Below are 112,555 nucleotides of genomic sequence, written 5' to 3'. Positions count from 1 at the left end.
ACATACAGGCAGCGCTGAAAGAAATATCATGGGATAAAAGAGAGACAACGATACCGGAGGACTTGTGCTATCTATATGGAATCTATTTTGAGGATTATCTGCACGATGTGGAAATCTGTCAGCATTTTGCAAGACAAAATCGTGAGAAAATGGCCGAAGTCGTTCTGGAGAGAACCGGAATCCATGGCACAGACGGTTTTCACACCATTCATAATTATATTGATACAGAAGAGATGATTTTAAGAAAGGGAGCCATAGCTGCCCATAAAGGTGAAAAGGTACTGATTCCTATTAATATGAGAGACGGAAGCGTGCTGGCAGTTGGCAAGGGAAATCCGGACTGGAATTTCTCGGCACCACATGGAGCGGGACGATTGATGTCACGTAGAAAAGCAAAAGAAAGTTTGTCTATGGATGAATATAAGAAGATGATGGAAGGGGTTTATACAACTTCTGTTAATGAATCCACATTGGATGAAGCCCCTATGGCATATAAGTCATTGGCAGATATCATAGATGTGATTAAAGAATCCGTAGATGTCATTGATATAATGAAACCAATATATAATTTTAAGGCATCTGACTAGAACAATTCTGTTCCGGTCAGTTCCGGAACAGGAGGAAAATGAAATGTTTACAATCCCGGCCATTGATATGGCCAAGACGGGGCAGAATATTGCAGATTTAAGAGCGAAGGCAGGATTGTCTGTGAAGGATCTTCAGGATATTTTCGGTTTTGCTACGCCCCAGGCAATTTACAAGTGGCAGCACGGAACGGCCTTGCCTACTATGGACAATATGGTTGTTCTGGCAGCAGTGTTTAACGTGAAGATCGATGATGTTTTGGCGACAACCGGCAGCCAGATGGGAGTCAGTGTCTGAATAAATAATGCCAGACTTACTATATTATAGAAACAACCCGGCAAGCTTATGAAGCTGCCGGGTTGTTTATGGCCTATTCTGCTCCGCAAATCGGGCAAGGCTCAGGAATCTGAAGAACATCCCGGAGCCATTTTATCCAATGACAGATTGTGGCATGCTTTTCATTATCACGTTTATAAATAATGTAATTTTCTAACGGCGGGAGTTGATTCCCTATTAAAGGGATATTAATCAAAGTCCCCTCCAGGAGTTCCTTTTCCACAAGTTTCTTTGGTAAAAAGGTGTATCGGTCACCTTTTTTTAGAAAAGGGACAATTTTCCCTCCCACGTCAATGTCCAGAGAAAAGAGGTGCTGCCTGGGGAATATCCAGTTTTCTGTTGCATGATCCAGAAAGCTGGAATACAGGATGGGCAGATTTTTAACCTCCCATATAGAAATGCCATTCATGTATCGGCTGTTATGGGCTCCTGTCACCAAAAGCATCTCATCGACATTGAACAATTGGCAGTAATAACCCGGATGATTATATGGGTGATGCGTAAAACCGATATCAAGCTCCCCGGTTCCTATGCTATGTATGATTTTCATTGAATGTCCCAAAACAATTCTGATTGCAATATCAGGATGCCTTTCTAAGTGATCTTCAAGATTATCTGCGATAAATGAATCATAAAAGTAATACACTGTTCCGACAACCAGCCTTTCTGAGAAAGTGCCTGCAAGGCTGGCTTGTTCTATTGCGTTGGCCTCCAGGCCGACAATTTTCTCGGCGTATTCCACCAACGCCTTTCCAGGCAGTGTTAACACGGCTGTCCCGTGATTACGTTTGAAAAGCTCTTTTCCAATTTCTTTTTCCAGTTCCCTGATTCGGATACTTACGGTAGACTGAGAGACAAAAAGATTTTGCGCTGTTTTGGTAAAGTTACCATTGCTTGCAAGGGCCAAAAAAGTCTTTAAGTATTCTATGTTCATGACTCTGCTCCAATCAACTATTAAAAATATCAATAGAATCAATCAATATAATTCGTTTTACAAATCATAACACAGTCTGTATAATAATTCAAGGTTAGCATCATCTAACTACAAGAAACTGTCTCATCATAAAAGAGGCAGTTTCATTTTAAGGAGGTTTTAAAATGAAAAGGATTTCTGTGTTTTTACTTTCGGTTGTAATACTTATGATAGCCGTGGGTTGCTCGAATACAGGGGGAGCCTCTCAAGAACCCTCATCTTCCCAGAATGCACAAGTTTCTTCTTCCGGGACCCCTGGTGTAAAAGAAATGGTGGTATCTGTTCGGGGTGAGCCCTCAAAGGGGTTTGATCCCGCTTTTGACTGGCCTGGTCTTGGAGAGGCTCTGTTTCAAAGCAAACTGGTTATTTTTGACAAGGATATGAATCTTGTAAACGATTTGGCAACAGAGCGTATTTGGAGTGAGGACGGAAATAAGCTGACAATAAAAATCCGCGACGATGCGCTTTGCTCGGACGGCGTAAAGCTGACGGCCAGCGATGTGGTTTTCACCTTTGAAAAGGTTCGGGAGACTACCTCTTATATCGACCTTTCCAACGTGAAGGAAGTGACGGCAGTTGACGATTATACGGTGGATTTTGTTTTAAACCATCCTGATTCAACCTTTGAATACACGCTGACAAGAATTGCTATTATACCAGAGCATGCCTACAGCGATAGCTACGGTCAAAACCCTATTGGAACCGGTCCTTATAAATTCGTAGAGTGGAAAAAGGGAGAAAAACTTATTATTGAAGCAAACCCCCTCTATTATGGCAAGAAGCCCAATATGGACAAAGTGACGTTTCTATATCTGGATATGGACGCCAGTTTTGCGGGAGCTAAGCGCGGTGAAATCGATGTTGCCAGAGTAAGCATGGCCTATAATCATCAGGAAATTCCAGGCTACACAAGGCGTAACATTGAAACCATGGACATTGTTTCCCTCAGCTTACCCACTGTTAAACGGGGTACATATGAAATGGAGGGTATTCCCATTGGAAATGATGTCACCTCCGATGCTGCCCTGCGCAGGGCATTGTCTTACGCTATGGACCGGGAGGGGATTTGTACCAATGCCCTCAACGGTGCTGCCCGTCCGGTCTATTCCCACAATCCCGGCATGCCTTGGGATAACGAGGCAAATAACATTAAAAATGCCGATATAGAAACTGCAAAGAAGATCCTCAAAGACGGCGGTTGGCAGGATGCCGACGGCGACGGTATTGTAGAAAAGGACGGAGTAAAAGCGCAGTTCACCCTGCTCTATACCCCTGGAGAGGTAGAGCGGCAGGCCGTTGTCCTGGGTGTGCAGGAAAGCGCAAAGAAAATCGGCGTCCAAATTGATTTAGTCTCCAAGCCCTGGGATGAGATCGCTCTTGAAAAGGGTATATACAGGGATGCCTATCTGTTTGGAAAGGGCGCAGACAGCCCGTTTGAAATCTATACCAACTTCAGCTCGGACCGTATTGCCAACTACAACACCAATTCCCCCAGTTATGGGAATGAGATTACGGATGATTATCTGAACAGGGCCATTAGAAGTACAGATCAGGCGGAGGCCCTTGAACTTTGGAAAAAAGCGCAGTGGGATGGCGAGCACGGAGTCAACTCTCTTGGTGATAGTCCGTTCATTCCGATGGTGGCTTTTCATCACACCTTCTTTATCCGTGATGGTGTGGAGATTGGTGAGTTTCGTCCTGCTCCCCATAGAGGTGCGTATTGGATCACCGTTGAAAATATCAAGGATTGGGAGAAGAAATAGATGTATGGAACCGGTAATATTATTAAATTTATCGTTAAAAATGCAATCCGGCTGCTGCTGGTCCTATTTGCAATCAGCCTTATTTGTTTTATACTCATGAAATTCTCGCCCATTGATCCCATAGTAGCCTATATGGGCGGGGAGCATTCCTCGCTGCCTCCGGAGCAAATCGAAGGCCTGCGGGAATATTGGGGAGTGAACGAAGGGTTTGTCACCCGCTACATAAAATGGATACAAGGGCTTTTGGAAGGCAATCTTGGTCATAGCATTGTCTATAATCTGCCGGTAAAAACAGTTATTATGGAAAAGGCCTCCGCCTCCTTGCTTTTAATGTTCACGGCATGGGTTTTATCGGGTGTGCTTGGATTTATTATGGGCGTTGCGGGCGCAATGAATGAAGGAAAGCTGACAGACCGGATCATTAAAATGTACTGCCTGACGCTGGCCTCTGCCCCTGTCTTTTGGGTGGGAATTCTTTTACTCATTGTTTTTTCAGTGAATCTCGGCTGGTTTCCCATTGGCCTCAGTGCGCCGATCAGCATAACATCAGCAGATGTCAGCCTGGGGCAAAAAATTTATCATTTGGTGCTGCCTGCGCTGACACTGAGCGTTACCGGCGTTGCCAGCATCGCTTTGCACACAAGACAAAAGCTGTTGGATATTATGGACAGTGACTATGCTCTGTTCGCTAAGGCCAGAGGAGAAAAGAAATGGATGCTGCTTAAAAGACATGGGCTGCGCAATATTTTACTGCCGGCAATCACACTGCAGTTTGGATCGCTGGCTGAAATTTTCGGCGGCTCCACCCTGGCTGAAACTCTTTTTTCTTACCCGGGTCTTGGAAACGCTGTAGTAGAGGCTGGAATTAAAAGCGATCTGTCCCTGTTGGTGGGAATTAGCTTATTTGCTGCGGCTTTTGTATTTGCGGGAAATCTGATTGCCAACGTTCTCTATGCTGTGGTAGATCCGAGAATTAGGGAGGGATATGCAAGTGAAAAATAATCATCCTGCAGGACCGGGTAAAACTGGATGGAACATACGGAAAAAAACCATCGCTTACATCTGTTTGTGTACTATGCTGCTATCCGTCATATTTATTTGTGGATATTTTCTTACAGAGGAACATATGCCGGTCAGCTTTGCCGAAAAAGGCTTAAAACCTTCGGCAGCCCATATTTTCGGAACTGATTGGTTTGGGCGGGATATGTTTTTACGGACCATTAAAGGACTCTCCCTCAGTATTTTCATCGGAGTCATCGCCTCTGTCAGCAGTGGAATTATTGCCATTGCAATCGGCGTGGCGGCTGCCGTTTGCGGGAAAAGGGTGGATGCCTTTATCGGCTGGCTGACGGATGTTTTTATGGGTATGCCCCATTTGATCTTTTTGCTGCTGGTTTCTTTTGTGACCGGAAAAGGCGCAAGAGGGATTATGATCGGCATTATCATTACACACTGGACCTATATTTCCCGTGTAATACGTGCCGAGGTACTCCAGCTCCGTTCGAGCCAGTATGTCAAAGCCGCAAAGGGCTTCGGCAAAAGCAACTGGCACATAGCAAAGGAGCATATGCTTCCGCATATCTTTCCCCAATTTTTCGTAGGACTCATTTTAATGTTTCCCCATGCCATTTTGCATGAGGCTTCCCTTACGTTCCTGGGATTCGGCCTTTCTCCTCATCAGCCGGGGATCGGGGTTATTCTGTCGGAGTCTTTAAATTATCTCAGCACGGGGCAGTGGTGGATTGCGCTGATGCCCGGATTATCTCTATTGCTCATTGTCCGCTTATTTGACATTCTGGGGGAAAGTGTGCAGGCGTTGTTTAATCCCCATAGAGCCCATGAATAGGAGGTGTGTAATGGAAAATCGTAAACCGCTGCTGGAGGTGCAGGACTTTGCTGTAGGCTTCCGTCAATATGTAAAAGGGCTGCGTCAGCGTGATGTTCAGGTCATTCACAATTTTACGCTGGATCTTTACCCAGGAGAAATTATGGCCATAGTAGGTGCAAGCGGTTCCGGGAAAAGCCTGCTTGCCCATTCGATTATGGGAATCCTGCCATCTAACGCCTATACCACAGGCAGTGTCCGGTTTAAAGGTGAGGAGCTTACCGAGGAACGCAAAGAGTTGTTAAGGGGAAAGGAGATTGCCCTTATCCCTCAATCGGTCGGTTATCTTGACCCTTTGATGAGAACAGGAAAGCAGATAGACAGTCCATTGGGCGGCATTAAAAATTCTGTAAAGGGATTTTTGAAAAAATTTGAGTTGTCCGAAAAAACAGAGCAGCTATACCCTTTTCAGCTTTCGGGCGGCATGGCGCGCAGAGTTCTGATCGGTACGGCGCTCACTTCCGGGGCGGATTTAATTATTGCCGATGAGCCCACCCCGGGGCTGCATCAGTCTGTAGTGGAAGAAACTCTCCAGACTCTTCGAGGTCTGGCTGACAACGGATGCGGTATCCTTTTGATTACTCACGATATTGACCTGGCATTCATTGTGGCTGATAAAATCGCCGTATTTAACAAGGGTGTTTCCGTAGAGGTCGCAGACGCCAAGGCCTTTGAGGCTTCCCCTGAAAACGTGAATCATCCGTACAGCAAGGCGCTTTGGCATGCCCTGCCGCAAAATGGATTTCAATCTGTTCGAGGCATGGATTATGGAGATCTAATTGATTTGCCATCTTCCAGTACATCCGGAGGTGACTTATGAAACTAGAAGCGAAAAATATATATTTTCAATATGTGAGCAGCAAGAGCTGGGTATTGGAAGATGTTTCTCTTGAGGTGAATTCCGGAGAGGTAGTAGGCTTGGTTGGAACAAGCGGGCGGGGGAAAAGCACTTTAGGAAAGATTTTAGCGGGGCAGACCTATCCTCAAAGAGGGGATGTCTTACTTGATGGAAAGAAACTTCCGGCTAAAACCTTTTCCCCGGTGCAGCTCATTTATCAGCATCCGGAGCTGTCGGTCAATCCCAAATGGAAAATGTCAAAAACTCTGCTTGAGGCCGGCGAATATGATGACGATTTGCGCCGTGATATGGGAATTCGGGAGGAATTCCTGAATCGGTGGCCCAACGAGCTGTCCGGCGGTGAGCTGCAGCGCATTTGTGTGATGCGCGCCTTGAAACCGCAGACAAAGTTTATCATTGCTGACGAAATCAGCACGATGCTGGATGTGCTGACACAGTCTCAGATATGGCACATTATTCTGGATTATGCAAAACAGCACAATATTGGAATTTTAGCGATTACGCACAATCAGTATTTGGCAGAAGCAATCTGCTCCCGTATTGTTCATTTAGATTAAAACGATGATTTCCCATGATCCAAATGCAGCCGGCATCATATTTTTATGCCGGCTGTATTTGCTATAGAAAGGTTATGCAGGCTCGAGTATGGTATTTTATATAAATCATGAAAACACAAAGCTGACTTTTGCATTTCCATATTCACCCGATAATATTTTTTCAATGGAGAGCGCTTTTTCATGCAGCTCACTTATACTACATAAATCATCCTTACCATTAAGCAGTACAATAACCCGAAGGCTCATGCCGATTTTATGAATTAAGCATTTTTTCATTTGAGTACTTTGGGGTAGGTTCTTTCGGATTACATCTTCAATCGCTGCCTTTATTTCGTCTTTTGTAACCACTCCGTCTGCTATTTCGATAAAGGCCTCCCGCAGAAGAATAAATGGCTCCTTAATGGAAAACAGCACCAATAAAATGGTAATGAAAAAATCCCCTGTATAGAGCAGGAAAGACAGTGGGCTGCTATTGTCAATGAACGAGATCGCAAAAGCAGCAAGGCCGATCCCGCCGGACATCAATCCATCCACCATAGTACTTTTCGTTTCCGCTTTTAATAGAATACTGGTATTTCCGATACGGTTGTTCTGGGTGCGGTAAAAAAAGAACAATGCACCGCAGAGGACTACCATAATAAGTTCATAAGGGATAATAGGGCCAATAAGCATTTTTTCGCCTGTGCCGCTGATAAAGTAAGCAATCGCCTTTTGTGAGACGCTGATGGAGGCAGCCCCTATTAAAAAAATCATGAGCAGGGATTTGAATACCACATAAATCGGTTCCAATACAAATAGCCCGTGGGGGAAGATCTCGCTTGTGTATTTGCTGCGTTTGGAAATGACTGCCGCAGCAATACCAGACAGCACTGTGACTAAAGTAAACATCGCATCCAGAAATAATGCCTCTATCCCGGTGGCAAAATACACACTTAAACCAGCGGCCCCCATAAGCAGGTTGGCTGCAATTCCAATTACAAGAGAGAAGTGTTCTCTTTTTTTAGGAGTCATTATCATCCCTCCTCTCACCATCTGCCATTTCTCCATATTGATTGTAATAATTGCTGAATGTATCCAGCATTTCACAAAAATGGTCTATTTCTTCGGTGGAATATTGCTTTTGAACTTGCTCCAAAGCATAATTTGCGGCTCGGTCAAGATTCTGAAATTCTTCCAGTATTTCGGGCCGCACAGTCAGATAAAAGACCCTGCGGTCCTTGTCACTCTGTTCCTTTTCCACCAGCCCCTGCTTTATCAGTTCGTTGACCTTTAACGTAACGGATGATTTGGCTACATGTAAAGCATTGGCTAAAAAGCTGACAGTGCAGTTTTTCGTATAGCTGATTAAATCAAGATATAGAAGACTGTTATAGGTTATGTTATCATATAGCCTGCTCTCGTTCATCATGCGGAGCTCATTCAGTATAATGTTATAATATAGCCGGTCAATGGCTTTGGCTGGATTCATAAAATTCTCCTATTAGTTAGATTATTATAGTTATAATTGCCTAACTAATTATAGGATAAAATAAGCTGATTGTCAATTGAGATATCCGGTAGGAGGTTGAAAAATTATCTTAACATTGAGAAAAAGCTTTACATTGGCATTTTCATTACATTGGCATTTTTTCGGTTTTGTTTGAATATTCGACGGTAAAATGGTATATTTAATTTCAATGAGTGGTGATATAATTCAGGAGGCGAATGATAATTATGAATTCATATGTTGTAGAAGAAGTGGAATTTGGCTCACAACGTTATAAACAAACTGTTTTGCTGCGTGACAGAGTTATGAGAAAGCCTTTGGGGCTTTCAATCAAAAATGATGATTTATCCTTTGAAAAACAGGCTACTGTGCTTGCTGTTTTTGAATCGGATACCATGATAGGAACAGGGATTCTTGTTTTTAAAGAGCAGGAAACTGCGAAGGTCTGCTTTTTATGTGTTGACCCTGATGTTCAAAAAGGTGGTGTGGGACGTGCCATTCTTGAGGATATTGAAAAGCGTGCATTACACCATGGCATTAAAAAGATATGTCTGGAATCACGTGTTTCCGCTAAAGATTTTTATAAAAAACTAGGTTATCATGAATATGGAGATGTTTATTTCATGAAAGAAGCTCCGGTTGAACACATTTGGATGGAAAAGGTACTATAATTTGATTTTTATAGAGAAGCGGCGTATGCTGCTTCTTTTATTTTTACTTAACCCTGGAAAAATATGAGTTAACATATTATAATCAATATAGCTGTTTTATAAAAAACAAGACCCCCCCTTTGGGAGAAGATATAACATGGAAAACACTGAACTGATTATGAAACCGGTAAAAGGAAATAATGAAGCCGCAGCAGACGGGGAAATAACTGAGTCCAAACTATTGCGCTGGTGTTTAAGAATCTTTATCATTCTTGCAATAATAAGTACTTTTCCCATGAATTTCACCCCTCCCCCAAAGGCTAAGGCAGGAATCATATATTTAACAAAATTACAGCTTGAACAAGCTACGGTTCCCCTGGACGGTCAGTGGGAGTTTTACTGGAACCGGCTTCTGGAACCGGGGGAATCAGTCTCCGATATAGGAGCCGGATATATTGATGTCCCAAGTTCATGGAATAAGTATACATTCAATAAAAGGACTTCCTTTGGAGACGGCTATGGCACCTACCGGCTGAGATTTGTAATTAATGAGGATACCAGATTAGCTTTAAAGATTCCAAGGCTGCGCACGGCATACAAACTTTGGGTCAATGGAGAATTGATTTCCTCGGCTGGGACAGTAGGGAAAACCAGAAATACAATGGTGCCTCAATATCTGACTAATATTTCTTTCTTTGATGCACTGCAGGGAGAGAATGAGATTTTAATTCAGGTCTCTAACTTTCATCACCGCAGCGGAGGAATTCTGGAAAGTTTAAGGATGGGGAGCGAAAATCAAATTCTCAGATTGAAAAATAAAAACATGGCCATTGAGCTTATTATATTTGGAAGCTTAACCTGTATTGGAATATACCATCTTGTTTTATTTTCATTCAGAAGAAAAAAGGAACGTTCAACCATGTATTTCGGGTTGTTTTGTATTTTTATTGCAATAAGGACGACTCTGGGAGGAGAATGCTTTTTTTGCTACTTTTTTCCAGAGTTCAGTTGGGAGATCTATCATAAAATACTGACATCCACTTATTATTTAGGGGTTCCTCTTATGCTGATGTTTTTCATGGAGATTTTCCCTGAATATTTTCATGACCGGATCATCAAAATCTCTCAAATAATGGCGCTGGTCTTTACCTCAATCCTTATTTTCACTCCTGCCAGAATTTTTACAGTTGTTAATATTTATTATCAGATATGGAGTATTGCCGTAATCATATACATATTCATCGCCTTGATCAGAATATCTGTCAATAAGGAAAAGGACTGCTGGATCATCAGTTTAGGTGCAGTGGCTCTGTTAATGAGCAGCATGAATGATATTGTTTTTTTCACCCCATGGGTGAGCGACAATGAACTTGCATTTTTAAAGCATTGGCTCAGAACCAACAACCTTACTTCGTTAGGGCAGTTTATTTTTGCCTGTATCAATTCATTATTAATAGCAAAGAGGTTTTCTGATGCCTTAGAACAAGAAGAGATTATAACTGCAAGGCTGACTGAAATGAATGCCCATTTAGATGATCTGGTTTTTCAGCGGACGAAAGATTTAGCAGAGTCCAACCGGAAAATCGAACATCAAAACCTTGAATTAGAAAAAAAGAATCAGGCTTTGCAGAAACTTTCTTTTAAAGATTCCTTAACAGGGATGTGGAACAGGCGAAAATATGACCAGATGATAGAAAAAGAATGGAACCGGTGTTTGAGATACCAAAGGCCCATGGCCTTATTGGTTCTGGATATTGATTATTTTAAACGGTTTAATGATTTTTATGGACATATGGCAGGCGATGAGTGTCTGGCTCAGATTGGGCAGGTTCTTAAGAGCTCTTTATCCCGTTCAACCGATATGGCAGCCCGTTACGGCGGAGAAGAGTTTGCAGTGCTGCTGCCTGAGACAGGTAAAGAAGAGGCAATCGAAATAGCCTCCATGCTGCGGCAGAAAATAGAGGATCTTAATATTCCCCATGAAAAATCCCTGGTAAACGGTTATGTAACTGTAAGCATAGGGGTCACTTCTGCGGTTCCTGATCTTAATTCTTCATATCAGGATCTGTTCAGTGCAGCAGACAAGGCTTTATACCAGGCAAAAGATGCCGGAAGAAATCAGGTTAAATTTTTATCGGAATAATCTGTTTCATTGCCAGGGCTTTCACAGCCCAGGTAATTAAATATGAGATCATAATGGAAGCAGGGACGAACTATGAAGCTTTATGGTAAATATTTCAGAAGATATAAAACGCCGTTTTTTACAGCCGTTTTGTGTGTAATACTGGAAGCAGTCTGCGATTTACTGGGGCCGACACTGATGTCCCGCATCGTAAATAACGGAATTGAAGACGGTTCTCTGACAAAGGTTTATTACTGGGGAATGCTGATGCTCTTTGTAACCTTGACAGGAGCCTGCTTTGCCATTTCGCGGAATATTCTGTCAAGCCGTGTTTCTCAAAAAATGGGAGCGGATTTGCGGGCAGATTTATTTGAGAAAATCATGTATTTTTCGGAAGTGAGTGCGGATAAGATTGAAAGCGGTTCACTCATAACCAGAATGACAAATGATACTTCTCAAATTATACAATTCGTAAATGGAGTGATGCGCATTTTCCTTAAGGCCCCCATTCTCTGCATCGGCAGCATTGTGCTGGCAAGCCTTCTCAACTTCCGGCTCAGTCTCATTATTTACGGAGTGGTGGCTGTCGTTACCGTTTTGATTTATATCAGCATGAAAATCAGCTATCCCAGATTCTATCAGCTCCAAAAGGCTATGGACCGGGTCAATTCAAAGGTACAGGAATATTTGATGGGTGTCCGGCTTGTCAAGGCATTTGGCACCTTTGAAAAAGAAACCGGTCAATTTGAAGAGGTTAACTGGAATTTAATGCAGAAGGGGATATCCTCTCAAATGGTCATTACAGTCATTTCACCTCTTTTGACCCTGGTTATGGGATTTGGAACAGTGATTGTGATTTATATTGGAAGCAGGCTGTTTAACCTGGATTTGGCTAATACGGGAGATATTACGGCATTTACAATCTATATGGCGCAAATACTCACTTCTCTGATTATGATAACCAATGTGTTCACCATATTCGTCCGTACCAAAGCGTCTACAGTCCGTATCAGCGAAGTATTTGACTGTGAAGAGGATTGTGAAAGAAGCGGTAAAGGCAGAAAACTGAGCGGAAAAATCACCTTTGAGCATGTTACCTTTGCCTATCCGGGCGGCAGCGGAGTTCCGGCAGTCAAGGATCTTTCTTTTTCCGTAAACAGCGGGGAAAGTCTTGCGATTATCGGTCCCACCGGAAGCGGTAAATCAACCCTTACCTGGCTGCTTCTTCGCTTTTACGATGCGGACAGCGGAAGAATACTTCTTGACGATTACGATATAAAAATGCTGGGAGCCGATGAGGTTCGGAGCAATATTGCGGTAGTTCCCCAAAAACCAATGCTGTTTTCAGGATCAGTAGCAGAAAATCTCAGATGGGGCGATAAACACGCAGCCATCGATGAGCTGCAGCAGGCAGCCCAAAAGGCACAGGCAGACTTTATTATGGAGATGTCCGACGGCTATGACAGCCTTCTTGGAAGCGGCGGAGTTAATTTATCCGGCGGGCAGAAGCAGCGCCTTTCCATTGCAAGGGGAATCTTAAAAAAAGCTCCTGTACTGATTTTAGATGATGCAACCAGTGCCTTAGATGCGGTAACAGAGGCAAAGGTGCGGGAAAACCTCAAGAATAAGGAGTTTAACCAGACCGTAATTATGATCACCCAGCGCTGCGGAACTGCCATGTCAGCAGATAAAATTCTGGTTATGGAGAATGGAAGGAAGGTGGGGTTTGGTACCCATCGGGATTTAATGGAGTCCTGCGAAATTTACCAGGACATCTATCACACGCAGATTGAAAGCAGCAGGGAGGCGTAATATATGGCAGCAAGATTCAGTCAGCAGCAGCCAAAGGGACCGGCCATAGGCCGGCGTTTTGGGGCCGCCGGAGAGCGTTTTATTCCGGGGGCAAAACCTAAAAATGCAAAAGGAACTCTGATCCGAATTGTTAAAATCTATATGCGGTGGGCGAAGACCATAATTGGGGCAATTGTTCTGACCGTGATTTCTTCCGCCATATCAGTCGCAATTCCATATTATGTGGGCGTAACCTTTAATACCTTTGATATAGCCCATAGGAGTGTGGACTCCGGCAGGCTGGTTTCCCTTCTCATTCTCATTCTAGGCTTATATGTGGTTAACTGGCTGCTCAGCTTAGTAAACGGTGTCATCATGCTTCGCATTTCACAGAAGCTGGTTTTTACCCTTCGCACGGAATTTTTTGAGAAAATGCAGAGACTTCCCCTTGGATTTTATGACACCCAGTCTCATGGGGATACCATGAGCAGAATTACAAATGATGTGGATAATATCAGCTCCACCATAGCACAGACGACCACACAATTGATATCCAGCATCTTAACCCTTATTGGCTCTCTGGCAGTTATGATCACCTTAAATCTGCCTCTCACCTTTGTGGTTTTGCTGTGCGTGCCTCTGGTTTCCCTGTTGACCAAAACCATTGCCGCCAAAAGCCGTGCTCATTTTCTGGAACAGCAGAGAAGTCTTGGAGGGCTTAACGGTGTCATTGAAGAGAATATTCTTGGTTTAAAAATGGTGAAAGCTTTTGACAGGCAAGAGGATACCATTTTACAGTTTAAAGAAATCAACGGGCGTTTAAGTGAAAGCAGTACCAATGCCCAGATTTGGTCCGGTTATATGATGCCGTTAATGAATGTGATTAATAATTTCGTATTTGCCGTGGTCGCCATCTTAGGCGGTATTTTATCCGTAAGCCATGGCTTGAAAGTGGGGACAGTCGTAAGCTTTTTAAGCTATTCAAAGCAATTTGCCCATCCTCTGAATTCAGTTGCAGGAATGTTTAATACCATACAATCCGCATTGGCCGGAGCTGAGCGGGTTTTTGAAATACTGGATTATGAGGAAGAAGCGAAAGACCGTCCGGATGCCATAGAAATCCAGAATCCGGTGGGAGAGGTTTCTTTTCATCAAGTGTGCTTTTCTTACAATAAGACAAAACCCATTCTTAAAAACGTCAGCTTTCACGTAAATCCGGGCGAGGTCATTGCATTAGTAGGAGAAACAGGTGCCGGAAAGACTACCATAGTCAATCTGTTAACCCGGTTTTATGATGCGGACAGCGGCGAGATTACCATTGATCACGTGCCGGTCACTCAGATCAAGAGGGACAGTCTGAGGCGCTGTTTTTCCGTAGTGCTTCAGGATACCAGCCTGTTCAGCGGAACCATTATGGACAATATACGGTATTCCAGAACTGACGCCACAGAGGAAGAAGTGATCAAGGCGGCGAAAATTGCCCATGCCCATGACTTCATTCATAAGCTTCCCAAAGGCTATGCCACCAATGTTTCCGCTGCTACCGATAATTTAAGCCAGGGGCAGAGACAGTTAATATCCATTGCCAGAGCGGTCCTTTGTGACAGCCCGATTTTGATTCTCGATGAAGCCACAAGCAGTGTTGATACGAAAACAGAGAAAGAGATACAAAAGGCCCTGGTCAGCCTTATGAAAAACCGCACCAGCTTTCTGATCGCTCACCGGCTTTCCACAATCCGGGATGCGGATCACATCATGGTGATTGGAGACGGACAGATTCTGGAAAGCGGTAATCATCAAAGCCTGATGAAGAAGCAGGGACGTTACTATGAAATGGTGATGAACCAGATGGGAAAGGTGCTGCAATGACGCTGCAAAATTTGAAATACATGGTTACGGTTGCGGAAACAGGGTCCATTACGGAAGCTGCCAGACAGCTTTTTATCTCCCAGCCCAGCTTATCCAATGCCATTAAGGAAGTGGAGAAGGAAGTGAAATTTGCGATTTTTTCCAGAAGCCGGGCCGGGATTGCTCTGACCAATGAGGGCATGGAGTTTATGGGATATGCCAGGCAGGTAATTCAGCAGATGGATTTGCTGGAAGATAAATTCATTACCAACCTTCCGAAAAAGCAGAGGTTTTGTGTTTCCACCCAGCACTATACGTTTACAGCCAATGCCTTTGTTGAAATGGTCAAGCAGTTTGGACAGGAGCGGTTTGAATTTATATTAAATGAAACACGGACTCATCAGGTTCTTGAAGATGTAAAGAACCGGTTCAGTGATCTGGGGATTATCTATATCAGCAACAGCAATGAAGTCGTCATCAGAAAAGCGCTGGAAGATTATAAGCTTACCTTTACGGAATTATTTACGGTCAGACCCCATGTTTTTTTGCGGGCAGAACATCCTTTGGCTCATAGGGTTTCTGTAAAACTGGAGGATTTAAAGGAATATCCCCGGCTGAATTTTCTTCAGGGAAATTATGAATCGGCTTATTTTTCCGAAGAGCTGTACAGTACAGTTCCGGCAGAAAAAAGCATAAAAGTCAATGACCGTGCTACAATCGGAAACCTGATGATTGGTCTGGATGGCTATACAATTTCCAGCGGCATTTTCCCCAGGTATTTGCAGGGGGATATGATCATTGCGATTCCTCTGGATGAAGATGAGCGCATGTGCATTGGTTATATTTTAAATGAAAACCAGGAATTATCCGAGCTGGGACAAATCTATATTTCTGCATTAGGAAAATATAATAAAAATTAAACATAGTTTAAAACTATGGAATAGCATATAAAATAAGAATTGGCTATTGTACATCCGTCGTGGTATCCTAGAGCGTGTTTGAAACATGTTCTGAATAAAAATGAAAAGGATGTATATTATGCCAGGTTATGTTTTACTTAATTTCTTTATATATGTTGCAATCAATGCTTTTACACCGGGGCCGGGAAATATTCTGGCACTCAATACGGTGACTAATTACGGATGGAAAAAAGGAAAATCTTTGTTTTTCGGAATCTTTGCCGGATATTATGCGGTGCAGACCATTTGCGCCGTATTTGTTCACGGAGTAAGTTCTTTGCTGCCAAATGTTCTTGGAGTTATGAAATACATCGGCGCAGCTTACATTCTGTGGCTGGCAGTTCACATTGCGATGAGTAAGGCAAGCAACGGTGAGGCAGAAAAGTCGGCTTCTTTTTTAAAGGGTTTTATGCTGCAGTTTGTGAACGTGAAAATTTACATGCTGGGCATTACCGCCATGACCGGATACATAACCCAGTACAGCACCTCTTTTCTAATGATTCTGGGATTTGAACTGATTATAGCAACAATAGGAGTTATTGCAACACTTACATGGATTGGTATGGGAATGGCCATTCAAAGAGTATATTTGAAGCATTTCCGTATCATCAATATTATCCTGGCAATCATATTGCTGGAATGCGTTTATGGCATGTTAAAATAAAGCGGATAAGGAAATTACTGCCTATGATAAAGTATTCACAAAAAGAAATGGAATATATTTCCCGGAAAAATGATGTGATGAGGGATTTGGTCAGCCATTTTGGCCATATGGAAAAAGGGGTGTCAGGAGATGTGTTTTCTTCCCTTGTTATGAACATCATCGGGCAAATGCTGTCAAACCGGGTGGCAGAGGTTTTGTCTCAACGGTTTCTCCATATAGTGGGAGATATTACTCCCAGCCATATTCTGGCCGCTGATATTGATGCCATAAAACAATGCGGAATTTCCAAAAGAAAAGCGGAATATATCATGTCTCTGGCACAGGAGGTTTCCGAAGGCAAATATGACTTTTCTCTTTTAGAGAATATGTCAGACGAAGAAGTGATTAAATATTTAATGCAGATCAAAGGTGTGGGACGGTGGACTGCGGAAATGATCGCAGAGTTTACCATGGGGCGCCTGGATATATTCAGTTATGATGATGTGGCTCTGCAAAACGGAATCAAGAAAGCCCATGGATTTAAAACATTGAGCAGACAGCGGTTTGAGGGCCTAAGAAAGAAGTATGCGCCTTATTGTTCTGTTGCATCATTGTACTATTACGCATTGAATGATGAAAGATAATGGGATTGAAACCATAAAATCCTGCCTTTATTCTGAAATGGGCGGCATTCTTTTTAAAGGTGACAGAGGGGAAGCCCCAGGATATATGGGGAAGAATAGGCCGGCGTGAAACTGGTAATACTACTGGTAAATCAAACCAGGAGGAATCGAACATGGTCACGCTGAAAGATAGTATTACAAAAGAGAATCTGTTAAGAGCCTTTGCAGGAGAATGTCAGGCCTGGCGGCGTTATGAGTTTGCCGCAACCCAGGCAAAGAACCAGAATCTTGAAGTGCTGTACTGGCTTTTCCACTATACGGGAACCCAGGAAAAGGAACATGCTGAGATATTTTACAATCACTTAAGAGAATTCAATGGACAGGAAATCACCATTGATGCAGGCTATCCCATTGATCATTCCAGTGATATGCAGGAACTTTTGAAGCTTGCCGCACAGCATGAAGCCGCGGAACACGATACGATTTATAAATCCTTCGGCGATAAGGCAAAGGAGGAGGGATTTTCCAATATTGCAAACTCCTTTTACATGATTGCTGAAATTGAAGAGGTGCACAGCCAGCGCTTTACCCGGTATGCCAATCTGGTTCAGAACAACCGGTTGTTTGACAATGAAACTCCTACGGAATATATCTGCTTAAACTGCGGACATGTTCATAACGGAGCCAAAGCGCCCCAGGTCTGTCCGGTCTGCAGCCACAATCAGGGATTTTTTGTACGGAGGGATGATTCTCCCTTTGGAAGATAAAAGAAAGAGTTATTTCAGCCATGTTCGGATGGCTGAAATAACTCTTATATTTTACTTCCAGATTTTCTCTGCATGGGGGTCTTCTGCCAGACATATTTCCCTCAGTTCTTCTAATTCTGCGGTGTGATCCTGAGCAGGATCCTCATATTTTAAAACTTTTAAAACAGAGCATTCAAAACCTTCCAGATCATATTGGTTCCATAATTCCTGAAGCTTTTTATTTGGGTGGGAATTTGAGGATAATTTGACGCAGATGCTGTTGAAGCCGGCTTTTGTATCCGTGGAAATCCCCAGAAAAGCCTGGCCTGTTGCTTTGCAGCGCAGGGAAATGACTCCCATTTCAGGGCGGCGGTTTTTATATTCTTCTAAAAGCAGTTTTCTTCGTTTCATGTCCATTTATCTTTACCTCCTGAATCATTGTACCCTAATCCATTTCTCAAAGCAATCTACGCTCCGTAGACAAAACATAAAAGTTTAATCTTTTTTAATAGATGGCTCATAGTGTTTAGAGAAGATATGTGATACAATAAGTGCTCTGAGATTATCAATGGAACAGAGTTTGTACATATAATATAAGTAATAATGATTCTCTGCGACAGCAGATCAATATAGAAATGAGATGATATATATGGAAATAAATAAAACAACATCAGGTAATATAAAATTAAGCAGAAGCGAAGTTTTTAAAATAAAGGATGGAAACCGCATTTATAACGGACCGGATCAGAGCTGGTATCGAAAGGGTTTTCAAAGGCTGGCAGGGTGCGGCCCTACCTCCTGTTCCAATATTATATGGTATTTATCCCAGACAAGAGAAGAATATAAGGAGCTGTGCTCCTATGACGGCACCACTTATAAAGGTTTTTTAAAGCTTATGGAGGAGGTGTGGAAATATGTGACTCCGGGTCTTATGGGACTGAATAAAATTGAAAAATTTGAGCAGGGAGTCATTGAATTTGGAGAAAGTAAAGGCTTTCAATTATCCTGCGATCTGCTGAAAATACCGGAGAAAATCCAGATGGATGAGGAAAAAATAAGGGAAACCTTTGACTTCATTGAATGTGCTCTGAAAAAAGATCTGCCCGTTGCTTTTTTAAACCTTCACAACGGGAACCTTCATAATCTGGAAAGCTGGCACTGGGTGACAATTTATGAGTCAGACAGAAAACATGGTCTGGTGTCTATTTTAGATCAGAGCAGGCTGGAAGAAATTGATTTAAGGTATTGGCTGGGAAACACCAATAAGGGCGGAGGTTTTGTGACCGTATATTAATTCCTCTTCCATATATTATCAAAGCCCAAATCAAACATAAATACAGGAGAAATGAAAGATGAAGCAGAATAAATACGATGATAAAATATTTTTTGAAAAATACAGCCAGATGGACCGTTCTGTAAAGGGGCTTGAGGGCGCCGGAGAATGGAAAACCTTAGAATCCATGCTGCCTGATTTTAAAGGGAAAAGGGTGCTGGATTTAGGCTGCGGATTTGGCTGGCATTGCCAGTATGCGGTGGAGCATGGGGCGAAGGCGGTTACCGGAGTTGATATTTCTGAAAAGATGCTGGCTGGGGCAAGAGAAAAAACAGATGATTCCATATGCTATATCCAAATGCCCATAGAAGAAATATCCTTTGATCAAGACTCTTTTGATGTGGTCATCAGCTCCCTTGCCTTTCATTATCTGGAGTCCTTTGACCAGATTGCCGGGAAGGTGTCCTCCTGCCTTGCAAGCGGGGGAGATTTTGTCTTTTCCGTGGAGCATCCGGTTTTTACCGCTTACGGCAGCCAGAACTGGTATTACGATGAAAACGGAAACATCCTTCATTTTCCCGTTGACCGCTACTTTTTTGAGGGAAAGAGAGAAGCGGAGTTTCTGGGCGAAAAGGTCATAAAGTACCACAAAACCCTTACTACTTATATCAATGGGCTTATACAGGGCGGCTTTGAGCTGACCGGAGTTGTGGAGCCTCAGCCGTCAGCTCATTTGCTTGAAACAGTAAAGGGGATGGAGGATGAGCTTCGCAGGCCCATGATGCTGATTGTTTCCGCAAAGAAAAAATAAATCATATGTGAAAAGACATTGGAATGAAAATTCCGGTGTCTTTTTTGCATTGTCCGGTACAAAGAGTTATGAAAAGCCATCCATCCGGAAATCCTATGGTTATGATTACAAAATGAAGGAAGCAGACGGAGGTATGACTTAAAGGATGAATAAGAAAATTTTACAGAGTAAAAAAGAGTTTGGTAAAAAAGTAAAAACAGGATATTTTGAAGGATGGTATTTTAAACACCAGAAGGGTGATACCGTATTAGCTCTGATTCCAGGGCAGAGTGTGGATGAAAATGGGGGAAAGCATCCCTTTTTGCAGATTATCTGGAATGAGGATTCCTATTTCATAGAGTTTGAAGAGGAGGATTATCTGGCAGATAAACGGCAGGGAAGGGTTATGGTGGGAAACAATGTTTTTTCCCGGAGAGGGGTCAGGCTGAATATAAGATCAAATGAGGTTGCCATTGAGGGCACTATTGGTTATGGTCCTTTAAGCCCCATTCGTTATCCCATTATGGGGCCCTTTCAGCTGGTTCCTTTTATGGAATGCAGCCATGAAGTGATCAGCATGGTCCATTTCCTGCAGGGAAGGGTGAGGATCAATGGAAAGGTGCTGGATTTTAACGGCGGAAAGGGGTATATAGAAGGGGATAAGGGCAGTTCCTTTCCAACCGATTATCTATGGCTCCAATGCAACCAATTCCGTGAGGCTGCTGCTGTTATGGTTTCCATTGCAAACATTCCCTTTCTCGGACGCAGCTTTCAGGGGTGTATCTGTGTGGTTCATTATCAGGGAAAGGAGTACCGGTTTGCCACATATTCAGGGGTGAAGGTGGTGAGAAAAAGAGAAACCGCAGTTGTGTTAAAGCAGGGGAATTATTGCCTGGAAATATTTATATCAAATCAGAGAAAATCCGGAGATGCAAGATTTTCCCATAAGCTTCCTGCACCGGACCAGGGAAATATGAGCCGGTTTATAGAGGAAGCCCACATGGTTAAAGGAAGGTTTATATTGTACCAAAAGGAAACTTTGATCTTTGATCTGACCAGCAGGCATGTGAGTTTTGAGTATGTGGAAGGATAGGGTAATCCATAAATTCCCTTGGTTGATAGAGACTGTCTATAAGTACCTCCCATCTATCATGTTTATCTATTGGACGTAATGCATAATCCCTAATAAAATAGATATATCAACATTAAATATGCGGGAGGTTACACAAAGATGAATGTAAAACAGGAGGTTAGTGTAAAGAAGATTGGTGAAGAGGCGGAGGCATTGTTCCGGGGCGGTTTCTTTTGCTCGGAGGCAGTTATGAGCTCCATTCGTTCCAACTTCGAACTGGACATACCTGAAGAGGTTATTGCTATGGCATCGGGATTTCCGGTGGGGATCGGACGTTCCAAATGCCTGTGCGGAGCAGTATCCGGAGGCGTTATGGCCCTTGGACTGTTTTTTGGACGGACCAAACAGGGAGATCCTAAGGTGGAGAAAAACCTGGAAGTGGCAAAGGAGCTTCACGACTGGTTCAAGGAAAACAACGGGAAAAATGCACTGTGCTGCAGAATATTGACCAAGGAATTTGACATGGGTGCAGGAGAGCACAAGGAGCAGTGCATAAAATTAACCGGAATGATAGCAGGAAAAGTAGCTGAAATCGTGGTTCGGGAATTCGGCCTCACCAATGTGGATGAATTACAGCTTGCGGGGGAATGAGATGATTAAGAAAACACCTGTTCCAATGGCAGGGCTTATGCTGGGGCTGGCAGCCCTGGGCAATCTCCTGCAAAGCTATTCGGAGGCTGTCCGCCTGCTGTGCGGAGCCATTTCAGCCATACTGGGAATTTTGATTCTGTGCAAATGTCTTTTTCATTTTGATATGGTAAAAGAAGATATGAAAAATCCGGCGGTGGCAAGCGTGTCAGGAACCTTTTCCATGGCATTGATCTTGCTGTCGGCCTATGCAAAGCCTTTTATGGGCAGCAGTGCAGTTTATATCTGGTATCTGGGAATCGGATTACATACTTTGCTTATCGTGTATTTCACCGTCCGTTTCCTTTGTAAATTGAATATGAAAACCGTATTTGCCAGCTACTATATCGTGTATGTTGGAATTGTCGCAGCCAGCGTCACAGCACCTGCATTTGGACAAACAAGACTTGGGCTGGGGATTTTCTGGTTTGGTCTGGTCTGCTGCCTGATTCTGCTGGTGCTTGTAACAGTCCGGTATGTGAAGCATAAGGAGATTCCGGAACCGGCAAGGCCGCTGTTTTGTATCTACACGGCACCGGTCAGCCTTTGTCTGGCAGGTTATCTCCAGTCTGCAGAGGTAAAATCACCGGGAATGGTTCTGTTTCTTTTGATATTGGCTTCAGTGCTGTATTTATCAGTGCTGATCCAGCTTCCTAAATTTCTGGCTTTGCCATTTTATCCAAGCTACTCCGCCTTCACATTTCCTGTTGTCATCAGTGCCATTGCATTGAAGATGTCAGCCGGATTTCTGGGAAAGGCAGGCTATAGCGTAAGCTTTTTACCGGCGCTGGTGACTGTGGAGACGGTCATTGCAGTATGTCTGGTTGTTTATGTATTCATTCGGTATATGAAGTTTTTGTTCAGCAAATAAGTATAACGCCAAGCAGACAGCGGGGAAGGGAAACCTTCCCCGTTTTTTGCTGTGGCTGAAAAAGCGGGAAAAATATCTGCATTATCTTTGGTTTTATAAAAAATAGTGATAAACAGTATATAACAGTTGACAAATATGCGGCACTGTTATATACTGTTTATCGAGGAGGGGAATTATGAAGCTGATTATTAATAATTCATCCATGCAGCCTATTTACGAGCAGATTGTGGAGCAGATTAAAGGTCTCATTATACAGGAACAAGTGAAAGAGGGGGATATGCTTCCCTCGGTGCGGTCTTTGGCAAAGGACTTAAGGGTCAGTGCCTTGACCGTAAAGAAGTCTTACGATGCACTGGAGCAGGAGGGCTTTGTCATAACTGTTCACGGCAAAGGCAGTTTTGTGGCCGGAACCAGTCCCAATCTGGTTTTAGAGGAACGGAAAAAAGAAGTGGAAGCTGATCTGGAAACAGCTATTCGGAAGGGTAGAAGCTGTGGGATGAGCAATGAGGAACTGATGGAGTTGTTTCATATTGTTTTGGAGGATTGATCAGGATGTTAAAGTTAGAAAATGTGGAAAAGTATTATGGTGATTTCAATCTCAACTGTTCTATGGAATTGCGCCCAGGCTGTATCACCGGGCTGATCGGGCCAAACGGCGCGGGAAAAACCACAGTATTTAAGTCGGTTTTGGGTTTGATCACTGTAGACGGAGGCCGTATTACGGTCTTTGGAAAGGAACCTGATTCCCTGACTTCTCAGGACAGGGAAGACATTGGAGTTGTATTGGCTGATTCAGGATTCAGCGGATATTTGTCCATTGAGGATATTATTCCGGTCATGGAGAGTCTTTATAAAAAATTTGATAAACAGGAATTCAGAAAGAAATGTAAGGAATTTGACCTGCCTTTTCAGAAAAAAATCAAAGATTTTTCCACCGGAATGAAAGCAAAGCTGAAAGTGATTGCAGCCATGTCCCACGGCGCCAGGCTGTTGATTTTAGATGAACCGACCTCAGGGCTGGATGTCATAGCGAGAGATGAGATATTGGACTATATCAGAAGCTATATGGAAAATGGGGAAAGATCCGTACTGATCAGCTCCCACATATCAGGCGATCTGGAAACCTTATGTGACGACCTGTATCTGATTGACGGAGGCAATCTGGTCCTTCATGAAGAAACAGATGCCCTTCTTGGCAATTACTGTCTGTTAAAAGTAACGGAAAAGCAGTATGAAGAACTGGATAAACGGTACATCATTAAACGCAGGAAAGAAACTTTTGGCTATAGCTGTCTTTCGGACCGAAAACAGTTCTATCTGGAAAACAGTCCCGGGCTGGTCATAGAAAAGGGAAGTATTGATGAGGTGATTACAATGATGATTCGAGGTGAGAAAATATGAAAGGATTATTGATCAAGGATTTGATGCTGCTGAAAAATCAAAAGAGATTTTTGGTTGTGCTGCTGATTGCGTGCGGAGTCATGTTGTTTACCAACAATGATCCTTCTTTCGTTATCAATTATTCGGTTCTTATTTTTTCCATGCTTGCATTGAGCACCGTCAGCTATGATGAACTTGAAAATGGCTTCTCCTTCCTGTTCACCCTGCCCATAAGCAGAGCCGGATATGTGGCTGAAAAATATATATTCTGCTTACTGGTCGGCGGGGCAGCCTGGCTGCTGGCATCCTTGATTGCAGTTGTGGGTGTGGTTTCCGGGCAGGGGTGGGAGCTGTCCCAGGCTCTTTCCATGGCTTTTGTTTCCCTGGCAGTGACCCAGGTGCTTTTTTCAGTGACCCTGCCTCTTCAGTTGAAGTTTGGGGCGGAAAAAGGCAGAGTCGTATTGATGGCAGTCATTGGCTTTTTAGTGGCAGGGGCTTTTGTCCTTGTGAAAAGACTGGGGAATTTGGATTACAATATAGGCAAGGCGGCAAAGCTGGAGGTTATGGGACCTGTGAAATTTGTTGGATTGGCGCTTCTTGTTTGTTTGGCTGCTTTTGCTGTTTCTTATTATGTATCCGTCAGGATTATAGAGAAGAAAGAATTTTAACATAGCCGGTTCAGATGGAATAAAAAGAAAGGGAAACTCGTTTTGTGAGTTTCCTTTTTTGATTGCATTCATAATGGAAAGTCTTAAAATTACCGTTTTCCCCTCTGTAATGTATATTCGTTGAGTCCGGCCTTCATTGTATAATGTTCGTATTGAAAATACCTGCAGGAGGGGAAGAGATTTATGAATATATTGGTTATCAACTGCGGAAGTTCTTCTTTAAAATATCAGCTGATTCAATCGGATACGGAAACCGTACTGGCTAAAGGGATCTGTGAGCGGATTGGTTTGGAAGAAAGCCGGGTTTCTTATGAACCTGCTAATGGGAAGAAAGAAACGAAGATAGTTTCCATGTCTACTCATTCAGAGGCAGTCCGCATTGCCCTGGACGTGCTTACAAATGAGCAGAGCGGAGTCATAAAGACATTGGAGGAAATTGGGGCTGTAGGTCACCGGGTGGCTCACGGAGGAGAGTTTTTTACATCCTCTACCTTGCTCAATGAAAAAGCCATCAAGGCAGTTGCAGACTGCTGTGAGATTGCGCCGCTGCACAATCCTCTCAGCCTAAGCGGTATCTATGCCTGCAAAGAGCTGATGCCAAAAGTGCCTATGACTGCGGTTTTTGATACGGCGTTCCATCAGACCATGCCGAAGAAGGCCTACTTATATGGGGTTCCCTACGAATACTATGAGAAATATAAGATGAGAAGGTATGGTTTTCATGGAACCAGCCACAGCTATGTAGCGAAAAGAGCAGCAGCACTTCTTGGAAAGCCGGCGGCTTCTTTAAAAACAATTGTGTGCCATCTGGGAAATGGTTCCAGCATTGCGGCGGTAGAATATGGAAAATCCATTGATACTACCATGGGATTCACTCCCTTGGAAGGTCTGATTATGGGAACCAGAAGCGGCAGCATCGACCCGGCCGCACTGCAATACCTGATGCATAAAGAGAATCTGAATATTGACGATATGCTTGGTATTCTCAATAAAAAGTCAGGGGTTTACGGAATTTCCGGCAGATCCAGTGATTTCCGTGACTTAGGGGAGGCAAAGAAAGCGGGCAGTGAGCGGGCAGCAGATGCCTTAGAGATATTTGCCTATCAATGTGCAAAATTCATAGGGGCATATGCAGCCGCCATGAAGGGGGTGGACGCAATTGTCTTTACTGCAGGTATTGGAGAAAATGATAAGGACACCAGGGAAAGAATATGTGAATACTTATGCTGGCTGGGAATCCGGATTGATGAATCTGCAAATTCCAGACGGGGAGAAGAGATGAAGATTTCCACATCTGATTCCAATGTCACAGTTATGGTAATTCCCACCAATGAAGAGTTAGAGATTGCCAGAGAAACCTTACGGCTGATTATGTCTTGATATTACCTGTTTTCAGAATGAATAGTATAATTAAAATTCCATAAACAATGTTAAAATTTAATTAATCAGAAAACAGGAAAGGAGAAAGGTATGGATATTTTTGCATTAATCGCATCATTTGGGGGAGGCATTATTGGAGCTTATATGGGAGCACTTCCTGCATTTATTCTTACGGGAGTCATTGCAATTACAGGTGCCGGAGTGGCTATGGGGGGAGGGGCTGATATGACGGTTGGATTTATTGCCTTCGGTTCCTACCTTGGGCCCCATGTTGCATTTGCCGGAGGAGTTGCTGCAGCCGCTTACGCAGGAAAGCAGAAAAAACTGGGCAGCGGAACTGATATTTTGTCTTCTCTCAACGGTCTTTGTGACCCTATGACATTGATTGTAGGCGGTATTTTTGGCGTGTTTGGTTTCCTGGTACATTATCTTATGGGTTCCATCCTTCACTTAAACACAGATCTTCCGGGTATTACTGTTGTTATTTCTGCAATTGTTGTTCGTTTTCTCTTTGGAACCAGCGGTCTTATAGGGAAAGCTCCGGCAAGCGAAAAGAGAGAATATTTTACATCAGGAAATGGCATGATGTGTAATGTACTGCTGGGACTGGGACTTGGTACAGCCGTTGGCTTTATATATCAGGTATTGGTAAACAGCGGAGCCGGCGACGCAGTTCTGGGAAGTTATCCGATCCTTTGCTTCGGTATAGCGGCCGCGTCACTGATATTTACACAGACAGGATTTGCAACACCGGCAACCCATCATATCGCATTGATTGCCGCCCTTGCTGTGGCTGCTTCCGGAAATCCTGCTTTGGGTCCAATCTTCGGTATCATCGCCTCATTAGTAGGTGATTTTATGGCAAAAACCTTTAACAGCCATTGCGATACCCATATTGATCCACCGGCGTTTACCATTTTTATCCTTACATTTATTATAAACGCTGTATTCGGAAACGGCTTTTTCAGTGTCTAGGCCTTATCTTACATATCTGAAACGGCTGATCTCCCATACGTGTTTAAGTTTCGGAGATCAGCCGTTTCAGATGGCTATAGTCTATAGTCTGTTTAAAATTTCTTTTATTTTATCAAGACGGAAGCCGGATATCTCGTGAGTTCCGATGATGGTGACCGGCAGTGCTGTGTAGCCCCTTTCTTCCATAAAGGACTGGCCGGCCTGGTCAGTTTCCAGATTGATTTCCTGAAAAGAAAGTCCCTGGCTCTGTAAATAATCTTTGATCTGACTGCAATACGTACAGCCGGGGAGGGAGTAAAGCTTGATATTTTCTGATGAAGCTGCGGCTGGCTGAGGTTTCTCAACCACCTGCTCCGGAGTGAGGTTGCTGCTTCCAACGGTCCAATTGGCGCCGCACAGGCCGTTTGTCTGCAGGGCTTTTAATACCCTTAAGATTTCTTCTGTATTCCGGCCTATATGATTGTCGTGGATTACGCTGTAACGCACCGTCAGTTCGGGATCAATGATAAAAAGACCGCGGAGGGCGATTCCTTCATCCTCCAGCAGCACGCCGTAGTCAGAAGACACGGACATGGTCTTGTCAGCGGCCATAGGATAGTTTAAGTGTCCCAGACCATTCCGAATCCAGGCCTGATGGCAGTATTTGCTGTCAGTGCTGACAGAAAGCAGTTTTGCCCCTGCTTCCTGGAAAAGGCGGAAGTCTTTGCTGAAACCGGTAAGCTCCGTAGGACAGACGAAGGTAAAGTCCATAGGGTAGAAGAAAAGGATGAGCCATGAGCCTTTATAGTCATCCAAATCCAGTGTGATGAATTCTTCTCCGTCACCGGTGACAGCTTCCATGGTGAAGGGGGGTGCCTTTTTATTGATAAGTCGTTCCATTTAGTACCTCCTTTATTGGAAATGTGTTATAATACCGTATCAAATTGTTGAAATATATATCTATCATACGGAGGAAATGCCATGAATAAAAAAGATGAATTTGCAGGTAATTTTTATCAGACAGACGAGGTAGAAAAGATGCCGGACGATTGTCCCAGTTGTCTGTATAAAAATAAAAAGGTGGAGAAGAAACCTGATGAATGCCCTAACTGTTACTATAATCCCCCCAAAAAGGAGGATTTAACAGAGGGCACGTAAGTGTTCCCTTTTCCGAAGTCTAAAGCCGCCTGCTGGCGGCTTTTTTCGTTACGCTGCAAATATCATGATTCCCAACGAGCTATGATATGTTTTGCGACACAGATATCTTGTTCCAGAGTACCTCCTGAAACACCCAGGCCGCCGATACAGCGGCCTTTTCTCATAATAGGAATTCCTCCGCCAAATACGCAGAAGTTTCCCCCTCCGGTTTCTGCAAGGCCATAGAGGGGCTGCCCCGGAAGCACGGAACCTGCCAACTCCTCCGTAGGAATTTGCAGAGCCGCCGCAGTATATGCTTTCGATAGGGAAATGGCAATGCTCCCAATAAAAGCGTTGTCCATGCGCTGCTGGGCAATTAAATTGCCGCCGCTGTCTACAACCGCTATGACCATTGAAACCCCTGATTCCAAAGCTTTTTCTTTCCCCAGTTCTATGAGGAGCAGAGCATCACCCAGGGTAATTGTCTCAAGCCTCAGTGTATCCACAATAGCACCTACAAGCTTCTCCATCTGGTTTTCTTCCATCATCATCGTTCCTCCTGATATCTGTTACAGCAAGCTGTCATAAAGCTCCTTTGCCGGGTGGGCGATCACAATCTTTTCAATCATGGAGCCTGTGGCCTCGGCAGTTTTTGCACCGGCATTTACGGCTGCTTCCACGGCTCCCACATCACCTGTAAGGGTGACAAAAGATTTGCCGCCGATTCCCGTTCCCAGGCGGATTTCTATTAAGGTTACATTAGCTGCTTTCACTGCACTGTCCGCAGCTATAATAGCTCCGGCAATGGAGAAAAACTCCAGTACGCCCAGGGCTTTACGCTCAGGTACGGAAACAGACATATGAATGGCTTCTATGACTTGAGGATGGACTCTGGGAATCAAAAGTTTGTCTATCATATTGCTTTTTGCCGCTGCCTCACCGCTGGTTAAAGAAGTTTCCACTGCAGAAACCTCTCCGGAGATTAATATCTGATACTTTCCGGGACAGCTGGGCCTTGCGGCTATCAGTTTGACATCTGCGGCCTTCAGCATCATATCTGCAGCCAGAATCCCCCTGGCAATGCTGTTCAATTCTAAAAATCCAATGGTAATCATAATACCCTCCTTGTCTGGCTTCATTCTGCACAAATGATAATTTCGGAATTGGAAACCGACCTTACCCGGCCGCAAATACTCGCGTGAATATTAGCTCCCAATGCTTTTTCCGGAATCCTTCCGATCAGCTGCCCGGCCTCCACACTGTCACCGACAGCGACTGCAGGAAGGGCTGAGGCGCCAATGTGCTGCTGAAGCGGGATATGCACAACGCCAGGCATGAGCTCATGGCATTTCTCTATGTGGTAATCGTAATATGCATCCACACCAAGCCTGGCGGCAATTCTCCTGGACGGAACACGGCGGTAAGAACGTTCCTCCAGCTGCTGAAACGCGTCCAATGGTTTTTCGTACCGGAATCCTTTTTGGCGCAGCAGGCCTTTTAAGTAGATGTTCACCTGCCTTGGTTTTAATCCCATAGGACAGGCATATGTTTCGCATAAACCGCATTCACTGCAAATCATGGCATCTTTCACGTGGACATCATCCAAAACATCTTCAGGAGACTGGGCATAGGCCAGCTTGCGCATGATCATATGGGGTCTCAGCGGATGGCCGGTTAAATATCTGGGACACATCTGGGTACAGTAGGTACACTGGATACAGCTCATCTTTGCCCGTTTCAATGACACGTTCACAGGAATCTGGTGATTCACTACCAATGGGGCGTCATCCGGTACAAGTATAAAACCGGAGGTTGTTTTCGTTACAACAAGCTTCTCTGCTTCCTGCATACTATAACATTTTCCCATAAGCGGCCCGCCGGCAATTACATGGCAGCCGGAGGCTGCGGGCCCGCCGGCTGCCTTAAGGCATTCAGCGAAAGAAGTTCCAAGGGGCGCATGTACAATACAGGGAGAAGCTACTGCTCCTGTAACCGTCAAATATTTGCTTGTAAACGACTCTCCCCGGGAAGCTTGATAGATCGAATACGTAGTGGCAAGATTAGACACCACAGCGCCTACATCCAGTGGAATTCCCGAAGGAGGCACGGTACACCCCGTTACATCACAGACCATAATCTGCTCGTCTCCGGCAGGATAGAAATTCCTCATCTGAAACAGCCGTACAGGACTGGACTTTTTTGAGATTACAGACTCCAATGCCTGGATTTCCTGGCGGTAAGTTTCTTTCAGCGCAATATGTATATGGCTGGCCTTTACCATCTCAGCCATCATCTCAGCCGCAGTGATGATCTCATCGGATTTGTGAATCATCAGCCAGCGGTCTGTACGCAGAAGGGGCTCGCATTCGGCAGCATTGATGATCAGATGTTCTACCGTACAGTTTAATTTGACATGGGCCGGAAAACCAGCTCCTCCGCATCCGACAATACCTGCATCTTTTATTTGTTCTAACAGTGACATAGCTGTACTCCTTTCGTGAGAATAAAACATACTCCTTTATCATTATAAAAAACGGGAAGAGAATACTCAATTACGCCTCAATCTAAAAAAGGGTAAAATCCAATACACTTGCCTGCGGACAAAGTGTGTCTGGATTGTGGGGTAATCTGGTCTGCTTATTATAAAGAGGGATGTTTGTGATTTGATATAATAAAACAAGTACAAATGATGTTCTGCCATATGAAAAAAGGAGGGAGCAAGTGAAGAAAGTATTGATGCTGGCTGGTGATTACACAGAAGATTACGAAGTCATGGTGCCGTATCAGACATTGATGGTGGCGGGGCTTCATGTGGATGTGGCCTGTCCGGGAAAATCGGCTGGAGATACGATAAAAACCGCCATCCATGATTTTGAAGGGGATCAGACCTACTCAGAAAAGCCGGGGCACCTTTTTATGCTGAACGCTGATTTCAGTTATCTGAAATTAGACCAGTATGACGGACTTTTTCTCACCGGAGGAAGAGCGCCGGAATATTTAAGGCTGGATACCAGAGTGCTTGACATTGTCCGCTATTTTATGGAATTGAAGAAACCGGTGGCAGCTATCTGCCATGGGGTTCAAATTCTTACGGCCGCAGACGCAGTGAGGGGGATAAGGCTTACCGCCTATTCTGCAGTAAAGCCTGAAGTTCTGGCTGTGGGAGGAGAGTATGTGGAGGTGCTTCCCCACGAAGCAGTGATCAGCGGAAATTTGGTAACTTCCCCAGCCTGGCCTGGAAACGTGGAACTGCTGAAAGGTTTTTTGAAATTGCTGAATGTACGAATCGACTGCCCTTGATAAGTGAAAAGTCTGGATTGTACATTTTTTCAGTTTTGATTCTATTTAGCTCTGTTAAGCCCAATAAGGTATGATGGAGCCCATAAGACATTTGCTGCCCGGTTATTTTGCAGTAAGTAAATAAAAGATTTATATAATGTAAAGGAGGATTATCATGATTGCAAGAGGTTTTACAGAACCAACTGAGAGGGTGAAACGCTTAAAGAAAGCGATTGTAGATGCTATCCCTTATGTAGAGTCTGAACGTGCAGTGCTCGTTACGGAATCCTACAAAGAGACAGAAGGTCTGTCTCCCATTATGAGACGTGCAAAAGCAGCAGAAAAAATCTTTAACAGCCTGCCTGTTACGATTCATCCGGATGAATTAATCGTAGGTGCAATTACAAAAAATCTGCGCTCCACGGAAATTTGTCCTGAGTTCTCTTATGACTGGGTAGAAAAAGAATTTAAGACCATGGGAAGCCGTATTGCAGATCCCTTCCAGATTCCTGAGGAGACTGCAAGGGAGCTTGCAGATGCGTTTAAATATTGGGAAGGCAAGACTACAAGCGCTTTGGCTGATTCCTATATGTCAAAAGAGACAAAGGACTGTATCGCTAACGGCGTATTTACGGTAGGCAACTATTTCTACGGCGGTGTGGGACACGTATGCGTTGATTACGGCAAGGTTTTAAAGATTGGTTTTACCGGAATCATTAAAAGTGTAATCGAAGCCATGGAAAAACTGGATACCAGTGATCCGGAGTATATTAAGAAGAAAAACTTCTATGAAGCATTGGTCATTACATATACAGCAGCAATTAATTTTGCACATCGCTATGCAGCAAAGGCCAGAGAAATGGCTTCCGCCTGCCTCGATCCTAAGAGAAAAGCAGAGCTGCTTCAGATCGCAGCAAACTGTGAACGGGTTCCGGAAAGAGGAGCTTCCAATTTCTATGAAGCCTGCCAGGCGTTCTGGTTTGTCCAGATACTGCTTCAGATTGAGGCAAACGGACACTCCATTTCTCCCGGACGTTTTGACCAGTACATGAATCCATACCTGGTTATGGATAAAGGCATTTCCAAAGAATCCGCTCAGGAACTGGTTGATTGTATCTGGGTTAAATTAAATGATGTAAATAAGACACGTGATGAGATTTCCGCTCAGGCATTTGCAGGCTATGCCGTATTCCAGAACCTGATTGTAGGCGGACAGACAGAAGACGGTCTGGATGCAACCAATGATGTATCTTATATGTGTATGGAAGCCGTTGCCCATGTAAAGCTGCCGGCACCTTCCTTCTCCATTCGTGTTCACCAGAATACTCCGGACGAATTCCTGTATCGTGCGTGTGAAGTGACCAGACTTGGCCTTGGTGTTCCGGCCATGTACAATGATGAGGTTATTATTCCTGCCCTGTGTAACAGAGGTGTATCGCTGGCAGATGCAAGAAGCTACTGTATCATTGGCTGTGTAGAGCCTCAGTGCCCCCACAAGACGGAAGGCTGGCATGACGCCGCATTCTTCAACATTGCCAAAGTTCTTGAGATTACCTTAAACAATGGCAAGGTAGGCGACAAGCAGTTAGGACCGGTAACAGGAGATATGACTTCCTTCACCAGTCTGGAGGATATTTTGGAAGCTTATCAGAAACAGATGGAATACTTCGTATACCACCTGGCAGAAGCAGACAACTGTGTGGACTTTGCCCATGCAGAGAGAGCACCCCTTCCGTTCCTGTCCGCACTAGTAGACGATTGTATCGGAAGAGGCATCAGCGTTCAGGAAGGCGGAGCTATCTATAACTTCACCGGACCCCAGGCATTCGGCGTTGCTGACTCAGGAGATTCCCTGTGTGCAATCAAGAAGCATGTATTTGATAACAAAGAAATCACCATGGCACAGTTGAAAGATGCTCTGGCTAATAACTTCGGTTATGGCTGCGCTTCCAACAGCACGGCAGCTATATGTGATGATGAAGCGAAGATTTATGAAGCGGTTAAGAGAATTTTAAGCAACAACGGTTCTATTAATCTGGCAGACCTTCAGGCTCAGTTAAGCAGCCCGCAGACAGCTTCTGCAAGCGGAAATGGTGACTATGCCCAGATTAAGAGAATTCTTGAGAATACTCCCTGGTTTGGCAATGATGACGATGAAGTTGATATGATTGCAAGAAAATGCGGCCAGATCTATTCCTATGAAGTGGAGAAATATAAAAACCCAAGAGGCGGCCAGTTCCAGGCAGGCTGCTACCCTGTATCCGCAAACGTATTGTTCGGAAAAGATGTCGGAGCTCTCCCGGATGGAAGACTTGCTAAGACACCTCTTGCAGACGGTGTTTCCCCAAGACAGGGCAAGGATACTAACGGACCGACAGCAGCTGCTATGTCCGTAGCAAAATTAGACCATGAGAATTATTCCAACGGTACTCTCTATAACCAGAAGTTCCTTCCTTCCGCATTGGACGGAGATGAAGGCCTTCACCGTTTCGCCTCTGTGGTTCGTTCCTACTTTGACCATAAGGGCATGCATGTACAGTTTAACGTAATTGACAAAGAGACCCTGTTGAAAGCTCAGGCAAATCCGGAGGATTATAAAGACCTGGTAGTCCGTGTTGCCGGCTACAGTGCCCAGTTCACCGTATTGGCAAAAGAGGTTCAGGATGACATTATCAGCCGTACAGAGCAGGAATTCTAAACCATATCCATAAACAACAGGGAAGGGAGTCAGCATGCATTCGATCAATTATAATCTGACAGGAACAGTGTTTGACATTCAAAGATTCTCCCTCCATGACGGGCCGGGAATCCGTACTATCGTGTTTTTAAAAGGCTGTCCGTTATCCTGTAAGTGGTGCAGCAACCCGGAATCCCAGCATATAAAACCTGTGATTATGTATAAGCAGGCTGATTGCCTCCATTGCGGCCTTTGTATTACGGCTTGCAAGATTGGGGCAATCAGCCCCCGTAATAAGGGCTTTATTAACAGGGATATCTGTACCGGCTGCGGTGAATGCGTGAATGCATGTCCGTCTGGCGCACTGGTAATTAAGGGCAGGACCATGACAATCCAGCAAGTTGTGAAAGAATTGAAAAAGGATGCAACTACCTACCGCAGGTCGGGAGGCGGAATCACCCTGTCAGGCGGGGAACCCCTGGTACAGCATGCATTTGCTGCAGAGCTTTTAAAGGCCTGCAAGGCTCAGGGCTGGAACACTGCAATAGAAACTACGGGAATCGGCACAGAGGAATCAATTGAAACGGTTATTCCCTATGTTGATACTGTTCTTCTTGATATTAAGCATATGGATGGGGAACAGCATAAGAAATTTACCGGTGCGGATAATGAATCAGCTAAGAAAAATGCACCCCGTATCTGCCAGATATCCAACACAGTCATTCGCATTCCGGTTGTGCCGGGCTTCAATTTTTCCGCAGAAGCAATTAAGGACATTGCTGAGTATGCAAAGACACTGATGGGAATCAGAATCATCCACCTGCTGCCTTATCATTCCTTTGGTGAGAATAAATACGGCTTGTTAGGCCAGGATTATGAGCTGAAGGATATAAAGCCTTTAAGGTCCGAGGATTTGGCGGAAAGTAAAAAAATTGTAGAAAGCTTAGGCTTTCAATGCATCATAGGCGGATAAAACTTATATTTAAGCTATATTGAGAATGGAGGAAAATCATGGATCAGCAGTTAATTGAAAAAGTAATGAAACAAGTGAGCAGCGAACTTGGCATCAAGCAGGAACCGGAAAAACCAGCCTGCGGCAGTGCTGTGGGGTTAACAGAGTTTGTAGGAACAGCCATTGGCGATACCATTGGTCTGGTAATCGCAAGCGTTGACCCGATGCTGTTAGACATTATGAAATTAGGAAAATACCGTTCCATCGGCATTATCGGCGGAAGAACCGGAGCAGGTCCTCAGATTTGGGCAGTGGATGAAGCTGTCAAAGCTACAAATACAGAGATTATTTCTGTGGAGCTTGCACGTGATACCAAAGGAGGAGCAGGACACGGCAGCTTAATCTACATCGGAGCTGATGACGTATCCGACGCCAGAAGGGCGGTTGAAATTGCACTTTCTGTTCTGCCTAAATATTTTGGTGATGTTTATTCAAATGATGCAGGTCATCTGGAGTTTCAGTACACGGCAAGAGCCAGCTACTGTTTGGAGAAGGCCCTTGGCGCCCCGGTAGGAAAAGCATTTGGAATGACCTGTGCAGGTCCGGCAGCTATCGGTACGGTTCTGGCAGATATCGCAGTAAAAGCAGCAAACGTTGAAGTAGTAGGTTACTGTTCACCGGGCGGTGGAACCAGTTATTCCAATGAGGTTATCCTTACTTTTACCGGAGATTCCGGTGCCGTAAGGCAGGCAGTAAAGGCAGCCATCGAAGCAGGAAAGAAGATGCTGGGCTCTTTGGGAGATGTCCCCAAATCCAGCACAACACCGTACATTTAATAGTTGAGATTAAGGAGGTTCCTTTATGAATGCAGATGCATTGGGAATGGTTGAGACAAAAGGCCTGGTTGGCGCTATTGAGGCAGCCGATGCCATGGTAAAAGCAGCAAATGTTACGTTAGTCGGATATGAAAAAATCGGTTCCGGTCTTGTAACTGTAATGGTCAGAGGTGACGTAGGAGCTGTAAAGGCGGCTACAGATGCAGGAGCAGCTTCAGCGGCAGCAATCGGTGAAGTAGTTTCTACCCATGTGATTCCTCGTCCTCATACAGATGTGGAAAAAATCATTCCTCATCTGGACTAATAAAGCAAGCAATTGCAGCGGGAGAACCTCTGTCCGTCGGGCAGGGGCTTCTTCTGAAATGAGGTGAAGTTGATGATAAGTGAGGAACGCTTAAGAGAAATTGTGCAGCGTATCCTGACCGAACTGGAGACGGAAGAGAAACTGAAAAGGAAGCAGAGAAAGATTTATATGCTTTGTACCTCTCATTGGGATGACAGGTTTCCTGCATATTTGAAAAAAATGACAGAATCACCGGACTTTGTGGTGTACCCGGTAATTCCCTTATCCTGGAAAAAACAGGGATATGAGGAGATTCTCCTTGCTTACCCATCCTGCGGCGGTATTCTTTACCGTTCCTGTGAAAAACCCCTTGATTTGGAGCAGACCGTCACCGTCCTTCCAGTGGTGCCAAGGGATGTAGTTGTTAAGACTGCTCTTTGTATTGCAGACACCTATGAGACGAATTGGATCGCCTCCTGCATGGAGGCCGGAAGCCAGGTGGTATTTGCCAGAAATGGCCTTGCCAGATTTTCCGGAAAAGAACCGGAAGCTTATAAAAATCAGATTTTGTCTTATTACAGAACAGTCCTTACATATGGGATTACGATCTGCGGCGGAGAAGAGGCGGTTCCTCAGCCGGTTCCAAGAACCGAAAATGCGGCAGTTTGCAGGAACGATGAAAAAAAGCGTGTCATTACAGCCTCTAATATTGAGCAGATGGCTGTAAACGGCGTTCTGTTTATTAACCGTAGGGACATTGTGACAGATTTAGCATTAGACAGGGCGAAATTCCTGAATATTGTTTTAAAAGAGCAGGATTGTGAGGTGAAAGGATGAAGCAGTCATTGGGACTGGTTGAGATTATCGGCATGTCCACAGCGGTTTTGGTGGCAGATGTTATGGTAAAAGCAGCCAATGTCCGGATAATAGAAATGGAAAACTCAAAAGGCCTGGGTTATATGACTATTAAAATCCAGGGGGATGTAGGAGCCGTAAAGGCAGCCGTTGATGCAGGAAGCCAGATGGGCCGTATCTGTGGAAAACTGGCAGGCTGTAAAGTGATTCCGCGCCCCTCTGATTATGTGGAACAAACTTTTTGCAGTCCGAAAGATCCTGCACCGTCTGCATTGCCAGTGCCTGAACAGGAGGTTATAGAGCTTCCGAGTGACAGGGAAGCGGGAATACCGGGGGAACCTGAAATATTGGGAACACCTGAAATATCAGGAACATCTGAAACACCAGAAGTATCCGAAATATCAGAAGCACCAGAAATACTGGAAACATCCGGAGCATCCGAAATATCAGAAGCACCCGAAATATCGAAAACACCGGAAATACTGGAAACACCGGAAGTATCCGAAATAACTGAAACACCGGAAATACTGGAAACACCCGGAGCATCTGAAATATCAGAAGCACCCGAAATATTGGAAACACCGCAAGTATCCGAAATAACCGAAACACCGGAAATACTGGAAACACCCGGAGTATCCGAAATATCTGAAACACCGGAAATATCCGAAGCACCTAAAACACCCGAAACACCGGAGCTTCTGAATGCAATTCCGGCGGAAGAGATCGGTGAGGCAGAAGGTTTGACGGAAGAATCGGAAAAAACAGTCAATAAGGTAAAGAAACCGGCTTCCGGTACCGCAAAGAAAACAACAAGAAAAACAAGCCATGAGAAAGGCGATCATTAATGGTACACCATGTTTTTAGGTGAAAGGAACATAATATGAAATTGGCTAAAGTTATTGGAACCGTTGTGGCAACAAGAAAAGACGAGACGTTGGTAGGACATAAGCTGATGATTATCAGGCGGATTGACGGAAACGGCAATTTCATTGATTTAGAGGAAGTGGCAGTAGACTATGTAGGGGCAGGAATCGGCGAGCTGGTGCTTGTCGGCCAGGGCTCATGTGTCAGAGTGGATAAGAGAAAGAAAGAGGCTGTTATCGATATGGCAATTATAGGCATTATCGACTCCATGGACGTTTAGTGTACCATCTACGGTTATTTATAAGGAATTGTTTCGGAAAGGAGGTAATGTCTGACATGAAAAGCAGTATTTATTCCAATGTAACTGATGCTGTATCGGCGGTGAAATGGGCCTGTGACAGGTATACAAAACTGAGTATGAACGAGCGTCAGGAAATTCTGGAAGCTGTGAAAGCAGCACTGCGACCCTTGATAAAAGAGCTTGCAGAGATGACTGTGGCTGAAACAAATATGGGAGTGATACAGGATAAGGCAGATAAAATAAGCCTTGCCATAGAAAAGACGCCCGGTACCGAGGATTTAATTACAGAAGTGAATACCGGAGACCACGGTATGACTTTGTATGAGTTATCACCTTTTGGTATTGTATGTGCCGTCCACCCCTGCACAAACCCCTGTGCCACGTTAATCAGCAATACCATCGGTATGCTGGCTGCAGGCAACGGCATCATACATTGCCCGCATCCAAGGGCAATTAAGGTGTCGCAGTATCTTACAGGTGTTATCAGTGATGCAATTCGGGGCGTATGCGGGATTGATAATCTGGTAGTGACTCTTCACGAAAGCCTGATGGGATTTACAGCAGAAGTCATGAGCCATCCGGATGTGGATCTGGTGGTCTGCACAGGCGGCAGCAGTTCTCTTCGTCAGGCTATGACATCAGGAAAGAAAGTAATTGGAGCAGGTCCGGCCAATCCGGTTGTCATTGTAGACGAGACGGCTCATTTATCAAAAGCGGCCAGGGATATCGTGCGCGGGGCTGCCTTTGACAACAACTTGATGTGCACCTCGGAAAAGTGCATGGTGGTAGTTGATAAGGCGGCAGATTCCTTCATTTTTGAACTTTTGAAAAATGGCGTCTACTATGTAAAAAATGAAGAGGAGATTCAAAAACTTCTTCATGTGACAGTGACGGAAGATTTTGTAATTAATAAGAAGCTGGAAGGACGTTCTGCTGATGAAATACTCCAGTGCGCCGGCATCTGCTGTCACAGCAGTGTAAAACTCATTGTGGCAGAAACCGGGCCAACGCATCCATTTGTAACTTTGGAGCTTTTGATGCCGCTGGTGCCATTAGTGCGTGCCAAAGATTTTGACGAAGCTCTGGAGATGGCACTTGACATTGAACAGGGCTATAAGCATACAGCTGCGTTGCATTCGGAATCCATTGAACGGCTGAACCGGGCTGCTAAGCTGATGCAGACATCGGTGTTTGTAAAAAACGGTCCGTCGCTGTTGGGAATTGGCTTTGATAAAGAAGGAAATACCAGCTTTACCATAGCCACCACTACAGGAGAAGGAACTACATCAGCCAGGCACTTTGCCCGCCGCAGAAGGTGTACCCTGACCAGCGGTTTTTCTATCCGTTAAAACAAAAAAACTTTATGTCCAAAGAGCGTGGACAATAATAAAGAAGCACCCTTCGGGTATACCACTATGTCCAAAGAGCATGGACAAAAATAATGAAAGCAGGAATATGGTATGAAAGAGGAACAAAATACAGCATATTTTGTAACTTCTGAATCCGTGACAGAGGGCCATCCTGATAAGATATGTGATCAGATTTCAGATGGAATTCTGGATGCTTATCTGGAACAGGATGAAACCTCACGGGTGGCAGTGGAAGCCATGGTATCTGCCAATACGCTGATGCTGGCGGGAGAGGTTACCTCCAAAGCTCAGATTGATGTAGTCAGCAAAGCCAGAGAAATCATCCGAAATATTGGCTATACAACAAAGAACAAGGGATTTGATGCAGATACCTGCATGATATTTACCAATATTCATAACCAGTCTCCGGATATTTCTATGGGAGTCACGAAAAAATCGGATGGCAAAAAGGAGATCCTGGGTGGGGGGGACCAAGGGATCATGTATGGTTATGCCGTGGATGAAACAAAGAGCCTGATGCCTCTGCCCTGCGACTTGGCAAACCGTCTGGCAAAACAGCTGGCGGATGTCAGAAAGAGACAGGGAAATGGGTTTCTGTTCCCGGATGGAAAAACTCAGGTGACTATGAAATATGATGAAGATGGAGAGCCTGTTTCCATCCACAGCATTGTGGTTTCCACACAGCATGGGGAAGATATTCCCCATCAGATATTGGAAGCGTTTATCCGCTGTGCAGTGATTGAACCGGTGGTTGATTCTAATTGGATCACTCCCATGACAAAAATCCATGTAAATCCAACGGGACGTTTTGTTATCGGGGGACCGGCAGGAGACACAGGCCTTACGGGGCGGAAAATCATGGTAGATACATATGGAACGGTAGGAAAACATGGAGGCGGTGCATTCTCAGGAAAGGATTCCACCAAGGTAGACCGTTCCGCAGCATATATGGCCCGTTATGTAGCCAAAAATATTGTTGGTGCAGAGCTTGCCAGACGCTGTGAGGTTTCTCTCGCCTATGTGATCGGCGGGACAGAACCGGAAGCAGTGACCATCAATACCTTTGGAACAGGAAGGATTCCGGACCGTCAGATTGAGCGTCTGGTGGGCAACGTATTTTCTTTTTCTGTAGCAGATATCATTGCACATTTGGATTTGAGAAGGCCACAGTTTCTAAAGACGGCAGCCTATGGTCATTTCGGAAGAACAGACCAGGGATTTCGCTGGGAAGAAACTGATAAGGCATGGATGTTAAGGCAATTAGCAAATTAAAAACAAAAAAGATAGCAGGAGGAACAGAATTATGCAAAATGAAGCATTGGGAATGGTTGAAACAAAAGGTTTGGTAGGGGCAATTGAGGCAGCGGATGCCATGACAAAGGCAGCTAATGTCGTTCTCATCGGATACGAGAAAATCGGCTCAGGACTGGTAACTGTTATGGTTCGGGGCGATGTAGGAGCCATAAAGGCTTCTGTAGATGCAGGTGCGGCAGCAGCTTCCAATGTAGGTCAGGTTGTATCCCAGCATGTAATTCCAAGGCCTCATACAGATGTGGAGAAAATTTTACCAAAGTCATTGTAATCCGTGGTCATAGGCTGACAATCTGCTGAATGTTCAAATTCCGAAAAGGGGTTTTACACAATGTTAAATGATGCATTAATCAGGCTGGTTGCCAAAAGGGTAATGGAAAAAGTCAATGAATACAATACTTTTAAAATACCTGTCGGAGTTTCCAACCGCCATGTCCATGTGAGTCAGAAGGACTTGGAGACGCTGTTTGGCAAGGGCTGCCAGCTTACAAAGAAAAGTGATTTAAAACAGCCAGGGCAGTACGCCTGCAATGAAACGGTGACAGTACGGGGACCTAAGGGGGAATTTGAGGGAGTCAGAATATTAGGGCCGGTCAGAAAACAGAGTCAGATTGAGATTTCCAAGACGGATAGTTTCCGTCTTGGAGTCCGGCCGGCCATCCGGGAATCCGGTGATCTGGAAGGAACGCCGGGGCTTGAAATGATTGGCCCGAACGGAACGGTATCTCTCCATCAGGGAGCCATTATTGCACTGCGCCACATACATATGCGGCCGGAACAGGCTGCTGCACTGGGCATAAAAGACAAAGACCTGGTAGAGGTGGAAACCTTTGGGGAGCGTCACGGTGTATTCGGTGATGTGCTCATCAGAGTATCCGAGGACTATCATCTGGAGATGCATGTAGATTTGGATGAAGCCAATGCATGTGCACTGAATAACAATGATTATGTAATGATCAGAAAGAAATAAACAGGGAGGAAAAGAGGAGTAAATATGCTGATAACCAATGAGGTATTATCTGAATTTGCAGAGTTAATACAGAAAGGCAAATCCAATCCCTTTTCCGGCTCCCTGAAAGCCGGAGTCGATTTGGGAACAGCCAATATCGTACTGGCTGTGACTGATGAGTCTAATCAGCCTGTTGCAGGAGCCACTGCAGAGTCTAAAGCAGTAAAGGATGGGATTGTAGTGGATTTTGTTGGCGCCATTCAGACGGTCAGAAGATTAAAGGCACAGGTTGAAGAACTCATAGGCATGGAGCTGACCACCGCTGCCGCTGCCATTCCCCCAGGTATCCTGGAGGGGAATGTGAGATGTATTGCCAATGTGGTAGAGGGGGCAGGTTTCGATGTGACCAGCATCATTGATGAGCCTACAGCGGCGGCAAACATACTGGGAATTCAGGATGGCGCTGTAGTGGATGTAGGGGGCGGAACCACTGGCATCAGTATCTTAAAAGATGGAAAAGTCATTTTTACGGCTGACGAACCAACAGGGGGAATCCATATGACCCTGGTATTAGCAGGTTACTATGGCATTTCCATTGAGCAGGCCGAGGCTTTGAAGAAGGACTTGTCAAAAGAGGATTCAGTCTTTCCTATTGTGAAGCCTGTGGTAGAAAAGATGGCTTCTATTGTTAAAAGGTTCCTGACAGGTTATGGGGTGGATCAGGTTTATGTTGTAGGCGGTGCTTGTTGCTTTACGGAATTTGAGAACACCTTCGAAAAGGTGTTGGGAATCACTACGGTTAAGACAAATGATTCGCTCCTGGTTACACCTTTGGGGATTGCCTGGAATGCAAAAACAATATAGAAAAGAAGGTGTGATAATTTGGAAATAGATATGAGAGTAATTGAGCAGTTGGTATCTCAGGCTTTAAAGGAAATTCAGACAGAACAGCCGGGGCTGTTTCATGAGCCTGAAATAGAACGTTACGGCGTATTCGCAACCATGGACGAAGCCATAGATGCTTCCGAGGCGGCACAGAAAAAGTTACTGCTTGAAAAAATTTCAAAGCGTCAGGAATATGTGGATGTGATCCGAAAAACCGCACTGAAGCGGGAAAATTTAGAACTGCTTTCCAGATTAGCAGTGGAGGAAACGGGAATTGGTAATTATGAACACAAGCTGCGAAAGAACACTTTGGCTGCAGAGAAGACCCCTGGAACAGAAGATTTGATTACTGATGCATTGACTGGGGATGGCGGTATCACCATTACCGAATATTGTCCCTTTGGTGTCATCGGCGCAATTACCCCAACCACCAATCCTACGGAAACGATTATTAACAATTCGATTTCCATGATTGCCGGCGGAAATACTGTTGTATTCAGCCCTCACCCAAGGGCGAAGAAGGTTTCCCAAATGCTTGTAAAAATGCTCAATAAGGCATTGGCCGAAGCAGGAGCACCGGCCAACTTAATCACCATGGTGGAGGAACCGTCTATCGAAAATACAAATAAGATGATTGGTAATCCCAAGATCCGTCTTTTGGTTGCTACAGGCGGCCCGGCTATTGTCAGTCTTGTCCTTTCCTCCGGAAAAAAAGCCATTGGAGCGGGGGCCGGAAATCCTCCTGTGGTAGTGGATGAGACAGCGGATATTGAAAAGGCGGCAAAGGATATCATAGATGGATGCAGTTTTGATAACAATGTTCCCTGCATTGCCGAAAAAGAAGTTTTTGCCGTAGATTCTATCTGCGATTATCTGATTCACAATATGAAGTTAAACGGCGGGTTTGAGATCACAGATATGGAAATGGTAAAAAAACTGGTTGAGTTAGTCACAACCGATAAAGGTGGGCCCAAGACATCATTTGTAGGAAAAAGTGCAAAGTATATTTTAGAGCAGATGGGAATTAACGCAGATCATAATATAAAAGTGATTATTATGGAGGTTCCTAAGGAACATTTATTGGTTCGGGAAGAGTTGATGATGCCTATCCTGCCGATTGTAAGAGCCGCAGATGTGGATACCGCCATTGAATACGCCTATGAGGCAGAGCAGGGGAACCGCCATACCGCTGTCATGCATTCTAAAAATGTGGAGAAGCTGAGCAAGATGGCAAAGCTTTTAGAAACCACAATATTTGTAAAAAATGCACCGTCATATGCAGGAATGGGAGCCGGGGGCGAGGGCCATACTTCGTTCACCATTGCAGGGCCCACCGGAGAGGGACTCACTTCTGCCAGATCATTTTGCCGCAAACGCAGGTGTTTACTTAGTGATGCATTCAGCATCCGCTGAAAAAACTTCTGCCAAAGGTAAGGGGACATAAAGATGTCAAATGTATATATCAAAACAAAAGTGTGCAGCGGACAGTATGCCATGGAGTATTTAAGAAAAATACGAAGAAAGAAAATACTGCTTGTCTGTGACAAGTTTATGATGGAAAACGGAAGCGTCAATTATATTGTTGATGCTCTGGATTCCAGCAATATCATGGAAATTTTTGACCAGGCCATACCTGATCCGACCATTCAGGTGGTAGGAGAGGGTGTGGGTGTGGTATACAGGGTAAAACCTGATATAATCATAGGCTTTGGCGGCGGTTCTGCTATAGATACAGCAAAAGGAATCATTTACTTTGCAGAGGCAAGGAATCTTATTGAAAAGCCAAAGTTTATCACCATCCCGACCACAAGCGGAACGGGCTCAGAAGTTACGTCTGTAGCGGTGATTACAGATCCGGAGAACAAAAGCAAGCACTTGATTTCATCTGATGGCATTTTGGCAGATGTTGCACTTTTGGACCCGAAACTAACCCTGACAGTTCCTCCAGCCGTGACGGCCAACACAGGCATGGACGTATTGACTCATGCTTTGGAAGCTTATGTGGCAAAGGGAGCAAATGTCTTTTCGGATGCATTGTCGGAAAAGGCGGTGGAGCTGCTGATAAAAGCTTTGTTACCTTGCTATTGCGATGGCAGGAATTTAGAATCCAGAACTTTCATGCATGAGGCATCAACTCTGGCCGGTATGGCATTTAACACAGCAGGTCTGGGAGTAAACCACAGCATCGCTCACCAATTAGGCGGAACATTTCATATTCCCCATGGATTGGCCAATGCAATACTGCTTAATAAGGTAATTGACTATAACTGCAAAAATTCCGATATCAGGAAAAAATATGCTGCTCTGGCATATAAGGTAATGTTGGTCAGTATGGACGAATCACCAAAACTTGCTGTAAATGTCCTGAAACAATTAATCTCCACTCTGATGAGAAGTATGGATATGCCTGGGAGCATAAGAAGTCTGGGTATTAAAAAAGAAGACTATGACAGACAGATTCAAAATATGGTGGATAATGCTTTGATGGATAACTGCCTGAAAACCACTCCCAGAGAGATTGGAACAGGGGCAATCAAAGAGATCTTAGAAAGTATTTACTAGCCTTTATAATTAAATAATAAGATTAGACTGGATTCCAATTTCATGAATGCAGTCTGATTTTATTTTCTATATAGATTCTTTATAAAAATGGAATTGAAAACCAAGGGGAAAGATAGTAATATAATTATGAAAGCCAAAGGAGGAGCTCAGATGGATAGATTCGATCATTTAGTTCTTGGTACAGAGTCATTGTTTTATTCAGAAATGGATAATTATATTCACGAAAACGATGAGAACTTTACTCAATTGGATATCATCCACCTTTTCGGTAAGGAAAGATTAGAAAATATACAAAAGAGCTTATCCAAAGCTACCGGACTTGCCTTTATTACAGTGGACTTTCGCGGGGAACCTATTACAGAGGCGACATACTTTTCCCGCTTTTGCCAACAGATAAGAACGTTCCCCCAAGCCTTGGAACGCTGCAAATCTTCTGATGCATTCGGCTCCATCCAGGCAGCCGTAACCCAGAAAACCAATGTATATTTCTGCCCCTGCGGTTTGCTGGAGGTTGCTATCCCAATTGTGGTAAGAGGACACTATCTGGGCGGATTTATCGGCGGTCAGATTCGCTGCAACGATGCTCCGGATTCTATCAGCAGACTTGCATCTGTCATGCATTTCAACCAATCTGAGAAATCGGAAGAATACAACAGGCTGATGGAAGAGATTCCAGTGTATTCTTACGAGAAATTTTTGGACATAGCCAATCTTGTTTTTCTTGTTATCAATCAGTTAGGTGAAAATGAAGTAAGCCAGTATATGCAGGCTGACGTTCTGAAAAAGAAAATCAAGAAAGTGCAGAATACAAACCAAAAATATCTGAAGAATTTGAAACAGAAAAACAAGCAGCTGCAGGAACTGAAAATGCAATCCAATCCATATTATCTGCTGGATGCCATTGGCTCCCTGCTTAACCTGTCTATTATTGAGGATGCTCCCCAGACCAATGAACTTTTGAATACTTTAGCCGATTATGTACGGTATAGCTATGAGGAGCAAGCCAGCTTTACCTATCTGTCGGGAGAACTTGAACAAGCAGAACGTTACTTGGCAATCAAAAAGCAGAAACTAGGTGAGCGGATGGAATACTCCGTTCAGGTGCCTAGGGAGATGCAGATGCAGAGAATACCGGCTCACATTCTTTTACCATTTGTACAGAATGCATTTTATAATGGGATTATGCTGAAGAATGAAGGCGGAAAGATTACCATAACCGGCTGTATAAAAAATAATCATGTCATGCTGGAGATTTATGATACAGGCCCCGGATTGACTCAGAATGAGCTGGATATAAAATTTGAGGCTTTGAAAGATTATCATGAAGGTCCGTTTATAAAGCTTGGAACGGATTATGCCCAGGAAAAGATGAAGCAATTATTCGGAGACGGATATGATATCATCGTAGAAGATTCCCGGGGGAAAGGACGTAAATGTATCATACGCTGGCCAGAGCACTTTGAAGAAAGGGAAGAAGATGTATGTACAGAGTTTTAATTGCTACAGATGATGTCCTTATGCGGAAAGCATTTAACATTATGATATCCAGGGAAGAGAAGTTTCAAGTGGCATACATGGTCGGAACTGGAGAAGCTGCAGTTAAAGCCTGTAAGAAAAGCACCGTTCATCTTATATTCATGGACATGCAGATGACAGGCATAAACGGGATTGAGGCCAGCTGGCTGATTAACCAATCCAGTCCGGAAACCGTCATCTATCTGTTTACCGGTCCAGCGTCCAATGTTCTGATAAAGGGAATGACCAAAGGTACGGTAAAAGATGTTTTGGAAAAACCTGTCTCTGCCAAATTAATTAAAAAAATTCTTGATAACTATAAAACAGAACATGAAGATTCTGTTCAGAACCAATTATATGAACTGGCAGAATTTGTGAGAAACCGTAACTTTAATCTGTTTTACAGCAGACTACCGTATATTATAGATGAGGTCTATGATATGACAGGGAATGACTCGGCCCGTCTGATCAAAATATTTAATTACATAGGCCAGAATCTTCTGGATATGAGGAATATTTACGATAGCAAACAAAGTGTTATGCAGGAATTTCCCATCAATGAGGCCCTGATTTCAGAACGCAAGATTTCAGAATTATGGCTGTTTCGGGTGGTGGATTATTTATTCCGGCAGAACAGCATCAGCCGTTACCCTCTGTTGGAAAATATATTTATTTACATAGAGAAGCATATCAAAGAAGATATTACCTTGAACGGTATTATTGAGAACTGCGCCATAAGCCAGGGTTACTTAAGCCGCATTATCCGGGAACAGTTCCAATTGAGCGTGATGGAATACATCCATATGAAAAAAATGCATCTGGCAAAAGGATATTTCTATTTTACAGATGACAGCATTGCTGAGGTGGCGTTTAAGCTTGGATATAATGAGAGCAGTTATTTCAGCAAGGTATTTAAAAAACATGAATCCATGACAGTGAAACAATACAGAAATGAAATTCGAAGGAATTAAAAAGGGAAACTCGTTTTGTGAGTTTCCCTTTTTGATTAATATACAACTCCTTCGTACCCTTCTGTAGAAGGAAACTCAATGGATATGGTTTGTCCCGGATTGTTGTAGTTCTGGTTAATGTTCATGGATACGCCCATGGTCTCTCCCTCTTCGGTCATGGACATGGAAAGAGAGAGGGTTTCATTGGAAATATAGCCTTCGGAGTTGATGGTGATCCTGCCGTTGATCTGACTGAATTGAAATTCAGAAAGAGGGGGCATTTCATCGCCGTAAAGATTGTTCAGTTCTCTGTCTAAATTCTTTGTTTCGGCAGAGTATAAAATGATTTTATTTCCCGCCTCGTCCTCAGCAACCTGAAGGTTGTCAAGAAATACTCCAAATTCTCCTAACGACTCTTTGAATGGGAGATATTCCATCATATCCTGAGGTCCGATGTACATTTTATATTTTCCGTAATCATCCGAATAGTAACAGCCTCCGGTGTAGAATGAGGTTTCCGTCATGTCCAGGCCGAACATGCTGGAAGTGGTCACCAGAAGAAATTCCATGTTTGGAGTATTTAAATCATGGTATTTTAGATGTGTATGTTCGGAGGCAGAAAGCTCCAGTCCTTCGTAGGAAAAGGTCATCCAAAGATCCGTGTTCATATCCAGACCCGGAAGCTCCGATGTCTTCTGGCCGGCTTCCTCATAAAGCGTTTTGCCTTTTTGGTTGACAGCCTGAGCAGTAAAGGGGTTAGTGGCTCTCTGGCGGACCAGGCCCTGCTCAACCCATGCGCCGGATTCGTTTACCGTATAGCCGTCGGGAGTGGTGGTTCCGGTGAGAAGATAACCGTTTTCATCAAAATAGTAGCATTCCGCTATTCCGTCTCCATCGGAGTCAATCCATTCCCAGGTGGATGAGGGATAGGTTTTGTCTTTTTCCTGCCACCACCAGCCATGGTCGTTTTGCTTCCAGGTTCCTGCAAAGGCGGCCGATGCCATGGATATGGACAGAAGTGATGTAACAGCCAGCAATCTTAGAATCTTTTTCATACTGTAGTTCCTTCCTTCTGTTTTACATTGGCCCATATAAAAAGGACCTGATTCAGTATTATACCATATTTTGGAAAATACAACAATGGGTTGCTGAGTAAAACCATCGACACCATTGACAGGGCGTGTTTTTTCCAATATACTTCAAGGTGCAGCAGGGTCATACATAAGTGATGAACCAAAGACAAATATAATCAGATAAAAGGAGATGGGTAAGCATGAGAATCGCATTGATAAATGAAAACAGCCAGGCGGCGAAAAACCAAATGATTTATAACAGCTTAAAGAAGGTTGCAGACACAAAAGGCTATGCGGTGGATAACTATGGAATGTACTCCCCGGAGGATGAAAACGCTCTGACTTATGTACAGAACGGAATTCTGGCAGCAATTCTTTTGAATTCCGGTGCGGCTGATTATGTGGTAACAGGATGCGGAACCGGAGCAGGAGCCATGCTGGCATTAAACAGCTTTCCCGGCGTGATCTGCGGCCTTGTGGTTGATCCCAGCGATGGATATATGTTTGCTCAGATCAATGACGGAAATGCCATTTCCATGCCGTTTGCAAAGGGCTTTGGATGGGGTGCAGAGCTGAATCTGGAATATACATTTGAAAAGTTATTCTCAGAAGCCAGCGGACAGGGCTATCCCAGGGAAAGGGCAGTACCGGAACAGAGAAATAAGAGAATCCTGGATACAGTGAGAGAGAATAACTTAAAGGATATTCTGACATGCTTAAAGGGTCTTGACCAGGAACTGGTTAAGGGAGCCGTTGGCGGCGTGAAATTTGCAGAGCTGTTCTTCCCTAACTGTAAGGATGAAGCCATTGGAGAATATGTAAAGAGCCTGTTGGCCTAAAATGCAGGAGTATTTATACAGAAAAAAAGGGGTGCTGTCTGGACAGCATCCCTTTATTTTACTCAGGCAAAGCCTTATTTTTATAAAATTTAACTGTTTGTTTATGTATGGAATCAGATCGGTCATGCCGATGGATTATTCATCCTCATCCATGGTTTTGCAGCTATCAGAAAACTCCGGAGAACAAGCTGAATCGTTAATGTCTACGACAGGATTTATAACTGTAGGTTGCTTTTCTTCCGGTTGTTTTGTAATTTTTTGATCTTTGTCTGTCATAAAAAACACCTCCGTTTATTATTTTGCTGTTTTCATTATAACTCTTTGTCTGACAAATTACAAGAAGAAATAGTTGGGTTTTCACTAATCTATGAAAAAGTAACAATAGAAAACCAATAGCAAACGTGATATTATATATATAATCATTAAGATGGAACAGAGCAAAATAATACTGTTTTTAGGTATAAGAAGGAGATTTATGAAAATATATATTGATGCAGATGCATGTCCCGTAGTAAAAATAGCAGAGAAGATTGCAAAAAAACATCATATACCGGCAGTCCTGCTTTGCGATACAAATCACGTTCTCACATCTGATTACAGTGAGATAAAGATCATTGGCGCCGGAGCAGATGCGGTGGATTTTGCGCTGATCAGCCTTTGCAAAAAGGGTGATTTGGTGATTACCCAGGATTACGGCGTAGCTGCCATGGCGCTTGGAAAAGGAGCTTACTGCATCCATCAATCGGGAAAATGGTATACAAATGAAAATATTGACGGAATGCTGATGGAACGCCACATGGCAAGAAAAGCCAGAAATTCAAGTAAAAAGCATCATGTAAAAGGGCCGGCCAAGCGGACGGCAGAAGATGATGAGAGGTTTGAGGAGTCTTTTGAAAGGCTGCTTAAGGATATAAAAGGCCTTGGAAATATTTAAATTTGACAACAATACCTGGTTCATGCTAAAATAATTTCAATAAATGAGAGGAGGGCATCCAAGTTTATGTGTTATATTCGTTTAAGATAAGCCGGCAATAAAAAAGCAGTGATACTTTCCACAGCAGTGGGCTTTTTTGTTATACTTATTTTACGGATTAAGACATGGATGCAGGAGAAGTGTGCCGTTTTTGAAACGGCGCGTTTTTGACCCGGGTCTTTTTAACGTTGATATGCTGGCAGAAGTCTAATTGCGGATTTTAGCCTGCATTTTTTATTGCCAAAAACCAGAAAAAACAACGGTAAAAAGTGCAAGGAGAGAAAAATATGATAAACGAAACTTCAAAATGGAAACTGGATTTTTTTACGATATGGGCAGGACAGGCGGTTTCTCTGGTGACCAGTGCCATCCTGCAAATGGCGGTGATTTTTTATCTCACCGAAGAAACGGGCTCAGCCATGGTGCTGTCTATCGCTTCTTTTGCAGGATTTCTGCCTTATGCGGTTCTGGGACCTGCCATAGGTGTATTGGTGGACCGGTATGACCGAAAGAAGATCATGATTGGCGCTGACTTGATGATCGCAGCAGCAGGAGGGATGCTGGCTGTCATTGGATTGTATATGAAACTACCGGTTTGGCTGGTTATGACGGCACTGTTTGTCCGGAGTGTGGGAACAGCGTTTCATTCCCCGGCCTTAAGTGCAGTAACCCCTTTGCTGGTGCCAAAGGAAGAGCTGACCAAATGTGCGGGCTACAGCCAGTCCGTCCAGTCCGTAAGCTATATTTTAAGCCCGGCTGCGGCTGCATTTTTATATTCAGTCTGGGATTTAAATGCGATTATAGCTCTTGATGTGGCGGGCGCAGTCATTGCGTGTATTACAGTGGCTTTTGTACGGATTCCAAAGCCTGAGGCGGTGGAGAAGAGCCAGGGCCAGAATTTTCTGGAGGAGATGAAAGAGGGATTTATTGTTCTGAGGAAAAATAAAGAATTGTTTGCACTGCTAATTATAGGCACATTATACATGTTTGTCTACATGCCCATTAACGCCCTTTATCCTCTGATCAGCATGGAATATTTCGGCGGAACGCCTGTGCATGTTTCTGTTACGGAAATCGCCTATGCTTCGGGTATGCTGGTTGGAGGCCTGCTGTTGGGCCTGTTTGGAAAATTCAAAAGACGGACTTTGCTGATAACGGCCTCTATTTTTATGATGGGAGCCAGTTTAACGGTTTCAGGCCTGCTTCCTCCAAATGGATTTGCCGCATTTGCGGTATGCTGTGTGGTCATGGGGCTTTCGGTTCCGTTTTACAGCGGTGTTCAGACGGCACTTTTTCAGGAACAGATCAAGCCTGAGTATTTGGGGCGGGTGTTTTCCCTGACAGGAAGCATCATGTCTCTGGCTATGCCCATAGGATTGATTCTTTCCGGATTCTTTGCAGACCGGATCGGTGTGAATTACTGGTTTCTCATATCAGGTATTTTAATTACCGGCATTGCCCTCATCTGTCCGCTGGCGGCTGGTACCGGAAAGTCCGGCTAAAACCAGGGGGCAATGAACACATATTTATAACTAAAAAACTAAGGATATCTGAAAAGCCGAAAAATGACTTTTCAGATATCCTTTTTTTCTGCCCTTATTTCATATCTTTGATAATTGCCGATATATGGGATACCTTTTCCTTACTGAGACATTGCAAATCCTGGATGATATCGTTAAGCTGCTCCGGATTTGGCGAGTCAAAGTCAAAAAAATCCTTGGGTGAAATGCTCAGATATTCACAAATATCAAAAAAAGCAGCCATGGAAGGCAAGTTGTTTTTGTTTTCGATATTGTTGATATAACCTGCACTTTGCCCCAGGGATAAGCTCATATCTCTGGCTGAAACACCCTTTTCCATTCTTAACTGCGATAGCCTTGCCACAAAACGTTCATTTATCATACACTCACCACCTTACCCTATTTTACCGCACATAATGGAAACTTATGTCCTGTTTAACCTATTATTTGTGTTGACACATCCTGTTCAACTATATATAATTAAATTGTTTATACGATTGAATCAGTTATATATGATATTGATATAATAGATAAATTGCAAGCGATACATAGAGAATCGGATTTCAAGGGGAAGGACAGCCAGCTCATGAAAGAAAAAGAACTGCCGCAGGACAGCAAAAGCTGCCGCAGCGCAACCATTGACACATTGCTCGCCATCCTTTATGAGAAAAGCTGTGAAACGGAAGAACATTCCAAGCGTCTCGGAGAATACTGTCATGCCATGGGACAAAGGCTGGGCCTTTCTTCCAGGGAACTGGATGAAATAGCCCTGCTGGCCCTGCTGCATGACATCGGAAAGGTTGGCATTCATGTGAATATCCTGCAAAAGCCAGGGGCCCTTACCCCTGGGGAATGGGATGAGATGAAGGAGCACCCGAAAATCGGCAGCCGGATTGCCCGGTCTATTCCGGAACTGAATGCTATATCGGACCTGATACTTTCCCACCACGAACGCTGGGATGGAAAAGGCTATCCCAGAGGGTTAAAGGGAGAGGAAATTCCTCTTTCCTGCCGCATTCTGGCAGTGGCCGATTCCTTTGACGCCATGATCAATGACCGGGTATACCGGAAGGCCATGGAAAAGGAGGAGGCAATCCAGGAAATTGAAAGCAATGCGGGAACACAGTTTGATCCAAGGATTGCGGATATTTTTGTTAAAATCATGAGAGATACTGGAGTGGAGAGCCTGTAAGCAGCCAGTGAATTTTTCCGGCCAGGCTCCGGAACTTTTGATTGACAATAAAAGACACCTATGCTATCATTACACAAAATAGTGAAAAGGCGAAGAAGAGGAATAGTACATATACAAAGAATTTCAGAGAGAAGATGGATGGTGCGAATCTTTATTTCAGTATGTGGAAGCAGTCTCGGAGCTTTGGACCGAACAATGGCAGGCGGATGACCGCCCGGCTTTTTAGTAGGCTTCAACGTATTTCCCACGTTACAGGGACTCGGTATGTCAGTACCGTAGAGAGTGCAGAGAATTTCTCTGAATTTAGGTGGTAACACGGATTGTATATTCGCCCTAAACGTTTCGACGTTTAGGGCTTTTTTTAATTTTCACTTATTTTATTACTTTAGGAAAGAGGTACATAATTATGAGGAATTTTGAAAAATCAAGTAAATTGGATCACGTTTGCTACGACATCAGAGGGCCGGTCATGGATGAGGCCAACCGCATGATCAGCCAGGGCATGGATATATTAAAATTAAACATCGGAAATCCCGCCCCCTTCGGTTTTCAGGCGCCTCAGGAGCTTCTTGACCGGATGAATGAAAACTTATCATCCACAGAAGGATATTCCGATTCAAAGGGCCTCTTATCCGCAAGGCAGGCCATTGTTAAGTACAGCAGGAAAAAGGGAATTGAAGGTGTTACGGAAGATGATGTATACACAGGAAACGGAGTCAGCGAGCTGATCACCTTATCCATGCAGGGACTTTTAAATTCCGGAGACGAAATTTTAGTTCCCTCACCGGATTATCCCTTGTGGACTGCATCTGTGACTCTGGCAGGGGGTGCCGCCGTCCATTATGTATGCGATGAAAATGCAGAGTGGTATCCTGATGTACAGGACATAAAAAAGAAGATTTCAGACAGGACAAAGGGAATTGTCATCATCAATCCCAACAATCCCACCGGCTCCCTGTATCCAAGGGAAATCCTGGAGGAAATTGTGGAGCTTGCCCGTCAAAACGGACTGATTATCTTTGCCGATGAAATCTATGACAGACTGGTATTAGACGAAGAGGAACACGTATCCATCGCCTCCCTGGCTCCCGACCTTTTGACAGTCACCTTTAACGGCCTGTCAAAATCCCATTTGATCGCAGGCTACCGCTGCGGCTGGATGAGCCTTTGCGGAGATAAGTCCTTTGCAAAGGGCTATGTGGAGGGTATCAATCTTTTATCCTCCATGCGGCTTTGCTCCAATGTTCCGGCCCAGTCAGTGATCGGACCGGCCCTGGATATGGAAGAGGAGACGAAAAAGCTGCTGGTTCCGGGAGGCAGGGTCTATGAGCAGAGGGAATACATTCACCGGGCATTAAATGATATTCCCGGAATCACTTGTGTCAGGCCAAAAGCAGCCTTTTACGTATTCCCGAAAATTGATATCAAAAAATTCGGCATTTACGATGATGAAAAGTTTGTTCTGGATTTTTTAAGGGAGAAGCAGATCCTTCTGACTCACGGAGGCGGTTTTCACTGGGAAAGGCCGGATCACTTCCGAATCGTCTATCTGCCGGAGCTGAATCAGCTTAAAGCGGCATGTGACAAGCTGGGAGACTTCTTGTCCGGCTACAGGCAGGCATAAGTAAATGTGAAATATTGGCGGAAATACGCAGCAATTCCTTTTTTGATGAATATATTTAATATAGTGAAATAGGAAAGGAATGCGAATATGCCTATTAGAATATTTATTGATCAGGGACATAACCCCAGCGGATATTTTAACAGCGGAGCAGAAGCCAATGGCTTAACAGAATCAGAAATCAATTACGAGGTAGGGATATATTTACTGAACTTACTCAACAGCGATCCCAGATTTGAGGCCCGGGTTTCAAGGCCCACACCGGATACGGTATTGGGAACCAATAACACCACCAGTCTGGCGGAGAGGGTCCGGATGGCAAATGCGTGGCCTGCTGACTACTTTATCAGCATCCACTGCAATTACAGCCCCAACCCCGGCCTCAATGGGACAGAAGTTTACATTTACCAGTACGGAACCCAGGCCCAGTGGGTGGCGGAAGATATCATGAATGGAATCAACTGGTTCACCGGAACGAGAAATAACGGAATCCGGGAAAACCCCTCTCTCTATGTTTTGAGAAATGCAAACATGCCAGCCAATCTGGTGGAATTGGGGTATTTAAGCAGCCCTATAGATTCAGTATTGCTGAGGGATAACCCCTATGGATTTGCTTACGGCATTTATTTCGGGCTTCTGAGATACTTTGGTTTTGAATGAGTCAGGGCAAAGTCCCGTTTAATGATTAAAAGCTCTTTCAACTGTTTTAAGATATAGAATAAGATGGCTCTTGCCTCAAATTCCTCCCGGCTGGCAGGAAGCTCATGGCCTTTTAAATCCTGAAATAAAAGGTCCAGCTCCTGCAAAAGCCCTTCTGCCGTATTGTCTCTGTGATAGTTCTGCCCGATGCTTTCTATGAGCTTTGCCGTATGAAGGGCTTGTCTGGGAAGGCAGGAAGAGCTTTTGACATTGTCATAGAGCTCCTGAAGAACCATGCTTTGCTGCTGGCGCATTTGGATGTAATCTACCTCGTAGGAGTCCCTTTTGCGAAGGTGGTTGTTGTAGTTGTTTAATGCACACGTTTTTGCTGCCTCCAGACTCTTTTGAAGCTGTAATAAGCAGCCGGGGCCGTTTTTTTCTTCATCCCCCAGCAGCAGCCAGACAGCCATTTGTTCCAGCAGGCCTTTGACCTGCTTATCCGCCTCATCTGCCAGCCTTTGGAATTCGTCTCCTTTTCTGCGCAGGTGCATGTTGACCAGAATGCCCACGGAGGTACCGATGAGAAACAGGGCGATTTCATTTCTCATAAGGGCTGCTGACATGGACTGTTCAGAAAGAAAATGGGTGATTAAAACCGAGTCCATAGCAATGGCCTCTCCCCAGTCTGCATAGAGACAGAGAAGAGAAAAGAGTAAAAGGTATACTGCAAAGGCGGAGAGGGTAAAGCCTAGCAGGTGAAAGGCTCCTGCGGCCAGGATCAGGGCGCATAAAAATGCCAGGGCACGGTTTCTGGCGCTTTTCAGAGTCTCCCTCTTTGTGTTTTGAATACTGAGAACTGTAATAATTCCGGCAGTTGCCGAATATTGAAAGCCCAGTCTGGCCGCAATGGAAATTGCCAGAACTGCGGCCAGGGCCATCTTAATGCTTTTGATTATTTTTTCTTTATTCATCTTTTGATTCTCCTCAAATGAATGGTATTGGACGGTTTCAGTATACCATATCCGGAAAAACATCACATCAAAAAGATTTGTGTTTCTTGCAAAATGACGTAAATCTGGTATACTGTTTTTCAGAGCGTCTGTTTGGGACAGCCGGATTTACGGGAGGAGAAGGATTATGATAGGAACCATTGTAAACACTGCAGCCATTTTAGCGGGCAGCGGAATCGGTGCCTGTGTCAGAAAGGGTCTGGGAGAGCGTTACCAGGATGCCTTATACAATGCCATGGGACTTGCAGCCTGCGGCTTAGGTGCCAATGCAATCGTCCAGAACATGCCCAAGAGCAGCTTTCCGGTCTTATTTATCATCAGTCTTGCGGCAGGAAGCTTTCTTGGAACCATGGCTGACTTGATGGGACGGTTTGAAAGGCTTACCAAGCGTTTTTCAAAAGGGAATTTAGGGCAGGGACTGTCTACTGCCATTCTTTTGTTCTGTATCGGGACATTATCTATTCTGGGGCCTATGGAAAGTGCTCTCCGGGGAAATAACACCTATCTCTTTACCAATGCCACCCTTGATTTTGTCACCTCCCTGGTCCTGGCCTCTACCTATGGCATCGGGATTGCCCTTTCAGCAGCAGTGCTGTTTTTGTGGCAGGGAAGCATTTATTTGTTTTCCGGAGCTCTGTCCCAGTTTTTAACAGAAGAATTGCTGACGGAGATTTCCCTTGTGGGCGGTTTTTTGATTTTCAGTTCCGGCCTTTCTATTTTAAAGATCAAGGACTGTAAATCTCTGAATATGCTGCCGGCTTTATTTATCCCGGTTTTATGGTTTCTTTTGAAGCCGTGACAGCAGAGTTGAAAGGAGAAAAATAATGGAAAAAAGAATTTCAGGAAAAACAGGTTTAATGGCGCTGATTGGCTCTCCCATAGGGCATTCCGGTTCACCGGCCATGTATAATTACAGCTTTGAAAAACTGGGGCTGGATTATGCCTATCTGGCTTTTGATGTGAAGGTAGATGGAGTGGAAAAGGCAATTGAAGCCATGAAGACCCTCCATGTAAAAGGCTGCAACGTGACCATGCCTTGTAAAAATGAAGCTGCAAAATATATGGATGAATTATCTCCTGCAGCCCGTATCATCGGCGCAGTCAATACCATTGTGGAAAAGGACGGAAAGCTGATGGGCTACATCACCGATGGCGAGGGCTTTGTGGACAACCTTCGTGATCATGGAGTGGAGATTGCAGGAAACAAGATTACAGTCTGCGGCGGCGGCGGCGCAGCGGCAGCCATCCAGGTACAGTGTGCCTTGGAAGGGGCAAGGGAAATCTCTGTTTTTAATATCAAGGATGAATTTTTTGACCGGACCCTGCGCCTTGCGGAAAAGATCAGACAGGAAAAGCCGGGATGTGTGATCAATGTTTATGACATTGAAGATATGGAAATTATGAGAAGAGAAATCGCTTCCAGCCAGGTGTTTGCCAATGCAACCATTGTGGGCATGAAGCCTATGGAAGAACAGAGCGTGGTAAAGGATGTTTCCATGTTCCATCCAGGTCTTGTGGTGGTGGATGCGGTATACAATCCAAAGGAAACCAAGCTGCTGAGAGAAGCAAAGGAAGCCGGCTGCACCTGTATTGACGGACAGGGAATGCTTGTGTGGCAGGGAGCGGCCGCATTTAAGCTGTTCACTGGCTTGGATATGCCGGTAGAGGGCGTAAAGGAGCTGCTTTTTAAATAATATGCCCATATTTTTCATTCCGGAGAAGGTCCTGGGGTTCCCAAAACAATATGAAAAGGCTTGATGACAAATTTGCGGGAATCGGATATAATGAATTTGAGAAAGGGCTTTCAGGAGGGTAAAAAGATATGAACATCTATGACATAGCGGCAGAAGCACAGACGTCGATTTCCACGGTTTCCAGGGTTTTAAACAACAAGGGAAATGTGAATCCCCAGATCCGCAGCCGTGTGGAGGAAGTATTAAAGAAATACGATTACAAACCTAGCGCCATTGCCAGAGGACTGGTTTCAAAGACCATGAAAAACATTGCCATCCTGACTGTGGATGTGAGGGTATCCCACTATGCCCGCACGATTTACGTAATTGAGCAGGAGTTCAGCAACCGGGGATACAATGTTACGGTGTGCAATACAGGAGGTTCCATTGAGGAATGTCAGCGGTATATGGAAATTCTGTCGGAAAAACAGGTGGATGGCATCGTCCTTATCGGATCTATTTTTAATGATCTGATCCATCATCCGGATATTACATCAAAAATTAAGGATATTCCTGTGGTGGTAGCCAACGGAAAGGTGGACCTTCCTAATTTTTATTCCGTTTTGGTGGATGACACCAAGGGAATCAGGACTGCAGTGGATTACCTGTATGAAAAGGGGCACCGGGAGCTGGTGTATATATACGATTTAAAGACAGAAAGCGGAAAGGCCAAGCGCCAGGGCTTTTTGGAAGCCATGAAGCTGCATGATATTCCTGATGGGGAAAAGAGAGTTATATCCTGCGGCTACGGGTTAGATGGCGGACGTGAGGCGGTTGACACCCTGTGGGGCCTGGGACTGGATTTTACGGGAATCGTATGCGGAGAGGATCTGACTGCCATTGGAGTCATGAAGGGACTGAGAAAAAAAGGTTTTTCCATTCCCGGTCAGGTGGCGGTTACAGGCTGCAACAATTCCCTGGAATCCCTGCTCTGCGAGCCGGAGCTTACCACTCTTGACAATAAACCGGAGATATTGGGTGGACTGTGCGCCCAGTTGCTGCAGGAGGTTTTGGAGGGAAAGGTATCGGACTTTAATCTGGCTATCCAGCCGGAGTTGATTGTACGGGGAACCACGTAGGATTGGATGCGGTATGTGACCGTGAACATATAGAAGAAAAGGTGAAAACGCTTTTTTGAAAAAGAGACAGCTTATTTTAGGGAGACTGAAATAAGCTGTCTTTATTTTTTGTCTATGGCGTGAAAACGCTTTATTTGTGTCTGGGTCTCATATAACTATTTTACAAAAAAGCATTGGGTAAATTGTATAAAATAACTAATAATAAAGAAAAATAAAGGTTTATATTGACATATAGTTGTAGGATGTTATAATGAAAATCAAGAAAGCGCTTTCTTGAAAATGCGCATGAAAATAAAAAAGGAGAGTCAAGGACATGAGAGTAAAATATGAAGATCTGTTAAAAAAGTTCCAGAAGATACTGGAAAGCAGAGGTTTTTCTCCGGAGCATGCAGAGGATGCTGCCTCTGTGTTTGCAAAAAACAGCCTGGATGGTGTTTACTCCCACGGTGTAAACCGTTTTCCGAGGGTGGTCAGCTATTTAGACAAAGGAGAAATCGATCCAAAGGCCATTGCAGTCTGTGAATCCTCTATGGGAGCCATTGAACGGTGGAATGGGAACCGGGGATTCGGTCCGTTAAATGCAAAGATTGCTATGGACAGAGCCTGTGAACTGGCAAAGGAGCATGGGGTGGGAGTTGTGGCCCTGGGAAACAACAACCACTGGATGAGAGGCGGAAGCTATGGCTGGCAGGCTGCTGAGGCGGGCTGTATCGGAATCTGCTGGTCCAATACCATGCCCAACATGCCGGCATGGGGAGGAAAAGACAGAAAGATCGGAAATAATCCTTTCATCATGTCCATTCCCAGAAGCAGCGGAAAGCATGCCGTCATTGACTGCGCCGTATCCCAGTTTTCTTACGGAAAGATTGAAGAAGCCAGATTAAAGGGCCAGCAGCTTCCGGTACCCGGCGGTTATGATACAAAGGGAAATATCACCACCGATCCGGCCGAGATTGAAAAGACATGGCGGGTTCTTCCCATGGGGTACTGGAAGGGAAGCGGAATCTCCATTGCCCTTGATTTAATCGCAACGGTACTGACCAGCGGAAACTCTGTAAGAAAGATCGGAACCTTTGGTGATGAAGTGGGATTGTCCCAGGTGATGATCGCCATTGATCCGGAGAAGTTCAATACAGTGGAAGAGACGGATGCCATTGCAGATGAGATATTAAATGATATCAAAGCTTCTGAACCGGTTTTGGAGGGCGGAGAGGTGTTCTATCCGGGAGAGCTGGAGTTAAGGAGCAGAGAGGACAACCGGAAGAACGGAATTCCGGTGATTGAAGAGGTATGGGAAGCCTTGAATTCCCTGGAGAAGTAATACCGGCAGTGTGAAAAAAGAGTGTAAAAGGGAGAGATAAGTCAATGGAATATATCATAGGGGTTTTGATTTTAGTTTCATTTTTCGGCCTGGCATTTTATGCCGCAAGAGGCGGAAACCTGATGATGGGAATGCTGGTCATGGCTATTCTTTGGACCGTGCTTCCTATGATTGGCAATACCTTTGCCACAAACCCGGAGTTTCTGGCAGCCAATGGAGATAAGGTAGGAATCACATGGATTCAGGCTTTTTCAAAAGTATTTCAAAGCGGCCCTGAGGGCTGGGGAAATGTTCTTGTCAATGTGGTGTTCGGAGCGTGGTTTGGCCGTGTCCTGTTAGGAACAGGGGTTGCCTCCACCTTAATCCGCAAGACAACAGAGCTTGGGGGCGACAGGCCTGCTGTTACCTGTATTTTGCTGTGCATCGTTACAGCCGCCATTTTCTCCTCCCTTTTCGGAGCGGGAGCAGTGGTTGCCATCGGCGTTATTGTTTTACCGATCTTGATGTCCCTTGGTATTCCCAAGGTGCTTTCCGTGGTTTCCTTTATGCTGAGTATCGGTGCGGGAATGTTTTTAAATCCGGTTCTGTTCGGCCAGTATACGGCATTTTTCTTAGATGACCAGGGAAAGGCTCTCTATCCTTATGACCAGTATGTGAGGTGGGGAGGAATCGCATGGGCGGTTCAGCTTACTTTTACCATCTGCCTGGTTTTATTCTGTACGAGAAAAAGGCGCTTTGTCCATCATTGGTCCGCCAGAAGACCGGTGAGACAGGTTCTGGATTTTGCTCCGGGAAAGGCTTTGATTACACCCTTTATTCCTGTATTTCTTTTGATTGTATTTAAGGTTCCCATTATCATGGGCTTTTTGATCGGAGGCTTTTACGCCCTTTTCGTCTGCGGAAAGCTGCCGGATTTTAAAACGGCGTGCCGTACTTTTAATAAGGATTTCTTTGACGGCGTTGTGGATACGGCTCCTCTGGTAGGCTTTTTGCTGATGGTTCCCATGTTTAATAAGGCAGCAGAACTTTGTATTCCCTATTTCAATGCCCTTCTTGGAAATGTAATACCCCAGAGCACCTTATTCATCGTCATTGCATTCTGTGTCCTTGCACCTCTGGGCCTGTTTAGGGGGCCGTTTACCTTATATGGATGCGGTGCTGCTACCCTGGGAATTTTGAAGGGAATCGGATTTTCCACTCCGTTCCTGGCTTCTCTTATGATTGCGGCTACAACAGTTATGAATGTTTCCTGCTGTATCACCCAGTCCTGGATTGTATGGGGAATCAGCTATACCAAGGTGTCCACAAGGGACTTCTTAAAAATGAGCGTTGTCTGCGGTTGGATCATCTGTATTATTTTGCATGCTATTACATTCGTTATGTTCGGTTAATGGGGAGGAGACAGACATGGGAAAGAGATTAGTGAGAATGGGAATTGACGTAGGGGGCACCCATACGAAAGCGGTTGCCATTGATAACGGGACTCATGAGATCATCGGAAAGTCCTCCGTTAAGACCACACATGATGATCAGTATGGAGTGGCAGCAGGCGTAGTAAAGTCCTTTCAGAATTGCCTGAAGGAAAATGATATTGATCCGGAGGATGTGGTCTTTGTGGCCCACAGCACCACCCAGGCCACCAATGCATTGATTGAAGGCGACGTTGCCACCGTAGGAGTCCTGGGAATGGGGCCAAAGGGAGTGGAAGGCTTTCTGGCAAAATGGCAGACCAATTTAAAGGACATTGACCTTGGGTCGGGAAGAAGGATCAAGGTCAGGAACCGTTATTTAAAGGATATGGATGTGGATGAAAACACGGTGAGAACCGCTGTGGAGGAGTTAAAGGGAGAGGGAGCCCAGGTTCTGGTAGCTTCCGATGCTTACGGCGTGGACGATATTTCAGGAGAACAGTTTGTCTTTGAAATCGGCCATGATGAAATGGGGTTTGAGACGACTCTGGCTTCTGATATCACAAAGCTCTACGGCCTTACCAGAAGAACCAGGACTGCCATCATCAATGCCAGTATTTTACCTAAGATGTTAAATACGGCAACTTCTACGGAGAAAAGCGTAAGACAGGCGGGAGTGGAAGTGCCTTTGATGATCATGCGCGGCGACGGCGGTGTTATGGAAATCAATGAGATGAAGAAACGTCCGGTTCTGACCATGTTATCCGGTCCGGCGGCCAGTGTTATGGGCTCTCTCATGTACTTGCGGGCTTCCAATGGAGTGTACTTTGAAGTTGGCGGAACCACCACCAACATCGGTGTCATTAAAAACGGGCGTCCTGCCATTGACTATTCCATTGTAGGGGAGCATAGAACATATATCAGTTCTCTTGATGTCCGGGTTTTGGGCGTGGCAGGAGGAAGCATGATCCGGGTCAATAAAAGTGGTGTTCATGATGTAGGACCACGTTCTGCTCATATTGCGGGTCTGGATTATGCGGTGTTTACCGATGAAGCTGAAATTGTGGACCCAAAGCTGGAGTTCTTCTCTCCAAAGGAAGGGGACCCGGCGGATTATGTGGCTATCCGGCTGGCTGGCGGAAAGAGGGTCACTTTGACAAATAGCTGTGCGGCCAATGTGCTGGGACTGGTAAAGCCGGGTGATTTCTCTTATGGAAATGTCAATGCCGCCAGAAAGGCCATGCAGCCTGTTGCAGATTATCTGGGCGTGACCGTGGAAACAGTGGCGGAACAGATTCTTACAAGGGCTTATGAAAAGATTGAACCAATTATTACAGAGCTGGCTGAAAAATACCGTCTGGAGCACGACCAGATTTCCCTGGTAGGGGTAGGCGGAGGAGCCACCTCTTTGATCGGCTTCTGCGCGGATAAAATGAAGATCAAATACAGTGTTCCTGAAAATGCGGAAGTAATTTCCTCCATCGGCGTAGCTCTGGCCCTGGTCCGGGACGTGGTGGAACGGGTGGTGCCAAATCCTACGGCAGAGGATATTAAGAGCATTAAGAGGGAAGCCATTGACAAAGTGGTGGAAAGCGGAGCGTCTCCTGATACGGTAGAGGTTCACATTGAAATCGATGCCCAGACCTCCAAGCTGACTGCCATTGCATTGGGCTCTACAGAGGTAAAGACCACGGATTTATTAAAGGAGTGTACGGAGACAGAGGCCAGAGGCCTGGCGGCAGAGGATATGCGGGCAAAGCCGGAGAACATAACCCTGGTGGGCCAGACTCCCAGTTTCTATGTATATAATATGGAAGCAAAGGGGAAGAAGCCTCTCCGGATTCTGGACAAAAAAGGCTTTATCAAGGTTCAGAGAACCGATGGCGAGGCTGTTCTTGCCAAGGCGGCCTCTTACAGAAGCGTGGTATCGAAGATGTGGGAAGAACTGGCTATTTTCAAGGCAGATGCCATCCTGCGCCCTGACTACTATCTCTGCGTAGGCGTCCGTGTCATGGATTTTAACGGGACCGGGGAACTGGAACAGATTCTTATGCTGATGGAAGTGGAAATGCAGATGGTGGATACGGGAGATGACATCATAATTGTTGGAGCGAGAAATCAGTTATAGGCTTGAGGCTGCGGATATCCGCAGTCTCTTTTTTACTCTTTAACCTGTAAAAGAACTCCCTATTTCGGCTTCGTTGTGGTATAATGGGGCTATACATAAGGAAGAGAAAATGCCCCCTTGAAGAAGAGGACAAGAAGTAATATGATTAAGAAAAAATTGATGCAAAGGACTATTGATCATTAATCATGAAGACATTAAACAGGGATTTTTATAATAGAGATTCTATCACCGTTGCCAAAGAGCTGCTGGGAAAGATGCTGGTCCATGAAACAGGCGGGAAAAGGATCAGTGCCAAAATCGTAGAAACAGAGGCATATATGGGAGTCATAGACAAAGCTGCCCATTCCTACGGAGGGAAGAGAACGCCCAGGGTGGAGGTCATGTATGGAGAGCCGGGGCATTCTTATGTGTATCTCATATATGGCATGTACCACTGCTTTAATGTGGTTGCCGGACCTCAGGGGGTTCCCCAGGCCGTTCTCATCCGGGCTTTGGAGCCGGTGGAAGGACTGGATATGATAGCTTATAACCGGTATCAGAAGCCATACGGTGAATTGAATAAAAAACAGATCACCGGGTTGACCAGCGGGCCGGGAAAGCTGTGCAGAGCCTTTCTGATTGACAAAGAACTCAATGGCGAAGATTTGTGCGGCAGCAGGCTGTATGTGGAAGAGGGAGAAACAAAGGGTCTTTCCATAGTAGAATCCAGGCGGGTAGGAATCGATTATGCGGAGGAAGCCAGGGATTTTCTCTGGAGATTTTATATAGAAGGCAATCCTTATGTTTCTGTAAAATAATTTCGATATATTATATAATAGAAGGGACAGGAAGTAAGCAGAAATAGATTAATCAGAGAAGAATTTAAAATAAAATTGTAAAAAAATCAAATGCGTTGTTATTACAACAGACAAAACTGACAGGAAATGATATCCTCTAAAAGAAGTAAAGACAATACGAGCACAGGCGCCGGCATACCCCCGGTGTTATGCATAAAATTTTACAATGGAGGTAATAGGATATGAGCATGTTTTGCTATCAGTGTCAGGAAACAGCAAAAAACACAGGTTGTACCATTAAAGGAGTCTGCGGTAAGAATGAGGAAGTAGCAAAGCTTCAGGACTTGCTGATTTATGCAACGAAAGGAATTTCTGAAATTATTGTAAAGACAAAGGCTAACGTTGCAGAACTGACTGAAATCAATCATGAAGTTTTGACAAGTATCTTTATCACAATCACAAACGCAAACTTTGATGCGGACGCCATTGAGAAGCAGATCGTTAAGGTACTTGCCTTAAGAGATGATCTTGCAAAGAAGACAGACTACACAGGAAATAACGATGCAGCAGTATTCACCGTAGGTGACAGAGAGTCTATGCTTGAGAAAGCTGCAACTGTAGGAGTTCTTTCCACAGAAAATGAAGATGTTCGTTCCTTAAGAGAACTGATCATTTACGGAATCAAGGGAATGGCTGCTTACACAGAGCATGCTTACAACATTGGCAAGGAAGACACTTCTATTTATGATTTTATGTATGAAGGACTTGCAGCAACATTAGACGACAGCCTTACTGCTAATGATCTGGTTGCACTGACTTTAAAGACCGGAGAATACGGCGTAAAATCCATGGCTCTTCTCGATGAGGCCAACACTTCCCGTTACGGAAATCCGGAGATTACATCTGTAAATATCGGTGTTAGAAAGAACCCGGCTATCCTTATTTCTGGACATGATTTAACTGATATGGAACAGCTTTTAGAGCAGACACAGGGAACCGGAGTTGATGTTTATACTCACGGCGAGATGCTTCCTGCCCACTACTATCCGGCATTTAAGAAATACGACAACTTCGTAGGAAACTACGGTAACTCCTGGTGGATGCAGGTTGGCGAGTTTGAGTCCTTCCACGGTCCAATCCTCTTTACAACCAACTGTATCGTTCCTCCAAAGACTCCGGAAGTTGCAACCAGAATCTTTACAACAGGTGCATCAGGCTTCCCAGGATGTCCGCACATTGTTGCTGATGAGAACGGCAAGAAGGATTTCTCCGCTATTATTGAACTGGCAAAGACACTTCAGTCTCCTGATGAAATCGAAACAGGCAGCATCGTAGGCGGTTTCGCACACAGCCAGGTATTTGCACTGGCAGATAAGGTTGTTGACGCAGTAAAATCCGGCGCTATTAAGAAATTCTTTGTTATGGCAGGCTGCGACGGAAGAATGAAATCCAGAGATTACTATACAGAGTTTGCAAAACAGCTTCCAAATGATACTGTTATCTTAACAGCAGGCTGTGCAAAGTATAGATACAACAAGCTGGGCCTTGGCGATATCGGCGGCATTCCGAGAGTTCTGGATGCAGGACAGTGTAATGATTCCTATTCCTTAGCTGTAATCGCATTGAAATTAAAGGAAGTATTTGAGCTTAATGATGTCAATGAACTTCCAATTGTTTACAACATCGCATGGTATGAGCAGAAGGCAGTTATCGTGCTTCTGGCACTGCTTTCCTTAGGCGTGAAGAACATTCACTTAGGACCGACATTACCAGGATTCTTATCTCCAAATGTTGCTAAGGTTCTTGTGGATACCTTCGGCATCGCAGGCATTGGAACCGTTGAGGATGACATTGCATTATTCACTGCATAATTACTTAAATCATCTGTCAAGGGTCCGTCCGGTATTTTATGCCAGGGCGGGCCTTTGGGGTAAATAAAACATAAAGTGACATGTTTTGGAATAATTTACAAAAAACAGACAATACTAAAGATGAATTTTGGGCTAGGAGAAACAATGATTCGGAAGACCATTATACCCAAAATGCATGGGCGAACAAGGCGAAAGGAGATATCAGTATGAAAGCAGTAGTTGACAGAGATGGCTGTATTGAATGCGGTTTATGCGCATCTGTATGTCCGGAAGTATTCCGAATGGCGGATGACGGTCCGGCTGAGGTTTACGTTGATGAAGTACCGGCAGAAGCAGAAGATTCAGCAGTGGAAGCACAGGAGGGATGTCCTGTTTCCGTAATTACAGTAGAATAACTTGTTTAGAGCCAGATAACCTTGTAAATTCAAGGAAATCTGGCTCTTTTCTTTTGGTAGTGAAACTAAAATGGAACGATAGCTGCATTGAAAATGACAGCAGAAGATTTACATACAGAAATTATCCAGACGCAGGTGGTTCCGAGAGAGACACCGGAGCATTACAAGGAGAAAAAAGTTTTTGTGTGGATTACTCCGCATTGCAGACTGGAAAGGTATCTCTTGTACATGAAGGACCCTATTCAAGACGCTTATACTTCCACTCTGAGTATAATTTCCAGACATATGAAAATCACAATACAAAGGGTCATTGGCTTGAGGATTGGAAACCTGAGGGAGTTAAAACAAACCATGTGGCAGAATCATTCAAGAAGAATTATAAGAGTCTCTCAGGGCTATGAAAATGGAAAAGAGGTAGCAGGACATGACCAACGAGGAATTTGTAATCAGGATCAAGGCCGGGATTGATCCGGCAGAAAATATGCTTGCCCTGTATAATGATGTAAAGGCCTTTATCCGTACAATAGCCTGAAGCACCGGGGGATATCTTCTGATAGCCTGCTACCAGGGAAAACAATTGCACACTGAAAGAGGATATGCTATTATTGTGATATGGAACAATCGTGTCACTGCAAGGGCGTTGGCCTTCCATCATACATAGATGGGAGGTGGTGCGGATGAAATATGACTTTAAGGATATTATGGCCTTTGGCATGTTTATTATCGCATTACTTACCTTTATTTTCGTAAATTGTAAGTAACGTTTTTTCTGTAAAGTCCTGGAAACAGGCATAGAAAAACCACCCTTGTATACTTTGGCGAGTTCGAGGGTGGATTTCTATCTTCTAATGGCCAACCCCTTGTATTGGGGCGGTTGTTCCTTTTGTAATTCTAATATAGCATATCTGGCGGCAGGATTCAAGAAAGATTTACGCAAGGCGTAAAAAAAGATATAAAATTTACGCAAAGCGTAGTTAAAGAACGCAGTATACCAATTCTTGAGTAATACTTTCATTTCAGATTGTTCTAACTTCTGTACGCATATCTAGTACAGCAATTTAGGCCTGATATTCCACGCCAGGGACATATTCCACTATATTACCGGGGAGACATTGAAGTGATTTACAGATAATTGAAATATTATCCCAAGATACAGACTCGTTATTACGAATGTTTTATATAGTTGCTTCACTTAACAGCTTTTCTTAGTCGAATAATGGGTATTTTATTTCGTTGGATATTGATGTATGATAGAAAGAAAAAAGGATATTTAGTATATGGCTGATTACGGATTTGATGAAAAAGTTGAGTTGAAAAAATACAAGGGTGTTGGATCTGGTAAAGGATTTTATAATTATTGTAGTTGGGAAGAATCAGTGTTAGAAAGATATAGAAAAATTACCGAACTTAAATTTATTACTAATTTGAAGGCAAAATTAAATAGAGAATGCAGGCAATGTGAGAATTACCGGGAATCAATATTATCATTTTGGATTCCGCTTTTAGCATTGATGATTTCACTTGCCTTAACCTTAACTTCTGCATTTATTAGCTTAAAACAATATCAAGACAGTGTACATAATGATGCAAACAATGCATATCTTGAAAGTTTGAATAAAGCCAATGTTGAGGGCAATATATTAAATGAGAGAAATGTAGAGTTATTACAAAATAGGGTTGATCAATTAAAACTTAGCATGGAGTATGTCTTTGGTTCATTTTACCTTTTGTACATAATACTTGTAGTACTTATTGGGATATTTTGGGTTAATTTAAAAGAGAAATCTGAAAAAATTGTTTTTTATAAAGACTATATTATTGTCTTAGATAAGGTCATGGAAGAAAAAAATAAAGATATTCATTAATATTATTATAAAATTGCGATAAGTTAAAAAGAGATTGCCCTCCGTTTCTTTCACTCAAAACAGACACATTTTCAAATAAAAGGTATAAAAAGGAACCCCAAACAGTGTTTTCAATATGCTATAAAATACAAAGCAGTACAGTAAAGTAATCAGAAGGCGGTGCCTTCGTCTGAGCGGAATATCTGCTTGGGCGGAGGCGTTTTTACATTTGACTGACAGGTGATGCTCTGCAAAAGAAGATCTGGAAAAGTAATGGGATTAATGGTAAAATAGCAGCATAGAACGGTACTTTACACGGGAAAATGAATGGGGGTTAGAGGATGAGTGTATTTTTTTATGGCTGCATAACAATGGATGGTTATCTTGCGGACAAAAACCATGGTTTGGACTGGCTTCACCAAACAGGCGGGGTAGAGGAAACGGATTATGAAAGCTTCTATAAGAGTATGGATATTACCGTTATGGGGAAAAGGACATTTCATGAAATTGAAAACATGGATAATGCCGGCAGTTTTTATCCAACTACTGAAAACTATGTATTTACACACGATAAAAGCTTATCTTTGAAAGAATTTATTCCTGTAAGCGGCGATGTAGTTGAATTTGTCAGAGGACTTGAAAAGGATAAAAATGTCTGGATTATAGGCGGAAACACAATATTGGCTCCTTTACTGGATCAGGATATGGTGGATCAAATGATCATACAGATTGCTCCTGTGCTGCTGGGGGATGGAATTCCTTTGTTTTCGCAAAAAGAAGGGTTAAAAAGGTTTTGCTTAGAGGAAGTAAAAAAATACGGGCCCTTTGCAGAATTGGTTTACCGTAAGCTGTAAGAATAAAACACAGCTTTTAAGATTGGATAGCAAAGTATTGCTTTACAATCTGTCTCTCATGTAGGTATAATGGAAAAAACCAATGGAATTGAGTGTATAAAACAAAAAACGGAGACAAGAGATGAGAGAACTGAATGAGATAAAAAACGATCTGGACAGCTGCGGCAGGGAATTGATTAAGCTTTTGGAAAAAAGGCTTGACTGCGCGGCAGAGCTTATGGAATATAAAAAGGCCCATGGATTTCCTCTTTTTTCACAGGAAGAAAATATCTGCCATGAAAGCCTGTATGATGATATAAAGGACCATGTCTATGAAGAGGAATTGAAGAAGATTTTTAAGCATGTGGGAAAAGCGGAAAAGGCCGTACAGGGGAAAAGTCTGCTTCATTCCAACATTGCCCTGATTGGGTTTATGGGCACAGGGAAAAGCACGGTTTCCAAATATTTGAGGGGCATGCTCGCCATGAAAGAAGCTGATACGGACTCCATGATCGTTCAAGAACAGCAGATGGAGATTAAGGATATTTTTGCACAGTATGGGGAGGAGTATTTCCGCAACTGCGAAAGCAATGCCATTATCAGCCTGCAAAACTGCCGCCGGACCATTATTTCCTGCGGAGGCGGTGCGGTAATCAGAGATGAAAATGTAAAGAATTTAAAAAAGAGCAGCCGTATTGTGCTGCTGACAGCCAGCCCTGAGACAATTCTGGAGAGGGTGAGGTACAGCGATGAGCGGCCCATTTTAAATGGAAATATGAATGTGGAATTCATAAAGGGGCTCATAGATAAACGTGCCGCCTACTATAAAAGGGCGGCCGATATTACCGTTGAAACGGACTGTAAAAGCGTGCAGCAGATCTGCGAGGAGCTGGTTGCGTCTCTGATCCGGTTTGAGGCGGAAGCAGAAAACGAAAGAGAAAGGAAGTAATAATCATGCTTTGGAAAGAGAAATATGAATTAGGCGTTCCGTTGATTGATGAGCAGCATAAGGAACTGTTTCAGCGTGTGGAAGCATTTATGAAGGTGCTTCGTTCTTCATCCTCCTGGGAGGAGAAGGTAGAACAGGTCAATGAAACTCTGGCGTTTATGAACGCATATGTGGTGGAGCATTTCAGGGACGAAGAGGAATACCAGGAGAAGATCGGCTATCCGGGCAGCGAGGAGCACAGAAGAATACATAATGATATGGTGAATTTTGTCCTTACGGTTACCCGGGAATATGAAAGCAGCGGTTATGAGGAACAGCTTATGCAGCGGTTTGCAGGCAAACTGATGGCCTGGCTTATTAACCATGTTGCAGCAGAGGATCAGCGCATTGCTGCCTATGCCATTGAAAAGGGGGTGGCCGGTCATGACTGATCTCTACAACCCATTTTTAGAGGCTACCCGCAATGTGTTCCAGTTGATGCTGGATCTCACAGACGTTTCCGGCCAGCCGGCAGATTGCTTTGACTGTGAGAAAGAACTGGATGTTTCCATAGGCTTTACGGGAGATTTACAGGGAGAAGTGGTTTACCGCCTTCCTCATGAAACCGCCTTTGGCCTTGTCAATTCCATGAGCGGAATGGAATTTGACGAGGTAGATGAATTTGTTACTTCCGCAGTATCTGAGATCGCCAACATCATCAGCGGAAATGTGGTCACCCTCCTTGCAGGAGAGGATTTGACCTGTGACATCCTTCCACCGGTATTGAAAACTCCTGATGAAGGAGAAGAATATACCATACGCACAGCCTGTTGTGTGACGACATCCTTAGGCGAGGTTTATCTGGACATCCGGTTTAATCCTGGAGAATAATGGAATAAAATCAATGGAATACGTCTGCATCCCTTTTCATCGGGTATGCAGGCGTATTTTTATTTATGTAAATAATCGAAAAAACATTCATCTCCACAACTTTTACAAATTCTCCTGTTATTCTTGGGTTCAGAAACGAAAAGGAGGATAGGTCATGGGCTCTGGTTTGAAAACCAAAAAGTTGCGTATCGGCGGAATGACCTGTGTTAACTGCCAGAATAAGATTGAAAAGAAATTGAAAAATACTGCGGGAATTGAACATGCGGAAGTAAGTTATAACGCAGGAACAGCTACCATCACTTATGATACGGATATTATTTCCTATAAAAGCATTGTGGAGCTGATTGAAAAATTGGATTACATGGTATTAGAGGGAAATGGAAAACAGGAATCCGGCTCCAGCCGGGCCATTGGACTGGTTTTGATCATCATTTCCCTGTACATGATGCTGGAACAGTTCGGATTTTTAAATCTCATGGCTCCAAGCCAGTTGGCAGAAGCAAACATGAGCTATGGAATGCTGTTTGTCATCGGCCTGGTCACCTCGGTTCATTGTGTGGCAATGTGCGGAGGAATCAACCTTTCCCAGTGTATGCCGAAAGGGGAAGAAGGAAATGGGGAGCAGGGACGTTTTTCCGCCCTTCGTCCAACCTTTCTCTATAATCTGGGACGTGTGATCTCTTACACGGCAGTGGGCTTTTTAGTGGGAATGCTGGGTTCCGTCGTCACTTTTTCCAACACCCTTCAGGGAGTGCTGAAGCTGGTTGCCGGAGTGTTTATGGTGATTATGGGAATCAATATGCTGGGGATTTTCCCCTGGCTTAGAAAGTTTAATCCCAGAATGCCCAGGGCCTTTGCAGGAAAGATCAACAGAGAAAAGTCTAAAAGCAACAGCCCTCTGATTGTGGGATTGTTAAACGGATTTATGCCATGTGGCCCTTTGCAGGCCATGCAGATTTATGCACTGTCTACGGGGAACCCCTTTTCAGGCGCATTGTCCATGTTTTTATTCAGTTTGGGTACCGTTCCCCTGATGTTTGGTTTGGGTGCCATTTCCACAGTTCTTGGAAAGAAGTTTGCAGGCCGGATTATGACGGCAGGCGCAGTGCTGGTGGTTGTTCTTGGAATGTCCATGTTTTCCCAGGGAGTCAGCCTGGCTGGGTTTGAAGCTCCTGCGTTTTTAGCCGGAGAAAACGGGACCGGCGGTGACCAGCAGGAAGGTGGAGAAAATGTCAAGATAGAAGACGGAGTTCAGGTGGTCAACAGCACCCTTTCTCCTGGAAAATATCCCAATATTACAGTTCAGGCAGGTATACCGGTGAAATGGATCATTGATGCGCCTCAGGGAAGCATCAACGGCTGTAACAACCGGATATTCATTCGGGATTATGGGATTGAATATACATTCCAGACCGGAGAAAATGTCATTGAGTTTACGCCTGAAAAGCCCGGAAAGATCCGCTATAGCTGCTGGATGGGAATGATCCGCGCCAGTATCTACGTGACGGAAGAAGGGGAAGCAGGCACAGCGGAAGAAGGTGTGTTACAGGAATACAACCCGGAGACACCGGTTCCAGCAGGCTATGAGATTCCGGTAGAAGATGTGGTTATTGCGGAAAAGGGAGAAGACGGATACGGAAATGAAGTCCAGAAAATTACCTTAGAATATACTGACGAAGGCTTTAAGCCTGCCGTTGCAGTGGTGGAAACCGGAATGGATGTGGAGTGGGCAATTGTGGACAACAGCACAGAATCCGATTATGGTCTGGATCTTCTTGTTCCTGCTTTTAATACACAGCTTTTCCTGGAAAAAGGGGAAAACCTGCTTTATCTCACCCCCACGGACAGTTTTGACTTCTCAACAGGGGATAACAAGTTCTATGGTTACATCAAGGTTGTGGATGACATTGAAACCATGGATTTAGATGCAATTAAGAAAGAAGTCGGCAGTTTCCAGACCATGATCTGGCCTGAAGAGACCTTTCAGGGATCAGGCGGCGCTTCCTGCTGCCAGTAAGAGGAGGAGACATTTATGGGATTATTATTAAGCCATTGGCACTGTATTCTGCCGGCATTTGCCATGATAGCAGCCATGTTTTTTATGGGAAAGAAGTCTGATAAGGATGAATAGCATTGATGCTCAGGAGGTATATTAAGATGATTCAGAAGTTTTGGAATAAAACAGAAAAAGGCCATAAAACTGGCTTGAAAAAGAAAAATTGGATGGTTTCTGCAGGGCTTCTTGCAGCGGCCATGACAGCAGCCTTGGCTTTGACGGCCTGCGGATCCAAGGATAAGGCAGAAGCAGCAGGTGCTTCCTCAGATAAGGCCCAGGTCATTGCAGAGGGAGAGAATCTGGTGATTTCTGTAGGCGATATTTCAGAAACAGCCAGCTTCTATCCTGTAGAAGTGGATGGAACTCTTATGGAAGTGGTAGCGGTTCAGGCTCCTGACGGAAGTCTGCGGACGGCCTTTAACACCTGCCAGATCTGCTACGGTTCGGGAAGAGGTTATTATGTGCAGGAGGGAAATGTTTTAGTATGCCAGAACTGCGGAAACCGTTTCCCCATGAGCCGGGTAGAAGTGGAAGCAGGCGGTTGTAACCCATGGCCTATTTTTGATGAAGATAAGACCGTGACAGACGAATCTATCACGATCTCCTATGATTTTCTGAAAGAATCTTATAAAATATTTGAGAACTGGAAAATATCATAACTGAGGCTGTTTGTATCAGCCGGGAAATCTCATGGAGCAGCTTACGGAAATGCCATTTTGGCTTAAGTAATCTGCTCCCCATTTGTACATGGCTTCCAGAATAGGCTGAATGCTGGTTCCCAGCTCAGAAAGCCGGTATTCCACCTTGGGGGGAACCACCGGATATACGGTGCGTATGATCAGGTTGTCTTCCTCCAGTTCCCGAAGCTGCTGGGTCAGCATTTTAGGGGTGGCTTGGGGGATGAGCTTTCGAAGCTCTCCAAACCGCAGGGTGCGGTCAATTAAATGCCAGAGGATGAGAGCTTTGTATTTTCCTCCTATCATATCTAAGGTAGCGTCTACGGGGCAGTTAACACCGGTACAGTTATCATGCATGGAATTGTCCTCCTATAGTATCATTTTGGGTACTATAATACAAAAAAGTGCATACTTGCAAAAAACGAAATTAATGTCATAATAGTATCATAGTAACTGATAAATATCAAGGGACTCCCTAAAAAATAATCGTGAGGTGAAATATATGGAAAGTCAAATGTTAGATATACGGGGAATGACTTGCGCAGCCTGTGCCCAGAGAATTGAAAAGGTTGTGCGAAAGCTTCCAGGTATTGAGCAGGCCAATGTGAATCTGGCAAGTGAAAAGCTGTTTGTGGAATATGACAGCAGTGTTTTAAAGCTGGATCAGATCAAGGAAAAGGTGGAGAAGATCGGATACCAGGTGGTAGAACGGTCTGAAAATACCACAGTGACCATTCCCATCGGAGGAATGACCTGTGCTGCCTGCGCCCAGCGTATCGGCAAAGTGGTTGGAAAGCTGGAAGGTGTGGAAGAGGCATCGGTCAACTTTGCAACAGAAAAGGCAACCGTTACTTATGATCCCCAGAAAGTACGGCTTTCAGCCATTAAAGGAGCCATTGAAAAGGCCGGATACAAGGCTTTGGAGGTTGACAAAGCGGATGCCTCCGATGAAGATCGGGAGCGCAAGCAGAGGGAAATTAAGACCCTTTGGACTAAATTTATTATTTCTGCTGTTTTCTCCCTGCCGCTCCTTTACATTGCCATGGCACCTATGGTTCCATTTGTCACTTTGCCCTTCCCGGAGGCTTTGGACCATATGCAGTATCCCCTGGTATTTGCCGTAACCCAGCTTCTTTTGGTGGCTCCGGTGGTTGTTGTTGGATACCGGTTCTATACCGTGGGCTTTAAGGCTCTGATCCAGAGAAGCCCTAACATGGATTCCTTAATTGCAATCGGAACCACAGCCGCAGTGTTATACAGCGTTTACAACTTGTATCAGATTGCAGACGGACATTTTATGGCAGTGGAAGCCCTTTATTTTGAATCAGCAGGTGTCATTATCACCCTGATCCTTCTTGGAAAATCCTTGGAGGCTGTTTCAAAGGGAAGAACCAGCGAGGCTATTAAAAAGCTGATGGGTCTTGCGCCGAAGACAGCTCTCATTCTGGAGAATGGAGTGGAAAAAGAAATACCCATTGACGAAGTGGAAATCGGAGATATAATTGTAGTAAAGCCCGGCGATAAAATCCCGGTGGATGGAACCGTTTTAACCGGTCATACGGCCATTGACGAATCCATGCTCACAGGTGAGAGTATGCCGGTGGATAAAAAGGAAGGCGACAAGGTATACGCCGCTTCCTTAAATACAACAGGCGCCATTCAGTTCAGAGCTGAAAAAATCGGCAGCGATACAGCACTGGCCCAGATCATTAAGCTGGTGGAGGATGCCCAGGGCTCCAAAGCCCCTATCGCCCAGATGGCTGATATTGTTTCCGGCTATTTCGTGCCGGTAGTATGTGTTATTGCACTGGTTGCCGGTGTGGCCTGGTACTTTGGAACCGGAGGCGATTTAAAGTTTGCCTTAACCATATTTATTTCCGTGCTGGTTATTGCCTGCCCATGTGCTCTCGGTCTTGCAACTCCTACGGCAATTATGGTGGGTACGGGAAAAGGAGCTGAAAACGGCATACTCATTAAGGGCGGAGAGGCTCTTGAATCAACCCATAAAATCAACACCATCGTATTTGATAAAACAGGTACTATTACAGAAGGAAAGCCCAGAGTTACCGATGTGCTGACCACCGAAGGATTTTTAAGAGACCGTCTTTTACAGCTTACGGCTTCCGCAGAAAAGGGGTCTGAGCACCCTCTGGGTCAGGCGATTGTCCACGGAGCAGAGGATGAAGGTCTTGCCATACTGGCAACAGAAACCTTTGAATCTCTGACAGGACGGGGAATTGAAGCGAAAATTGACGGCCAGGTGGTTCTTGCCGGAAACAGAAAGCTGATGGATGAGAGAGAAATTTCCCTGGAAGGCATGGAGGAGACTTCAGACCATCTGGCGGAAGAAGGAAAGACACCTATGTATGTGGCGGTTGACGGCAGACTGGCCGGAATTGTGGCCGTTGCAGACGTGGTGAAGGAATCCAGCCGCAGAGCCATCGAAAGGCTTCACAAGATGGGCATTGAAGTGGCTATGATTACAGGAGATAATAAGAAAACTGCAGCAGCCATTGCAAAGCAGGTCGGTATTGACAGGGTTCTGGCTGAGGTTCTTCCTCAGGATAAGTCCAATGAGGTGAAAAAGCTTCAGACAGGCGGACGCAAGGTAGCCATGGTCGGAGACGGAATCAACGACGCTCCCGCACTGGCACAGGCTGATATCGGAATTGCCATCGGCTCCGGTACGGATGTGGCCATGGAATCGGCTGATATCGTTCTTATGCGGTCTGATCTGATGGATGTGCCTACGGCCATTGATTTGAGCAAGCACACCATCCGCAACATTAAACAGAATCTCTTCTGGGCATTTGGCTACAATACCGTTGGCATTCCCATTGCAGCCGGATTACTGCATCTCTTTGGCGGCCCTCTTTTAAACCCCATGTTTGCAGCGGCAGCCATGAGCTTAAGCTCTGTTTCCGTTCTGACAAATGCTTTGAGGCTTAAGAGATTCAAACCAAGTATGAAATAGAGGTGAGCGCATGAAGAATAATACAAAATTAATTGCAGGAATCGCCGGGGCAGTCCTTGTAGTGGCTGTAATCATGGTGACTGTACTGAATAAAGTAAATGGAGATCTGGATATAATCGGCCAGAGTTCCTTCCGGTCCTTTGGCCGGGTGTTAGAAGCAGCTTCCGGTCAGCTGGAAGCAGATGAGGCAAATGCAGGCTGGTCCCTTTCAGCCCCGGATAAAAGCGCACGCTTTGTCTGGAGCCAGGATTACAGCAAAAGCCCTGATTACGATGTGATGCTGGAATTTGATGCAAAGCCATTTCTGGATGCAGGGCTTGATACTGCAAGCCTTCCGGAAAGCTATACCGTAGCAGATGAGAAGCTGGTGGTAGGCAGTAAGCTTGGAGATGAGGCATTGGTCTATGATGGAGAGCCTACAGCTCTTGAGGCTTACGGACAGATCGTTAAAAAGCACCGCAGCGCAGTCAGCTACCATATGGGAGGCGACCATTACGGTGTTGGCATCGGTCATGGAAACGGCGTGGAATGGGCCAATGACCTGGAAATGAATATGGCAACCAAGGAAGCCCAGGATAAGGATTTGGTATTCGTTTTAAATCCTGAGCCCCTCATTGCCGCAGGAGTTGATCCTGAAAAGGTGGAAGGCTGGAATTACGCTGTGGTTCACGGTGCCAGTCACGGCGGAAAGAGCACAGATTCCTATAAGTTTTTAAAACCGGTTTCTTTGGATTAATTTCCTTAAAATAATTAATAATCAATCATTTATATCATGGAGGTAATTGAAAATGGCTAAATCAGTTATAAAGGTAGATGGAATGTCTTGTGAGCATTGCGTTAAGGCAGTTTCAGGTGCGGTAGGAGCGATTGCCGGAGTATCCGGTGTGTCCGTGGATTTGGGAGCAGGAACCGTAACGGTTGACCATGATCCTGATGAGGCATCTGTTGAAACCATTAAGTCCGAAATTGAGGATCAGGGCTACGACGTAGTGGAGTAAAAAGAAGACGGGAACCGCCAAAGAGGCGGCTCCCGCTTTTCGCTTTTCTTTCATAGATTCTGGAGGTGGCAAATGCTTAAAAACGTCAAAAATGTGCTGGTGGTGGATGACGAGCCCAAGATTTTAGAGGTAGTCTGTCTGCTTCTGGAAAGCAAGGGTTTTCGCGCTTTTCCTGCTGAGAACGGCCAGAAGGCCCTGGAGATATTTGACTCGGAGAATATCTCTCTTATTATTTTAGATCTGATGATGCCCGGCATTTCCGGCCAGGAGGTGTGCAGGACAATCAGGAAAAAATCCCGTGTTCCCATTATCATGCTGACAGCCAGGGTGGATGAAAGCGATGTGGTGGAGGGATTAGGACTTGGAGCCGATGATTATATTTTAAAGCCCTTCGGCTTAAAGGAGCTGTATGCCAGAGTGGAAGCAGTTCTCAGGCGGACGGAAAGTGACCTGGTACCTTTGATTAAGAGGAACTCCTGGAGGGACGGAGATTTAATGGTAGACTTTGAAAAGAATGAAGTGAGGAAAAAGGGGTTAAGCTTAACATTGACTCCCAGCGAACTGAAAATCTTATCTGTGCTCATTAAATATCCGGGAAAGGTTTTTACCAGGGAGGAACTGATTGAGTCGGCTCTTGACAAAGGCTTTGCAGGTTATGACAGAGCCATTGACAGCCACATCAAGAACATAAGGAAAAAGCTGGAGGATGACCCGAGAAATCCGGTGTATGTGCTGACCATTCCCGGCCTGGGATATAAGTTCGGAGGGGATGGAGGATGAGAAGCTTAAGAAAGCAGTTGTCTTTGTCCATTCTTTTAATCCTTCTGGTCACCATTTCCTTAATCGGCCTGCTTTCCAACTGGTTTATCAACCGGGGATTTGAAGAGTACATTACCAACTTAGGCCAGGAACGGAGGGAAAATATTGTCCATGATTTCAGCAGCCAGTATGACCCCTTTAAACGGAACTGGAGGCCGGAGTACGTCCATGCTCTTGGCATGAATGCCTTGTATGACGGATATATTTTAAAGCTTTACGATGAGGCTGGAACCATTGTCTGGGATGCGGAAAATCATGATATGAGCCTTTGCGGACAAATTATGGAGGAGATATCCGCCCGCATGAAGGATCGTAAGTCTAATGTAAATCTGGTGGAAAATACTTATGACCTTTTTCATGGCGGAAAACGGGTAGGTTCCCTTTCCATCAAGTATTACGGGCCGTTTTTTATGAATGAGGCTGACTTTAATTTTATCAATGTGATGAACAAGATCCTTTTGGTCATCGGCTTGTTTTCCAGCATCTGTTCGGTTTTGGTGGGAAGTCTCATAGCCAGACGGATATCCAGACCTGTGACAAAGACGGCTTACATTGCAACCCAGATATCAAAGGGCAATTATCAGATCAGATTTGAACCCGGAACCAGAATACGGGAGCTTGACGAGCTGGCCGCTGCCATCAATCACTTATCGGGAGCTTTAAGCGATCAGGAAAATCTGCGCAAGCAGATGACAGCAGATGTGGCCCACGAGCTGAGAACCCCTCTGACTGCACTTGGGTCCCATTTGGAGGCTATGGTGGAAGGTCTTTGGGAGCCCACCACAGACCGGCTGAAAAGCTGTCATGAGGAGGTTAAACGGTTGGGAACCCTGGTGGCAGATTTGGAGCAGCTTGAAAAAGTGGAGGGGGAAAACTTAAATCTGAATAAATCCTCCATGGATCTGCTGGAAATGGTACGCACCGTGTCTGATGCAATGAACGGGGAAATCACCAAGAAGGGGCTGACCTTGTCGGTGGATGGGGAGAAGGTTTTCATAGAAGGCGATAAGAACCGGTTAAGCCAGGTGGTTTCAAATCTGATTTCCAATGCCGTTAAATATACGGGGCAAGGAGGTTCCATCAAAATTGCCATATCCCAGACAAAGGACCTTGGAATCATAAAGGTGAGGGATACGGGAATCGGGATTCCAGAAAAGGAACTTCCTCTGGTATTTGAGCGTTTTTACAGGACTGATAAATCCAGGAACCGGAAATCAGGAGGCGCAGGCATTGGACTGGCTATTGTAAAATCCATTGCAACGGCCCATGGAGGCACGGTGACGGTGGAAAGCAAAGAGGAAGAGGGAAGCTGCTTTACCGTAAGCCTTCCCAAAGGGAAAGATGTGAGATGACATTCTGAATTTATAAACAGAGGGTGTCTTGAAATGGACTTGCTGGAAAACAGTACACAAAAAATGCGTCTTGACAAAAAGCTTTAAAAGCTGTTTCAAGGCGCATTTTCGTCCTATTATTTAAGAAAAGAGATAAACCGCATTAAAACGGTCCTTTCTATAAGGGTCATAAAAGCCGTCACTGATATCCCAGCCCTGAAAATCTTCCTTGTTAAACAGCAGATGTTCTGTCCGATGGGAACGCATGGGAATTTCTCCGATCAGGACTCCCTTTTTTGCGACCCGCAGCAGTTCTTTGGTAGCCTTATCCGCATATTCCTTATTATCAAAATAAAGGTAAACGCCGTAGCAGATGACCTTATCAAAGGATTTATCCTTAAAGGGAAGGTCTGCGGCTTCTCCGGTCAGAACTGAATTATGGAGAATTTCAATATGCTTCCGGACCAGGGTAGGGGAGTAATCAATACCAACATAATCACAGTCCAGATATTGAGCCAGAGCTCCGGCTCCGCATCCCACCTCCAGAACTTTGTCGTTTTTTTGAATATCCAGGCGCTTGGCAATCTGGCGGGCAACTTCTTCCATATCCACTTTCGTGGCCTCGTAGCCGTCATATGCCAAAAGATCCGTAACGGAGCTGTCTGCCAGTCCCTTCCGGGTCCATATCTGTTTCCAGGTTTCCAGTGTCGTTTCCTGATTGCTCATAATTTCATCCTCCTTAAGATTAACGTAATATATGTTTTAGCGCATCCGCCAGACGCTGGTTGTCTGCGTTTGTTCTGACTGCAATGCGGATAAATTCCCGTCCTTCCATTCCTGGTTTATGGGATAGATCTTTGACCAGGATATTGTACCGGTTTAACAGCAGTTCTGCTATCTGGGAAGCTGAACAGCCGTCCATGATCTCACACATAATGAAATTGGCCTGGGAAGGGTAAAGTCTTAGCTGCCTGACAGGGCTGAGCATTTGGTATAAGTCTTTTCTTGTTTCCTGAAAGCGTTTCAGCGCTTCCCAATAATCCCGCTGGTATTTTTCAAATATCTGTAAAAAGTATTCTGCCAGGGAGTTGATGTTCCAAAGAGGAAGTTCCTCACGGACCAGGTTTATAATTTGGGGATTGCTGCAGGTGAGAATACCTAACCTCAATCCGGGAACTCCGTATGACTTTGAAATGCTTTTAATCAGAACCAGATTCTCAAATTCATCCAATATTTCCTGGGTCATAAGTGACGGCGATTCTTCAGCAGAAGAAAAGTCAATGAAAGATTCATCCAGGATCAAAACTGTGTTCCTTGCCCTGCAGTATTCTGCAAGGGATAGAACCTCCTGTTTAGGGATATAATTGCCTGTAGGATTATCCGGATTGACAAGAACCAGGGCATCCAGTTCCTTATCCCCATAAAAATCCATAATGTCCTTTGCCCTGTAAGTGAAATCGGAAGAAGGGATATGAAAAAATATTGGGTTTTCCGTACAGTTTCCATACTCTTCAAAAGAAGGGCGCAGGATTCCTACGGCATTTTTAAAGCTTCCAAGCAGGGGCCTGATCAGTTCGGCCGCTCCGTTTCCTGTCAGCACCTTGTCTGGGTCCAGGCCCAGGGATTTTGCAGCCAGCAGGTTGTTAATATCCAGGCCCGAAGGATAACTGGTAACAAGTTCTTCAAAGCTGGCTTTTATTTCTCCCATAAAACGGCTGTTGGGAAAATAAGGATTGACCAGGTAACAAAAATCCAGAAGTCCGGGATAGCGCCAATAGCCTCCGTAACGTCCCGACAGACGGGAAAAGCGGCTCTGGGAATCCGTAAAGATGGACTCCGCAATATCCAGATCCTGTTCATCATCAATTTCATACCAGAATCCGTTTTCCAGTCTGGTAGCTTTTAAATCATGGTCATCCAGAAGGGAAATGACTTTTAAAACCTGTTCATAATATTCGTTGTTTCCTAAGGCTTTGCTGTATGCTTCCAAAAAGGGCACATAGTGGGTGGCAGAAAAATCACGGCTGAATTTATAGATGTTGACAGTCTTATAATAAGAATGAATATCCTCAAACCGGAAATCTTTCCTTGTAAGGAATTTCATAATATTGTCCTGCTCATCCAGCAGAACTACGGTTCCATCCATCCAGCTTTCAAAATGGGCCACAAGAGCCAGATTAGGATAGGGATGGCTTATGATCTGAGTGATCACTTCCTGCTCGAAAATCAGATCGGATTCCAGTAAAATGGTGTCATCCATCAGCAGACATTCCTTTGCCAGATAGAGGGAATAAATATTGTTTGTAGTCTTGTAGACAGGATTGTCAATATAGACAATGGGCGTATGTATGGAAAGGGAGGAGACAAAAGCCTGCAGCTCTTTTCCCTTGTGTCCGGTCACCAGAATGATCCGGTTCAGTTGGTATTGATCAAGCTGTTTTAACATGCGCTCAATCATGGGAATTCCATTTACATGGACCATACATTTAGGCTGGTTTTCAGTTCGCTTTTTCAAACGCCGTCCCATTCCGGCTGCCAGGATAATTGCCTGCATAGAGCCTCCTCTTGTTCAAAAATATTAATTATTGTAAATTAATGAACATAATAGCAACTTATTATGACTTTGTCAAGAGGTTTGTAAAAAAATGGAATGACCTCCATTTGCAGGAGGTCATTCCATCAGGGTAAAACGGTTTTTCTTATAGTTGAGAAGTCCTTCCGCCTGGAGCTTGCTCAGCTCATTTGACAGGGCGCTGCGGTCTATGGAAAGATAGTCTGCAAGCTGCTGTCTGTTAAAGGGGATATCGAAAGAAGAGGCCCCGCTTTTTAAGGATTCGGTGGAAAGGTAGGAGAGCAGCTTTTCTCTGATCGTCTTCTGGGACATGTGCTGCATCTTCTTTGTCAGGGCCATGTTTTTTCCTGCAATGGCCGTCAGGAAATTCTGCACCAGCTTGGTGTGGTAGGTGCATGCCGAGGTGCATACGGTCATGATTTTATTGTAGTCCAGAAATACCACGTCGCATTCTGAATCAGCGACCACGCTCATTTCTATGGGAATAGAAGCCAGGCAGGCGTATGTCTCCGCAAAGATAAAGCCGGGCGTCACTTCGGAAATGATGGTCCGCCTGCCCCAGAAATCCTCCTGGATGATCAGGGCGGTCCCGGAGAGAACCATTCCGATGGAACGGATGTAATCCCCGCTTCTTATAATAAATTCTTCTTTTTTATAATGTTTTGTCCGGGCTGAAAGACATTTCAGCATGCCCTGTATTTCTTCCTGGCTGACTCCGGAAAACAGGCTTGATTTTTTTAATACCGGCAAAAAATGATCCATTTTTATCCATCCTTTCAAATTATTTTTCAAAATGTTGTAATAACAACAGAAAAGATGTAATTATTATATTATAATCTTATCAGAAAGGCAAGTAAGAAAATTTTAAACTTTATAAATAATCTTAATAGAAAACAGGAGGAACATTATATGATAACAAGAGAAATGACCATTGGAGAAATTTTAAGAATCAACCCCGATTCAGCAGAGGTTTTAATGAGCATCGGCATGCATTGTCTTGGCTGCCCGTCTTCCCAGATGGAAACTTTAGCAGAGGCATGTATGGTACACGGAATTGATGCAGAAACAGTTTTGGAAAAATTAAATCAGTAAGATAAGGGGAATAAAATGAGCGCATTTTTAGGACCGATACACAATTGGTTATACAACAAAATACAAATCCAGAACGCAATGGTTGACGTAATTTTAGACCTTGCAGAGGAAAAAGGATACAGCCAGGGTTTGAGAGCCAAGGCAGATGAACAGTACGGAGCATTTCCTGAGGGAAATCTGGAGGACTTAATTGACACAGGAAATATCCACGGCTGGCTTCAGGAAAAGGTCAGCCTTGTGGAAGGCAGAATGGCCTATGCGGTTACAGAACTGGTGAAGGAAAATCCGGACAGGCTGGCTGAGATCGAAGCTGCCATCAGTGAATTCGGAAGAAAGCTTTCTGTAAACGGAGAGCTTACCGTCAAAAGCGCCTATGAATATCTGGAAAATACCTTGTTAAACGGTATGCCTTGTGACAGAGTCAATGCGCTGACAGAGGAAACAGAGGATAAGCTGGTTTGGAGACAGACACAGGATATCCATGGCTCTTACTGGCAGCAGGTAAATGGAGATGTAAGCAACTATTATGCCTTAAGAGAAGCGCTGATCAGAGGAATTTTTGAAGGTACATCTGTGGAGTTTGGACAGGTCCAGGATCAGTCATATGAATTGAGGAGACGCGTATGAATGGAATAGACTTATTGGTAAAAGAGCATGAGAATATTTTGGCTTTCACCGGCTTTATGAGAAAAATCTGTGCCGGGATTTTAGAGGGAGAGCCGGTAGACGGTCCTCTTTTGCGGGAATGTATTGAATTCGGAAGAAATTACGCCGATAAGCACCACCACGGCAAAGAGGAAAAGATTTTATTCCGTGTTATGTTAGAGAACATGGGCCCGGTTGCAGATAAGCTGATCCGCAACGGTATGCTTGTGGAACATGACTTAGGACGGCTTCATCTTTCCGAGCTTGAAAAGGCCATTGATGAATACGAGAAGAATCCGGGAACAGAGCCTAAGCTGGACATCATTTCCAATGCAATAGGCTACGGCGCACTGTTGAAGCGCCATATTGAAAAGGAAGACGGTGTTGCCTATACCTTTGCAGCACGGGAGCTTTCTGAGGATATACTGAAGGCTGTAGATACAGAGACAGAAGCCTTTGAAAAGCAGGCAAGAGAAGACGGCGTGCAGAATAAATATGAAACCTGGATTCGTGAAAAGGTGAAATAACTGAAATAAAACGGTCTGTTTGAAGCAGGCCGTTTTGTCTGTTACATGATTAATACAAAAGAGAGGTCATTGATATGGAATTAAAAAATTATATGGTTCAGCATGACAGGATCAGAGAAGAACTGGAAATCATTAAAACACTGTGCAAAAGCGGAGATCTGGAGCAGACGGCTTCGGAAATCGCCTTACATATCAGCTCTTTGGCTGGAAAGCTGAACATACACTTATCTTCTGAGGATCAGTATCTCTATCCTGCATTTAAAAAGTCCAGCGATCCTTCCCTTGTGACCATGGCCGGTGATTATCAGAAGGAAATGGGAAACCTGCTGGCTTTGTTTACAAATTTCAAGGAGAAATACAATACAAAGTTTAAAATTCTCGGAGAAAAAGGCAGCTTTTTCGGGGACGCAAACAATATCATAAAAGCGATTGAAATGCGCATGCAGAAGGAAGAGCGGGGATTGTATTTAAAGGTAAAATAAGGAAGGCATTTTTCCTGTAAAAATGAATTGCCCAAACAGGCATTTCGAAGTATAATGATTAGTATGCAAGGTTGAAAGAAAAGCTTCTTTCAACCTTAAGTTTGTGAGTCAATTGGATATGCAGGCATATCCCTTTGAGTCATCAGGATACAAATTTGAGAAAGAGGTAGAATTCCATTGTTAAATCAATTTTCAAGAACCCAGATGCTGCTGGGAGAGGAATCCATGGACAGGCTGGCAAATGCCAAAGTGGCTGTCTTTGGCATCGGCGGTGTGGGCGGATATGTAGTGGAGGCCCTGGTAAGAAGCGGTGTGGGCTCCTTTGTTTTGGTAGATGATGATAAGGTGTGCCTGACCAATTTAAACAGGCAGCTTATAGCCACCAGAAAGACCGTAGGCAAGTATAAGGTGGAAGTGATGAAGGACAGGATTCTGGAGATCAATCCCAAGGCAGAAGTAGAGATGCACCAGTGCTTTTATCTGCCGGAAAATGCCGATGATTTTGATTTTAAAAATTATGATTATGTGGTGGACGCAGTGGATACGGTGACTGCAAAGCTGGAGCTGATCATGCGGGCAAAGGAAGCCGGAGTTCCGGTTATAAGCTGCATGGGAGCGGGAAATAAGCTGGACCCTACTAAGTTTCAGGTGGCGGATATTTATAAAACCACCATGTGCCCTCTTGCAAAGGTGATGAGAAGAGAGCTGAAAAAGCGGGGAGTGAAAAAGCTTAAGGTGGTGTATTCTACGGAAAAGCCTGTAAGGCCTTTGGAGGATATGTCCATCAGCTGCAGAACCAACTGCATCTGTCCGCCGGGAGCGCAGCACAAGTGCACGGACCGGAGGGATATTCCCGGAAGCGTGGCCTTTGTGCCTTCGGTGGCAGGGCTTATTATAGCCGGGGAAGTGATTAAGGATTTATCCCGGACAGAACATGAACGGAGGTGATCCTATGTCTGACGGACGCAGGCTCAGTCTGACACTGGAAGAGATGAAGGAAATGGACCCCAAGGATTATATGCTGGTGGATGTAAGAGATCAGTCCTCTTACAGCCATGGATTCATACCAGGGTCTGTTAATATAGAGATGGAAGCGCTGTTAAATAGGGAGAATTCCCTTCCCATGGACAAGAAGATCATCCTGTATTGTTTAAAGGGAATTGTCAGCGAAGAGGCGGCAGAGGCTCTCCTCGAACGGGGCTATGACGTTTATCATTTGGAAGGCGGCTACGGCCAGTGGCTCCTTGGTGCTATGGAGAAAGAGGACCAGGGAAGCGAGAGGCTGGAAAACATTGAAAAGAGCATCCGGAAGAAATTCCACAAGCAGTTATTCAGCCGTTTTACAAAGGCCATCAACCAGTATGAGCTGGTGAAGGAAAACGATAAGATCGCTGTCTGTATATCCGGCGGAAAGGATTCCATGGTGATGGCAAAGCTGTTTCAGGAGCTGAGACGGCATAATAAGTTTTCCTTTGACCTGGTATTCCTTGTTATGGACCCGGGGTATAATGAAACCAACCGTCAGGTGATTGAAAACAATGCAAAGCTGATGAACATCCCAATCACAGTCTTTGAGTCCGATATATTTGAGGCGGTCTATGATGTGGAGAAGTCTCCCTGTTACTTATGCGCCAGAATGAGGCGGGGACATCTATACAATAAGGCTAAGGAGCTGGGGTGCAACAAGATTGCCCTTGGACATCACTATGACGATGTGATTGAAACCATACTTATGGGCATGATGTACGGGGCTCAGATCCAGACCATGATGCCTAAGCTTCACAGCACTAATTTTGAAGGGATGGAGCTGATCCGGCCCATGTACCTGATCCGGGAGGATGATATTAAGAAATGGAGGGATTATAACAGCCTCTATTTCATCCAGTGCGCCTGCCGGTTTACGGATACCTGTACTTCCTGCCGGGTGGACGGAAGTGCTGTTTCCAAAAGGACGGAAATCAAGGATCTGATCAGGCAGTTGAAAGAGGTCAATCCATATATTGAAGGCAATATCTTTAAAAGCGTGGAGAACGTAAATCTGGATACGATCATTGCATATAAGAAAAAGGGAGCCGTCCATCATTTCCTTGACCGGTACGATTTGGAAACATAATAAAATTCTTATATAAGCCGGGTTTTCGGTCTTTTTACTTGTAAATAGTGCTTGATAAACATACTAACCTTGTGGTAAATTATAGGTACGGAGGTTACGTCTTATGAAAATTTCAACAAAAGGCCGCTATGCCATCAGGCTTATGATAGATTTGGCTGAACATAATAACGGGGAATTCATTACCTTGATGGATATTGCGGAGCGTCAGGAAATATCGGAAAAATATTTGGAATCCATTGTGTCCATATTAAGCAAGAATAATCTTCTGATATCCCTGAGGGGAAAGGGCGGCGGCTATAAGCTGGCCAGAGATCCGGAAGATTATACGGTAGGCAGCATTTTAAGGCTTACGGAAGGTTCCCTTGCTCCTGTTTCCTGTCTGGAAGGGGAGGTCAACAACTGTGACAGGGCTTCTTACTGTCAGACATTACAGATGTGGGAAGGCTTGAGCAAGCTGGTCAATGATTATTTTGACGGGATAACCATTGCAGATTTGGCGAAAAAGGACGAATATATTGATAATTATGTCATATAATGTTAGAAGACAGGGCAGAGGGCTTTTGGGACCTCTGCCCTGTTAATTTTGTTTACATAAAAACCAATTGACAAGTATAATTAAGTAGTATAGTATTAATGTAGTTTTTGTCCTATAAAAATGAAGGACAAAAAAGCAAAATTTATGACAGAGAGGAGTATATATGCATTATTTAATTATCGGTATCATCTTAATCCTTGCACTCTTTGCAATCCGTTTTTCCAATAAGCATGGCATACCTGCACTGCTGTTGTTTATTGTTCTGGGCATGGCCTTTGGTATGGGGGGCTTTGAATTTGAAGATTTTGAGTTTGCGGACAGCTTTGCCACTGTTGCGCTTATGGTCATCATGTTTTACGGCGGTTTTGGCACCAGTTGGAAGATGGCTAAGCCGGTAGCAAAGGAAGCGATTATACTCAGCTCCCTGGGGGTTGTTGCCACTGCACTGGTGACCGGCTTATTCTGCCATTTTGTTCTGGGGCTGGAATTATTAGAGGGTATGCTCATTGGTTCCGTTGTAGGCTCCACGGACTTTGCCAGTGTTTCAAATATTCTGCGTTCTAAAAATCTGAATTTGAAGTTTAACACGGCGTCACTGCTGGAGCTGGAAAGCGGCTCCAATGACCCGACAGCTTATACCATGACCATGGTGTTTTTGTCCGTAATCATAGGCTCTAAAGTATCCATTCCGATTCTGCTTTTATCCCAGGTGGCCATCGGAATTGCTTTGGGCTTTGCCTTTGCATTCGGTGTTGGGAAACTGCTTAAAAATCTTCAGTTCCAGGCAGACGGCCTTCATGCGGTCTTTATGGCTTCTGCCATGCTTATTACCTATTCCGCAACTGGTATGTTAGGGGGCAACGGTTATCTGGCTCTCTATATCCTGGGCATTTATCTTGGAAATATGGAATTCCGGGGAAAGCGTGACATCGTCTTTTTCTTTGACGGCTTTACGGAAATCATGCAGATCGGTCTGTTTTTCATTCTGGGTCTGCTGTCTGACTTTACAAAATTTATTGAAGCATTTCCATTGGCCCTTGCAATTATGGTGTTTATGACTGTTATTGCCCGTCCGGTGAGTATTTACGGCCTTATGCTTCCGTTTCACTTAAAACGCAATCAGTTAAACATGATTTCGCTGGCAGGGATTCGCGGCGGTGCTGCCATTGCCTTTGCGATTATGGCTGTGAACAGCAAAGCTGCTATTTCAGTCGATATCTATCATATTGTATTTGGTATCTGCGTCCTGTCTTCCCTGATTCAAGGCTCTTTGATGCCGCCTTTGGCAAAACGGTGGGATATGCTTGATCCCAGCGATACGGTTTTACAGACCTTTAACTATTATCAGGACAAAGCGGAAATCGGTTTTCTGGAAACAAAAATTCCTTCCGGCAGCAGTCTGGTCGGCACTCAGGTAAAGGATTTAAATCTTCAATTTAATTTTATTGTGGCAAAGATTGAGCGGGATGGCAAAACCATTGTCCCCAGAGGGCCAATGACCATAGAGGAAAATGACGTAATTATCATAGGCGGTGAAACCCACTTTGATCAAAGCGGACAGGATCTCATTGAATTCACCATTCCAAGGGGGCATCAATGGGGAAACAAGCATGTTAAAGAACTGAAACTGCCCATTGACCGTCTCATCATCATGGTACAGCGGAAGGGAAGCGGAACCATTGTTCCGTCGGGGGATACTTTGCTGTTAGAGGATGATAAAGTCATTATGATTAAGGTTGAACATGATTCTCAAATTCCTGAGACTGACCAAGCCGGTGAAGGGAATAACTCTCATGAGAGGAAGTGAAATGCTGTGCATAGGTTTTATGATCTGACAAAGACGGAAGAGGCGGTCATGGATATTTTTTGGGAATTGGATGAGCCGGCCACATTTAAAGAGATTATGGACTTAATCAATCTGAAATTAGATAAGGAATGGAAAAAGCAGACAGTGGGCACATATCTGGCCAAGTTCCAGGAGTCAGGGTTGATTATGGCTAATAAAAGAAGTATGCGGGCTTATTTATATGCTCCTGCATGTACCAAAGAGGAATATAAGCAAATGTGTGTAAAACGTTTGATTGAAGAAGACTTTCATAATTCTATCGGCGAGTTTGTGGCTGCTTTTACAGGCGGGGAAAAACTGTCTCCCAGTGATGCGGAAGAGGTAAAAAAATTTTTGTGACAAATTTCCACCTTTTTCCACTGGAAAAATGGAAAAAAGAGTGCTATGATATGTCTTGTAACAGAAATGTAACATATTTGTAATAAAGTAAAGGAGACGAAAGAATTGAAAAAATTAACAGCACTCGGAATGATCACACTTACTTTAACAAGCATGATACCGCTTACAGCCAATGCGGCGGTGACTAAGTACTTTGGTCAATGCAACACGGGAAGAAATAGTATTGTAACAATTAACGGAAGCAATGTTGAGGATTTAAAAGCAAAGCTGAAGCAGTTTGGTATTGATGAAAAATATGCAGACCTGCTGGGAAATGGAAATTCCACCAAATCTAATTTCCCAAAGTATAATGGAAACAAGAATGGTTCTGATTGCAACAACGGTTCAGGGAATAACGGTTCCGGAAGCAATAACGGCTCAGGAAATAATGGTTCAGGAAGCAACAACGGTTCAGGAAATAACGGTTCAGGAAATAATGGTTCAGGAAACAACGGTTCAGGAAATAATGGTTCAGGAAACAACGGTTCAGGAAATAACGGTTCCGGAAGCAACGACGGCTCAGGAAATAATGGTTCCGGAAGCAACGACGGCTCAGGAAATAATGGTTCCGGAAGCAATAACGGTTCAGGAGATAACGGTTCCGGAGGCAACAACGGCTCAGGAAACAGTGACACTACAGAGAATAAAACCTACACACAGCAGGTTGTTGATCTCGTAAATGCAGAAAGAGCCAAAGAAGGCCTGGCGCCTCTTACCATTGATCCTAACGTGGAGAAGGCAGCAGACGTAAGAGCCAGAGAAATCCAGTCCAAGTTCGACCACACCCGCCCTAACGGCAGTTCTTTCTCAAGCGCTTTAAAGGAGCAGGGAGCAGACTTTAGGGGAGCAGGAGAAAACATCGCATGGGGACAGCAGACTCCTAAGGAAGTAATGAATGCATGGATGAACAGCCCAGGACACCGGGCAAATATCATGAATAAAAGCTACACCCACATTGGAGTAGGAAACGTTCAGAACGGTTCAGGAACTCAGTACTGGGTACAGTTATTTACATACTAATTATTTAACTTTATAAAATGATCCAAACCTGGCTGTCCGTCAGCCACAGCCGGTTTGGGTCATTTTTATTTTATAATTTTTTCATCTGATACATATAAACATATTGACAAAGTATGTTAATAAAAGTAATATAGGGATATGCAAAAAAGTAAATAGATAATAAGTCATAAGACAAAGGATGGGAGACAGAGATGGAAAGTTTTGGTTTTAATACAGCTCTTTTACATGAAGCAGGAGGCAAAGACCCGTCTACCGGTGCTACCCTGGTTCCTATTTACCAGTCCAGCGCATTCAGTCATGATAGCGCAGAGGAGCTGGAACGGATTTTTGAGAATAAGGCATTTGGTTATTCCTATACAAGAATTAACAATCCCACCATTGAGGCCTTTGAAAAGAAGGTGACGATGCTGGAAGGGGGAATCGGAAGTGTGGCATGTGCTTCCGGTATGGCGGCCTTATCCAATGCTTTCTTAAATATACTGCAGGCCGGAGATGAAATCGTTGCAGCCCCTGGCCTATATGGAGGAACCATTGACCTGTTCCGGGATTTTGAAGCCTTTGGAATCAAAACCCGGTATGCCAGGGAGAATTCTCCTGAGGCTTTTGAGGAGCAGATCAATGAGCGGACCCGCCTGGTCTTTGCAGAAACCATCGGAAATCCCAAGTTGGATGTGACGGATATTTCGGCCCTGGCTCATATGGTCCATAGTCACAATCTGCCTCTGATCATGGATAACACCACGGCAACCCCTTACCTTGTGAAAGTTCTTGGTCTGGGAGCAGATATTGTAGTCAACTCCTCATCCAAATACATAAACGGAAACAGCGACGCCATCAGTGGAATTCTGACAGACGGCGGAACCTACCAGTGGACAAAGGAAATGTATCCGGGGCTGGCGGATTACATTAAGTTTGGAAAGATGGCCTATATTGCAAAGCTGAGAAAGGGGCTGTTCCGCAACATGGGAGCCTGTCTTTCTCCTCAGAACGCTTTTCTTAACTGTCTGGGACTTGAAACCCTGGGTCTTAGAATGGAGCGGCACTGCAAAAATGCTCTGGATCTGGCCCTTTATTTACAGCAGCTTGATCCGGAAATTGAAGTTAATTATCCAGGACTGCCCCAAAGTCCTTATTACCATCTGGCAGAAAAACAGTTCAGCCACGGATACGGAGGCATTATCACCCTGAGGGCAGGTTCCAGGGAACGGGCCTTCCGGATCATGAACCGGCTGACGATTCCTGTTCTGGTATCAAATGTAGGAGACACCAAAACCCTGGTCATTCATCCGGCTTCCACCATCAGCCTTTTCTGTACGCCTCAGGAAAAGGCTGCATCAGGAGTGTTTGATGATCTGATCAGGATCAGCGTAGGTATTGAAGATATTGAAGATTTAAAAGCCGATTTTAAGCAGGCGGTAGAGGGAGAATGATATATGGCTAAAGTGGATTACAGCACCTTAAAAAAGGGCGGATTTATGCGACAGAAACAGAAGAACAACTTTTCTTTGAGAATTCAGGTAGTAGGCGGGCATTTGACCGCTGAGAATCTGAAAGCCATTGCAGAAGCAGCGGAAAAATACGGAGACGGGCACGTCCACCTGACATCACGCCAGAGCGTTGAGATTCCTTTTATTAAACTGGATGATGTGGAGGCAGTGCAGGCAGATTTGGCAGAGGGCGGATGCCGGCCCGGTATCTGCGGCCCCAGAGTCAGAACCATAACTGCCTGCCAGGGAGATCAGGTCTGCCCCAGCGGAAATGTGGATACATATGACATCGCAGTAAAGCTGAATGAAAAGTATTTTGGCAGGGAGCTTCCTCACAAATTTAAGTTCGGCGTTACAGGCTGCCAGAACAACTGTCTTAAAGCAGAGGAAAATGACGTAGGAATCAAAGGCGCCCTTCATGTGGAATGGATTCCGGAGAAGTGTATTTTCTGCGGAGTCTGTGAAAAGGTGTGCCGGGAAAAGGCCATTACCATCAAAGATAAGATTGTTGCTGTGGACTATGACAAGTGCAATGACTGCGGAAGATGCGCCAAGTCATGTCCTACTGATGCATGGGATACGAAGCCTGGCTATATTATCTCCTTTGGAGGGCTTTTCGGCAATCACATCAGCAAGGGATTTTCCCCTCTTCCTCTTGTGACTTCAGAGGAACAGCTTTTCCGGGTGACAGATGCTGCCATCGGATTCTTTGATGAACACGGAAAATCCGGGGAACGGTTTAAATTTACAATAGACCGGATAGGAGAAGAGGAATTTATTAAGAAAATGGAGGAGGCATATTATGGCTGACTATGAGATCCATGACACTGTGGATATTACGGATGTGGTTTGTCCGGTGACCTTTGTAAAAGCCAAGGTTGCACTGGAGGAGCTGGAGGAAGGACAGATTCTTTCCATCCGCTTAAATGACGGGGAAGCGGTTCAGAATGTTCCCAGAAGCATAAAGGAAGAGGGACATAAGATTTTAAAGCTGTCCCCCAATGAGGATGATACTTATACACTGGTGGTTCAAAAGGTTGAGGATTGATTGAGTGAAAGGGAGAATTTGAGATGAATATTACAGTAGCAGGAAATAAAAAGGAATTTGAAGAGGGAATTACAATTGCGGATTTAATCGTTTTGGAGGATGTGGAGAATCCGGAATATGTGACTGTTACTTTAAATGATGATTTTCTGGAAAGAGCACGGTTTGAATTAACGGTCTTAAAAAGCGGTGATGAAGTGGAATTTTTATATTTCATGGGAGGAGGAGCTTTTTAATGGCATTTACCAACGAACAACTGGAGCGGTACTCCCGCCATATCATTTTAAAGGAAGTGGGAGTGAAAGGGCAGAAAAGGCTTTTGGAATCAAAGGTGCTGATCATCGGAGCCGGGGGCCTTGGAGCTCCGGCAGCCATGTATCTGGCGGCAGCAGGTGTGGGGACTATCGGCATTGCTGACGCTGATGAGGTGGATTTATCAAACCTTCAGCGCCAGGTCATCCACACCACCGCAGACATTGGAAAAGCAAAAGTGAAGTCTGCCGCAGAAACCATGGAGGCCATTAATCCGGAGGTTACGGTTCATACATACCGAACCTTTGTTACCTCTGAAAATATCATGGATTTAATAAAGGACTATGACTTTATTATTGATGGAACTGATAATTTTCCAGCCAAGTTTCTGATTAATGACGCCTGTGTCATGGCAAAAAAGCCTTTTTCTCATGCGGGAATTATCCGGTTTCAAGGGCAGCTTATGACTTATGTGCCTGGAGAAGGCCCATGTTACCGCTGTGTATTTAAGAATCCGCCGCCAAAGGATGCGGTTCCCACCTGTAAGCAGGCAGGGGTGATCGGAGCCATGGGTGGGGTCATTGGAAGCCTTCAGGCTATGGAAGCTGTGAAATATATTATCGGAAAAGGTGACCTGCTGACCGGGAGGCTGCTGACTTATGATGCTTTGAAAATGCAGTTCCGGACCGTAAAGCTTCCGGCAGATCAGCACTGCGCCGTGTGCGGGGAAAATCCGGATATCACAGAGCTTATTGATTATGAGCAGGCAGAATGTGAGCTGAAGCTGTAGAAATGGGGGCCATATGCTGATACTGAAAAAAGAAGATTATGAAAAAATGTTAAAGCACTGCCAGGATGGGCTTCCCAATGAGGCCTGCGGTCTGATTGCAGGCCGGGTTGAGGGAGATACCAAGACCGTTGAGAAGGTGTATCTTCTCACTAATGTGGATGAGAGCAGGGAGCATTTTACCATGGACCCGAGAGAGCAGCTTGCTGCGGTAAAGGATGTCCGTAAAAATGGGCTGGAGCTGCTGGGCAATTTCCACTCCCATCCGGAGACCCCTTCCAGGCCGTCAGAGGAAGATAAACGGCTTGCTTATGATTCCGCCGGCGAATATCTGATTCTGTCGCTGATGGAGGAGGAACATCCGGTTCTTAATGCATTTCATATTGACAAGGACAAAAATGTAAGCAGAAATGAAATAAAAATCATAACATAAAATCGAGCGCCAAAAGCAGGAGAAAGACTTTTGGCGCTCGATTTTATGTTAATTCAGTCTTATTTTATTAATTCAATAAAATTGATAATATCGGGATTTAAGTATTTGTTCTGGTGATAGATAATGCTGTATTCCCGTTTGAATTCGATTCCTTTGATTTTTAAAGGAATCAGACTGCCTTTCCCAATGGGTTCTGTCAGCATTCGTTCCGGAAGAATGGAGATTCCCAGGTTAGCCATAACCCCATTGATAATGGCCGTGGTGCTGGTGCTTTCCAGTACCGGCTTTAAGACGAAGTCCCGTACCATGAGGGTGGATTCCGCCAGCTCTCTGGTTCCGCTGTTTTTTTCCCGCAGGAGAAAGGGTTCCTCTCTTAAATCCTCAAGGGTCACCATTCCTTTGGAGGCCAGAGGATGCAGGGGGCTGCACACCAGAACCAGCCGGTCCTTAGTGAAAGGTTCTGCCATAATCTTATCCGAATGGATGGAGCCTTCAATTAAGGCCAGATCCAGATTGTTTTCCAGCAGCATTTTTTCAATGATATCTGAACTGTCGATCTTTATATAGGGCATGGGAGCATGAAAGGTTTCCATGTATTTTTTTATGTATCCGGGCATCAGGCAGGTTCCTATGCTGATGCTGGAGCCGATCCGCAGGGGGGAAGGCCGCTTCTGCTTTTTGAAGTCGCTGTCCATTTCCTGATAAAGGGCTGTTATGTGGGAGGCATATTCATATAAATGATGGGCTTCATTTGTCTTTTGTATGCCCCGTCCCATGCGTTCAAACAGCCTCACATGGTACCGGTTCTCCAGCTCCTTAATAGCTGCACTGACAGCAGGCTGGCTCAATTTCAGCTTTTTGGCAGCGGCAGTGACACTTTCCTCTTTGTATACAGTAACGAAAATAATCAATGATTTAATGGACATAGAAACCTCCTGAGAAGATACATATAAACATATTGGATATATATGATATATAATGAAAAAAATATATATCACTTGAGATATATAAATGAATTCTACCATATACCGTTAGAAAAAACAATAACATACTTTACAAATATGTAAATGGGTATTACAATGCCAGATATCAAAACAATCACTTGGAGGTAAGGAGTATGAAAAATATCATAAGCTTTGTGGCTTTAAAGGATTTGTAAACGGAGCTCTGCTCATCAGCATGAATGGATGTAAGGTGAATCGTTGGGCTGGTCTTGGCGGCTATGTGATGGGAAGTACCGGTGTTCGCGTCAGTAAAAAAGCATAAACCAGGGATTATGGTATTTAGTGTGGAAAAAGTATAACATTGAGGAGCTTGTGAAATGAAAAATGCAACAAAGAAAAGAAAGAAGAAAAGGGTAATACCGGGGTTTGGAATATCACTTGGAATTACAGTTACTATGCTGGGATTTATCGTATTGATTCCGCTTTGCTCTCTGGTGGTTTTTTCTGCAAATTTATCTTTTAAGGAGTTTGTTCAAGTAATTACAAGACCAAGGGTTTTGTCCAGCTATTATGTGAGTTTTAAGACAGCTTTTATTGCAGCAGTGATTGATGCGGTTATGGGAATGATCATGGCGTGGGTACTGGTACGCTATGAGTTCCCGGGCAAAAAGATAATGAATGGAATTATCGAACTTCCATTTGCTCTGCCGACAGCAGTAGCAGGTATTTCCCTTACTCACTTAACGACGGCCAACGGATGGATTGGAAGCTTTTTTGATCAATTTGGCATTAAAATCGCATATACAAGAATCGGGATAACCGTAGCTCTGGTGTTTATTGGTATTCCATTTGTTGTAAGAGCGGTGCAGCCGGTGCTGGAGAAGATTGATATCCAGTATGAGGAGGCTGCTAACATTTTAGGGGCCAATCCAAGGCAGACCATGATGCAGGTGATTTTTCCGGAAATTCTCCCGGCGCTGATTGGCGGCTTTACCTTATCTTTTGCAAGAGGCTTAGGGGAATACGGCAGTGTTGTATTCATTGCAGGAAATCAGCCCTATAAGACTGAAATCGCACCGCTTATGATCATGTCGGAATTACAGGAATATGATTATGCCAGTGCTACATCAATTGCCCTTGTCATGTTGCTTGTAGCCTTTGTCATTCTGTTTGTGAATGCAGTATTGCAGAGCAGAACATCAAAAATTATCAGTGGTATTTCATAAGGTAAGGAGAAGCAATCATGGAAATTAGAAAAAACAGTGGACCAGTCAAATGGTTCTTTATTGGAATCAGTGCCGTATTTCTTGTGACAATGCTGATCCTGCCGCTGATTTACGTAATGACAACGGCATTTAGTGCAGGAATACCGGCATTCAGCAATACGGTAAAAGACAAATATGCCCTTAAAGCAATCGGATTGACTGTCAGAGTAACGCTGATCACTCTGGGTATTAATGTAATATTCGGACTGTTTGCATCATGGTGTATTACACGGTTCCAGTTTCATGGAAAAAAAGTACTTTCCACATTAATTGACCTTCCGCTTACGGTATCTCCGATTATTGCTGGCTTGATCTATGTCCTGACATTTGGGCGGCAGAGCATATTATATCCAATTCTGCAGAAGGCCGATATTGCAATTATATTTGCCGTTCCGGGGATTGTACTGGCAACCATTTTTGTCACATTTCCCTTTGTTTCCAGAGAAATTATTCCGGTCCTGAATTCAATCGGTACGGATGAAGAAGAAGCGGCAGCTTTGATGGGAGCAAATGGCTTTACCATTTTCTTTGGAATTACACTGCCTCATATTAAATGGGCATTACTGTACGGAATTGTTCTCTGCGCAGCAAGAGCCATGGGAGAGTTTGGAGCTGTATCTGTTTTATCCGGACACCTTAGAGGCAAAACAAACACCATGCCTTTATATATCGAACTGCTTTATCAAGGCTATGATTTTACAGGGGCATTTGCGGTATCAGCCATTCTCGTGTTTATGTCCGTTGTTATTTTGATTTTGCGCAGTATATTGGAAGATAAAGGAAAGGGAAGTATTGAAAATGGAAAACCAGAATGAAAATTATATAAAACTAAGAAATATTAACAAGTTTTTCGGAGAATACAAAGCTTCCGATGATGTTAGTTTTGACATAAAAAAAGGCAGATTAGTAGCACTTTTAGGCCCAAGCGGAAGCGGAAAAACCACCATCCTGCGGATGATCGCAGGTCTTGAAACTGCGGATTCCGGAGACATTTACATTGGAGGAAAACTGGTCAACGATGTGGAGGCAAGTAAGCGGGGAATTGGATTTGTGTTCCAAAATTATGCCCTGTTTCGCTATAAGACCGTGTATGACAACATTGCCTTCGGACTTAAGGTGAACAAATGGGAAAAGGAAAAAATTAAGGCCAGGGTAGAAGAATTAATAGAATTAGTTGGTTTAAAGGGGTTAGAAAAAAGATATCCCAATCAATTGTCAGGCGGACAGCGCCAAAGGGTTGCATTTGCAAGAGCCCTTGCTCCCAATCCGGCTGTTTTGCTCCTTGATGAACCTTTTGCAGCCATTGATGCCAAGGTAAGACAGGAGTTACGGAGCTGGCTTCGTGAGATGATTGATAAGGTGGGGATAACCAGCATTTTTGTTACCCATGATCAGGAAGAGGCCATTGAGGTGGCAGATGAAATCATTATAACAAATATGGGAAGGGTGGAGCAGATCGGTTCACCCCAGGAAATATACCGGAATCCAAGAACAGCTTTTGCCGCTGAGTTTATGGGGCAGCCAACGAAAATTGGACAGATCAATCAACTGAAGGGATTTAAACAACTGGCAGACTCCACTCATGCAATCCTTCGTCCGGAAAATGTGGCAGTTACGAAACTTTCGGAACCTGTGAAGTACAGTTCTTCCGTGGAGGGGGGTATCATTGAAAGGATATTATTCAGAGGAAAAGAAATCGAACTGACAGTGAGAGTCAATGGTAATGTACTGAAGGGAACGCGGCAGATCGAAGCGGTTCCGGTGGAGAAAGGAGAAAAAGTGAATGTCTGTGTCTTCCGTGCATTTACATATGAAGATGCTGGTCTTGTCCGGCCTGTCTGGAATGCCAACATTGAGGCAGAGGAATCAGTAGTTATTTAATATCAGCGCAATGCGCAGAAAGAAGGAGAAATTTATGAAAAAAAGTTTGGTGCCAGCTTTATTGATTGGAGCATTGAGTTTCAGCCTTGCAGGATGCGGAGGAACGAAAAATACCCCAGTGGACACAACAACTGCAGCAGGAAGCAGTACAGCGGCGGAGAATAAACAGGAGGCGGTTGAGATTACCAATGTATCTTATGACCCGACCAGAGAACTGTATGTCTCCTATAATGAGCTGTTTGCATCTTACTGGAAAGATAAGACAGGGCAGGAAGTGGATATTGTTCAGTCTCATGGGGGGTCCGGTAAACAGGCCCTTGAGGTTGCCAACGGACTTGCAGCAGATGTGGTCACCTTAGCCCTTGAAGGCGATATAGATGCTATTGCAGATGCAGGATTAATTGAAACCGGTTATACCAGCGAGTTTGAGTTGGATAGTTCACCCTATACATCGACAATTGTTTTTCTGGTCAGAAAAGGAAATCCAAAGAACATTCAGGACTGGGATGATCTGTTGGAGCAGGGAGTCGGAGTCATTACTCCAAACCCGAAAACTTCAGGCGGAGCAAGATGGAACTATCTTGCAGCATGGTATTACTTTGAAAATCAGGGCTTGCCTGAAGACCAGATTGTTGAAAATATCAAGAAGCTGTATGGCAATGTGCTGGTACTGGATTCCGGCGCAAGAGGATCCACAACAACCTTTACGGAAAACGGACAGGGAGATGTACTTCTTGCATGGGAAAATGAGGCGTTTCTGTCCCTGAAGGAAGATCCCGGCTCCTATGAAATTGTTGTTCCCTCCGTATCCATTCTTTGCCAGCCGACAGTTGCAATTGTAGATGAGGTTGTAGATAAGCGGGGAACAAGAGAGGTTGCAGCAGAGTATTTAGGTTACCTGTATTCCGATGAAGCACAGAAGCTTGAAGCAGAAAATTACTACCGTCCGTCCAATCAGGAAATTTTGAACAGCTATAAATATGCGGCAGACAGCAACACAATTACAGAACTTCCTGCTGATGGTAAATGGATTATCACCAATGTTAATTTGACAGATATCAGCCACTTTGGCGGTTGGAGTGAAACCATGGCAAAGCATTTTGTAGATGGCGGGTTATTTGATAGTATTTACGAGGTGAAATAGCATTACAGGGAATGCTCCAGATAGGTCTTATAATAAGGTTTGAAAGGCATAAGGGAGGAAAGCTTTATGAAACTGCGGATACGAAAAAGGTGTTTTTCCTGGAGTCTGGTAAATGAAAACGGCCAAACAGCGGCAAAAATCAGCAATCAGGCGTTCATAGGCGGAGCTAAGAAGATTAGTGATGCCCAAGGCAATGTTATTTTTACCACAGGCATTGTAAACGTTTCTAAAGATAGCCAGGGTGGGAATTATGCTGATTCTAAGAAGTATGTCATCTATCAAGATGCTGTTCCAATAGTAACCGCAACCCTTTCTTTTACGAAGAAACGGGAATCTGAAAAACAGCTTCCTTTTATGTTAAAACTTCCCCAGGTTGAAAAACTGGACGTGGAAACGCCTGGTGGTCTTTGGATTATCCAGCGAAAAAGAAACCACAGTTTCATAATCACGTGCAACGATATCCAGTTGGGGAGCATCACTCCGTTTCTTTCATTGAAACCTGCTTACTTTGAATGTGCGGAAACGTATGAAGCTGTTTTTTGGGCCGGGATCTATGTGCTTATCGAGTATATGATGCATGAAGATGATTTGATTGTTGTTTAGATATTGGGCTCTGACCTATGTTCTGTTTTAAATCCATGGACCGCCATGACGTTTTCGTCATTGGCGGTCCATTTTCGCTCTATAACAATTCTTGAAGAATGTCTGAAAGACTGGTCAAACAGAATAAAAACAGTTTAATCAGATGTCACAGGCCCATAATTCAAAGGCTCTTCTGTAACACAGTCATAGCGGTATGCTGAAAAAATCAGCCCAAGAAGCAGCATGTTGCAAAGACTGCTTAACCTGCCTTCCGAAACCAGGGGCATATTGGGAAAATAGGCATACTGATATCCAAAGTTTCCAAGCAGATAAAAGATTCCCTGCCAAAGCAGGCACTGGCCGCAGGAAAAAGCAAGGGCTGATGCCAAATGCCCATGTATCCGTGTGATGCATGAAAAAAGGAACGTAAAAAACAGACCAATAACACCTAGCAGAGCTAGCCCCGGAAGCCATCCAAAGAGAAAAATACATACAGCAATCAAATAATTATTGTGGTAATGCTGAGGCAGGATATCCCAAAGAGTCACCTGGTCTTCCTGGTAATGGATATACCGGGGGTGGTATCCCTGGTCCCAAAGGGCATCTACCTTTTCCTGAAAATCCTGTTGGGTAACATCTATGCCAATCTGTTTCGGATCGCGGGAAGCAAAATACCAGGCTCCGGTACCGTAGTCCATCATCTCCGGTCCGGAGAGCTCCAGACCGTGGGTCAGAGGGGTCTTTGAAAGCAATTCCTGAACCAGGATTCCGTTGTATGTATCGTCCAAGGTCCTGTAAACGGCAGACTGGGGAAATAGGAAAGCCTTGATGTTTTCACGGCCGGAAGCTGTCAGAAAGAGTGGGCTTCCGAGAAGGACCAGAAGGGACAGCGCACCGGAATAAAGGTATTTCTTTTTACCAGGAAGGATCCTGCGGTGAATCATGAAGCACAGGGTTCCTATTGCACTCAGGAGAAAAATGATGATTGCAGTATCAATGAGGAATAAGCGGGATGAATACATGAAAAGCAACCATGATCCTGCGCTTCCAACGGCAGCTGCCATAAATTTCTTTTTGCTTTTCCGGGAACAGTACAGCAGTATGGTAATGACAGGGATAAGCAGCAGTGTGGCGAAATAAGTAAGGGGTGGACACCAGTATATAATGACACGGCTTGTTGTGATTACTGCCAGAGCCAGATATAAAAGGCAAATGGAGACTGTCAAAATTTTTCTGTACCGGATTAAAAGAGGATATCCCTTGAATACTGTCATTATAAGCAGGATTCCTCCGGGAATGTAGTAAAGAAATCCATTGGCTGCCTGTTCCGGTGTCCACTGTATAAAAGCAGACAGACCAAAGCCTGTCAGAAGCAGAAGGGCAGTAATAAAGGAGAGCCAGGGGGCTTTCTGAATTCTGTGGACTTCATTCAGTTCTGCTCCAATAAGGACCGGATCCCCCATGCTGGAAATAGCTTGGCGGACAGCATCTTCCGGAGAAAACCCCTGGGACTGATACTCTTCCACATGATCCTGTAAATGAGATTCCAGCTCCTGGCGAATAGAAGGGCGGAGCGGTTTGTAGGAAATCTGGTCAGTTACTTCATCAAGGAAGCTGGAAACAGCATTGTCAAATGTGTTTTTATTCAAGAACAGCACCTCCCATCACCTGATTAATAGCAGTCTGATAAGTATTCCATTCTTCTGTTTTTTCTTTCAGAAGTTTTTGTCCATGAGAAGTAATTGCATAATATTTGCGGATACGGCCGTTGTCCGCAGTTTGTTTGTAACTGGTGACAGCCCCTTGCTGTTCCAGAGAATGTAAGATGGGATAGAGCGTGCCTTCCTGAAGCTGAAATACATGATGGCTTTGCTGTTCCAATTCACGAATGATCTGATATCCATACATGCTTTGCTGTTTCAGAAGCTTCAGTACCAGCATGGAAGTACCGAGAGCCATGTAGCGTTTGTCCATAGGATATCCTCCTTACTTCATAATTTTTATTTGGATACCTTGATAATCTAAGTATAATATATACTATACATAGATCATCAAGGTATGTCAAGGTTATAGAATTAAAAATAACTTTTTCTGCATAGGTTCTTCTTTCTGACTTTGCCAAAAGAAAAAGCAGGAAAACGTTTATGTGTTTCCTGCTTGATAGTGGTGCTGTAAGAGTAGCGGATATTTTATTGTTGTAAGTTGGCGATGATTTTCATAAATCGGAAGTTGTTATGCTATTTGGATTTGTTAGCTATTGTTACTTCTTTTCTGATATTTCCCATTAAAATTTCCATATTAGCTCTGTAGTTTTCGAGCCGATCTTCTAATTCTTCGATTTCCGACCCAAGAATAGCTTTTCTTCCATAATATTTTGTGGCAATTTCCCATTCTAATTCACCAATCTTTTTATGAAGAAAATCAAATTCTTCTTTGAGAGATTTTAATTTAGGTGTAAGATTTTTTGCCATGATATTCTCCTTCCTTTCGAATCAGAAAGTACGCGTTTTTATATAATTCAGTGTCCATGGGCAATTGAATAAACATTTGAGGCAGGTTTTGCAGTGATATACATCAACAATCTCATCCCGGCAGACGTTTAATCCCCATGTTTTACCGTGAATAACCTTTACTGGACAGATATCCTTACAAATGGTACACTTGCCGCATTTCGGCATGAGAATTGACTTGTTTTCAGTAGGCAATGGCAGATTTGTCAATACGGTACATATGGATAATGCGCTGCCATATTGTTCTGTTACCAACAAATTGTTCTTTCCAATCCAACCCAAACCTGCTAACAAAGCAATTTTTTTATGTGGAAGCGGAGTTGTTTTTATAGATTCATCATAATTTCCCCGTTGGAGCAAAATATTTTCTGACTGAGCCAAGGCCTTGTAGCCTTTTGCAATGATAAAATCGGCTGTCCATTCAGCCAGTTGATCAGATTGCTTCTCTGTCTTTGAAAATTCAGAATGATCGATTCGATTTTCGATTGCAAGACGATAAATATATTCCTGGCTGAGAGCGATTCCTATTAGCAGTGCAGTATCATAGCCTCGCCTTTCGTTTTCTGAAAGCATGGATATATCAATGACTTTAACAATATCAGCACCCTGATGATGTAATTTAGAAATTAACTCATTCAGCATATGTCTGTCCTTTTCGTCCTTCTGTTCTTCTCAGCATTTATTTTATCATGAAGTACCTGTTTTTCACAGTATTATTTGGCAGAGTCGATTCTGTATTCTGTTTTTAATTAATAAGTCTTTTATAATTCCCTTTATTATTGAAGAAATCTGGATTATGCAGTATAATTTCTTTTAAAACAATGCGGAATAGAGGGAAAGCAATGGAATATTCAACAATAAGACAGAATTTTGAAAAACATGGATTTTCAACACAGCTTTTTTCCACAAAAGAAGAAGCATGTAATTACCTTGTAAATACTCTGGAACACCAGACCATCGGATTTGGAGGAAGCGTAACCCTTAAGGAAATGGGGCTGTTTGAAGAATTACAGCAAAAGAATGCGGTGGTATGGCACAACAAGGTTCCGGGCATGGCGGTGCGGCGCCTGGCTAATTGTGCCGATATTTACATAACCAGTGCCAATGCGGTGACGGAATCAGGGGAGATTGTCAATATTGACGGAACAGGAAACCGGGTTGCCATGACCTCATTTGGCCCTGAAACCTGTTATTATATTGTGGGGAAAAATAAAATCACATCTAATATCAGTGACGCTTATTTCCGATGTAAAAATGTGGCTGCTCCGCAAAATGCCAAAAGGTTGAATGCAAAAACCCCCTGTGCGGTCAAGGGGGATAAGTGTTATGACTGTAACAGCCCTAACAGGATCTGCCGTATTATTTCTGTTATTGAACGCGTTCCTATGGGCATGAAATGTGAAATTATCTTTGTGGATCAGGAATTGGGATTGTAAATTTTAATATGAATAAGAGGCCGGTATTGCCTCTTATTTTTTTGTGATGAAATATCTTTTTGACGAATAACATATAAACATATTGACAAACTATGTTAATGGGGATAAAATAGCAATACACAAAATTAACAGGTTTTGAAAGCAGGGGACTGGATATGAGTAAAAAAATAAATCATGAGATCATCACCGCAGATGTACTCATCATAGGCGGCGGAACAGCAGGCTGCTACGGAGCCCTGACACTCAGCAGGAATTCGGATTTAAAGGTAGTCATTGCTGAGAAGGCCAATATAAAAAGAAGTGGCTGCCTTGCAGCAGGTGTCAACGCCATTAACGCCTATATCGTGGAAGGAAGAACTCCCCAGGATTATGCCAACTATGCGGCAAAGGATGCAGGCGGAATCGTCAGGCATGACCTGCTTTTATCAGCGGCAGAGCGGTTTAACCAGGTAACCGCTGAGATGGAAAAGCTAGGTCTGGTGATATTAAAGGATGAAAAAGGCCGATACGTTGCAAGAGGAAACCGGAACATCAAGATCAACGGTGAAAACTTCAAGCCAATTCTGGCAAAAGCTGTTGACACTGCAAAGAATGTGACGGTTTTAAATAATGTGAACATAACCGATCTGCTGGTTCATAACAATCAGGTGGAAGGTGCAGTAGGATTTCACATGACAGAAGACACAGCCTATGAGATCCACGCCAGAGCAGTTTTAGTTTCCACCGGAGGGGCTGCCGGACTGTATAAGCCCAACAATCCCGGGTTTTCCCGCCATAAGATGTGGTATCCTCCCTTTAATACCGGAGCAGGCTATGCCATGGGAATCCGGGCAGGAGCGGAGATGACCTCCTTTGAAATGCGTTTCATTGCCCTGCGGTGCAAAGATACCATTGCCCCCACCGGAACTATTGCCCAGGGAGTAGGGGCAAAGCAGATCAATTCCAGGGGAGAGGTTTACGAAGAAAAATACGGAATTACCACAAGCGAGAGAGTTTACGGAACCGTAAAGGAAAACCAGCTAGGCAACGGGCCCTGTTACCTGCAAACAAAAGGAATCAGCAGGGAAAAAAATGAAGAGCTTTTAAAAGCCTACTTAAATATGGCCCCCAGCCAGACCTTAAGATGGATCGAAAGCGGAAAAAATCCAGGTGAGGAAGATGTGGAAATCGCAGGAACAGAGCCTTATATCGTAGGCGGGCACACTGCCAGCGGCTACTGGATTAACACTAACCGGGAAACCACCATCAAGGGACTGTATGCAGCAGGTGATGTGGCTGGAGGATGTCCTCAGAAATACGTGACCGGAGCTCTTGCAGAGGGAGAGATCGCCGCCCTGGATATAATCAAAAAGCTGGAAAAAGAAGAGAGAGAAAGAAAAATCCCCGAAGCTGTCAGCCTATATGCAGAGAAAAAGATAAAAGAATATGAAATTATTTTAAACAATCCACTACCCAGGTTTTCTCAGGAAGCCCTGGAAGAAGCCATGCAAAAAGTCATGGATGAATATGCCGGAGGAATATCGACCAATTATCAGTTCAATGAAAATCAGCTGAGGCTGGCTGATGAGAACATTACCCGCCTGTTAAAGCTGGCAGAGGATATGAACGCCGGCCATATGCATGAGCTGATGTTCGTATACGAACTGAGAGAACGGCTGGAAGTATGCCGGTCCGTCATCGCTCATCTGCTTTACAGAAAAGAAACCAGATGGCATTCCTTTAACGAAAACCTGGATTACCAGGAGCCTCGTGAGAAATATTTCGGATACGTGAATTCAAGGCTTGTAGATGGGGAACTTCATCTGAGTTTAAAAAGCATTGTGAAAGGGGCAGAGTATGAGCATCAGAATTGACGAAAACAAATGTGTGGGATGTTTTCAGTGCATATCCGTCTGTCCGGGAAGCCTGATAAAAGAAAGAGACGGCAAAGCCTTTGTGAAATACCCCAGGGACTGCTGGGGCTGCGTCTCCTGCGTTAAGGAATGCAGGGCTGCTGCCATTGAGTTTTATTTAGGGGCCGATATCGGCGGAAACGGCGGAACCATGAACGTTTCTTATGAAGGGGATATTCTTCACTGGAATATCACAAAAAATGACGGTACTGTCATGGTTATTGATGTAAACAGCAAAAATTCAAATAAGTATTAGGAGGATTATTATGAGTGAATTATCCCATCTTGATGAACTTGAAGCAGAGGCCATTTATATTATCAGGGAGGTTGCGGCCCAGTGTGAAAATCCGGTGATGCTGTATTCCATAGGAAAAGACAGCTCTGTTATGCTTCACCTGGCATTAAAGGCATTTTACCCGGAAAAACCGCCCTTTCCCTTTCTTCATGTAAACACCACCTGGAAGTTTAAAGAAATGATTGAATTCCGGGACAGAACGGCAAAAGAACGTGGCATTGACCTTCTGGAGTACATAAACGAAGACGGAGTGGAAAAAGGAATCAATCCCTTTGACCACGGCTCTGCTTACACCGATATTATGAAGACCCAGGCTTTAAAACAGGCCTTGAACAAATACGGCTTTACGGCGGCATTTGGCGGCGGAAGGCGGGATGAGGAAAAGAGCCGGGCAAAGGAACGGATTTTCTCCTTCCGCAATGCCTCCCATGCCTGGGACCCTAAAAACCAGAGGCCGGAAATGTGGAAGCTTTATAATACGGAGATTTACAAGGGGGAGAGCATCCGGGTATTTCCCATTTCCAACTGGACGGAAAAGGACATCTGGCAGTATATCAAGCAGGAGAACATCCCCATTGTCCCCTTATATTTTGCCGCAGAGCGTCCCGTGGTTTACCGGGACAATGACATCATCATGGTGGATGACGACCGCATGAGGTTAAAGCCGGGAGAGGTTCCTCAGCTGAAAAAGGTCCGTTTTCGCACTCTGGGCTGTTACCCCCTTTCCGGAGGCGTGCTGTCAGAGGCGGATACCTTAGATGAAATCATTGAGGAAACCTTAAGCTCCGTGGAATCGGAACGGACCAGCCGGGTCATTGATAAGGATGGCGGTGCAGCCAGTATGGAAAAGAGAAAAAGAGAGGGGTATTTCTAATGAATGGATTGCTGAAGTTTATCACCTGCGGCAGCGTGGATGACGGAAAGTCAACGCTCATCGGACACATTTTGTATGACTCCAAGCTGTTATACGCAGATCAGGAAAAGGCCCTGCTTCTGGACAGTAAGGTGGGCTCCAGAGGCGGAGAAATTGACTACTCCCTTCTTTTAGACGGCCTTATGGCAGAACGGGAACAGGGAATCACCATTGACGTGGCTTACCGCTATTTTACCACAGACAACCGGAGCTTTATTGTTGCCGATACACCGGGCCATGAAGAGTATACCAGAAATATGGCTGTAGGTGCTTCCTTTGCCCAGCTTGCAATCATTCTCATTGATGCGAAGCAGGGAGTTCTGGTTCAGACCAGACGCCATTCCAGAATCTGTTCCTTAATGGGAATCAACCATTTCGTATTTGCGGTCAACAAGATGGACCTGGTTGATTACAGCCAGGAGCGTTTTCAGGAAATAGAAAGAGATATTCTGGCTTTGGCAGAAGAATTATCCCTTAAGAGCGTAAAAATCATTCCCGTCAGTGCAACGGAAGGCGATAATGTGACAAAGAAGTCTGAGAATATTCCCTGGTATCAGGGGGAAGCTTTACTGACTTATTTGGAGCAGGTGGATGTTTCCGAAACAGAAATTGGCACCGGTTTTTATATGCCCGTACAGAGAGTGTGCCGTCCAAGTCATGAGTTTCGGGGCTTTCAGGGGCAGGTGGAGTCCGGGAAAGCCGTTGTAGGGCAGAAGGTGGTTACCCTTCCCAGCAATGAAACCGCGTCCATAAAAAGCATTCTGGTGGGCGATAAGGAGTGGCCGGAAGCCAGTGCAGGCCAGGCCGTCACCCTTCAGCTTGACCGGGAAGTGGATGTGAGCCGGGGCTGTGTCCTTTCCGATACAGGAGAACTTCCGGTGTCCAAGAATATAAAAGCAACGATCCTCTGGATGGATGACGAACCATTGCAGGCGGGAAAAGATTATCTTGTAAAACTTGGAACCAAAATGATACCGGCCGTCATCAGCCAGGTGGAATATAAGGTTGATGTGAATTCCGGAAGCCATTTGGCAGCGGACCAGATCACAAAGAATGAGATTATTTTCTGCGATCTGGAATTTACAGAAAAGATTGTGGTGGATGAGTTTAAGAGAAATAAAACCCTTGGAGAATTGATCCTCATTGACCGGGTCACTCATATGACCTCTGCCTGCGGCGTTGTGGAGCAGGTGGAAACAGAGGGAGAAAAGCCTTATTTTGAAAAGGATGGAATTAAGGCCAAAGGATATATTTTTGAAGAGTTTTACTTTAACCTGGAAAATGCCTTTTTATCCAGGCAAAAGACAAAGGAAACCACCTACCATGTAGGCGATCCGGTTCCAGTGGAAGGAGACAGCTTTCATTATCCCGACTATTTTGATATCATATCCCCTGAGGACTCTGCTGCAATTTTAATCCGCAGCCGTAAAGTCCGGGATATCATAAAACTTGACTCTTATGAATACGGCGGTCTGCCTGTTCTCGATGAAAGAGGATTTGCTTTAAAGATCGGGACAGAAGAGGAGCTTAAGGAATTTTTGGAAGAATATAAAGCAGTGGAAAAGGAGAGCAGGATCGCATTTTACAACAAGTGGTCCAAATTTGAAACCTACCGCAGAATTGTGTGCAATGAGAATTTCTGGGTAATTTAAGATAACAAAAATAACCGTATAAAGAAATGCGTCTTGACAGGCAGGGAGCCATCAAGACGCATTTTGCATTTTTCTCATATGTTCGCAAGCCGTTCAAAGAGATTGTTTACATCCAACTGCCCATATCCCCATACATTATTGGGATAAGTTTGTTCGGGGTTGCGCCTTGCCCCTCTTATGATGAGGCGGTTAATATTATTGCCTGTCATGGAAGGGTAATTGCCTCTGGGAACTGCCCATTCCATTACCATGGCCACAACCCCTGCCGCATGAGCAGAAGCTGCTCCGGTGCCTGTTGCCGTTCCGTAACGGTTTCCCGGGCCGGAAACTGCGCAGGGAATTTGATACCCGGGAGCAGCCACATCGGGTTTTGCAAGGCCGTTTCTCGTGTACCCCCTGCTGGATTCCAGGAGAATGCTGTTGTTAAACTGGTTATAAGCGGTGACTGTAAGCTGCTGGGTGCCGTTTCCGGGAGAGGTTATGGTGGTGTCCGGATTTGGATTTAAGAAAAAGGTCTCATCTGAAATCAAATCCCCATTGGGCAGCCAGCAGTGAAAGGAAATAGGCTCATCTTCCAGGCTCTGGGCCCGCAGATACCAGACTCCGGGTATGGGATTGACAAACCGGATGAGGATGAGCTGGTCCCCTGTCTCCTCTTCAAATACGAAGTTATTGACCCAGATCACGCTTTGGGTGAAAATAAAGCTGAACCTTCGGCATTCACTGATAGAGGGGAAAACTCTCTGGGTGGACTCTCTGTTTGGAGTGGAAATGTCGATGGAGATTCTTCCGGGCGCATAGGGCCAAATTTCCATCCAGAACTGCTTGTCACTTTCCCCGATCCTCAGCTCAAAGTTGTTGTAAAAAGGAGGAACGGAGGTATTGTTAAAGTAATGCCTCCCCTTGTTTCCCTCATTTCCCGCGGATACGGTGACACCGATTCCGGGAAGCTGCACAATGTAGGTTAAGTAACTGCTTAAAAAGCCCCGCCCGTCATGTCCTCCCTGGCTGCTTCCTAAGGTAATGCAGATGACCAGCGGTTTGCCGGCCCGTACAGCTGCGGACATCAGATAGTTCACTGCAAAAACAATATCCGACTCTGCAAAACAGACTGCATCATTTCGTATGGAAAAAATACTTTTTAAGTTTTCCTTTGCTTCCTTCAGCTTAACCACAGCCAACTGAGCCTGGGGAACTACGCCGGAAAAGCCCTGCTCCAGATCAGGGCTTCCTGCCAAAATGCTTGCCATGGCGGTTCCGTGCCCGTTGGTATCTATAGAGGGGACAATGGAAAGGGGGGCCTCCGATGCCAGGGCTTCATTGATCATCTCCATCGTATATTCGCTTCCAAAGGTCAGGCCCTCAGGAATGGTGCCGCTCTGATCCGCCTGGTCCCATATGGAATAGATCCGGGTGGTCCCTCCCAAAGTCTGGAAAGCCCGGTGCCGGTAGTCCACTCCCGTGTCAATAATGCCCACCATAATTCCTGCTCCGTACAGGCTTAAAAAGGGATTTCGCTGGACGGTCCCAATGCCGGAACTTTCAATGCTTATGGTGGATTCCGTGGTATAGAGGGAGGGAAAGTTGTGATAGGGGCGGGCTCCCAGGTCGCACAGATCCGCACCGGTTCCGGGTACATGAAGGAGAGAATGGCGCTCTGTCATGGGTGTGATATTGTCACCAGTGTCATAGGAGGGGATGGAAACGTTGCTGATAATCAGGTCATAATAATTATTGTCCAGTATTTTGCTCAAAATGAAGCCTCCTGTCTGTTCTGCCTGATAAAGTCATGGTACATCTTATGCAGAAAATCAGTTAAATATTGGTAAGCCTCTGGAACAGGCTATTAATATCCAACTGTCCGTATCCCCATATATTATTGGGATAAACAATGGGAGTGGTCCGCCTTGCCCCCCGGATGATGAGGCTGCTGACATCATAGCCTGTCATAGAGGTGTAATTTCCCCTGGGAATGGCCCATTCCAGGATCATGGCAATGCCTCCGGCTGCATGGGCTGCTGCTGCTCCGGTTCCGGTTAAGGTGCCGTACCGGTTTCCTGGCAGAGCGCAGGGAATCTGATAGCCCGGAGCGGCAATGTCGGGCTTTATCAGCCCGTTTCTGGTGTATCCCCTGCTGGACTCCGCAAGAATGCTGTCGTTAAACTGGTTATAGGCAGTGACGGTAAGCTGGTTGACTCCGTTTCCCGGAGAGGTTATGGTAGTATCCGGATTTGGAACCAGGAAAAAGGTTTCATCTGAAAGCAGATCCC

General features: G+C 44.5%; 120 protein-coding genes, 1 pseudogene and 1 other annotated feature (1 of these 122 cut by a window edge). Of the genes and pseudogenes, 96 read left to right on the top strand and 25 right to left on the bottom strand.

What is annotated here, in order from left to right:
• Both V7M78_RS12670 and V7M78_RS12665 read left to right on the top strand, forming a co-directional pair.
• Window positions 1–587: the final stretch of an RtcB family protein gene (locus tag V7M78_RS12670; protein WP_333650060.1), read on the top strand. It extends 616 nt beyond the left edge of the window; 587 of the gene's 1,203 nt are visible here — the last part of the coding sequence; its start codon lies off the left edge, out of view; it ends in the stop codon at window positions 585–587.
• Between the two features lie 43 nt (window positions 588–630).
• Window positions 631–882 (top strand): helix-turn-helix transcriptional regulator, encoded by a 252-nt coding sequence (locus V7M78_RS12665; RefSeq protein WP_333650058.1) that lies wholly within the window; start codon window positions 631–633, stop codon window positions 880–882.
• 73 nt (window positions 883–955) lie between these two features.
• Here V7M78_RS12665 and V7M78_RS12660 read toward each other — a convergent pair whose 3' ends face one another.
• Window positions 956–1,855 (bottom strand): LysR family transcriptional regulator, encoded by a 900-nt coding sequence (locus V7M78_RS12660; protein ID WP_333650056.1) that lies wholly within the window; start codon window positions 1,853–1,855, stop codon window positions 956–958.
• Window positions 1,856–2,019: 164 nt separating this feature from the next.
• Here V7M78_RS12660 and V7M78_RS12655 point away from each other — a divergent pair, with 164 nt between their 5' ends.
• From V7M78_RS12655 to V7M78_RS12635, 5 genes are read left to right on the top strand one after another with little or no spacing between them, the layout of a single operon-like run.
• Window positions 2,020–3,657, top strand: a complete 1,638-nt coding sequence (locus tag V7M78_RS12655) for an ABC transporter substrate-binding protein (protein WP_333650054.1) — start codon at window positions 2,020–2,022, stop codon at window positions 3,655–3,657.
• On the top strand, window positions 3,658–4,659 hold the full coding sequence (locus V7M78_RS12650) for an ABC transporter permease (RefSeq protein ID WP_333650052.1): 1,002 nt from the start codon (window positions 3,658–3,660) through the stop codon (window positions 4,657–4,659). It begins immediately after the preceding gene.
• Window positions 4,643–5,503 (top strand): ABC transporter permease, encoded by an 861-nt coding sequence (locus V7M78_RS12645; protein ID WP_442914652.1) that lies wholly within the window; start codon window positions 4,643–4,645, stop codon window positions 5,501–5,503. The genes V7M78_RS12650 and V7M78_RS12645 overlap by 17 nt, the downstream gene beginning before the upstream one ends.
• Window positions 5,504–5,513: 10 nt before the next feature.
• Window positions 5,514–6,362, top strand: a complete 849-nt coding sequence (locus V7M78_RS12640) for an ABC transporter ATP-binding protein (protein WP_333650048.1) — start codon at window positions 5,514–5,516, stop codon at window positions 6,360–6,362.
• Window positions 6,359–6,958: an ABC transporter ATP-binding protein gene (locus tag V7M78_RS12635; protein ID WP_333650046.1), complete on the top strand. Its 600-nt coding sequence runs from the start codon at window positions 6,359–6,361 to the stop codon at window positions 6,956–6,958. The genes V7M78_RS12640 and V7M78_RS12635 overlap by 4 nt, the downstream gene beginning before the upstream one ends.
• 105 nt (window positions 6,959–7,063) lie before the next feature.
• Here V7M78_RS12635 and V7M78_RS12630 read toward each other — a convergent pair whose 3' ends face one another.
• Window positions 7,064–7,969 (bottom strand): cation transporter, encoded by a 906-nt coding sequence (locus V7M78_RS12630; RefSeq protein WP_333650044.1) that lies wholly within the window; start codon window positions 7,967–7,969, stop codon window positions 7,064–7,066.
• Complete coding sequence (locus tag V7M78_RS12625; protein WP_333650042.1) at window positions 7,959–8,426, bottom strand: MarR family transcriptional regulator; 468 nt, start codon at window positions 8,424–8,426, stop codon at window positions 7,959–7,961. The genes V7M78_RS12630 and V7M78_RS12625 overlap by 11 nt, the downstream gene beginning before the upstream one ends.
• Before the next feature lie 245 nt (window positions 8,427–8,671).
• Between V7M78_RS12625 and V7M78_RS12620 the strand changes: the two genes are divergently transcribed.
• From V7M78_RS12620 to V7M78_RS12585, 8 genes are all read left to right on the top strand, one after another.
• The gene (locus tag V7M78_RS12620) at window positions 8,672–9,115 is read left to right on the top strand and encodes a GNAT family N-acetyltransferase (protein ID WP_333650040.1); all 444 of its coding nucleotides are present in this window, start codon (window positions 8,672–8,674) and stop codon (window positions 9,113–9,115) included.
• Window positions 9,116–9,251: 136 nt separating this feature from the next.
• The gene (locus tag V7M78_RS12615) at window positions 9,252–11,237 is read left to right on the top strand and encodes a sensor domain-containing diguanylate cyclase (protein ID WP_333650038.1); all 1,986 of its coding nucleotides are present in this window, start codon (window positions 9,252–9,254) and stop codon (window positions 11,235–11,237) included.
• A gap of 72 nt (window positions 11,238–11,309) precedes the next feature.
• On the top strand, window positions 11,310–13,028 hold the full coding sequence (locus V7M78_RS12610; protein WP_333650036.1) for an ABC transporter ATP-binding protein: 1,719 nt from the start codon (window positions 11,310–11,312) through the stop codon (window positions 13,026–13,028).
• Between the two features lie 3 nt (window positions 13,029–13,031).
• On the top strand, window positions 13,032–14,876 hold the full coding sequence (locus V7M78_RS12605; protein ID WP_333650034.1) for an ABC transporter ATP-binding protein: 1,845 nt from the start codon (window positions 13,032–13,034) through the stop codon (window positions 14,874–14,876).
• Window positions 14,873–15,775 carry a LysR family transcriptional regulator gene (locus tag V7M78_RS12600; RefSeq protein ID WP_333650032.1) on the top strand — a complete coding sequence of 301 codons (903 nt, stop codon included), beginning with the start codon at window positions 14,873–14,875 and terminating at the stop codon, window positions 15,773–15,775. Before V7M78_RS12605 ends, V7M78_RS12600 begins: the two co-directional genes overlap by 4 nt.
• Window positions 15,776–15,893: 118 nt before the next feature.
• Window positions 15,894–16,478, top strand: coding sequence for a LysE family transporter (locus V7M78_RS12595; RefSeq protein WP_333650030.1), 585 nt, complete (start codon window positions 15,894–15,896; stop codon window positions 16,476–16,478).
• Window positions 16,479–16,501: 23 nt separating this feature from the next.
• On the top strand, window positions 16,502–17,101 hold the full coding sequence (locus V7M78_RS12590; RefSeq protein ID WP_333650028.1) for a DNA-3-methyladenine glycosylase family protein: 600 nt from the start codon (window positions 16,502–16,504) through the stop codon (window positions 17,099–17,101).
• A gap of 152 nt (window positions 17,102–17,253) precedes the next feature.
• Window positions 17,254–17,847, top strand: coding sequence for a rubrerythrin family protein (locus V7M78_RS12585; RefSeq protein WP_333650026.1), 594 nt, complete (start codon window positions 17,254–17,256; stop codon window positions 17,845–17,847).
• Window positions 17,848–17,898: 51 nt separating this feature from the next.
• Here the strand turns inward: V7M78_RS12585 and V7M78_RS12580 are convergent, their stop codons facing one another.
• On the bottom strand, window positions 17,899–18,243 hold the full coding sequence (locus tag V7M78_RS12580) for a GIY-YIG nuclease family protein (protein ID WP_333650024.1): 345 nt from the start codon (window positions 18,241–18,243) through the stop codon (window positions 17,899–17,901).
• 232 nt (window positions 18,244–18,475) lie between these two features.
• Between V7M78_RS12580 and V7M78_RS12575 the strand changes: the two genes are divergently transcribed.
• The 10 genes from V7M78_RS12575 (at window position 18,476) to V7M78_RS12530 (ending at window position 26,922) form a co-directional block, all read left to right on the top strand.
• Window positions 18,476–19,120, top strand: a complete 645-nt coding sequence (locus tag V7M78_RS12575) for a hypothetical protein (protein ID WP_333650022.1) — start codon at window positions 18,476–18,478, stop codon at window positions 19,118–19,120.
• A gap of 58 nt (window positions 19,121–19,178) precedes the next feature.
• Window positions 19,179–19,910, top strand: a complete 732-nt coding sequence (locus V7M78_RS12570) for a class I SAM-dependent methyltransferase (RefSeq protein WP_333650020.1) — start codon at window positions 19,179–19,181, stop codon at window positions 19,908–19,910.
• Window positions 19,911–20,055: 145 nt separating this feature from the next.
• A complete protein-coding gene (locus V7M78_RS12565; protein ID WP_333650018.1) occupies window positions 20,056–20,982 on the top strand; it encodes a tocopherol cyclase family protein in 927 nt (308 codons plus the stop codon).
• Window positions 20,983–21,120: 138 nt separating this feature from the next.
• The gene (locus V7M78_RS12560; RefSeq protein ID WP_333650016.1) at window positions 21,121–21,612 is read left to right on the top strand and encodes a C-GCAxxG-C-C family protein; all 492 of its coding nucleotides are present in this window, start codon (window positions 21,121–21,123) and stop codon (window positions 21,610–21,612) included.
• Between the two features lies 1 nt (window position 21,613).
• A complete protein-coding gene (locus V7M78_RS12555; RefSeq protein ID WP_333650014.1) occupies window positions 21,614–22,519 on the top strand; it encodes a TDT family transporter in 906 nt (301 codons plus the stop codon).
• Between the two features lie 175 nt (window positions 22,520–22,694).
• A complete protein-coding gene (locus V7M78_RS12550) occupies window positions 22,695–23,066 on the top strand; it encodes a GntR family transcriptional regulator (protein ID WP_333650012.1) in 372 nt (123 codons plus the stop codon).
• Between the two features lie 5 nt (window positions 23,067–23,071).
• Window positions 23,072–23,920 carry an ABC transporter ATP-binding protein gene (locus V7M78_RS12545; protein WP_333650010.1) on the top strand — a complete coding sequence of 283 codons (849 nt, stop codon included), beginning with the start codon at window positions 23,072–23,074 and terminating at the stop codon, window positions 23,918–23,920.
• Entirely contained in the window at window positions 23,917–24,567 is a 651-nt protein-coding gene (locus V7M78_RS12540; protein WP_333650008.1) for an ABC-2 transporter permease, read from the top strand. Before V7M78_RS12545 ends, V7M78_RS12540 begins: the two co-directional genes overlap by 4 nt.
• A gap of 183 nt (window positions 24,568–24,750) precedes the next feature.
• Window positions 24,751–25,947: an acetate/propionate family kinase gene (locus V7M78_RS12535; RefSeq protein ID WP_333650006.1), complete on the top strand. Its 1,197-nt coding sequence runs from the start codon at window positions 24,751–24,753 to the stop codon at window positions 25,945–25,947.
• A gap of 90 nt (window positions 25,948–26,037) precedes the next feature.
• Window positions 26,038–26,922 carry a hypothetical protein gene (locus V7M78_RS12530; RefSeq protein WP_333650004.1) on the top strand — a complete coding sequence of 295 codons (885 nt, stop codon included), beginning with the start codon at window positions 26,038–26,040 and terminating at the stop codon, window positions 26,920–26,922.
• Between the two features lie 81 nt (window positions 26,923–27,003).
• Here the strand turns inward: V7M78_RS12530 and V7M78_RS21650 are convergent, their stop codons facing one another.
• Window positions 27,004–27,270, bottom strand: a complete 267-nt coding sequence (locus V7M78_RS21650) for a glutaredoxin family protein (protein ID WP_442914654.1) — start codon at window positions 27,268–27,270, stop codon at window positions 27,004–27,006.
• A 12-nt stretch (window positions 27,271–27,282) separates the two neighbouring features.
• Window positions 27,283–27,801, bottom strand: a pseudogene (locus V7M78_RS12525) (peroxiredoxin); the annotation flags it as partial.
• An 81-nt stretch (window positions 27,802–27,882) separates the two neighbouring features.
• Here V7M78_RS12525 and V7M78_RS12520 point away from each other — a divergent pair.
• On the top strand, window positions 27,883–28,059 hold the full coding sequence (locus V7M78_RS12520; protein WP_333650000.1) for a hypothetical protein: 177 nt from the start codon (window positions 27,883–27,885) through the stop codon (window positions 28,057–28,059).
• Between the two features lie 62 nt (window positions 28,060–28,121).
• Here the strand turns inward: V7M78_RS12520 and V7M78_RS12515 are convergent, their stop codons facing one another.
• The 3 genes from V7M78_RS12515 to V7M78_RS12505 are packed head-to-tail and all read right to left on the bottom strand — an operon-like array spanning window position 28,122 to window position 30,520.
• Window positions 28,122–28,589, bottom strand: a complete 468-nt coding sequence (locus tag V7M78_RS12515) for a GlcG/HbpS family heme-binding protein (protein ID WP_333649998.1) — start codon at window positions 28,587–28,589, stop codon at window positions 28,122–28,124.
• A gap of 18 nt (window positions 28,590–28,607) precedes the next feature.
• Window positions 28,608–29,153, bottom strand: a complete 546-nt coding sequence (locus V7M78_RS12510; protein WP_333649996.1) for a BMC domain-containing protein — start codon at window positions 29,151–29,153, stop codon at window positions 28,608–28,610.
• Window positions 29,154–29,173: 20 nt separating this feature from the next.
• A complete protein-coding gene (locus V7M78_RS12505) occupies window positions 29,174–30,520 on the bottom strand; it encodes a 4Fe-4S dicluster domain-containing protein (RefSeq protein ID WP_333649994.1) in 1,347 nt (448 codons plus the stop codon).
• Window positions 30,521–30,759: 239 nt separating this feature from the next.
• Here V7M78_RS12505 and V7M78_RS12500 point away from each other — a divergent pair, with 239 nt between their 5' ends.
• The 17 genes from V7M78_RS12500 to V7M78_RS12420 all read left to right on the top strand — a co-directional run bounded on the left by V7M78_RS12500 (window position 30,760) and on the right by V7M78_RS12420 (window position 47,648).
• Complete coding sequence (locus V7M78_RS12500) at window positions 30,760–31,338, top strand: DJ-1/PfpI family protein (protein ID WP_333649992.1); 579 nt, start codon at window positions 30,760–30,762, stop codon at window positions 31,336–31,338.
• 154 nt (window positions 31,339–31,492) lie between these two features.
• Window positions 31,493–34,015 carry a glycyl radical protein gene (locus tag V7M78_RS12495; RefSeq protein WP_333649990.1) on the top strand — a complete coding sequence of 841 codons (2,523 nt, stop codon included), beginning with the start codon at window positions 31,493–31,495 and terminating at the stop codon, window positions 34,013–34,015.
• 34 nt (window positions 34,016–34,049) lie between these two features.
• The gene (locus V7M78_RS12490; protein ID WP_333649988.1) at window positions 34,050–34,967 is read left to right on the top strand and encodes a glycyl-radical enzyme activating protein; all 918 of its coding nucleotides are present in this window, start codon (window positions 34,050–34,052) and stop codon (window positions 34,965–34,967) included.
• Window positions 34,968–35,005: 38 nt separating this feature from the next.
• On the top strand, window positions 35,006–35,782 hold the full coding sequence (gene pduB, locus V7M78_RS12485) for a propanediol utilization microcompartment protein PduB (RefSeq protein WP_333649986.1): 777 nt from the start codon (window positions 35,006–35,008) through the stop codon (window positions 35,780–35,782).
• Between the two features lie 25 nt (window positions 35,783–35,807).
• Window positions 35,808–36,086, top strand: coding sequence for a propanediol utilization microcompartment protein PduA (pduA, locus tag V7M78_RS12480; protein WP_158377204.1), 279 nt, complete (start codon window positions 35,808–35,810; stop codon window positions 36,084–36,086).
• A gap of 72 nt (window positions 36,087–36,158) precedes the next feature.
• Window positions 36,159–36,902: a hypothetical protein gene (locus tag V7M78_RS12475; RefSeq protein ID WP_333649982.1), complete on the top strand. Its 744-nt coding sequence runs from the start codon at window positions 36,159–36,161 to the stop codon at window positions 36,900–36,902.
• Window positions 36,899–37,765 carry a BMC domain-containing protein gene (locus V7M78_RS12470; RefSeq protein WP_333649980.1) on the top strand — a complete coding sequence of 289 codons (867 nt, stop codon included), beginning with the start codon at window positions 36,899–36,901 and terminating at the stop codon, window positions 37,763–37,765. Before V7M78_RS12475 ends, V7M78_RS12470 begins: the two co-directional genes overlap by 4 nt.
• A gap of 35 nt (window positions 37,766–37,800) precedes the next feature.
• Entirely contained in the window at window positions 37,801–38,064 is a 264-nt protein-coding gene (locus V7M78_RS12465) for a EutN/CcmL family microcompartment protein (RefSeq protein ID WP_333649978.1), read from the top strand.
• Window positions 38,064–39,434 (top strand): aldehyde dehydrogenase family protein, encoded by a 1,371-nt coding sequence (locus tag V7M78_RS12460; protein WP_333649975.1) that lies wholly within the window; start codon window positions 38,064–38,066, stop codon window positions 39,432–39,434. The genes V7M78_RS12465 and V7M78_RS12460 overlap by 1 nt, the downstream gene beginning before the upstream one ends.
• 111 nt (window positions 39,435–39,545) lie before the next feature.
• Window positions 39,546–40,727, top strand: a complete 1,182-nt coding sequence (gene metK / locus V7M78_RS12455) for a methionine adenosyltransferase (RefSeq protein ID WP_333649973.1) — start codon at window positions 39,546–39,548, stop codon at window positions 40,725–40,727.
• Window positions 40,728–40,758: 31 nt separating this feature from the next.
• Complete coding sequence (gene pduA, locus V7M78_RS12450) at window positions 40,759–41,037, top strand: propanediol utilization microcompartment protein PduA (RefSeq protein WP_333649971.1); 279 nt, start codon at window positions 40,759–40,761, stop codon at window positions 41,035–41,037.
• Window positions 41,038–41,097: 60 nt separating this feature from the next.
• Window positions 41,098–41,736, top strand: a complete 639-nt coding sequence (locus V7M78_RS12445) for a phosphate propanoyltransferase (RefSeq protein WP_333649969.1) — start codon at window positions 41,098–41,100, stop codon at window positions 41,734–41,736.
• Window positions 41,737–41,760: 24 nt separating this feature from the next.
• On the top strand, window positions 41,761–42,579 hold the full coding sequence (gene eutJ / locus V7M78_RS12440; protein ID WP_333649967.1) for an ethanolamine utilization protein EutJ: 819 nt from the start codon (window positions 41,761–41,763) through the stop codon (window positions 42,577–42,579).
• Window positions 42,580–42,609: 30 nt separating this feature from the next.
• Entirely contained in the window at window positions 42,610–44,013 is a 1,404-nt protein-coding gene (locus tag V7M78_RS12435; protein ID WP_442914651.1) for an aldehyde dehydrogenase family protein, read from the top strand.
• A 33-nt stretch (window positions 44,014–44,046) separates the two neighbouring features.
• Window positions 44,047–45,162 (top strand): 1-propanol dehydrogenase PduQ, encoded by a 1,116-nt coding sequence (locus V7M78_RS12430; protein ID WP_333649963.1) that lies wholly within the window; start codon window positions 44,047–44,049, stop codon window positions 45,160–45,162.
• A gap of 150 nt (window positions 45,163–45,312) precedes the next feature.
• The gene (locus tag V7M78_RS12425; RefSeq protein ID WP_333649961.1) at window positions 45,313–46,659 is read left to right on the top strand and encodes a PocR ligand-binding domain-containing protein; all 1,347 of its coding nucleotides are present in this window, start codon (window positions 45,313–45,315) and stop codon (window positions 46,657–46,659) included.
• Window positions 46,644–47,648: a DNA-binding response regulator gene (locus tag V7M78_RS12420; RefSeq protein ID WP_333649959.1), complete on the top strand. Its 1,005-nt coding sequence runs from the start codon at window positions 46,644–46,646 to the stop codon at window positions 47,646–47,648. The genes V7M78_RS12425 and V7M78_RS12420 overlap by 16 nt, the downstream gene beginning before the upstream one ends.
• A gap of 35 nt (window positions 47,649–47,683) precedes the next feature.
• On the opposite strand, the gene V7M78_RS12415 is transcribed toward V7M78_RS12420, so the two are convergent.
• Window positions 47,684–48,682 carry a hypothetical protein gene (locus V7M78_RS12415; protein ID WP_333649956.1) on the bottom strand — a complete coding sequence of 333 codons (999 nt, stop codon included), beginning with the start codon at window positions 48,680–48,682 and terminating at the stop codon, window positions 47,684–47,686.
• Between the two features lie 218 nt (window positions 48,683–48,900).
• Between V7M78_RS12415 and V7M78_RS12410 the strand changes: the two genes are divergently transcribed.
• Window positions 48,901–49,539 (top strand): RpiB/LacA/LacB family sugar-phosphate isomerase, encoded by a 639-nt coding sequence (locus tag V7M78_RS12410; protein WP_333649954.1) that lies wholly within the window; start codon window positions 48,901–48,903, stop codon window positions 49,537–49,539.
• 135 nt (window positions 49,540–49,674) lie between these two features.
• Here the strand turns inward: V7M78_RS12410 and V7M78_RS12405 are convergent, their stop codons facing one another.
• Window positions 49,675–49,815: a hypothetical protein gene (locus V7M78_RS12405; RefSeq protein WP_333649952.1), complete on the bottom strand. Its 141-nt coding sequence runs from the start codon at window positions 49,813–49,815 to the stop codon at window positions 49,675–49,677.
• Window positions 49,816–50,014: 199 nt separating this feature from the next.
• Between V7M78_RS12405 and V7M78_RS12400 the strand changes: the two genes are divergently transcribed.
• Window positions 50,015–50,473 (top strand): YaiI/YqxD family protein, encoded by a 459-nt coding sequence (locus tag V7M78_RS12400; protein WP_333649950.1) that lies wholly within the window; start codon window positions 50,015–50,017, stop codon window positions 50,471–50,473.
• 326 nt (window positions 50,474–50,799) lie between these two features.
• Window positions 50,800–52,014, top strand: a complete 1,215-nt coding sequence (gene mef(A), locus V7M78_RS12395) for a macrolide efflux MFS transporter Mef(A) (protein WP_442914650.1) — start codon at window positions 50,800–50,802, stop codon at window positions 52,012–52,014.
• A 94-nt stretch (window positions 52,015–52,108) separates the two neighbouring features.
• Here mef(A) and V7M78_RS12390 read toward each other — a convergent pair whose 3' ends face one another.
• Complete coding sequence (locus V7M78_RS12390) at window positions 52,109–52,414, bottom strand: helix-turn-helix domain-containing protein (protein WP_333649948.1); 306 nt, start codon at window positions 52,412–52,414, stop codon at window positions 52,109–52,111.
• 204 nt (window positions 52,415–52,618) lie between these two features.
• Here V7M78_RS12390 and V7M78_RS12385 point away from each other — a divergent pair, with 204 nt between their 5' ends.
• From V7M78_RS12385 to V7M78_RS12375, 3 genes are all read left to right on the top strand, one after another.
• Complete coding sequence (locus V7M78_RS12385; protein ID WP_333649946.1) at window positions 52,619–53,224, top strand: HD-GYP domain-containing protein; 606 nt, start codon at window positions 52,619–52,621, stop codon at window positions 53,222–53,224.
• Window positions 53,225–53,307: 83 nt separating this feature from the next.
• Window positions 53,308–53,563: a binding site (T-box leader), on the top strand.
• 67 nt (window positions 53,564–53,630) lie between these two features.
• Window positions 53,631–54,848, top strand: coding sequence for an aminotransferase class I/II-fold pyridoxal phosphate-dependent enzyme (locus V7M78_RS12380; protein WP_333649944.1), 1,218 nt, complete (start codon window positions 53,631–53,633; stop codon window positions 54,846–54,848).
• 87 nt (window positions 54,849–54,935) lie between these two features.
• On the top strand, window positions 54,936–55,505 hold the full coding sequence (locus V7M78_RS12375) for an N-acetylmuramoyl-L-alanine amidase family protein (RefSeq protein ID WP_333649942.1): 570 nt from the start codon (window positions 54,936–54,938) through the stop codon (window positions 55,503–55,505).
• Here V7M78_RS12375 and V7M78_RS12370 read toward each other — a convergent pair.
• A complete protein-coding gene (locus V7M78_RS12370; RefSeq protein WP_333649940.1) occupies window positions 55,469–56,455 on the bottom strand; it encodes an aromatic acid exporter family protein in 987 nt (328 codons plus the stop codon). The genes V7M78_RS12375 and V7M78_RS12370 overlap by 37 nt on opposite strands.
• Window positions 56,456–56,621: 166 nt before the next feature.
• Between V7M78_RS12370 and V7M78_RS12365 the strand changes: the two genes are divergently transcribed.
• The 9 genes from V7M78_RS12365 (at window position 56,622) to V7M78_RS12325 (ending at window position 67,206) form a co-directional block, all read left to right on the top strand.
• Entirely contained in the window at window positions 56,622–57,293 is a 672-nt protein-coding gene (locus V7M78_RS12365; RefSeq protein WP_333649938.1) for a DUF554 domain-containing protein, read from the top strand.
• Window positions 57,294–57,318: 25 nt separating this feature from the next.
• Window positions 57,319–58,188, top strand: a complete 870-nt coding sequence (gene aroE, locus V7M78_RS12360) for a shikimate dehydrogenase (protein WP_333649936.1) — start codon at window positions 57,319–57,321, stop codon at window positions 58,186–58,188.
• 128 nt (window positions 58,189–58,316) lie between these two features.
• Window positions 58,317–59,306 (top strand): LacI family DNA-binding transcriptional regulator, encoded by a 990-nt coding sequence (locus V7M78_RS12355; RefSeq protein ID WP_333649934.1) that lies wholly within the window; start codon window positions 58,317–58,319, stop codon window positions 59,304–59,306.
• 313 nt (window positions 59,307–59,619) lie between these two features.
• Window positions 59,620–60,627 (top strand): 3-dehydro-L-gulonate 2-dehydrogenase, encoded by a 1,008-nt coding sequence (gene yiaK, locus V7M78_RS12350; RefSeq protein ID WP_333649932.1) that lies wholly within the window; start codon window positions 59,620–59,622, stop codon window positions 60,625–60,627.
• Window positions 60,628–60,671: 44 nt separating this feature from the next.
• Complete coding sequence (locus V7M78_RS12345) at window positions 60,672–62,018, top strand: citrate transporter (protein WP_333649930.1); 1,347 nt, start codon at window positions 60,672–60,674, stop codon at window positions 62,016–62,018.
• Window positions 62,019–62,034: 16 nt separating this feature from the next.
• A complete protein-coding gene (locus V7M78_RS12340; RefSeq protein WP_333649928.1) occupies window positions 62,035–64,164 on the top strand; it encodes a hydantoinase/oxoprolinase family protein in 2,130 nt (709 codons plus the stop codon).
• 185 nt (window positions 64,165–64,349) lie between these two features.
• On the top strand, window positions 64,350–64,961 hold the full coding sequence (locus tag V7M78_RS12335) for a DNA-3-methyladenine glycosylase (protein WP_333649926.1): 612 nt from the start codon (window positions 64,350–64,352) through the stop codon (window positions 64,959–64,961).
• A gap of 221 nt (window positions 64,962–65,182) precedes the next feature.
• A complete protein-coding gene (hcp, locus tag V7M78_RS12330; RefSeq protein ID WP_333649924.1) occupies window positions 65,183–66,811 on the top strand; it encodes a hydroxylamine reductase in 1,629 nt (542 codons plus the stop codon).
• Window positions 66,812–66,891: 80 nt separating this feature from the next.
• Window positions 66,892–67,206: a 4Fe-4S domain-containing protein gene (locus tag V7M78_RS12325; RefSeq protein ID WP_333649922.1), complete on the top strand. Its 315-nt coding sequence runs from the start codon at window positions 66,892–66,894 to the stop codon at window positions 67,204–67,206.
• Between the two features lie 1,058 nt (window positions 67,207–68,264).
• Here the strand turns inward: V7M78_RS12325 and V7M78_RS21645 are convergent.
• Window positions 68,265–68,378: a helix-turn-helix domain-containing protein gene (locus tag V7M78_RS21645; RefSeq protein WP_442914653.1), complete on the bottom strand. Its 114-nt coding sequence runs from the start codon at window positions 68,376–68,378 to the stop codon at window positions 68,265–68,267.
• 105 nt (window positions 68,379–68,483) lie between these two features.
• Between V7M78_RS21645 and V7M78_RS12320 the strand changes: the two genes are divergently transcribed.
• The 7 genes from V7M78_RS12320 to V7M78_RS12290 all read left to right on the top strand — a co-directional run bounded on the left by V7M78_RS12320 (window position 68,484) and on the right by V7M78_RS12290 (window position 74,417).
• Window positions 68,484–69,071, top strand: a complete 588-nt coding sequence (locus V7M78_RS12320) for a hypothetical protein (RefSeq protein ID WP_333649920.1) — start codon at window positions 68,484–68,486, stop codon at window positions 69,069–69,071.
• A 320-nt stretch (window positions 69,072–69,391) separates the two neighbouring features.
• Window positions 69,392–69,904, top strand: coding sequence for a dihydrofolate reductase family protein (locus tag V7M78_RS12315; protein WP_333649918.1), 513 nt, complete (start codon window positions 69,392–69,394; stop codon window positions 69,902–69,904).
• Between the two features lie 121 nt (window positions 69,905–70,025).
• Window positions 70,026–70,832: a shikimate kinase gene (locus V7M78_RS12310; RefSeq protein WP_333649916.1), complete on the top strand. Its 807-nt coding sequence runs from the start codon at window positions 70,026–70,028 to the stop codon at window positions 70,830–70,832.
• A gap of 5 nt (window positions 70,833–70,837) precedes the next feature.
• The gene (locus V7M78_RS12305; protein ID WP_333649914.1) at window positions 70,838–71,263 is read left to right on the top strand and encodes a bacteriohemerythrin; all 426 of its coding nucleotides are present in this window, start codon (window positions 70,838–70,840) and stop codon (window positions 71,261–71,263) included.
• Entirely contained in the window at window positions 71,256–71,702 is a 447-nt protein-coding gene (locus V7M78_RS12300) for a chemotaxis protein CheX (RefSeq protein WP_333649912.1), read from the top strand. The genes V7M78_RS12305 and V7M78_RS12300 overlap by 8 nt, the downstream gene beginning before the upstream one ends.
• 154 nt (window positions 71,703–71,856) lie before the next feature.
• Complete coding sequence (locus V7M78_RS12295) at window positions 71,857–73,719, top strand: urease accessory protein UreH domain-containing protein (RefSeq protein WP_333649910.1); 1,863 nt, start codon at window positions 71,857–71,859, stop codon at window positions 73,717–73,719.
• Window positions 73,720–73,859: 140 nt separating this feature from the next.
• Window positions 73,860–74,417: a DUF2318 domain-containing protein gene (locus V7M78_RS12290; protein ID WP_333649908.1), complete on the top strand. Its 558-nt coding sequence runs from the start codon at window positions 73,860–73,862 to the stop codon at window positions 74,415–74,417.
• A gap of 15 nt (window positions 74,418–74,432) precedes the next feature.
• On the opposite strand, the gene V7M78_RS12285 is transcribed toward V7M78_RS12290, so the two are convergent.
• On the bottom strand, window positions 74,433–74,792 hold the full coding sequence (locus tag V7M78_RS12285; protein WP_333649906.1) for a winged helix-turn-helix transcriptional regulator: 360 nt from the start codon (window positions 74,790–74,792) through the stop codon (window positions 74,433–74,435).
• 145 nt (window positions 74,793–74,937) lie between these two features.
• Here V7M78_RS12285 and V7M78_RS12280 point away from each other — a divergent pair, with 145 nt between their 5' ends.
• The 5 genes from V7M78_RS12280 (at window position 74,938) to V7M78_RS12260 (ending at window position 80,578) form a co-directional block, all read left to right on the top strand.
• Window positions 74,938–77,409 (top strand): heavy metal translocating P-type ATPase, encoded by a 2,472-nt coding sequence (locus V7M78_RS12280; RefSeq protein ID WP_333649904.1) that lies wholly within the window; start codon window positions 74,938–74,940, stop codon window positions 77,407–77,409.
• Between the two features lie 10 nt (window positions 77,410–77,419).
• The gene (locus V7M78_RS12275; protein WP_333649902.1) at window positions 77,420–78,145 is read left to right on the top strand and encodes a hypothetical protein; all 726 of its coding nucleotides are present in this window, start codon (window positions 77,420–77,422) and stop codon (window positions 78,143–78,145) included.
• Window positions 78,146–78,197: 52 nt separating this feature from the next.
• The gene (gene copZ, locus V7M78_RS12270; RefSeq protein ID WP_333649900.1) at window positions 78,198–78,407 is read left to right on the top strand and encodes a copper chaperone CopZ; all 210 of its coding nucleotides are present in this window, start codon (window positions 78,198–78,200) and stop codon (window positions 78,405–78,407) included.
• A 72-nt stretch (window positions 78,408–78,479) separates the two neighbouring features.
• Window positions 78,480–79,187 (top strand): response regulator transcription factor, encoded by a 708-nt coding sequence (locus V7M78_RS12265; protein WP_333649898.1) that lies wholly within the window; start codon window positions 78,480–78,482, stop codon window positions 79,185–79,187.
• On the top strand, window positions 79,184–80,578 hold the full coding sequence (locus tag V7M78_RS12260; RefSeq protein WP_333649896.1) for a HAMP domain-containing sensor histidine kinase: 1,395 nt from the start codon (window positions 79,184–79,186) through the stop codon (window positions 80,576–80,578). The genes V7M78_RS12265 and V7M78_RS12260 overlap by 4 nt, the downstream gene beginning before the upstream one ends.
• A gap of 120 nt (window positions 80,579–80,698) precedes the next feature.
• Here V7M78_RS12260 and V7M78_RS12255 read toward each other — a convergent pair whose 3' ends face one another.
• The 3 genes from V7M78_RS12255 to V7M78_RS12245 form a co-directional block, all read right to left on the bottom strand.
• Window positions 80,699–81,283, bottom strand: a complete 585-nt coding sequence (locus tag V7M78_RS12255) for a class I SAM-dependent methyltransferase (RefSeq protein WP_333649894.1) — start codon at window positions 81,281–81,283, stop codon at window positions 80,699–80,701.
• 19 nt (window positions 81,284–81,302) lie between these two features.
• A complete protein-coding gene (locus V7M78_RS12250) occupies window positions 81,303–83,111 on the bottom strand; it encodes an aminotransferase class I/II-fold pyridoxal phosphate-dependent enzyme (protein WP_333649892.1) in 1,809 nt (602 codons plus the stop codon).
• Window positions 83,112–83,228: 117 nt separating this feature from the next.
• The gene (locus V7M78_RS12245; protein WP_333649890.1) at window positions 83,229–83,891 is read right to left on the bottom strand and encodes a Crp/Fnr family transcriptional regulator; all 663 of its coding nucleotides are present in this window, start codon (window positions 83,889–83,891) and stop codon (window positions 83,229–83,231) included.
• Window positions 83,892–84,038: 147 nt separating this feature from the next.
• On the opposite strand from V7M78_RS12245, the gene V7M78_RS12240 reads away from it, so the two are divergent.
• The 16 genes from V7M78_RS12240 (at window position 84,039) to V7M78_RS12165 (ending at window position 95,771) form a co-directional block, all read left to right on the top strand.
• Complete coding sequence (locus V7M78_RS12240; RefSeq protein WP_333649888.1) at window positions 84,039–84,221, top strand: DUF1858 domain-containing protein; 183 nt, start codon at window positions 84,039–84,041, stop codon at window positions 84,219–84,221.
• A 15-nt stretch (window positions 84,222–84,236) separates the two neighbouring features.
• On the top strand, window positions 84,237–84,848 hold the full coding sequence (locus V7M78_RS12235) for a hypothetical protein (protein ID WP_333649886.1): 612 nt from the start codon (window positions 84,237–84,239) through the stop codon (window positions 84,846–84,848).
• Window positions 84,845–85,393 carry a hemerythrin domain-containing protein gene (locus V7M78_RS12230; RefSeq protein ID WP_333649884.1) on the top strand — a complete coding sequence of 183 codons (549 nt, stop codon included), beginning with the start codon at window positions 84,845–84,847 and terminating at the stop codon, window positions 85,391–85,393. The genes V7M78_RS12235 and V7M78_RS12230 overlap by 4 nt, the downstream gene beginning before the upstream one ends.
• A gap of 74 nt (window positions 85,394–85,467) precedes the next feature.
• Window positions 85,468–85,875 carry a hemerythrin domain-containing protein gene (locus V7M78_RS12225; RefSeq protein WP_333649882.1) on the top strand — a complete coding sequence of 136 codons (408 nt, stop codon included), beginning with the start codon at window positions 85,468–85,470 and terminating at the stop codon, window positions 85,873–85,875.
• Between the two features lie 177 nt (window positions 85,876–86,052).
• Complete coding sequence (locus V7M78_RS12220; RefSeq protein ID WP_333649880.1) at window positions 86,053–86,823, top strand: tRNA threonylcarbamoyladenosine dehydratase; 771 nt, start codon at window positions 86,053–86,055, stop codon at window positions 86,821–86,823.
• Between the two features lie 4 nt (window positions 86,824–86,827).
• Entirely contained in the window at window positions 86,828–87,988 is a 1,161-nt protein-coding gene (locus V7M78_RS12215; protein WP_333649877.1) for a rhodanese-like domain-containing protein, read from the top strand.
• A 103-nt stretch (window positions 87,989–88,091) separates the two neighbouring features.
• Window positions 88,092–88,523 (top strand): RrF2 family transcriptional regulator, encoded by a 432-nt coding sequence (locus tag V7M78_RS12210; RefSeq protein ID WP_333649875.1) that lies wholly within the window; start codon window positions 88,092–88,094, stop codon window positions 88,521–88,523.
• Between the two features lie 163 nt (window positions 88,524–88,686).
• Entirely contained in the window at window positions 88,687–90,330 is a 1,644-nt protein-coding gene (locus V7M78_RS12205) for a potassium/proton antiporter (protein ID WP_333649873.1), read from the top strand.
• Window positions 90,331–90,336: 6 nt separating this feature from the next.
• Complete coding sequence (locus V7M78_RS12200; RefSeq protein WP_333649871.1) at window positions 90,337–90,708, top strand: BlaI/MecI/CopY family transcriptional regulator; 372 nt, start codon at window positions 90,337–90,339, stop codon at window positions 90,706–90,708.
• 105 nt (window positions 90,709–90,813) lie between these two features.
• Entirely contained in the window at window positions 90,814–91,767 is a 954-nt protein-coding gene (locus V7M78_RS12195; RefSeq protein WP_333649869.1) for a CAP domain-containing protein, read from the top strand.
• A gap of 191 nt (window positions 91,768–91,958) precedes the next feature.
• Window positions 91,959–93,197 carry an O-acetylhomoserine aminocarboxypropyltransferase/cysteine synthase family protein gene (locus V7M78_RS12190; RefSeq protein ID WP_333649867.1) on the top strand — a complete coding sequence of 413 codons (1,239 nt, stop codon included), beginning with the start codon at window positions 91,959–91,961 and terminating at the stop codon, window positions 93,195–93,197.
• Window positions 93,198–93,200: 3 nt separating this feature from the next.
• Window positions 93,201–94,064: a 4Fe-4S binding protein gene (locus V7M78_RS12185; protein ID WP_333649865.1), complete on the top strand. Its 864-nt coding sequence runs from the start codon at window positions 93,201–93,203 to the stop codon at window positions 94,062–94,064.
• On the top strand, window positions 94,057–94,302 hold the full coding sequence (locus V7M78_RS12180) for a sulfurtransferase TusA family protein (protein WP_333649863.1): 246 nt from the start codon (window positions 94,057–94,059) through the stop codon (window positions 94,300–94,302). Before V7M78_RS12185 ends, V7M78_RS12180 begins: the two co-directional genes overlap by 8 nt.
• Before the next feature lie 23 nt (window positions 94,303–94,325).
• The gene (thiS, locus tag V7M78_RS12175; protein ID WP_333649861.1) at window positions 94,326–94,535 is read left to right on the top strand and encodes a sulfur carrier protein ThiS; all 210 of its coding nucleotides are present in this window, start codon (window positions 94,326–94,328) and stop codon (window positions 94,533–94,535) included.
• Window positions 94,535–95,341, top strand: coding sequence for a thiazole biosynthesis adenylyltransferase ThiF (thiF, locus tag V7M78_RS12170; RefSeq protein ID WP_333649859.1), 807 nt, complete (start codon window positions 94,535–94,537; stop codon window positions 95,339–95,341). The genes thiS and thiF overlap by 1 nt, the downstream gene beginning before the upstream one ends.
• Before the next feature lie 13 nt (window positions 95,342–95,354).
• The gene (locus V7M78_RS12165) at window positions 95,355–95,771 is read left to right on the top strand and encodes a M67 family metallopeptidase (protein WP_333649857.1); all 417 of its coding nucleotides are present in this window, start codon (window positions 95,355–95,357) and stop codon (window positions 95,769–95,771) included.
• A gap of 59 nt (window positions 95,772–95,830) precedes the next feature.
• On the opposite strand, the gene V7M78_RS12160 is transcribed toward V7M78_RS12165, so the two are convergent.
• Window positions 95,831–96,697: a LysR family transcriptional regulator gene (locus tag V7M78_RS12160; protein WP_333649855.1), complete on the bottom strand. Its 867-nt coding sequence runs from the start codon at window positions 96,695–96,697 to the stop codon at window positions 95,831–95,833.
• Between the two features lie 395 nt (window positions 96,698–97,092).
• Between V7M78_RS12160 and cysT the strand changes: the two genes are divergently transcribed.
• From cysT to V7M78_RS12135, 5 genes are all read left to right on the top strand, one after another.
• Window positions 97,093–97,941 (top strand): sulfate ABC transporter permease subunit CysT, encoded by an 849-nt coding sequence (gene cysT, locus V7M78_RS12155; RefSeq protein WP_333649853.1) that lies wholly within the window; start codon window positions 97,093–97,095, stop codon window positions 97,939–97,941.
• Window positions 97,942–97,958: 17 nt separating this feature from the next.
• Window positions 97,959–98,795: a sulfate ABC transporter permease subunit CysW gene (gene cysW, locus V7M78_RS12150; RefSeq protein WP_333649851.1), complete on the top strand. Its 837-nt coding sequence runs from the start codon at window positions 97,959–97,961 to the stop codon at window positions 98,793–98,795.
• Complete coding sequence (locus V7M78_RS12145) at window positions 98,779–99,861, top strand: sulfate/molybdate ABC transporter ATP-binding protein (RefSeq protein ID WP_333649849.1); 1,083 nt, start codon at window positions 98,779–98,781, stop codon at window positions 99,859–99,861. The genes cysW and V7M78_RS12145 overlap by 17 nt, the downstream gene beginning before the upstream one ends.
• 34 nt (window positions 99,862–99,895) lie before the next feature.
• Entirely contained in the window at window positions 99,896–101,005 is a 1,110-nt protein-coding gene (locus V7M78_RS12140) for a sulfate ABC transporter substrate-binding protein (RefSeq protein ID WP_333649847.1), read from the top strand.
• Window positions 101,006–101,071: 66 nt separating this feature from the next.
• Window positions 101,072–101,608: a hypothetical protein gene (locus V7M78_RS12135; protein ID WP_333649846.1), complete on the top strand. Its 537-nt coding sequence runs from the start codon at window positions 101,072–101,074 to the stop codon at window positions 101,606–101,608.
• Between the two features lie 134 nt (window positions 101,609–101,742).
• Here the strand turns inward: V7M78_RS12135 and V7M78_RS12130 are convergent, their stop codons facing one another.
• The 4 genes from V7M78_RS12130 to V7M78_RS12115 all read right to left on the bottom strand — a co-directional run bounded on the left by V7M78_RS12130 (window position 101,743) and on the right by V7M78_RS12115 (window position 104,739).
• A complete protein-coding gene (locus tag V7M78_RS12130; protein ID WP_333649844.1) occupies window positions 101,743–103,236 on the bottom strand; it encodes a permease prefix domain 1-containing protein in 1,494 nt (497 codons plus the stop codon).
• Window positions 103,229–103,561 carry a PadR family transcriptional regulator gene (locus V7M78_RS12125; protein ID WP_333649842.1) on the bottom strand — a complete coding sequence of 111 codons (333 nt, stop codon included), beginning with the start codon at window positions 103,559–103,561 and terminating at the stop codon, window positions 103,229–103,231. The genes V7M78_RS12130 and V7M78_RS12125 overlap by 8 nt, the downstream gene beginning before the upstream one ends.
• Before the next feature lie 263 nt (window positions 103,562–103,824).
• Window positions 103,825–104,058 carry a hypothetical protein gene (locus tag V7M78_RS12120; RefSeq protein WP_333649840.1) on the bottom strand — a complete coding sequence of 78 codons (234 nt, stop codon included), beginning with the start codon at window positions 104,056–104,058 and terminating at the stop codon, window positions 103,825–103,827.
• A gap of 21 nt (window positions 104,059–104,079) precedes the next feature.
• Window positions 104,080–104,739, bottom strand: a complete 660-nt coding sequence (locus V7M78_RS12115) for a 4Fe-4S dicluster domain-containing protein (RefSeq protein WP_333649838.1) — start codon at window positions 104,737–104,739, stop codon at window positions 104,080–104,082.
• A gap of 200 nt (window positions 104,740–104,939) precedes the next feature.
• Between V7M78_RS12115 and V7M78_RS12110 the strand changes: the two genes are divergently transcribed.
• From V7M78_RS12110 to V7M78_RS12090, 5 genes are all read left to right on the top strand, one after another.
• The gene (locus V7M78_RS12110) at window positions 104,940–105,533 is read left to right on the top strand and encodes a lactate utilization protein (protein ID WP_333649836.1); all 594 of its coding nucleotides are present in this window, start codon (window positions 104,940–104,942) and stop codon (window positions 105,531–105,533) included.
• 155 nt (window positions 105,534–105,688) lie between these two features.
• Window positions 105,689–107,386 carry an adenylyl-sulfate reductase subunit alpha gene (locus tag V7M78_RS12105; RefSeq protein ID WP_333649834.1) on the top strand — a complete coding sequence of 566 codons (1,698 nt, stop codon included), beginning with the start codon at window positions 105,689–105,691 and terminating at the stop codon, window positions 107,384–107,386.
• Window positions 107,370–107,681: a 4Fe-4S dicluster domain-containing protein gene (locus tag V7M78_RS12100; RefSeq protein ID WP_333649832.1), complete on the top strand. Its 312-nt coding sequence runs from the start codon at window positions 107,370–107,372 to the stop codon at window positions 107,679–107,681. Before V7M78_RS12105 ends, V7M78_RS12100 begins: the two co-directional genes overlap by 17 nt.
• Window positions 107,682–107,691: 10 nt before the next feature.
• A complete protein-coding gene (gene cysD, locus V7M78_RS12095) occupies window positions 107,692–108,594 on the top strand; it encodes a sulfate adenylyltransferase subunit CysD (protein ID WP_333649830.1) in 903 nt (300 codons plus the stop codon).
• Window positions 108,594–110,285, top strand: coding sequence for a sulfate adenylyltransferase subunit 1 (locus V7M78_RS12090; protein WP_333649828.1), 1,692 nt, complete (start codon window positions 108,594–108,596; stop codon window positions 110,283–110,285). The genes cysD and V7M78_RS12090 overlap by 1 nt, the downstream gene beginning before the upstream one ends.
• Before the next feature lie 74 nt (window positions 110,286–110,359).
• On the opposite strand, the gene V7M78_RS12085 is transcribed toward V7M78_RS12090, so the two are convergent.
• The gene (locus tag V7M78_RS12085) at window positions 110,360–112,039 is read right to left on the bottom strand and encodes a S8 family peptidase (RefSeq protein ID WP_333649826.1); all 1,680 of its coding nucleotides are present in this window, start codon (window positions 112,037–112,039) and stop codon (window positions 110,360–110,362) included.
• A gap of 61 nt (window positions 112,040–112,100) precedes the next feature.
• Window positions 112,101–112,555, bottom strand: a 455-nt coding sequence (locus V7M78_RS12080; protein ID WP_333649824.1) for a S8 family serine peptidase, incomplete at its 5' end; no start/stop codon positions are given.

The organism is Lacrimispora sp. (genome assembly GCF_036758025.1).
In the GTDB taxonomy this organism is placed as follows: domain Bacteria; phylum Bacillota; class Clostridia; order Lachnospirales; family Lachnospiraceae; genus Lacrimispora.
Note: the sequence above shows the minus strand (reverse complement) of the source record. Positions and strands in the feature narration are given on the sequence as shown.

What these genes read in the sequence shown, in the direction of transcription:
- V7M78_RS12665 (WP_333650058.1), top strand. Translation starts at nt 631, where the DNA reads ATGTTTACAATCCCGGCCATTGATATGGCCAAGACGGGGCAGAATATT.
- V7M78_RS12660 (WP_333650056.1), bottom strand. Translation starts at nt 1,855, where the DNA reads ATGAACATAGAATACTTAAAGACTTTTTTGGCCCTTGCAAGCAATGGT.
- V7M78_RS12655 (WP_333650054.1), top strand. Translation starts at nt 2,020, where the DNA reads ATGAAAAGGATTTCTGTGTTTTTACTTTCGGTTGTAATACTTATGATA.
- V7M78_RS12650 (WP_333650052.1), top strand. Translation starts at nt 3,658, where the DNA reads ATGTATGGAACCGGTAATATTATTAAATTTATCGTTAAAAATGCAATC.
- V7M78_RS12645 (WP_442914652.1), top strand. Translation starts at nt 4,643, where the DNA reads ATGCAAGTGAAAAATAATCATCCTGCAGGACCGGGTAAAACTGGATGG.
- V7M78_RS12640 (WP_333650048.1), top strand. Translation starts at nt 5,514, where the DNA reads ATGGAAAATCGTAAACCGCTGCTGGAGGTGCAGGACTTTGCTGTAGGC.
- V7M78_RS12635 (WP_333650046.1), top strand. Translation starts at nt 6,359, where the DNA reads ATGAAACTAGAAGCGAAAAATATATATTTTCAATATGTGAGCAGCAAG.
- V7M78_RS12630 (WP_333650044.1), bottom strand. Translation starts at nt 7,969, where the DNA reads ATGACTCCTAAAAAAAGAGAACACTTCTCTCTTGTAATTGGAATTGCA.
- V7M78_RS12625 (WP_333650042.1), bottom strand. Translation starts at nt 8,426, where the DNA reads ATGAATCCAGCCAAAGCCATTGACCGGCTATATTATAACATTATACTG.
- V7M78_RS12620 (WP_333650040.1), top strand. Translation starts at nt 8,672, where the DNA reads ATGAATTCATATGTTGTAGAAGAAGTGGAATTTGGCTCACAACGTTAT.
- V7M78_RS12615 (WP_333650038.1), top strand. Translation starts at nt 9,252, where the DNA reads ATGGAAAACACTGAACTGATTATGAAACCGGTAAAAGGAAATAATGAA.
- V7M78_RS12610 (WP_333650036.1), top strand. Translation starts at nt 11,310, where the DNA reads ATGAAGCTTTATGGTAAATATTTCAGAAGATATAAAACGCCGTTTTTT.
- V7M78_RS12605 (WP_333650034.1), top strand. Translation starts at nt 13,032, where the DNA reads ATGGCAGCAAGATTCAGTCAGCAGCAGCCAAAGGGACCGGCCATAGGC.
- V7M78_RS12600 (WP_333650032.1), top strand. Translation starts at nt 14,873, where the DNA reads ATGACGCTGCAAAATTTGAAATACATGGTTACGGTTGCGGAAACAGGG.
- V7M78_RS12595 (WP_333650030.1), top strand. Translation starts at nt 15,894, where the DNA reads ATGCCAGGTTATGTTTTACTTAATTTCTTTATATATGTTGCAATCAAT.
- V7M78_RS12590 (WP_333650028.1), top strand. Translation starts at nt 16,502, where the DNA reads ATGATAAAGTATTCACAAAAAGAAATGGAATATATTTCCCGGAAAAAT.
- V7M78_RS12585 (WP_333650026.1), top strand. Translation starts at nt 17,254, where the DNA reads ATGGTCACGCTGAAAGATAGTATTACAAAAGAGAATCTGTTAAGAGCC.
- V7M78_RS12580 (WP_333650024.1), bottom strand. Translation starts at nt 18,243, where the DNA reads ATGGACATGAAACGAAGAAAACTGCTTTTAGAAGAATATAAAAACCGC.
- V7M78_RS12575 (WP_333650022.1), top strand. Translation starts at nt 18,476, where the DNA reads ATGGAAATAAATAAAACAACATCAGGTAATATAAAATTAAGCAGAAGC.
- V7M78_RS12570 (WP_333650020.1), top strand. Translation starts at nt 19,179, where the DNA reads ATGAAGCAGAATAAATACGATGATAAAATATTTTTTGAAAAATACAGC.
- V7M78_RS12565 (WP_333650018.1), top strand. Translation starts at nt 20,056, where the DNA reads ATGAATAAGAAAATTTTACAGAGTAAAAAAGAGTTTGGTAAAAAAGTA.
- V7M78_RS12560 (WP_333650016.1), top strand. Translation starts at nt 21,121, where the DNA reads ATGAATGTAAAACAGGAGGTTAGTGTAAAGAAGATTGGTGAAGAGGCG.
- V7M78_RS12555 (WP_333650014.1), top strand. Translation starts at nt 21,614, where the DNA reads ATGATTAAGAAAACACCTGTTCCAATGGCAGGGCTTATGCTGGGGCTG.
- V7M78_RS12550 (WP_333650012.1), top strand. Translation starts at nt 22,695, where the DNA reads ATGAAGCTGATTATTAATAATTCATCCATGCAGCCTATTTACGAGCAG.
- V7M78_RS12545 (WP_333650010.1), top strand. Translation starts at nt 23,072, where the DNA reads ATGTTAAAGTTAGAAAATGTGGAAAAGTATTATGGTGATTTCAATCTC.
- V7M78_RS12540 (WP_333650008.1), top strand. Translation starts at nt 23,917, where the DNA reads ATGAAAGGATTATTGATCAAGGATTTGATGCTGCTGAAAAATCAAAAG.
- V7M78_RS12535 (WP_333650006.1), top strand. Translation starts at nt 24,751, where the DNA reads ATGAATATATTGGTTATCAACTGCGGAAGTTCTTCTTTAAAATATCAG.
- V7M78_RS12530 (WP_333650004.1), top strand. Translation starts at nt 26,038, where the DNA reads ATGGATATTTTTGCATTAATCGCATCATTTGGGGGAGGCATTATTGGA.
- V7M78_RS12520 (WP_333650000.1), top strand. Translation starts at nt 27,883, where the DNA reads ATGAATAAAAAAGATGAATTTGCAGGTAATTTTTATCAGACAGACGAG.
- V7M78_RS12515 (WP_333649998.1), bottom strand. Translation starts at nt 28,589, where the DNA reads ATGATGATGGAAGAAAACCAGATGGAGAAGCTTGTAGGTGCTATTGTG.
- V7M78_RS12510 (WP_333649996.1), bottom strand. Translation starts at nt 29,153, where the DNA reads ATGATTACCATTGGATTTTTAGAATTGAACAGCATTGCCAGGGGGATT.
- V7M78_RS12505 (WP_333649994.1), bottom strand. Translation starts at nt 30,520, where the DNA reads ATGTCACTGTTAGAACAAATAAAAGATGCAGGTATTGTCGGATGCGGA.
- V7M78_RS12495 (WP_333649990.1), top strand. Translation starts at nt 31,493, where the DNA reads ATGATTGCAAGAGGTTTTACAGAACCAACTGAGAGGGTGAAACGCTTA.
- V7M78_RS12490 (WP_333649988.1), top strand. Translation starts at nt 34,050, where the DNA reads ATGCATTCGATCAATTATAATCTGACAGGAACAGTGTTTGACATTCAA.
- pduB (WP_333649986.1), top strand. Translation starts at nt 35,006, where the DNA reads ATGGATCAGCAGTTAATTGAAAAAGTAATGAAACAAGTGAGCAGCGAA.
- pduA (WP_158377204.1), top strand. Translation starts at nt 35,808, where the DNA reads ATGAATGCAGATGCATTGGGAATGGTTGAGACAAAAGGCCTGGTTGGC.
- V7M78_RS12475 (WP_333649982.1), top strand. Translation starts at nt 36,159, where the DNA reads ATGATAAGTGAGGAACGCTTAAGAGAAATTGTGCAGCGTATCCTGACC.
- V7M78_RS12470 (WP_333649980.1), top strand. Translation starts at nt 36,899, where the DNA reads ATGAAGCAGTCATTGGGACTGGTTGAGATTATCGGCATGTCCACAGCG.
- V7M78_RS12465 (WP_333649978.1), top strand. Translation starts at nt 37,801, where the DNA reads ATGAAATTGGCTAAAGTTATTGGAACCGTTGTGGCAACAAGAAAAGAC.
- metK (WP_333649973.1), top strand. Translation starts at nt 39,546, where the DNA reads ATGAAAGAGGAACAAAATACAGCATATTTTGTAACTTCTGAATCCGTG.
- pduA (WP_333649971.1), top strand. Translation starts at nt 40,759, where the DNA reads ATGCAAAATGAAGCATTGGGAATGGTTGAAACAAAAGGTTTGGTAGGG.
- V7M78_RS12445 (WP_333649969.1), top strand. Translation starts at nt 41,098, where the DNA reads ATGTTAAATGATGCATTAATCAGGCTGGTTGCCAAAAGGGTAATGGAA.
- eutJ (WP_333649967.1), top strand. Translation starts at nt 41,761, where the DNA reads ATGCTGATAACCAATGAGGTATTATCTGAATTTGCAGAGTTAATACAG.
- V7M78_RS12435 (WP_442914651.1), top strand. Translation starts at nt 42,610, where the DNA reads ATGAGAGTAATTGAGCAGTTGGTATCTCAGGCTTTAAAGGAAATTCAG.
- V7M78_RS12430 (WP_333649963.1), top strand. Translation starts at nt 44,047, where the DNA reads ATGTCAAATGTATATATCAAAACAAAAGTGTGCAGCGGACAGTATGCC.
- V7M78_RS12425 (WP_333649961.1), top strand. Translation starts at nt 45,313, where the DNA reads ATGGATAGATTCGATCATTTAGTTCTTGGTACAGAGTCATTGTTTTAT.
- V7M78_RS12420 (WP_333649959.1), top strand. Translation starts at nt 46,644, where the DNA reads ATGTACAGAGTTTTAATTGCTACAGATGATGTCCTTATGCGGAAAGCA.
- V7M78_RS12415 (WP_333649956.1), bottom strand. Translation starts at nt 48,682, where the DNA reads ATGAAAAAGATTCTAAGATTGCTGGCTGTTACATCACTTCTGTCCATA.
- V7M78_RS12410 (WP_333649954.1), top strand. Translation starts at nt 48,901, where the DNA reads ATGAGAATCGCATTGATAAATGAAAACAGCCAGGCGGCGAAAAACCAA.
- V7M78_RS12405 (WP_333649952.1), bottom strand. Translation starts at nt 49,815, where the DNA reads ATGACAGACAAAGATCAAAAAATTACAAAACAACCGGAAGAAAAGCAA.
- V7M78_RS12400 (WP_333649950.1), top strand. Translation starts at nt 50,015, where the DNA reads ATGAAAATATATATTGATGCAGATGCATGTCCCGTAGTAAAAATAGCA.
- V7M78_RS12390 (WP_333649948.1), bottom strand. Translation starts at nt 52,414, where the DNA reads ATGATAAATGAACGTTTTGTGGCAAGGCTATCGCAGTTAAGAATGGAA.
- V7M78_RS12385 (WP_333649946.1), top strand. Translation starts at nt 52,619, where the DNA reads ATGAAAGAAAAAGAACTGCCGCAGGACAGCAAAAGCTGCCGCAGCGCA.
- V7M78_RS12380 (WP_333649944.1), top strand. Translation starts at nt 53,631, where the DNA reads ATGAGGAATTTTGAAAAATCAAGTAAATTGGATCACGTTTGCTACGAC.
- V7M78_RS12375 (WP_333649942.1), top strand. Translation starts at nt 54,936, where the DNA reads ATGCCTATTAGAATATTTATTGATCAGGGACATAACCCCAGCGGATAT.
- V7M78_RS12370 (WP_333649940.1), bottom strand. Translation starts at nt 56,455, where the DNA reads ATGAATAAAGAAAAAATAATCAAAAGCATTAAGATGGCCCTGGCCGCA.
- V7M78_RS12365 (WP_333649938.1), top strand. Translation starts at nt 56,622, where the DNA reads ATGATAGGAACCATTGTAAACACTGCAGCCATTTTAGCGGGCAGCGGA.
- aroE (WP_333649936.1), top strand. Translation starts at nt 57,319, where the DNA reads ATGGAAAAAAGAATTTCAGGAAAAACAGGTTTAATGGCGCTGATTGGC.
- V7M78_RS12355 (WP_333649934.1), top strand. Translation starts at nt 58,317, where the DNA reads ATGAACATCTATGACATAGCGGCAGAAGCACAGACGTCGATTTCCACG.
- yiaK (WP_333649932.1), top strand. Translation starts at nt 59,620, where the DNA reads ATGAGAGTAAAATATGAAGATCTGTTAAAAAAGTTCCAGAAGATACTG.
- V7M78_RS12345 (WP_333649930.1), top strand. Translation starts at nt 60,672, where the DNA reads ATGGAATATATCATAGGGGTTTTGATTTTAGTTTCATTTTTCGGCCTG.
- V7M78_RS12340 (WP_333649928.1), top strand. Translation starts at nt 62,035, where the DNA reads ATGGGAAAGAGATTAGTGAGAATGGGAATTGACGTAGGGGGCACCCAT.
- V7M78_RS12335 (WP_333649926.1), top strand. Translation starts at nt 64,350, where the DNA reads ATGAAGACATTAAACAGGGATTTTTATAATAGAGATTCTATCACCGTT.
- hcp (WP_333649924.1), top strand. Translation starts at nt 65,183, where the DNA reads ATGAGCATGTTTTGCTATCAGTGTCAGGAAACAGCAAAAAACACAGGT.
- V7M78_RS12325 (WP_333649922.1), top strand. Translation starts at nt 66,892, where the DNA reads ATGTTTTGGAATAATTTACAAAAAACAGACAATACTAAAGATGAATTT.
- V7M78_RS12320 (WP_333649920.1), top strand. Translation starts at nt 68,484, where the DNA reads ATGGCTGATTACGGATTTGATGAAAAAGTTGAGTTGAAAAAATACAAG.
- V7M78_RS12315 (WP_333649918.1), top strand. Translation starts at nt 69,392, where the DNA reads ATGAGTGTATTTTTTTATGGCTGCATAACAATGGATGGTTATCTTGCG.
- V7M78_RS12310 (WP_333649916.1), top strand. Translation starts at nt 70,026, where the DNA reads ATGAGAGAACTGAATGAGATAAAAAACGATCTGGACAGCTGCGGCAGG.
- V7M78_RS12305 (WP_333649914.1), top strand. Translation starts at nt 70,838, where the DNA reads ATGCTTTGGAAAGAGAAATATGAATTAGGCGTTCCGTTGATTGATGAG.
- V7M78_RS12300 (WP_333649912.1), top strand. Translation starts at nt 71,256, where the DNA reads ATGACTGATCTCTACAACCCATTTTTAGAGGCTACCCGCAATGTGTTC.
- V7M78_RS12295 (WP_333649910.1), top strand. Translation starts at nt 71,857, where the DNA reads ATGGGCTCTGGTTTGAAAACCAAAAAGTTGCGTATCGGCGGAATGACC.
- V7M78_RS12290 (WP_333649908.1), top strand. Translation starts at nt 73,860, where the DNA reads ATGATTCAGAAGTTTTGGAATAAAACAGAAAAAGGCCATAAAACTGGC.
- V7M78_RS12285 (WP_333649906.1), bottom strand. Translation starts at nt 74,792, where the DNA reads ATGCATGATAACTGTACCGGTGTTAACTGCCCCGTAGACGCTACCTTA.
- V7M78_RS12280 (WP_333649904.1), top strand. Translation starts at nt 74,938, where the DNA reads ATGGAAAGTCAAATGTTAGATATACGGGGAATGACTTGCGCAGCCTGT.
- V7M78_RS12275 (WP_333649902.1), top strand. Translation starts at nt 77,420, where the DNA reads ATGAAGAATAATACAAAATTAATTGCAGGAATCGCCGGGGCAGTCCTT.
- copZ (WP_333649900.1), top strand. Translation starts at nt 78,198, where the DNA reads ATGGCTAAATCAGTTATAAAGGTAGATGGAATGTCTTGTGAGCATTGC.
- V7M78_RS12265 (WP_333649898.1), top strand. Translation starts at nt 78,480, where the DNA reads ATGCTTAAAAACGTCAAAAATGTGCTGGTGGTGGATGACGAGCCCAAG.
- V7M78_RS12260 (WP_333649896.1), top strand. Translation starts at nt 79,184, where the DNA reads ATGAGAAGCTTAAGAAAGCAGTTGTCTTTGTCCATTCTTTTAATCCTT.
- V7M78_RS12255 (WP_333649894.1), bottom strand. Translation starts at nt 81,283, where the DNA reads ATGAGCAATCAGGAAACGACACTGGAAACCTGGAAACAGATATGGACC.
- V7M78_RS12250 (WP_333649892.1), bottom strand. Translation starts at nt 83,111, where the DNA reads ATGCAGGCAATTATCCTGGCAGCCGGAATGGGACGGCGTTTGAAAAAG.
- V7M78_RS12245 (WP_333649890.1), bottom strand. Translation starts at nt 83,891, where the DNA reads ATGGATCATTTTTTGCCGGTATTAAAAAAATCAAGCCTGTTTTCCGGA.
- V7M78_RS12240 (WP_333649888.1), top strand. Translation starts at nt 84,039, where the DNA reads ATGATAACAAGAGAAATGACCATTGGAGAAATTTTAAGAATCAACCCC.
- V7M78_RS12235 (WP_333649886.1), top strand. Translation starts at nt 84,237, where the DNA reads ATGAGCGCATTTTTAGGACCGATACACAATTGGTTATACAACAAAATA.
- V7M78_RS12230 (WP_333649884.1), top strand. Translation starts at nt 84,845, where the DNA reads ATGAATGGAATAGACTTATTGGTAAAAGAGCATGAGAATATTTTGGCT.
- V7M78_RS12225 (WP_333649882.1), top strand. Translation starts at nt 85,468, where the DNA reads ATGGAATTAAAAAATTATATGGTTCAGCATGACAGGATCAGAGAAGAA.
- V7M78_RS12215 (WP_333649877.1), top strand. Translation starts at nt 86,828, where the DNA reads ATGTCTGACGGACGCAGGCTCAGTCTGACACTGGAAGAGATGAAGGAA.
- V7M78_RS12210 (WP_333649875.1), top strand. Translation starts at nt 88,092, where the DNA reads ATGAAAATTTCAACAAAAGGCCGCTATGCCATCAGGCTTATGATAGAT.
- V7M78_RS12205 (WP_333649873.1), top strand. Translation starts at nt 88,687, where the DNA reads ATGCATTATTTAATTATCGGTATCATCTTAATCCTTGCACTCTTTGCA.
- V7M78_RS12190 (WP_333649867.1), top strand. Translation starts at nt 91,959, where the DNA reads ATGGAAAGTTTTGGTTTTAATACAGCTCTTTTACATGAAGCAGGAGGC.
- V7M78_RS12185 (WP_333649865.1), top strand. Translation starts at nt 93,201, where the DNA reads ATGGCTAAAGTGGATTACAGCACCTTAAAAAAGGGCGGATTTATGCGA.
- V7M78_RS12180 (WP_333649863.1), top strand. Translation starts at nt 94,057, where the DNA reads ATGGCTGACTATGAGATCCATGACACTGTGGATATTACGGATGTGGTT.
- thiS (WP_333649861.1), top strand. Translation starts at nt 94,326, where the DNA reads ATGAATATTACAGTAGCAGGAAATAAAAAGGAATTTGAAGAGGGAATT.
- thiF (WP_333649859.1), top strand. Translation starts at nt 94,535, where the DNA reads ATGGCATTTACCAACGAACAACTGGAGCGGTACTCCCGCCATATCATT.
- V7M78_RS12165 (WP_333649857.1), top strand. Translation starts at nt 95,355, where the DNA reads ATGCTGATACTGAAAAAAGAAGATTATGAAAAAATGTTAAAGCACTGC.
- V7M78_RS12160 (WP_333649855.1), bottom strand. Translation starts at nt 96,697, where the DNA reads ATGTCCATTAAATCATTGATTATTTTCGTTACTGTATACAAAGAGGAA.
- cysT (WP_333649853.1), top strand. Translation starts at nt 97,093, where the DNA reads ATGAAAAATGCAACAAAGAAAAGAAAGAAGAAAAGGGTAATACCGGGG.
- cysW (WP_333649851.1), top strand. Translation starts at nt 97,959, where the DNA reads ATGGAAATTAGAAAAAACAGTGGACCAGTCAAATGGTTCTTTATTGGA.
- V7M78_RS12145 (WP_333649849.1), top strand. Translation starts at nt 98,779, where the DNA reads ATGGAAAACCAGAATGAAAATTATATAAAACTAAGAAATATTAACAAG.
- V7M78_RS12140 (WP_333649847.1), top strand. Translation starts at nt 99,896, where the DNA reads ATGAAAAAAAGTTTGGTGCCAGCTTTATTGATTGGAGCATTGAGTTTC.
- V7M78_RS12135 (WP_333649846.1), top strand. Translation starts at nt 101,072, where the DNA reads ATGAAACTGCGGATACGAAAAAGGTGTTTTTCCTGGAGTCTGGTAAAT.
- V7M78_RS12125 (WP_333649842.1), bottom strand. Translation starts at nt 103,561, where the DNA reads ATGGACAAACGCTACATGGCTCTCGGTACTTCCATGCTGGTACTGAAG.
- V7M78_RS12120 (WP_333649840.1), bottom strand. Translation starts at nt 104,058, where the DNA reads ATGGCAAAAAATCTTACACCTAAATTAAAATCTCTCAAAGAAGAATTT.
- V7M78_RS12115 (WP_333649838.1), bottom strand. Translation starts at nt 104,739, where the DNA reads ATGCTGAATGAGTTAATTTCTAAATTACATCATCAGGGTGCTGATATT.
- V7M78_RS12110 (WP_333649836.1), top strand. Translation starts at nt 104,940, where the DNA reads ATGGAATATTCAACAATAAGACAGAATTTTGAAAAACATGGATTTTCA.
- V7M78_RS12105 (WP_333649834.1), top strand. Translation starts at nt 105,689, where the DNA reads ATGAGTAAAAAAATAAATCATGAGATCATCACCGCAGATGTACTCATC.
- V7M78_RS12100 (WP_333649832.1), top strand. Translation starts at nt 107,370, where the DNA reads ATGAGCATCAGAATTGACGAAAACAAATGTGTGGGATGTTTTCAGTGC.
- cysD (WP_333649830.1), top strand. Translation starts at nt 107,692, where the DNA reads ATGAGTGAATTATCCCATCTTGATGAACTTGAAGCAGAGGCCATTTAT.
- V7M78_RS12090 (WP_333649828.1), top strand. Translation starts at nt 108,594, where the DNA reads ATGAATGGATTGCTGAAGTTTATCACCTGCGGCAGCGTGGATGACGGA.